We start from the raw sequence: 115343 nt of genomic DNA, 5'->3' as shown, positions 1-115343 counted from the left end.
CACACCAAAAATGTAACCACGTTATTATTAGACTCTGTTTCAGGAAAGAACTCACGAAATAACCTAGCGTTTAAGGATAACGAAATAACTTTTATGAAGTTAGCATGCTCTGAATTGACATATAAAGAGATTGCTGAAAAAATGTTTTTAAGTCCAAAAACAATTGATGGTTATCGAGATAGTCTATTTACAAAGTTAAATGTAAGAAATAGAGTGGGCTTAGTTATGTATGCCATAAAAAATAAAATTTACACTCCGTAATTTTATGCTTAAATTTGCAGCATGGAAGAAACAAATAGACAGCGAAAAATAGCAGGAGTGTTGCAACAGGATTTGGTAGACGTTTTACAACGTGCTGCTCAAGATGGAATGAAGGGAGTGATTATATCGGTTTCTAAAGTTTCTGTTACTGCCGATTTGGGAGTAGCAAAAGTATACTTAAGTGTATTCCCTTCAGAAAAAAGAGATGAAATTATTGAAGGAGTAAAATCTAATACACCTTTAATTCGTCATGAATTAGCACAACGAACAAAAAATCAATTACGAAGAATGCCAGAATTGTTGTTCTTTGGAGATGATAGTTTGGATTATATTGAGGATATTGATAAGTCTTTAAAAGGAGAAGATGTCGACCCAATAAAAAATCCAGATGTTTTGCCTCGTCGTCAAAAACGTTAATAATTTTTGTTACTTTGGCTAGCTAAATTTATGAATGTTTGAACTTTCCTTTATACATAGCTAAGAGATACTTATTTTCTAAAACAAGTACTAATGCAATAAATATAATCACAGCAATAGCTGTTTTTGGTGTTGTAGTTGGTACGTTGGCATTGTTTGTTGTATTGTCTGGTTTTTCAGGATTAAAAACGTTTAGTGATTCATTACTTAATGCTTCTGATCCCGATATAAAAATTACCGCATCTAAGGGAAAGACTTTTCTGTATTCTCAAAAAATAGATAGTGTTTTACACCAAAATAAAGACATAGAAGCTGCATCAAAAGTAGTGGAAGAGCGTGTGTTTTTAAAATACAAAAACAAAGAGCACATAGCTCAAATTAAAGGTGTTGATTCTAATTATTCAAAAATTATTCCGACTGATTCTTTGCTGACAGTAGGTACTTGGATTGATGAAGAATATAAGAATACAGCAGTAGTAGGATATGGAATATCGTATAAACTATCACTGGGTATTTTTAATTTTGGGGAAGCACTTCAAATTTTAGTGCCTAAACCAGGAAAAGGGTTTATTAATGCTAATAATGCTTTTCGATCTGTTTCCACACAAATAGTAGGTGTATATACAGGGTCGGAAGAGTTTCAGAACAAATATGTGTTTACTGAAACTTCACTTGCTCAGGAACTATTAGGATATAACGATAACCAAATTACAGGAGTTGAACTTCGTTTAAAAAAAGACGTAGACTTTAATACATTTCAAGAGAATTTACAAACTATTTTAGGAGATGAATTAAAAGTACAAACACGTGCGCAGTTAAACACGTTGTATTACAAGGTAATTAATACAGAAAACTTTATCTCGTATCTAATCTTTACGTTAATTGTTGCTATTGCTTTGTTTAATGTGATAGGGTCAATCATTATGATGATTATCGATAAACGTCAAAACCTAAAAACGCTGTTTAATTTAGGAAGTAGTATAGACGACATAAAAAAGATATTTGTACTGCAAGGTTTCTTATTAACACTTGTAGGAATGGGAATAGGAATTGTTTTGGGTGTAATCCTGGTAATCATACAGCAACGTTTTGAGTTGCTAATGATTACACAAAATCTAGCATATCCGGTAGAGTTTAAGTGGTTAAACTTACTAGTAGTAGTTGTTACAATTTCAGCTTTAGGATATTTAGCAGCAAAAATTGCAAGTTCTAGAATTTCAAAAAGTTTTATTGAACGATAAGCTTTTATTTACCCTATTTCAGGAATCGTTGCATTTCCAAACTTAGCTTGTACCTCGTCAAAAGCTGCAAAAACATCTTTAGGATCGTCAGAAGTAACCATTTTCATTCTGTGTTCTTTAAAATGTGGAATTCCCTTAAAATAGTTTGTATAGTGTCTTCTTGTTTCTACAACACCTAAATGTTCACCTTTCCAGTCAATAGACATTTCTAAATGACGACGAGCCATATCAACACGTTCAGAAATTGTTGGTTTAGATAAATGTTCGCCAGTTTTAAAATAATGTTTTACCTCATTAAAAAACCAAGGATATCCAATAGAAGCACGACCAATCATACAGCCATCTAATCCGTATTTGTCACGCATTTCCATGGCTTTTTCAGGAGAATCAACATCCCCATTTCCAAACACAGGAATATGCATTTTTGGGTTGTTTTTTACTTCAGCAATTGGAGCCCAGTCAGCATTACCCTTGTACATTTGAGCACGCGTACGCCCATGAATAGAGATTGCTTTACAGCCGACATCTTGCAAACGTTCGGCAACTTCAACAATTCGAATAGAATCATGATCCCAACCCAAACGAGTTTTTACAGTAATAGGTAAGTTGGTGTGTTTAACCATTGCTTCGGTAAGTTTTACCATCAAGTCGATATCCTTTAAAATTCCAGCCCCAGCTCCTTTAGAAACTACTTTTTTTACTGGGCAACCAAAATTGATATCAATAATATCTGGATTCGTTTTTTCAACAATCTCGACCGAACGTAACATAGAATCTAAATTTGCACCAAAAATTTGAATACCCACAGGGCGTTCTTTTTCGTAAATATCTAGCTTCATTACACTCTTAGCTGCATCACGAATCAATCCTTCCGAAGAAATAAATTCAGTATACACTACATCAGCACCATTTTCTTTGCATAAAGCTCTAAATGGTGGATCACTCACATCTTCCATTGGCGCTAATAATAGCGGAAAATCAGGAAGTTCTATGTTACCTATTTTTACCATACCTTAAATTATGATGCAAAGTTAGGTTTATTTTTTGTGAGATTAAAAAACTCTAACAATATTAAACCCAAAAGCTACATCGTTAAACCAATCGCCTCTAGTTCTTGTTAAAAAACCAGAGTCATTACTGGCTCTTGAATTTGTAAATATTAATTGGAATACATGTCCACCTGTTTCTATGTCAAACCCAATTGTAAACGGATCTTTATATATAGAATCTTCATGACGATTAATATTTAGACCATAATCAGCATTAATACTCATTCTTTTGCTAATTTTTAATCGTCCTCCTACACCGACAATAAACCGATTAAGATTGGTATCGTTAGTTTGTATAAATTGTTGAAGATTGTTTTGACGAACAAAAGTGGGAGCTATTAGTAGTGATAAGTTTTTAGTTATTCTTCTTGAAGCTAAAATTTGAGCAGTTATGCTCACTCTATCCTTGAACTCTAAAGTTGGAAAATCTGAAGTTTTAGACTGTGTCTCAATATCGGTTGAAATATATCCTACTATATTTAAAGGAAATGTAGAGCTTTGTTTCTTAATACTAAGCTTTGTTGAACCAGAATAAGTTTTTTCATAGGAATCCCTACTCAAACTGAATTGAATACCATCCCAGAAGCTATAAACAAATTGAATTTTGGTATTAGCATCGTCTAAACCAAAAAAATTATCTAAACCACTAGAAAAAGGAGAAAATCTGTGTGCTACTATAAAGAAAAAGTCTCCTTTTCCAGCTATTTTAGTAGATTGCAAGTTGCCTATTTGTACAGCTTTAAATGCAGGTAGTTCGTAACTAGAATCTGCTTTTGTTTCGTTTTTTAGTTCATTTAGTAAATCATCTTGTGAAAAGGAATAGCTTATTGACAAGAGAAATAATAAGATGAGTGTTTTTTGCTTAGTCATTTGTGGTTTTTTTAATAATACATTGGTTAACTTTTAACTCCTCTAATAAATCATCATAGCCTATAACCACTCCTTTAATAGTGATAGGTTGGTTAATGGTTAGTAATTTGAAATTAACATCTTTTCTAAATTGACAATAGATGGATTTATCGATGATAACCCCTTCAGTATCTATAGAAGAAACATTTCCTGTTAAAATAACTGTTTTGTTGAGCCAAGGTTTTATGTCTTGTTTTAACGAGGTGAAAAAAAGTGAAGCTTCGCCGTTAAATTCAGCGTTTAATTCTTCTGTAGTTTTATGGGACTTATAGATGTAGTTAAAAAAAATAGTAGTTCCTAACAGTAGAAAAATAACGCTAGGGATTAGCCATTTTTTATTTTTTTTCAAAAAGCTCATAGTTTATGGTTATAATAACTGATTTAGCTATTTTATTTCTAACGATGCTAGGTATTTTAATCTTAAAATCCTGTGGTTTTACCGAAAAGGTAGAGTTTAAAAATATTTTATTTCCAGTTTTTATAATCTTAGCAGTAGTAATAATCTCCTTGTCAATACCCCTAACATTAAGAATTCCAGTAATTTTATATTCTTTTTCAGAAACTATTTCATCTATATTAAAATCATGGATTTTCCCTTTGAAAGTAGCTTTTGGGTACTTATCTGAGTTCATGTAGTTTTCATTAAAATGTTCTTGCATCAAAGCAAGTCTAAACCTAAAAGCCTTAATCAATAAAAGAGAAGCAATTTCTCCGGTTTCTGTATTTAAAATTACCGAGGTACTTTTGTTTTTAGCTTCTACAGGTTCAAAAGTATCAACCGATGCTTTAAATTCAGTGTTGCCCGTGCGGGTGTAATATTTTTGGCAAAAAATATTCTGAGAAAGAAATAATAAAATTATAAGCAAACTTTTCATAAATTAATAAAATATGAAATTTAATCCTTTAATATAAATATAGTTAATTTTTTTAAATTACTGGCATTTAATTTGTTACGAGTGTTTTGTGTGCTTTGATTTTTGGAGCTTACTTATTGCAAAATTGTTCTTTTTAAGTAATTACGTATATTTCGCTTTTTAACTCACAAACTTTTTTATTGGAACTCCCTTTTGAACCTACTTTATTTGGTTATACGGTTAACATTCATCTTGTTTTAGAATATTTAGCGTTCTTTTTAGCCTTTCGTTATTATGTTTTCTTACGTAAGAGAAAGAAAGATTATATTTCTTCTAATAATAGGTTGTCAATTATTTTAGGAGCCGCAGCTGGAGCTTTAATTGGTTCCCGACTAGTGGGAGTATTAGAAAACCCAATAGTCACTTTTTCTACAGAAAACATCATTCAATTATTGAATGTAAAAACTATTATGGGAGGTTTGTTTGGAGGTTTATTAGGTGTAGAAATTGCAAAAAAAATAATAGGAGAAACAAAATCTTCTGGTGATCTGTTTGTGCTGCCAATAATTGTGGGAATTTTTATAGGAAGAATAGGGTGTTTTCTTTCTGGAATTAATGAATTTACCTATGGAAGAGAAACTGCTTCTTTTTTAGGTATGGATTTAGGAGATGGAGTGTTAAGGCATCCAGTTGCATTATATGAGCTGGTGTTTTTAGTAGGGTTATTCATCAGTTTAAAATACATACAAAGGAAATACTTATTACAATCTGGAGAACTTTTTAAGCTTTTTATGTTAGCTTATTTTGGTTTTCGCTTTTGTATAGAGTTTTTAAAACCCAATACTTTTTTAATTTTCGGTTTAAGCACTATTCAAATACTATGTATAGTTTGTTATGTATATTACATAGGTAAAAGTTGTAAACTTCTCACAGTTTAAGTTATTTCCCTTTTCGTTTGGTCTCACTTTAATAGTTGTTTTTATCTATGTAAGAAAATGTTTCCATACTTGATATGGGAAGGTTTTTGTATATTCCCAAGCCTAATTTTGGGTTAATTTACTAGTTAAGGAAGATGTACTCTTGGTAACTTCCTTTAGGAATTTAAAGCAATAAAAAATTTATGAAATCAGAAACTGAGCAATTTATAATAGAAAATTTCAAAGAGAGTAAAGATTTTCTTATAAAATTTTATGGTACAGAAGTGCCACTTTTTTATGAAAAGTATAAAAGAGCCCAAGGGTGTAATCCTAGTATAAATTTGTTTAAGTCATTGTTTATTTTCCCTCTTCATGGTTTTGAAGAAGTGAAATATAAAAGTGATAGAACTCAATATTTTGACGCAGCAAGACCTTCAATGTTAGAGATGTCAGATGATTTATTTTCTGGTTTGGCTCCATGTGAAGCTGTCACATTAATATCTCCATTAAATTATATAGGGATTGATGGGTGTGGGGGAGACTTTTTCGCTAATTTCTCTTCTGTTGATGAGTCAATTTATCATACTTGGGAAGAATATGATGGTTTTAGTCTTATAAAAGATACGTTATCTTCTATGATTGAAAGAGCTAGTAATCCAGTAAAAGAGTTATACCAATTAATGCTTGTTGAGTATAAAAATGAAATTGAGAATTTTACTTATTGTAAAGCTGAAGACCAATTTGATCTTGTCAACCTAGAAATGGGTTTAGGGATGAGTGACTTAGCTCTTTTGATTTATTCAGGTAATAAAAAGAATGATATTCATTTAACTTACTCTCAAGATTATTTTGAATATTATTTCAACGATCCTAAAAGTGAGTATTTTAATTTTGATAATGCAGTGTCAATTTTAAATAGTAAACTAGCAATGGTCTACTATAGTTTTTATTTCGCTCGAAAAAAGAAAAAACTTAAAAAACTATTAAATGTTACGACTAAAGTAAAAGGACAAAACTTAAAATTTCTTCGCAATTATTTTGAGAAAATTATTGATACTAAATGGGAAAAATCTGAAGGAATTTATATAGCTAAAAAAGATTTTAAACCAAGAAATTAATGATGTTAGTTTTACAACAAAAGTACACTTACAAAGAGTTTCATAGCTTTTTAGCAATACCTTTAACTTCATAAACTTATAATTTTAAAAAAATGCCAGAAAGAAAATATAACTACTACGATTTTACATTGAGTTTATGCTCTGAATGTTTAAAAAGAGTAGATGCCAAAATTGTATTTGAAGATGACAAGGTTTATATGCTTAAGCGTTGTAGAGAGCATGGAAGTTCAAAAGTGTTAATAGCTGATGATATTGAGTATTATAAAAATATCAGAAACTATAACAAACCTAGTGAAATGCCCTATACGTTTAATACAAAAACAGCTTATGGATGTCCTTACGATTGCGGATTATGTCCAGATCATGAACAGCATTCATGTTTAACCGTTGTTGAGGTTACAGATAGATGTAATTTAACTTGCCCTACTTGTTATGCAGGTTCATCACCTACTTACGGACGCCATCGAACACTAGAAGAAGTAAAAGCGATGTTAGATGCTGTGGTGAAAAATGAAAAAGAACCTGATGTGGTACAAATCAGTGGAGGAGAACCAACGATACATCCACAATTTTGGGAAATTTTAGATTATGCAAAATCACTTCCTATTCGGCATTTAATGTTGAATACTAACGGTATTAAAATAGCGAAAGATGTTGCTTTTGCTGAACGATTGAAAACCTATACACCAGATTTTGAAATTTACTTACAGTTTGATTCTTTCGAAGATAGTGTATTGAGAGAGTTAAGAGGAGCAGACTTGAATGAAATTCGCAAAAAAGCAATTGAAAACTTGAATAAGTTAAATCTATCAACAACCTTGGTAGTTACGCTTCAAAAAGGATTAAATGATCACGAAATAGGTAAAGTAATTGATTATGCCTTGCAGCAAAAGTGTGTGAGAGGAGTTACGTTTCAACCAACACAAATAGCAGGAAGGTTAGAAAGTTTCAACCCTGAAACAGATAGAATGACGCTTACTGAAGTTAGAAGAAAAATAATGGAACAAACAGATGTTTTCAACGCTGACGATTTAATTCCAGTACCGTGTAATCCTGATGCTTTGGTTATGGGGTATGCTCTTAAGTTGGGAGGAGAAGTGTTTCCGTTAACTAGATATATTAATCCCAATGATTTGTTAGATAATAGTAAAAACACCATTATTTATGAGCAAGATGAAGCGCTACACGGAAAAATGATAGAGTTATTTAGTACAGGGAATTCTGTTGAAGTAGCAGAAGAAAATTTGAAATCAATAATGTGTTGTTTACCAAATATTGATGCACCAGAGTTAGGGTACGATAATTTATTTAGAGTGATAATCATGCAGTTTATTGATGCTTATAATTTTGATGTACGAGCTGTAAAAAAATCATGCGTGCATATAGTAGACAAAGGCAATAAAATTATTCCTTTTGAGACGATGAATCTCTTTTATAGGGATGATAAAAAAGAGTATTTAGAAAAGTTAAGACAAGAAATATAAGAAAAAGGATATGGTATTTTTAGAAGTAGGTGACCTTTCAGGTCTATTCGTAATTATAGGCTTAATTATGTTTGGTCCACCAGTGTTACTAGCTGTTATTGGAGCAGCTATTAGAAAAAAAAGTAAAACAGCTTCAAAAATATTTTACATACTGGCTGTTTTGTATTTGATAATTGGATTAGGTATATGTGGAGGTGTGCTTAGTTAAATAGGTTAAAGAGGATGTTTAATTTTCGCTATTTATTTTGTTTGTAGTAGCCTGCAAATAAAGTATCTTTGCAAATTACAAGTAGTTAGAATTACGACGAATGAATCCATTCTAGATATTGAGCTAATAAAAGTTTTATGTCACATGTCTAGAAATGGCTTGAGAAACTTTATATTGAATGAAGAACATTAGAAATTTTTGCATAATTGCACATATTGATCATGGTAAAAGTACCCTTGCAGATAGATTGTTAGACTATACAGGGTCGGTTACTGAGCGTGAAAAACAAAATCAGTTACTTGATAACATGGATTTAGAACGTGAACGTGGAATTACCATTAAGTCACACGCTATTCAGATGGACTATGTTTATGAAGGTGAAGATTATATATTAAATCTCATTGACACTCCAGGTCACGTAGATTTTTCTTATGAAGTTTCTCGCTCTATTGCAGCATGTGAAGGAGCATTGCTAATTGTAGATGCGGCACAAAGTATACAAGCACAAACTATTTCTAACTTATATCTAGCGTTAGAAAATGATTTGGAAATTATTCCAGTATTAAATAAAGTAGATTTGCCTTCAGCAAACCCAGAGGAAGTAACAGATGATATTGTTGATTTATTAGGGTGTGAGCCAGAAGATGTAATTCACGCAAGTGGAAAAACTGGTTTTGGAGTAGATAATATTTTAAAGGCAATTATTGAAAAAATTCCTGCACCGAGTGGAAATCCCGATGCACCTTTAAAAGCATTGATTTTCGATTCAGTATACAATTCGTATCGTGGAATTGAAACCTACTTTAGAGTAATTGATGGTTCTATTAAAAAGAATCAACAAATAAAGTTTATGGCTACAGGTAGACAGTATGGAGCCGATGAGGTAGGAACTTTAAAACTAAGCCAAGTTGTAAAAAACGAAATTAAAACTGGAGATGTAGGTTATTTAATTACAGGAATTAAAGCAGCGAAGGAAGTAAAAGTAGGAGATACTATTACCGATTTTGCCAATCCAACTACTGATAGAATTGAAGGATTTGAAGATGTAAAACCAATGGTATTCGCAGGAATTTACCCTGTAGATACTGAAGATTACGAGGAACTACGTGCTTCAATGGAAAAGCTACAATTAAATGATGCTTCCTTAGTTTTTCAACCAGAAAGTTCAGCAGCACTTGGTTTTGGTTTCCGATGTGGATTCTTAGGAATGTTACACATGGAAATTATTCAAGAGCGTCTAGAACGTGAATTTAATATGACGGTAATTACTACGGTTCCTAACGTAAGTTACCATGCATTCACAAAGAAAAACCCTGATGAAGTTATTATCGTAAATAACCCATCAGATTTACCAGACCCATCAAAGTTAGATAGGGTAGAAGAACCATTTATCAAAGCTTCAATCATTACAAAGGCCGATTTTGTAGGACAAGTAATGTCGCTTTGTATTGAAAAACGCGGACAAATTGTAAATCAAACCTATTTAACTCCTGAGCGAGTGGAGTTAATTTTTGATATGCCGTTGGCAGAAATCGTTTTTGATTTTTACGATAGATTAAAAACAGTATCTAAAGGATATGCGTCGTTCGATTACCATCCAATAGGAATGCAAAAGTCAAAGTTAGTTCGTGTAGATATGCTACTTAATGGACAAATAGTTGATGCGCTTTCAGCTCTATTACACGATAGTAATGCGTATTCAATAGGAAAACGTATTTGTGAGAAGTTAAAAGAACTGATTCCAAGACAACAATTTGATATTCCTATTCAAGCAGCAATTGGAGCAAAAATTATTGCTCGTGAAACTGTAAAAGCTTTACGTAAAGATGTAACTGCAAAATGTTATGGAGGAGATATCTCTCGTAAACGTAAATTATTAGAGAAGCAGAAAAAAGGTAAAAAGCGTATGCGTCAAGTAGGAAATGTAGAAATTCCACAGCAAGCGTTTATGGCAGTGTTGAAGTTGAATGACTAGTTTTTAGAAATTAGAATAGATAAACAAGAACATATAAAATCCCCGTTTTGATGAAATCAAAACGGGGATTTTATATTAGATTATCAAATTTCCAAATTGTTACATTGAATTTTAATCCCTATTTCCTAAAACTTGTAAAGCCCAATACAATAGCATTGCTAAAGAACCTAGAGCAGCTACTAAATACGTTCTTGCAGCCCACTTTAAAGCGTCTTTAGATCCAGCTAGTTCTTCACGAGTAACCATGTTTTTATTTTCTAACCAAGCTAAGGCTCTATTACTTGCATCATATTCAACAGGTAAAGTTATAAAACTAAAAATGGTACCTAAAGCCATAAAAGCTAAACCAGCTAGTGCTATATAAAAACCAATACCCGTACTACCAGAAGCAGCACCAAAAGCAATACCACCAATCACCATCCATTGAGAAAAACGAGAAGTAATACTTACCATAGGCACTAGTTTAGATCGCATTTGTAAATATTCATAAGCTCTAGCATGCTGTACAGCGTGTCCAACTTCGTGTGCAGCAACAGCAGCTGCGGCAGCATTTCGTTGGTTGTACACAGCTTCACTTAAGTTTACAGTTTTGTTTTGTGGATTATAATGATCTGTTAACCTACCAGGTGTAGAAATCACCTGAACATCGTAAATACCGTGATCAGCTAGCATTTTTTGTGCAATTTCTGCACCACTCATTCCGTTTCGTAAATGAACTTGAGAGTATTTTTTAAACTTGCTTTTTAACGTATTACTCACTAACCAACTGAAAAGAGATATAATACCAATTAGAATATAAAATCCTATCATAATCTATATAGTTTTAAAATTTTGTATCATTTTTGTTGGTTAAATTTACAACATAAATTATTCCAAATTATTAACGGTATAAAAAAATGTCAAAATGGCAAATCAACCTAAAATTTTAATAGTTTACACAGGCGGAACTATTGGTATGGTTAAAGACTATAATACTGGCGCACTAAAAGCGTTTGATTTTAGTCAAATCTCAAGTAAAATCCCAGAATTACAGCAGCTTAATTGCGAAATTAATACGATATCGTTTGATGAACCAATTGATTCATCAAACATGAGTGTACATTACTACATACAAATAGCAGATATAATTTCCGATAATTATGACAAGTTTGACGGATTTGTAGTGCTAACAGGCTCAGACACCATGTCGTATACATCGTCAGCAATAAGCTTTATGTTTGAAAATTTACAAAAGCCTGTGATTTTTACGGGATCACAATTACCTATTGGAGATTTACGCACAGATGCTAAAGAAAATTTAATTACATCTATACAAGTTGCATCGGCCTATGAAAATGGCAAACCAGTGATTCAGGAAGTAGGATTATATTTTGAATATAAATTATATAGAGCAAACAGAACTACAAAAATAAATGCTGAACAATTCGAAGCTTTTGCTTCTATGAATTATCCACCACTAGCAGAAAGTGGAGTGCATTTAAATTTTAATTACCCATTACTACTAAAGCCAGAGGAGAATAAGAAAGATTTAGTAGTGAGAAAGAATTTAGATAATCATGTAGTTATTTTAAAGTTATTCCCTGGTATAACAGAGTCTGTAGTGAGAAGTTTTATGAATATTCCAGATTTAAAAGGAATTATTTTAGAGACCTACGGATCAGGAAACGCACCAACTGAAAAATGGTTTGTTGATTTGTTGGAAGAATCAGTAAATAAAGGAATTTATATTGTTAATGTAACTCAATGTAAAGGAGGAAGTGTAATTTTAGGACATTATGAAACAAGTTCGGAATTAAAACGAATTGGTATTGTTGATGGTAAGGATATTACAACAGAAACAGCCATAGCCAAAATGATGTATTTGTTAGGAGAAAAGCTTTCAAAAGAAGAATTTACGCATTATTTTCAAACACCACTTAGAGGAGAAATGGCTTAGTTTGTAAATAAATCGTTAATTTTGTGCTTGTAACTGCTTGAAATACTATAGAAAAGAGTTAAAAAAGGTGTGGTTAATAGAAATCCTATAGATTTTTTTTAATGTACCAACATTTTTTTGTTACTTGCCACTCTGTAAAATTAAAAGCGTAATAAGTACAAGTAAAGAATTACTTATTTGTAAAAAAATAAGATATTCATAGTAAAATTTGTATTTTTAACCCGTTAACTATTTAAAATTAATTATAACAAAATGAAAAAAGTAGTAAATATCCTAACTATTACAGGATTTATGTTTTTAGGAGCTATTCAATCAACTTATGCTCAAGAAGCTGAGAAAACTTTTCACCAAGAGTTAAAGCAACGTTTTATTGAAGGAGACCCTAAGTTTATGGGAATTGTATTGGTAGCCTTAATTTTAGGTTTAGCTATTGCAATTGAAAGAATTATTTATTTAAACATGGCTACAACTAATACTAAAAAATTAGTAGCTAGCGTTGACGAAGCATTAAGTTCAGGTGGTGTAGAAGCTGCTAAAGAAGTTTGTAGAAATACAAAGGGTCCTGTTGCCTCTATCTTTTACCAAGGTTTAGAAAGAGCTGATGAAGGATTAGATGCTGCTGAAAAAGCTGTAGTAGGATACGGTGGAGTACAAATGGGATTATTAGAGAAAAACGTTTCTTGGTTATCTTTATTTATCGCATTAGCACCAATGTTAGGATTCATGGGTACTGTAATTGGTATGATTGATGCATTTGATAGAATTGCTGTAGCAAACGATATCTCTCCAGCGGTAGTAGCAGGTGGTATTAAAATTGCATTATTAACAACAGTATTTGGTCTTATCGTAGCGATTATTTTACAAATTTTCTATAACTACATTATTTCGAAGATTGATAGTATCGTTAACAACATGGAAGACGCATCTATCTCTTTAATCGATTTATTAGCTAAGTATAAAAAATAATCAATCAATATGAATAGTAAAATATTAACATTACTAGTAGCTGCAATTTCACTAATCGGTGCTGCATTGTTCTTAAATGTAGCAAGAATAGATAAAGAAGATGTAGAAGCAGTATCAAGTGCTGTTTCTCCTTTAGTAACTTATTCTTACTGGTTGTTGATTGGAGTGGTAGTAACAGCAGTTGCAGCCTCAATGTGGGGGATGTTTAAAAACCCTGCAGCATTAAAAAAGGTATTATTAGGTGTTTTAGCATTAGCAGTTCTTTTTGCTGTATCTTATTTCTTGTCTTCAGATGCACAAGTAATTGGAGCAGATGGAGGAGAATTAGCAGCTCAAGGAAGTACATCTAAATGGGTAGGAACAGGAATTACATACAGCGTTATCCTAGGAGCAATAGCTGGTGCATTCTTTGTTTGGGATTTATTAAAAGGAATCGTTAAATCGTAAGTTAATATGGCAAGAAGAGAAAACCCAGAAATTAATGCAGGTTCGATGGCAGATATTGCCTTCTTGCTACTTATCTTTTTCCTTGTAACAACTACAATGGATGTTGATTCAGGTATCCCTAAAAAGTTAGCTGAAAAAACTGATGTAAAGCCACCAATCATTAAAGAAAAAAATATTTTTCAAGTTAGCATCAACCGAAATAATCAACTTTTAGTTGAAGATCAGGCAATGGAGTTGAAAGACTTAAAGGATGCTGCTATTAAATTTATTGATAACGGTGGAGGTATTGGTAACCCAATGCCAGGAATGGAAGCAGGAACTACTTGTAATTACTGTAAAGGTGATAAAGATCCTGAATCATCAGATCATCCAACTAAAGCAGTAATCTCTGTTGAAAGTGATAGAGGTACTGAATATGGTACGTATGTGGCTGTGCAAAATGAGTTGTTAAGAGCTTATACAGAGTTACGTAACAGATTATGCCAAGAAAAATATGGTATGAGCTTTACTGAGTTAGAACAAGCTTTTAAAGACAGTGCAAGAAAAGATGAGTCATTAAGAAAGAAAGTTGAAGATATTAAGGCGAGTTACCCTCAAATTATTTCTGATACAGACCCAACAAATGTTCAATAATAGTAAAACAATAGAGTATGTCTAAATTTAAAAAGAAGAAAAAAGGATTGCCAGCAGTATCTACGGCATCTTTACCAGATATTGTTTTTATGTTATTATTCTTCTTCATGGTAACTACTACTATGAGAGAAACAGATTTACAAATTGATTCACCTCGTTTACCAAGTGCAAGCGAAGTAAAAAAACTTGAACGTAAAAGTTTAGTGAGTACAATTTATGTTGGTAAAGCTAAAGACCCAAAGTATGGTACAGGATATAACAGAATACAATTAAACGACAAAATAGCTACACCAGATGAAGTACCGTCGTTCATTTATCTTGAAAGAGATAATGTTTCTGAAGCAGAAGTACCTTTTATGACAACTTCAATAAAAGCAGATAGAGAATCGAGTGTAGGTACATTAGCCGATATTCGTGAAAAGTTAAGAGATGTTAACGCTCTTAAATTAAGTTTATCTACTCACAAAGGAGATGTTATTAAGAAGTAATTACTTTTAAATAAAACAAAAAGAGCAATCGTTAGATTGCTCTTTTTTTATACAAAAAAAGCTATATTTATCGTTAGATAATTATCTATGAAGTACATCGTAAGTTTTTTAATGTCTTTTCTGTCGTTAAGTGTTTTTTGTCAGAAAGATTCTTTACAGTTGGGTGATAAGTATTGGGAAGATCAGTTGTATATTGATATTACATATAACTTATTACATAATCAACCTGAAGAATTAGGTAGGACAGGTTTCTCATATGGGTTGGCAGCAGGTTATATGAAAGATATACCTTTTAATAGAAATGGGAAAACAGCTATTGCTATAGGATTAGGATATAACTATGACTCATTTAGTCATGAATTAAAAGTGTTAGAAGGAAATGTAAAAGAGTATGAAACTGATCCTGACATTTCATCCAATAAAATAAAACTTCACAATTTAGAAATGCCTATTCAGTTTAGATGGCGATCTTCAGATGCAAACACGTATTCATTTTGGCGTTTTTATGCGGGTTTTAAAGTCTCTTATAATATAAGTAATAGCTTTCGATACGATTCACCAACAGGAAGAGTTAGTTTTTCTAATGTTGAAAAATACAATAAGTGGCAAACAGGCTTAACTTTGTCCGCAGGTTATGGTACATTTAATTTCCATGTATATTACGGATTGTCACCTATGTTTAAAAATGTAACTCTAAATGGAAAATCAATAGATAGTAAAATAGTTAAATTAGGCTTAAGCTTTTATTTACTATAATACATAATAAGCAATAAAAGGGCTAAATAAGCCAATAAAAAAGCCTAAGTATACTTCTCTTACTTTATGAGCTTTTAAATGTAATCTGGAGCTTGCAAGAAGACCAGCTAAAAAAATAAAAGCTATAATAATTGGCAGAACATAAACAGCTTGTATTTGTTGAAATAATAAGAAATATCCAACTGCAACTCCCATGGATAACAAATGGAGGCTTCCTTTAATTTTAAAAGGAAATAGCAAGTAAATAAAACCTAAACCAAATACAGTTCCGTAAAAGAGGTAGCTAATGTCTTTTACAATACTCATACTAGCAAACATTTTTCCTAAAATCAAAAATAAAGTCATCATAAAGAAAATTGGAAATTTTCTTTCGTTGATACTATGTACCCGAAAAGACTTTATATAACCAATAGACTTTAAGAAAATTAGCAAAAGCATAGGTATAAGGTATGTAGCAACAAAAACTATTGCTAATATTGTGTATTGCTGTTGTCTGTTTAAACTTATTGGTGAAAGCAAGAAATACAATATAATCCCTATAGTAGGCATTACAATAGGATGAAGAATGGTTGATATGAATTTATGCCAGCGCATTAAATTTCTTTACGTAATCTTGCGACAGGAATGTCTAATTGTTCACGATACTTAGCAACTGTTCTTCTAGCGATGGGGTATCCTTTTTCTTTTAAAATTTTAGATAATTTTTCATCGGTAAGAGGTTTTCGTTTGTCTTCCTCTGTAATTACTGTTTCTAAAATTTTCTTAATTTCTCTAGTTGAAACATCTTCTCCTTGGTCGTTTTTCATCGATTCAGAAAAGAACTCCTTAATTAATTTTGTACCATAGGGAGTAGAAACATATTTGCTGCTAGCGACACGAGAAACAGTTGATACATCCATACCAATTTCGTCAGCAATATCTTTTAAAATCATGGGTTTTAACTTACGCTCATCACCTGTTAAAAAATATTCTTCTTGACGATGCATAATCGCATTCATTGTTACTAAAAGGGTCTGCTGACGCTGTTTTATAGCATCAATAAACCATTTTGCAGCATCTAATTTTTGCTTTATAAAGAGTACAGCATCTTTTTGAGATTTAGTTTTCTCTTTAGAGTCTTGATACCCTTTTAACATATTGTTGTATTCTCTAGAAACATGCAATTCTGGAGCGTTACGAGCATTTAAAGTTAAATCTAAGTTCCCATCAATAATTTTAATTGAGAAATCAGGAACTATTTGTTCTGCTATTTTATTATTTCCAGCGTATGAACTTCCAGGTTTTGGGTTTAGTTTGCTTATTTCGCTAATAACCTCTTTTAATTGTTCTTCAGAAATATTGAATTTTTCTAGAAGTTTCTTGTAGTGTTTTTTCACAAAATGATCAAAAGCTTCTTCTAAAATTCTTATTGCTAATGCTCTACTTTCATTTTCAGATTTAGCTTTTAATTGAATAATTAAACACTCTTTTAAATTTAAAGCACCTACACCAGTAGGGTCTAATTTTTGAACAACATTTATTAAAACATTTTGTACTTTTTCCTCAGTAGTAAAAATATTTTGGGTAAAAGCTAAGTCGTCAACTAGATCTATAATATCTCTACGTATATAACCGCTATCATCAATACTGCCCACTAAAAATTCAGCAATGGCCCTTTCTTCTTCATCAATTCTAAATGTATTTAATTGATTTTTTAAAGATTGATGAAAGCTAGTACCAGCCGCATAAGGAACTTGTTTATCTTCATCATCTGAAGAATAGTTATTAGTTTGCGTTTTATAACTAGGGTATTCATCGTCACTTAAATACTCATCAATGTTTATATCTTCAGCATCTATTTTTTCATTGCCCGAATCGTCATAATCAACATCATTGGCTAAAGTATCCTCAAAATTTTCAGGTTCGTCTTTACCAGTATCTAATGCGGGATTTTCTTCAATTTCTTGTTTCAAACGCTCTTCAAAAGCTTGCGTAGGCAATTGAATTAACTTCATCAACTGTATTTGTTGTGGAGATAATTTTTGAAGTAATTTTTGATGTAAACTTTGTTTTAGCATATATACAAAGATATGAAATAGGACAAAAAAAATCGTCATTCGTAAAGGAATGACGATTGATATTTATAAGTTTTATGATTTTTTTAGAACTCTGCGTTTTGTGGTGTTCTTGGAAAAGGAATAACGTCACGAATATTGCTCATTCCAGTTGCAAATAAAACTAAACGTTCAAAACCTAAACCAAATCCAGAGTGTACAGCTGTACCAAATTTACGAGTATCTAAGTACCACCATAATTCTTCTTCAGGAATATTAAGTTCTGCCATTTTTTCTTTTAAAACATCTAAGCGTTCTTCTCTTTCAGAACCTCCTACCATTTCTCCAATTCCAGGAAATAATACATCCATAGCACGTACCGTTTTACCATCTTCATTTAAACGCATGTAAAATGCTTTTATATTTGCTGGATAATCGAATAAAATCACAGGACATTTAAAGTGCTTTTCAACTAAATAACGCTCATGTTCTGATTGTAAATCAACACCCCATTCGTTAACAGGGAATTGAAATTTCTTCTTCTTGTTAGGCTTAGAGTTTCTTAAAATGTCAATTGCTTCTGTATAGCTTACACGCTTAAAGTTATTGTCTACAACAAACTTTAATTTTTCAATTAAGCCCATTTCACTACGTTGTGCTTGAGGCTTTGTTTTTTCCTCTTGTGCTAAGCGATTGTCTAAGAAAGCTAAATCATCTTTACAGTTGTCTAATACATATTGTAATACATATTTAATAAAGTCTTCAGAAAGATCCATGTTAGCATCTAAATCGTTAAAAGCTACCTCTGGTTCAATCATCCAAAATTCTGCTAAGTGACGTGTAGTATTAGAGTTCTCAGCTCTAAAGGTAGGTCCGAAAGTATATATTTTACCTAATGCCATTGCATAGGTTTCACCTTCTAATTGACCAGAAACTGTTAGGTTAGTTTCTTTTCCAAAGAAATCTTTAGAATAATCAATTTCACCTTCTTCGTTTACAGGAGCTTTGTTTGCCTCAAATTGAGTTACTTTAAACATTTCACCAGCACCTTCAGCATCAGAACCAGTAATAATTGGAGTATTTACATAGTAAAACCCGTTTTGTTGGAAGTACTGATGTACTGCAAATGATAATGCAGAACGTAAACGCATTACAGCACTAAAAGTGTTAGTTCTTACACGTAAATGTGCATTTTCACGTAAAAATTCTAAACTATGTTTTTTAGGCTGAATTGGATATTCATCAGGATTTGAATCTCCTAAGATTTCCAAATTGCTTACTTGAATTTCTACTGTTTGCCCTTTACCTTGACTTTCAACCAAAGTACCTTGAATGCTTATAGCTGCCCCAGTATTTATTCTTTTTAATAAAGTTTCGTCGGTATTTTCAAAATCTACAACACACTGAATATTATTAATAGTAGAACCATCATTTAAAGCAATAAAACGATTGCTTCTAAAAGTTCTTACCCATCCTTTTACGTGTACTTCTTGTAAAAATTTGTCAGATTGCAATAAATCTTTAACGCTACTTCTTTTCATGTCTTTATATCTTCAATAAAATCAAGCAAAGATACTTTTTTGCTGTTAATTAGCAACAAAGAGACCCAAGAATAAAGAGTTAACTTTATAAGTTAGCTTTATAAAAAAAACAACCATATTTATTTAAAATGGTTGTTTTTGAATATTTAGTGTTAATTATATTTACTTGTCTTCTTTTGGAGGCAGTATTTTAAATTTAGTTTCTTTTAAAACTTTCTTATTAGCTATTCTTTTCTCAAAAGAAAGTAGAAGAGAAGGTAACAATAGTAAGTTTGAAACCATAGCTAATAATAATGTAATTGAAACTAGACCTCCTAATGCGATTGTACCTCCAAAACTTGAAACAGTAAATACTAAAAAACCGAAGAAAAGGACTATTGAGGTATAGAACATACTTACTCCAGTTTCTCTTAATGCTGAATAAACAGCAGGTTTTATTTTCCAGTTATTGGCTAGCAGCTCTTGTCTATATTTAGCTAAGAAGTGAATAGTATCATCTACCGAAATACCGAAGGCAATACTAAAAACTAAAATTGTTGAAGGCTTTATAGGTATATCAAAGAATCCCATCAACCCACCAGTAATTAATAAAGGAAGCATGTTAGGAATTAATGATATTAATATCATTTGAGGTGAACGGAACATCCACGCCATAAAAATAGATATTAATATAATAGCTAATGATAGCGAAATAACTAAGTTTTTAATTAAATAGTTGGTTCCTTTCAAAAACACTAATGCTTTACCTGTTAATGAAACGTCAAATTTCTCATCAGGGAATTGCTTATTGATTACAGCTTGTAGTCGTTCTTGGATAATATCCATTTTATCAGTACCAATATCTTTCATAAAAGTAGTGATACGCGCATAACGACCAGTGCTATCTACAAAGTTTTTTAGCATTCCAGAATTACTATTTGAGTTTTTAGTATAAGAAAAAATATAGCTCTTTTCTTGACTTGTTGGGAGTTGATAGTATTTAGGATTACCGTTGTAGTATGCTTGCTTAGAGTATTTTACAAGATTGGTTATAGATATAGGCTTGGACAATTCAGGGAAAGTTTCAATAGTTTCATTGAGTTTTTCCATCTTTTTTAAAGTAGAAAGCTTCATAACACCTTTTTCTCTCTTAGTGTCAATTAAAATTTCTAGAGGCATAATTCCCCCAAACTCATATTCAAAAAACTTAATGTCTTTATAAAACTGTTTTCCTTTAGGCATATCTTCAATCAAACTACCTGATACACGAATCATGTAAAGGCCAATCATACTTAAAATGATTATAGAAACAGTAGTGATATAAATGGCAATTCTTTGTTTTTTTACCATGCGTTCCATCCAAGAAACAACATTTCCCATCCATTTTTTTTCTAAATGGTTCAAATGTTTCTGCTCTGGAAGAGGCATAAAACTATATATAATTGGAATGATTAATAATGCTAGAACAAAAATACTGATGATGTTTACTGAGGCTAAAACACCAAACTCTCGCATTAGTCTACTTTTAACAAATATAAAAGTAGCAAAACCAGAAGCGGTAGTAATATTGGTCATTAATGTAGCATTTCCAACTTTTGAAATTACACGTTGTAAAGACTTTGCCTGATTTCCGTGTTTTTTTACTTCTTGCTGATATTTATTTATTAAAAAAACTGCATTAGGTACACCAATTACAATAATTAATGGTGGAATTAGAGCTGATAATACAGTAATCTCATAGCGGAATAATCCCATAAAACCAAAAGCCCATGTTACTCCAATGCTAACTACAAGTAGTGTAATAAAAGTGGCTCTAAATGAACGGAAAAAGAAGAAAAAGATAATGGCTGTTATTAATAATGCACCAACAACAAAAATACCCATTTCATCAGTAATGTTCTGAGAATTTAGGGTTCTGATGTAAGGCATACCAGAAACATGAATATCTATTTTTTGATCTTTTTCAAAAGAGTTTATCGTTGGAATTAGCACATCAAAAACAAAATCCTTACGTATAGGTGTATTTACAATATCTTTATTTAAATAAATAGCTGTTTGTAAAGTACCCTTGTCGTTGTATAGTAAGTTGTTATAAAACGGAAGCTTCTCAAAAAGTTGCTTCTTTATATTTTTTATCTCTTCATCGGTTGAAGGAGCTTCTTCAAAAAGTGGTTCAACAACAAATTTTCTTTGTTTTCTATCAGCTTTTAATTGTTGAACATCTGCAATAGAAACGGTAAAGTCTACCTGTGGTAAGCTGTCTAAATCTTTAACTAGCTTGTTCCATGCATTAAACTTAGTTGGTGTAAATATTGTAGAATCTTTTACTCCTAGGATAATGAGGTTACCTTCTTCACCAAAAATTTCTAAGAACTTGTTGTATTCAATATTTACCTCATGATCGGTAGGAAGTAAATTAGCTTCTGTGTAGGAGAAGCGCATATATTTCATCTGAGTGACTAAAAGCCCTGTAATTATAGCGATAGTAATTAAAACTAAGTAACGATTTCGCAATAAGAAGCCTGCGATTTTAGTCCAAAAAGTCATCCAAAAAAAATTTCAGCAAAGTTATGCTAAATGAATTAATTAAACGAAAAAAAGAGCGTCATATGACGCTCTTTTTTAACTATTTCTTAAAAGAAATTATACAGTCATAATTTCTTTTTCTTTAACAGCATACTTTTCGTCGATTATTTTTACGTAATCATCAGTTAGTTTTTGAACATCAGCTTCAGCATTTTTCTTCATATCGTCAGAAATATCAACTTTTTTAATTTCATTGTTAGCATCTTTACGAGCATTACGAACACCTACTTTAGCGTGTTCAGCTTCTGCTTTTGCTTGTTTTGCTAACCCTTTACGACGCTCTTCTGTTAATGGTGGCACATTAATTATAATGTTTTCCCCATTATTCATTGGATTGAAACCGATATTGGCAAGCATAATTGCTTTTTCGATTTCCTGTAACATATTTTTTTCCCATGGTTGAACAGATATGGTTCTAGCATCAGGAGTATTTACATTTGCTACTTGTGATAATGGTGTTTGAGAACCGTAGTAATCTACCATAATTGTACTTAACATAGCAGGAGTAGCTCTACCAGCTCTAATACCTACTAATTCTTTTTCTAAGTGGCTAATAGCTTTATCCATTGCCTCTTTAGTCGAATCTAAAATAAAATCAATCTCTTCGTTCATTTTGTTCGTATTTAAAACCTCAAATAGGTTGAGGGTAACTTTTCGGTTTATTCGTTATCAACTATTGTTCCAATATTTTCTCCAGAAACAAGTTTTAAAAGATTTCCTTGTTTGTTCATGTCAAAAACAATAATTGGTAATTTGTTTTCTTCGCTCAAGGTAAAGGCTGTCATATCCATTACTTTTAAGCCTTTTTCAATAACGTCTTTAAAGGTAATGTTTTCATACTTAACAGCGTCTTTATCTTTTTCAGGATCAGCTGTATAAATACCGTCAACACGTGTACCTTTCAAAATAGCGTCTGCATTTATTTCAATAGCTCTTAAAACTGCAGCTGTATCTGTTGTAAAATACGGATTTCCTGTTCCTCCACCAAAAATTACTACGCGTCCCTTCTCTAAGTGACGATTAGCACGACGCTTAATATAAGGTTCTGCAATTTCTTTAATTTCAATAGCAGTTTGTAAACGAGTGTGAATTCCTTGATCTTCTAAGGCACTTTGTAAAGCCAATCCATTAATACAAGTAGCTAACATTCCCATATGGTCACCTTGTACACGGTCCATACCTTGACTAGCACCAGCAACTCCTCTAAAAATATTTCCACCACCAATTACAATGGCTACCTCTACTCCTTTATCTATAACTTGTTTTATCTCTTGGGCATACTCTTTAAGTCTGTTTGGGTCAATTCCATATTGACGTTCACCCATTAGTGCTTCACCACTTAATTTTAAAAGAATTCTTTTGTATTGCATTTGTTTTGTTGAAAGTTGTGCAAAGCTACATATTTTTTTTGAGAGTTTTATGCTGAAAATGTAGGAGGGTAACTATAGTATTACTCTTTATTGCTTAATTTTAATGACACGGGTTTTTGAAAAAGAATCATGCCAACCAACAGCATCAGATCCTAAAAATGAGAAAGCATTAAAAGGGATATATCTACATAATGATCTTAATAGTATTGCGTCAAATGTAGGTTTGTTACCGTTTTCATCAACAACTTTTGTTCCTGTTATAAACTTAGCAATCGATCTACCAGTTAAAGCTTCAAAAAAAGAGTAGTAGAACATTCCTATGATAAATCCCCATACAAATTCTTCCAGTTTTCCCATTTGCTCAAAATACCCAGCAGAGTTAGGAGAAATAATAGTAAGGAGAAGAGTAAGTATAAAGCCTAAGAAAAAGCTGATTATTAATATAAATATTCTGTCAAGAAGATAGTTGGCAAAGCGTGTACCTTGACTAGCAATTTGACTGCTTAATTCGTTTTGACTATTTTTTGCTAAAAGTTTTTCTTTTAGCTGCGTGTTTTCGTCGAATGATTCACAAGTATCTTTAAAGTCTGCAATAGAGTTCCTTAGTCCACAAATAATTCCTTTTTGACTATCAAATTTTTGATTATTACAAATTTTACAAAATTTTAAATGTTCTTCTCTTGTCATAGTTATTTTTTTAGATGAAGTGCTAATGTATTTAAAATTGAATTGAAAATGAATCTAAATTAGTTGGATAAAAAAACCATCCAAAAATGGATGGTTTTATATAAAATTGTTGTTGAGAATTATCCTAAAGTAACTCTTACGAAGTTTTTAACTTCAACGTCACCGTAAGAAGAAACGTATTCTGCAACGGTTTTCTTTTCGTCTTTAATAAACTTTTGATCTAATAAACATTGTTCTTGATCTAAAGTAGTATTGTCAGAGATAAATCTTTCCATTTTACCTGGTAAGATTTTGTCCCAGATTTGTTCTGGTTTACCTTCAGCTTTTAATTGCTCTTTGGCTTCTTCTTCAGCTTTCGCTAAAGCTTCATCAGTTAATTGTAAACGAGAAACGAATTGAGGAACGTTCTTTAAAGTTTTACCTAAACGTACTAATTCTTCGTTGTCTTTTTTAATCGCAGCAATTCTAGCTTCAGTTTCAGAAGCTACATAAGCAGGATCAAAATCTTTGTAAGATAAAGAAGTTGCTCCCATTGAAGCAGCTTGCATAGCTAAGTCTTTAGTTAACTCAGCAGCATTATCTACAGCAGCAGTTAAACCTACCATTGCAGCAATTTTACCAACGTGAGTATAAGCTCCTACGTATGGTGCTTCAATTCTTTCGAAAGCAGTGATATCGATTTTTTCACCGATAACTCCTGTTTGCTCGATTAATTTTTCAGCAACAGTTACACCACCAAAATCAGCAGCTAAGAACTCTTCTTTTGTTTTGTGGTTAAAAGCGATGTCAACAAATTCTTGCGCTAATGCTTTGAATGAATCGTTTTTAGCTACGAAATCTGTTTCACATGCTAATACGATAGCAACACCATATGTGTTGTCATCGCTAATTTTAGTGATTGCCACACCTTCAGTAGACTCACGATCTGCTCTTTTAGCAGCAATCTTTTGTCCTTTTTTACGTAAAATTTCAATAGCTTTATCAAAATCACCTTCAGCTTCTACTAATGCTTTTTTACAATCCATCATACCAGCTCCGGTAGTTTCTCTTAATTTCTTTACGTCTGCAGCGCTAATTTTTACTGACATTTCTATCGTTATTTTTTAGTTGTAAATATATTGTTGTACAAAGTTGTAAAAATTTAAAGGTTCCAATGTAATGAAACCTTTAAATTAAAAAATTATTTTGCTTCTTCTTTTGCTGGAGCGTCAGCTGTTTTTTCAGCTTTAGCTTTTTCCTTATCAGCTTTTCTTTCTGTTAAGCCTTCAGCAATTGCATCAGTTACATACGATAATACTTTATCGATAGATTTAGAAGCATCATCATTTGCAGGAATTACAAAGTCGATTGGTCTTGGGTCCGAGTTTGTATCAACCATTGCAAAGATTGGAATGTTTAATTTTTGTGCTTCAGCAACAGCAATGTGTTCTTTCTTTACATCAATTACAAATAAAGCTCCTGGTAAACGAGTCATATCAGAAATTGAACCTAAGTTCTTTTCTAATTTTTCACGTTGACGAGTAATTTGTAATTTTTCTCTTTTAGATAATGCATCAAAAGAACCATCAGTCTTCATTCTATCAATAGAAGTCATTTTCTTAACGGCTTTACGAATAGTAACGAAGTTTGTTAACATACCACCTGGCCAACGCTCAGTAATGTAAGGCATGTTTACAGCTTTAGCTTTTTCAGCAACGATATCTTTAGCTTGCTTTTTAGTAGCAACGAATAAGATTTTACGTCCTGAGTTAGCTATTTTTTGTAACGCAGCAGAAGCCTCGTCAATTTTAGCTGAAGTTTTGTACAAATCGATGATGTGAACACCATTACGCTCTGTATAAATGTATGGAGCCATGTTAGGGTTCCACTTTCTAGTTAAGTGTCCAAAGTGAACACCACTTTCTAATAATTCTTGAATGTTTGCCATTTTAATAAATGTGTTTACGTTCTGTTTTCGCAATATTTCAGTAGTTATTAAGTCTGAAATATTTAGATACTAAACTGTTAAAAATTGATTTATAAATAACAGTCTCGAAACATTTAAATACTGAAACAAGTTCAGTAAAATATTAACGTTTAGAGAACTGGAATTTCTTACGTGCTTTCTTCTGACCGAATTTCTTACGTTCAACCATTCTTGGATCACGAGTTAATAATCCTTCTGGCTTTAATACAGCTTTGTTTTCTTCGTTAATAGCTACTAATGCTCTAGTAATTGCTAAACGAATAGCTTCAGCTTGACCAGTAACACCACCACCGTATACGTTTACTTTTACATCGTAAGCCTCTAAGTTTTCAGTTAACATTAAAGGTTGTTGAACTTTGTATTGTAAAGTTGGTGTAGTGAAATAGTTTTTAAACTCTCTTTTGTTGATAGTGATGTTTCCACTTCCTTGAGAAACATAAACACGAGCAACAGCTGTTTTTCTTCTACCTATTTTGTGTACAGTTTCCATAATTATTTAAGATCGTTAAGGTTAATAGTTTTAGGTTTTTGAGCTTCTTGACCATGCTCTGTACCTGCGTAAACATATAAATTTTTGAATAACGCGCTACCTAAACGATTTTTAGGTAACATACCTTTTACTGCTTTTTCGATTAATCTTGTAGGATCTTTTTCGAACATCTCTGTAGCAGTTAATGATCTTTGACCTCCTGGATAACCTGTGTGACGGATATAAGACTTGTCTGCCCACTTGTTACCAGTTAAGTTGATTTTTTCAGCGTTGATAATAACAACGTTGTCTCCACAATCTACGTGAGGAGTGTAATTTGGCTTGTACTTACCTCTAATAAGTTTTGCAACTTTAGAAGCTAGACGACCCAATGTTTGCCCGTCCGCATCAACTAAAACCCACTCTTTGTTTACGGTAGCTTTATTAGCTGATACTGTTTTGTAACTTAATGTGTTCATAATTACACGATTAGTTTTTGTTTATTAATAATTAATTTTATCCTTTAAAAAGGTCTGCAAATGTACGATTAATTATTTGATTGACAAATAGCGTGTTAGTTTAATTTTTCTATTACTTATTTTAACTGAGTAAAGAGTATAAAAAAAGCATGCCTTTAGCATGCTTTTTTTGAATTATGTGTTTAAAAATTACTCCACTTTTTGATCTAATAAATCAAAGAACTGATTTAATCTTGGTAAAATGATAATTTTTGTACGTCTATTTTTTGCTTTGTTAGCAGGGCTGTTGTTTTCTACTAAAGGAACATAACTACTTCTACCAGCTGCGATTAATCTTTCAGGAGCAACATTATACTTTTCTTGTAACTCACGAACGATAGCTGTTGAACGTAAAACACTTAATCCCCAGTTGTCTTTTAAGGCAGATCCAGCAGCAACAGGAGTGTTGTCAGTGTGTCCTTCTACCATTACATCCATTTGAGGTTGTCCGTTAACTACAGTTGCAACTTTTTCTAACACTTTAGATGCTTTGTCATTGATAGTATAGCTTCCGCTTTTAAATAATAGCTTGTCAGAAATTGAAATAAATACTACTGTTTTTTCAACATTTACTTCAATATCTTCGTCATCAATACCGTCTTGCAATTCTCTTTTTAAGTGAAAAGCAACTACTAAGTTTAAAGAATCTTTTTTAGAAGCAGCTTCTCTAATTTTGTTGATGTACTTATCTTTTTTGCTTAATTGAGCTAATGTTTCTTTAATGTTGTCATTAGCACCTTGAGTTAATACAGTTAAATTCTCAACTTGTTGTAAAGTATTTTCTTTATCTTTCTTTAATTCTGTTACTCTAGACTCTAAAGAAAATGCTTTGTCTTCACAATTTTCTTTTTCAACTAAACATTTTGTTAGGTTAGCTTTTACAGCTAATAACTCTTCTTTCGTCTGTTCGTGTTTAGCTTTAATAGCTTCTAACTCTTTTGTTGAAGCACAAGATGCTAGTAAAATTGAAGCTGTAAGGAATAAAAATATTTTTCTCATTTTATTCTGATTTTTTTTAGATGTATTTATTAATAGTTAAGCAAATTTATAAAAATGAAGACACAAAAAAGAGAATTAACAATCTTTTATGAAGTGTTAAAACGTTATTTTTGTGACTAAATTTTTAAAGATGATTAAAAGGATAACGCTTTTAGTACTTTCATTATTGTTAGTGATAGCCTGTAAAGAAGAAAAAAAAGAAAACATAACTAAATTGCAAGGAGCTGTTTTCGGAACTACATATCATATAACTTATTTGAATAAGGCTGACTATCAAAAACCTATTGATAGTTTGTTTAATTTGGTAAACAAATCATTGTCAACATACATGCCTACTTCTGATATTTCAAAAATTAACCAAGGAGACACCACTGTAATCGTTGATGATATGTTTGTAGAGGTTTTTGAAAAGGCTAAAAGAATTTACAAGGAAACTGATGGTTATTTTGATCCGACTATTGGTAGATTGATAGATGCTTACGGCTTTGGCTCAGGGAAAGAAAAGAAAGATTTGACCTCTGAAGAAATAGCGGCTTTGATGGAGAATGTAGGATTTGATAAAGTTGTGTTAAAAAACAGAAAAGTTTATAGAGATAGTGAAAATATAGAGTTTAACGTTAATGCTTTTGCTAAAGGTTATGGAGTAGATGTTGTTGGGAGGTTTTTAGAATCGAAAAACATTGATGATTACATAGTAGAAATAGGAGGAGAGATTAGAGCTAGAGGAACAAAAGACGGAAAGCTTTGGAAAGTAGCGATTGAAAAGCCAAATATTGATGGAACACGTTCTGTTCAAAAAATAATTGAGTTGGATAATGAATCTATGGCAACTTCAGGGAATTATAGAAAGTACAAGGTAAATACTGAAGGAAAAAAGATAGTACACACGGTAAATGCCAAAACAGGACTAGCAGAAGAGAGCAATTTGTTAAGTGTGTCAGTTCGATTAAAAGGTGACTGTGCCGATGTAGATGCCTATGCAACGGCTTTTTTAGCAATGGGTTTAGAAAAAACAAAAGAGTTTCTAAAAGAACATCCAGAGCTTAAAGTAGTGTTGTTATATCATAATGAAGCAGGAGAACTAGCAGAATTTGTAAACTAGTTTTTATAACATACAGGCAAAATTTCGCCTTTCATTAAAGCAAATCGTTCTAGTTTTTCTGGAGCGATTTTTTTTGTGTAGTCTACTTCATCAACTTTAAATCCTACAGAACGTAGTTTATTAAAATAATCACGACCGTACACACGTACATGGTCGTACTGACCAAATATTTTTGCACGTTCTTTAGGGTCGGTAATAGAATTATCTTCAAAAGTAACTTCTCTTGATAAATCCTGCGGAATTTGAAAAATACCAAATCCACCAACTTTCATTACTCGATACAATTCTTGCATCGCCTTTGTGTCGTCAGGGATATGTTCCAGTACATGATTACAAAACACTACATCAAAAGAGTTGTCTTCAAAAGGAAGGTCGCAAATATCTGCTTTTACATCTGCTATAGGTGATTCTAAATCGGATGTTGTGTACTCTAAATTTTGCTGTTTTCTAAAAAGATCTAAAAAACATTGCTCAGGAGCTATATGTAATACTTTTAACTTTTCATTTGAAGAAAAAAAGTTGCTTTCCTGTTGTAAAAAAAGCCACATTAAACGATGTCTTTCTAGTGAAAGGGTGGAAGGAGAAAGTGCGTTTTTACGTTGAATCCCATATCCGTAAGGTAAAAACTTCTTGAATGATTTTCCGTCAATCGGATCTGTAAAGTTATCTCCTTTTAACCACCAGGTAATAATGGGGCGAGCCCAATAACTGGCTTTGATTAATATAGGTCTAGGAATAGTATTAAGGATCGCTTTAAATAAAGACACAAATTATATAACTAATGGTTGTTGTCTAAATTCATCTTCTTCATTACTTTCAATACCCAAAGCATCGTATATATACTTAAAGGTAGATAGTAACTCTGGTTTACCATCAACTATGGCTACATCATGTTCAAAGTGTGCTGATGGTTTACCATCTAAAGTGGTAATTGTCCATCCATCACTGTGTTGACGGATTTTATGAGTTCCCATATTGGTCATAGGTTCAATAGCAACTACCATACCTTCAATAAATTTTTTACCACGACCTCTACGTCCGTAGTTAGGCATTTCTGGGTCTTCGTGCATCTTACGACCTAAACCGTGCCCTACTAGTTCACGAACAACACCGTAACCATGTTTTTCAGTAAAGTTTTGAATAGCAAAACCTACATCACCAACACGATTTCCTACTTTAAGTTCACGAATACCTACATATAAACTTTCTTTAGTGATATCAAGTAGTTTTTGAGTTTCAGGAGTAATTTCACCTACAGCAAACGTGTAAGCGTGATCTCCGTAAAAATCATTTTTTATAGCACCACAATCAATAGAGATGATGTCACCTTCTTGTAAAGGTGTGTTATTTGGAATTCCATGAACTACTTGTGAGTTTGGGCTCATACAAAGTGTATTAGGGAAATCATATAGACCTAAAAAACCAGGAATAGCTCCTTGCTCACGAATAAAATCTTCAGCAAGTTTATCAAGTTGCAATGTAGTAACACCAGGTTTTACTTCTTTGGCGAGCATACCTAAGGTTTTTGATACTACTAAAGCACTTTCGCGCATTAATTCAATTTCTTCTCTAGTTTTTGGTTTAATCATGGTAAAAATATTGAGGCGCAAATTTACAGTTATTTTTGATATGGATGTTTGTATTCTTGACCAGATAGTATTTTTAAGAAATCTTCTTCAACTGAGCTATCTTCAACAGCGTGTTCTACAAAACGACCAACTTCTTTTCCGTCTTTATAAAAAATGAAGGTTGGAACTCGAATTACATTGAAACCTTCTTCTAAACCATTGGCTTTTTTCTGACGGTTTACTGTGACTAATTCAAGGTTTTTATAATCGAATTTGGCTTCGTCTAAAATTTTATAAAAATTAGGAATTTCTCTTTTACTATCTCCACACCAAGTTCCCATAAAACCTTTTATTTTTATGTCTTTTAAATATGGTTTTAGTTTTTCTACGGTAACTTTATCTGTTTCGTAATATGAATAAAAATCGTTGAACCACTCACTTCCGTATGGTTCTTGTTGAAAGTCTTTTTTAGTAGCAATACCAACTAAATTCCCATTCTCGTTTTTAGTGGCAAGATTTTTTGGTGTCGATGCACAAGAAATAATAAGTAAGGCAACAAAAAGGTATACGATTTTTTTCATCTGTTTAATTTTTATTGTTTTTAATACATCAGATGTAATTTGCCAATAATCTTTTCGGTTGGTGTCAACTTCTTGTTATGGCTCATTTCATAAGATATATTATTTTAAATAAGCGAATGTTGTGTCATTTCTTTAGGTTGCTCAATACCCATTAATTTTAAAATGGTTGGAGCAACGTCGCCTAAAATACCACTTTTTATTGATTTTAACTCCTTGTCAATTAAAATCATAGGGACAGGATTGGTGGTGTGCGCTGTATGCGGTGTTCCATCTGGGTTAATCATTGTTTCACAGTTTCCATGATCTGCAATTAAAATAGTGGTATAGTCATTATTTAACGCAGTTGTTACTACGTCTTCAACACAATTGTCAACTGCTTCACAAGCTTTAACAGCAGCTTCAAAAACACCGGTATGACCAACCATATCACCATTAGCAAAGTTTAAACATACAAAATCAACATTACCGCTTTGTAGTTCAGGAACAATAGCGTCGCGAATTTCATAAGCACTCATTTCAGGTTTTAAATCGTAGGTAGCTACTTTTGGAGATGGACATAGCAAACGTTTTTCTCCTGTAAATTCCTCTTCTCTTCCACCAGAAAAAAAGAAAGTTACGTGTGGATACTTTTCTGTCTCAGCAATTCTAATTTGTGTTTTTCCAGCTGATTCTAATACTTCACCCAAAGTGTTTTCAATGTTCTTTCCATCGTAAATAACATGGATGTTTTTAAAAGTATCGTCATAGCTTGTCATGGTAACAAAATATAACGGTAGTTTTTTTATGTTGAATTCAGGAAAATCTTTTTGACTTAAAGCTTCGGTTAACTGACGACCTCTATCGGTTCTAAAATTGAAGAAAATAACAACGTCGTCTTCTTTAATTGTAGTTTTTGGTTGGTTGTTTTCATCAACCATAATTATAGGCTTGATGAATTCGTCAGTAACACCAGAATCATAGCTTTGTTGAATACTAGCTGGAGCATCCGAAGAAAAAGTTCCTTTTCCGTTTACTAAAGCTTCGTAAGCAAGTTGCACACGTTCCCAACGGTTATCACGATCCATTGCATAGTAACGACCAGTAATTGTTGCCAATTCACCCGTAGTTTCTTGCATGTATTCTTGAATATCGTTGATGAAGTACTTTCCTGATTTTGGATCACAATCACGACCGTCAGTAAAAGCGTGGAGATATACATTATCTAAACCAAAATTGTTAGCTGCAGATAGTAAACCTTTTAGATGATCAATATGAGAATGAATTCCTCCATTAGAAACCAATCCTAAAAAATGGATATTTTTATTGTTTGTTTTTGCATATTCAAAAGCGTTTAGAAGTTCCTTTTCTTGTGCTAAAGTCCCTTCTTCTACAGCTTTGTTAATTTTGGCTAAATTCTGATATACAATTCTACCAGCACCTAAATTCATATGTCCGACTTCAGAATTTCCCATTTGTCCTACTGGTAAACCAACATGTTCTCCATCGGTTCTTAATTGTGCATGTGGAAATTTATCGTATAACGAATTTATAAATGGAGTTTTTGCGTTGTATATTGCCGATACTTTTGGATCTTGGGTAATTCCCCATCCATCCAAAATCATTAAAATTACTTTTTTGTTCATTTGTTGTGTGTTGCACTGCAAAAGTAAGAAAGATTTTTGGGGAATATTTTAGGAATCACAAAAACAAAAGCAATATATAGTAGTATAGAGAAGATTATAAAAAGAGCAATACTATTGTTAATAAATCGAGTTCTATTTTTTCTTAAGGTTTGTAAGCGGATTTTTTCAAGTTCCTTTTTGCTAGCAGATTTATTAAAATATAATTTATCTCTGTTTTCTTTTTGAAATCGTTCTAGTTTTTCAAAGGCGCTTACCTTTTTTTCTTTTGTTGTTTTTTAGGCTTACGATCATGCCTAATACAGCTCCTCCAAAACTCATAGCAAATAATTTTTGTGTTATACTAATTAGTGCTCTTAATTAGTCTTTTGTTACAAAAATCATAAGATTGAAAAGACTTTTATTTTTTGTATTTACGTATAGCTTCTTTAATTTTTTCAATTCTATTTTCAGGATCAGGGTGGGTACTTTGAAATTCAGGAACTCTATTTGGACCAGCTGCAGCTTTTAAAATTTCCATTACGCCAATTAAGTTTTCAGGATTATACCCCGCATCAATCATTAATTTAACACCTAATTCATCACTTTCTAACTCATCACCACGACCGTTTTTTAACAAAGTTTGTTGTCCAATACTATTCGCTAGTTCTCCTAAATCAGCACCGACAGAAGCTCCCATGGTTAAAAGTTTCCAAAAATTGGCATCGGTAATTCGTTCGTTAGAATGTTTTCCTAAGACATGTCCTATTTCATGGCCTAGTACACCTGCTAGTTGATCTTCGTTTTTTAATTGAGTGAATAAAGCATGAGTTATAAAAATTTGCCCTCCAGGTAAGGCAAAAGCATTGATTGTTTTTTCATCTCTTAATAAATGAAAATCAAATTGATAACCTGATTTTTTAGCTACCGTGTTGTTTACGAGCTTTGCACCTACTTTATCTACAAGTACTTGAGCATTTTCGTTAGGGTATAAACCTCCGTGTTGTTGAGTCATTATGGGGGCTTGTTGTAGTCCGATAGCAATTTCTTGTTCTGGAGATAAGCTAACTGCTTGTGTTTTTCCTGTATAAGGGTTTACCTCTTGTTGACTGCATTTACGTAAATAGGCAAAAGCAACGATGGCGATACCTATAAGTAAACGAGTTTTTAAGCCTCCTTTAATTTTCATCAATAAGTTGTTTTATTAGTCCCGAAAGTAAAAGTACAAAATATATAATTTAACGGATATCAATTTTTTGTGAACTATAAAAAACTTAAATTTACACAGCAAAACAAACAACATTATGGAGCCTCACTTTGAGTTAAACGAAGTTACTAAGAAGTTACCCAAACATTTACATAAATTTGTGGTAAAACAACCGTATGATGAATATACTGCTCAAAACCAGGCAGTATGGCGCTATGTGATGCGTATGAATGTAGATTATTTAGGAAAAGTAGCGCATGCTTCGTACTTAGATGGATTGAAAAAGACAGGTATTTCCGTTGAGAAAATTCCTCACATGCAAGGAATGAACCGTATTTTAAAAGAAATAGGTTGGGCAGCAGTATCTGTTGATGGGTTTATACCACCGAATGCTTTTATGGAATTTCAAGCGTACAATGTGTTAGTGATTGCATCTGACATGCGTACGATAGATCATATAGAATATACTCCTGCACCAGATATCATTCATGAAGCGGCAGGTCATGCGCCAATTATAGCAAATCCAGAATATGCTGAATATTTACGTCGTTTTGGAGAAATTGGAGCAAAGGCGATTTCTTCAGCAAAAGATTACGAAATGTATGAAGCTATTCGTTTGTTATCTATTTTAAAAGAAGACCCTAATTCTACTCAAAAAGATATTGATGAAGCACAAGAAAAAGTAGAGTGGCTACAAGATAACATGGGAGAGCTTTCAGAAATGGCTCAAATTAGAAATTTACACTGGTGGACAGTGGAGTATGGATTGATAGGAACCCTTGAAAATCCAAAAATTTATGGCGCAGGGTTATTGTCTTCTATTGGAGAGAGTAAATGGTGTATGAAAGATGAAGTAGAAAAGGTTCCTTATTCTTTAGATGCTGCAAATGTGAGTTTTGATATTACAAAACCTCAACCTCAGTTGTTTGTTACTCCAGATTTTGCTCATTTAAGTTTAGTGTTGGAGCAGTTTGCTAATAAAATGGCAATACGAACTGGAGGATTAAAAGGAATAGAAAAATTGATAGATTCTAAAAATTTAGGCACTATCGAGTTGAGTACAGGTATTCAAGTGTCAGGGGTTTTTACCAATGTAATAACTGATGAGAATAATAAAGCCATTTATGTACAAACAACAGGTCCTACTGCGTTAGCAAATAGAGATAAAGAATTAATAGGTCATGGAACAAATTATCATGCAGAAGGTTTTGGAAGTCCGATAGGAAAGTTAAAAGGGATTAATATTCCAATAGAGAATATGAGTCCGCGTGATTTGAAAGCTTATGGGATTTATGAAGGAGAACAGGTTACGTTAGAGTTTGAAGGTGGAGTAAAAGTAGTAGGAGAAGTAATTACAGGAACAAGGGATTTAAGAGGTAGGATTTTACTAATTTCTTTTAAAAACTGTACAGTAACTCATGGAGACACGTTGTTATTTCACCCAGATTGGGGAGTATACGATATGGCTGTGGGTATAGAAGTGGTGTCTGCTTTTGCTGGTCCTGCTGATGTGGCTTCATTTGGAGATGTAGGAAAAGTATCGGAAACCAAAACGCACAAAATTCAATATTCTGACTCAGATAGAAAGTTGTATAGTTTATATGACAGAGTAAGAGAACTAAGGGAAGGTGGCACGGTTTCTGAGGAAGACATTAAGGAAATTTTTACAGAAGTAAAATCAAATTATAAAAACGATTGGTTGTTGTCGTTAGAGCTGTTAGAATTGGCAACACTAAACAATTTTTCAATAAAAGGAGCGTTACGTGAATATCTTGAAGAAATGAAAAGTAACAAGAGTTACACTACGTTAATTGAAAACGGTTTACTTTTGTTGGAAAATTACCAAGAAGTATAAAATGGGATTATTTAATTTATTTAGAAAGAAAAATATGAGTAACGAAATACAGGAATATTTAGCTAAAGGAGCAGTTGTTTTAGATGTAAGAACTTTAGCGGAATGGAATGAAGGGCATAGCGAAGGAGCTAAGCATATTGTTTTAGCTACGATTCCTACAAATGTAGAGGAAATTAAATCGTGGGAGAAGCCAGTAATTGCAGTATGTAGAAGTGGTGGTAGAAGCGGGCAAGCAGCAGAGTTTTTACAAAGCCATGGGGTAGATGTAATTAACGGAGGACCTTGGCAAAATGTTGATCAATATTTAGTAAAGTAAATATAAAAAGATTAAAAATTCATAAAAGGAAATGCTTGTAAAAGTGTTTCCTTTTTTTGTTGTAGTTTTTTCAAAAATATTTGATGAGCTTCAGATTCTGAGTTAAAAGGTTTGTGGTTTAATCCTCTTTGAATGGTTTCAACTTGCTGCATCGTTTTGTATGAATCTTCTGTAATCCAAACCTGTTTAAATTTTTCCCATATGTAATTCACAGCAGTTTTATTTGGGTGAATCATATCCTCATTATAAAAACGATAATCACGTAATTCATCCATCATAATTTCATATGAAGGAAAATAGTAAATAGCATTTCTCGGTTCTACTACTTCATGAATAGCTGAAAGTAAGTGTGCTTTACTACGTTGGTTTTCTGTAAAACCATCTTTTAAATGCCGTACAGGAGATAACGTATAAATAACTGGAATGTTTTTATTTACTGACTTAACAAGAGAGTTAATAGCTTCTAAGCTTTCAGAAATTTCATGAACGCTTAATAATTCCTTTAAAAATTTTTTCTGAGGAACTTTATGGCAATTGGCTACAAGGTTATCCGAGGCAATTTCTCTATATACCCATACTGTACCTAGTGTAATGATAAGATGTGTGGTGTTTTGTAGTTGCTCAAAAGTTTGTTGTATGGATAAATTTAAGCTGTTTAATAATTCATTTTTATTTATAACGCTTAAACTTGAATGTGCTTCAAAAGAGTGCCATCGTTCATTGTGAAAAAAAACATCTTTGTCGGTATATTCTTCTTTGTTTAATGCTTTTGTAATTAAATTTTCAATAGCTTTAGGGTGGAATAAAATACCAAAAGGGTTTTGTTTTGATTGAAACTTGTAGTAGTTAAGTTTGTCACCAATATTTTCAGAAAAACAAGAACCAAGCAAAAGTAGTTTTGACTGATAATTAATTAGATTATGCTTTTGCTTCGTAAGTGGTATTTGCGTCTGAAGATTCATAAATTTTAAGAAAAATAACAATCAAAAATAAGTATAAAATCTTCATAAGAAGTGATGTAGGTTTGCAATTCGTTAAAATTTGTATCTTTGTTCAAAAGAATTAAAAATAAATTGAACAATATAAAATCTACATTCACGATTAAAGACCTTGAAAATATTTCAGGAATAAAAGCTCATACGATACGAATTTGGGAAAAGCGCTATAATTTGTTATCGCCAGAGAGAACGGATACCAATATTCGTTATTATTCTTCTGAGAATTTACAAAAGTTGCTGAATGTTGTACTGTTGAACAAAAACAATATTAAGATTTCTAAAATAGCGGAGATGTCTGATGATACAATTGTTTTAAAAGCCAGAGAACTAGCTTTTAAGATGGCTGTAAATGATGAGGCAATAAATTCTTTTAAGTTGGCAATGTTTCAGTTTGATAAAACATTATTCAACAATGCTTATAATAGATTGCTTAAAAGAAAAACGTTTAGAGAGATTTTTAAGGATGTTTTTGTACCTTTTTTAAATCATATAGGTTTGTTGTGGCAAACAGATACATTGTTGCCTGCTCATGAGCACTTTATTTCTAACTTAATAGTGCAGAAAATTCAAATTAATATAGAGAAATTAGAGTATTCTAATAAAGATTCAGAAGTGAGTTATGTGTTGTTTTTGCCTGAAAATGAAATTCATGAACTAGGGTTAATGTATTTGAATTATGAGCTTATATTAAGAGGGTATAACACAATTTATTTAGGGCAAAGCTTACCTTTAGATAACTTAGATTACTTTTTTAAAAGCAAAACAAAAGTTTGTTTCATTACTTCCATGACTGTCCAGCCATATGATGATAAGGTAGAGGAATATTTTTCAGAAATTGAAGAGGTGCTTAAAAATACAAATCACGAATTGATAGCAATAGGGAATAAAGCTATGACAGTTGATAATGTTGATTTTAAAGCGAAAATAACAGTGTATTCTTCATTAAAAGTATTCCTAAATCAATTCTAATTTTTTTTTGGATAAATTCATTTTGTTTATTTTTTATTTGTTTTTGTTAAACAAAAAATGTAATTTTGACTAATGTTTTGATTTTCAAGACATATTTTTTTAGTAAAACTTATTTTGTTTAATGTTTTTTACTTAAAAATAAACAAAGTCTATCGAGGCTGAAAAATAGACTATAAAAAATAAAAAGAGTAAGCATTAATTTTAAAGTGTACAATTATGAAAGTAAAGAATTTAACCTCTGTGTTGTTTTTGGGACTGTTTTTAAGTTTTGGTTTGTTAACATCGTGTAGCGATGATGACGATCCAGTGGTAGAAAAGCCCAAAACTATAGTTGATGTGGCAGTTGCAGATTCCAATTTAAGTATTCTTGTGTCTGCTTTACAAAAAGCTGATTTAGTATCGGCGTTACAAGCCGAAGGGTCTTTTACAGTTTTTGCGCCTACAAATACAGCGTTTCAAGCGTTGTTAGATAGTAATGACTCATGGAGTTCTCTAGATGATATTCCAGTAGAAACATTAAAGTCTGTGTTGTTATTTCACGTGATAACTGGAGAGGTAAAAGCAGCCGATTTATCCAATACCTATGTAAAAACGTTGTCTACAGGTCCAAACGATGAAATGTTGTCATTACAAGTGGAAGTTGATGGAGCAGTAGAATTTAATGGAGATTCAAAACCAATTGCAACAGATATTATGGCTTCAAATGGGGTTATACATACCATAGATAAAGTAATGTTGCCAGCTAATGTGGTGACTTTAGCATTGAACAATAGTGGTTTTACCTCTTTGGTTGCAGCTTTGACAGATGATCGTCATACTACTGATTTTGTTTCTTTATTAAATCAAGATGGGCCTTATACAATCTTTGCTCCGACTAATGACGCTTTTCAAGCACTGTTGGATAGTAACGATTCTTGGAATTCGTTAGCAGATATTCCAATAGGAACTATAGAAGCGGTATTAAAATATCATGTGTTTGCGGGAGGAAATGTACAGTCAGATGAATTGAGTGATAACCAAGAAATCACAATGTTTGATGGTAATATGGTTACAGTTGATTTATCAAGTGGAGCAAAATTAGATACAAGTTCAGGACAGTCTGTTGTAATTTCATTGACTGATGTACAAGGAACGAATGGAGTAATTCATGTAGTAGATAGTGTTCTTTTACCTTAGTTTTATAGTAATGTGTTGATTACGAGTGGAAAAAGTTTTCGATCGTAGTTAATTTAATTATATTTATAAGAAATAATTTGAAAAAAAAAGTATACATAATAGGTTCAGGATTCTCTTCTTTGTCGGCATCATGTTATTTAGCCAAGGCTGGGTATGAAGTAACTGTGTTAGAAAAAAATGCTACTATTGGTGGGAGAGCAAGACAATTATTGAGAGAAGGGTTTACTTTTGATATAGGTCCTACCTGGTATTGGATGCCAGATGTTTTTGAAAAGTTTTTCGGAGATTTTGGTAAAAAGCCATCAGGTTACTACGAGCTGGAAAGATTGAGTCCTGCTTATGAAGTGTACTTTGGAGAAAAAGATTCAATAGTAATTCCAGGAACATTAGATGAGATTTATGAGGTTTTTGAAAAAGAAGAAAAAGGAAGTTCAAAACACCTGAAATCTTTTTTAAAATCGGCAAAATATAATTATGATGTTTCTATAAACGATCTGGTGTATAAACCAGGGATTTCTCCTTTAGAGCTGGTTACTCCCGTTACTATGGGGAAAATATTTCAGTTTTTTTCTACTATTCGACACGAGGTAAGAAAGAAAATTAAAAGTAAAAAACTTATTCAAATTTTAGAATTTCCAGTGTTGTTTCTGGGGGCAAAACCAAGTAACACTCCAGCGTTTTACAATTTTATGAATTATGCCGATTTCGGCTTAGGTACATGGCATCCAAAAGGAGGAATGTATAAAGTAATTGAGGCTATGAATACCCTAGCTACGAGCTTAGGTGTGAAATTTCAAACTAATGCAAATGTTGAAGAAATTGTAGTAAACGATAGAGGCGAAACAGTTGGAGTTGCGGTTGATGGAAAATTAATGGAATCTGATGTAGTGTTAAGTGGAGCAGATTATCATCATACAGAAACTTTATTGCCTAAATATCTAAGACAATATTCAGAAAGTTATTGGGATAAAAAAACATTTGCACCATCATCATTACTCTTTTATGTAGGGTTTGATAAGAAATTAAAAAATGTATGTCATCACACATTATTTTTTGACACAGATTTTGATGTGCATGCAAAAACAATATATGATGTTCCCAGTTGGCCTAAAGAACCTCTGTTTTATGCGAGCTTTCCCTCAATTACAGATGGTTCTTTTGCGCCAAACGGAAAAGAAGCTGCTACTTTTTTAATACCATTAGCACCTGGTATAGAAGATACTCCAGAGCTAAGAGAGCGCTATTTCGATGTTATAATAGACAGGTTAGAAAGATTAACAAATCAATCAGTAAAAGAACATGTATTGTTTAAAGAAAGCTTTTGTGTAAATGACTTTGTTAAGGAATACAACTCTTACAAAGGCAATGCATACGGATTGGCAAACATTTTAACACAAACAGCATTTTTAAGACCTAAGATAAAAAGTAAAAAAGTAAAGAATTTATTTTTTACAGGACAATTAACGGTGCCAGGACCAGGAGTTCCTCCGTCTTTAATTTCAGGAAAAATAGCTTCAGATTTAATTTTAAAAACGTACAAAGATGAAACAATTGTTTGATGAGGTTTCTTACGCATGTAGTAAGTTGGTAACTCAAAAATATAGTACTTCATTTTCGTTAGCCACGAAGATGTTATCACCAAAAATACGTACAGATATTTATAATATTTACGGTTTTGTACGCTTTGCAGATGAAATAGTAGATTCTTTTCATCAGTACGATAAGGAACAATTATTATTAAAGTTTGAAAGAGACTATTACGAATCTAAGAATAGAGGAATTAGTTTAAACCCTATTTTAAACTCGTTTATACACACTGTAAACAAGTACAAAATTTCTGATGAGTTGGTACAGGCGTTTTTGAAAAGTATGAAAGCCGATTTGTGCAAAACAGTATATACAACTACAGAAGAATACAATGCTTATATCTATGGGTCAGCAGACGTTGTAGGTTTAATGTGTTTAAAGGTTTTTGTAAATGGAAATCAGCAAAAATATGAGGAACTAAAAGAGCCTGCAATGCGTTTAGGGTCAGCATTTCAAAAAGTAAATTTTTTAAGAGACTTAAAAGAAGATTTTAACGAATTGAATAGGTCTTATTTTCCAAATATCAATTTTGGAGATTTAAGTGCAGAAGGAAAAAATGCAATTATTAAAGAAATAGAAGATGATTTTGATGTTGCTTACAAAAACGGAATTTTAAAGTTACCTGTTGAGGCAAAATTTGGAGTGTATATGGCATACAGGTATTACAAAAAACTATTAAAAAAGCTAAAAAATACACCTTCAACAAAAATTATGGATACTAGAATTCGAATTTCAAACCCTATGAAAATTAATCTTCTAGCAAGAAGTTATGTAAGGTATAAATTGAATTTAATATGATAAAAAGTGGTATCTTAGGAGTACTGTTTTTTATGTCGATTATAGGTTTCAATAATGCACCTAATTTTGTTATAGAATACCATGAATTAGCTACTAAAGAAGCAGAGTTGTCTTACATAAAAAAATATAAAAACAGTAAAGAAGTAAGTATACAAGCCTATGTAGTTTCTTTACAAATGAAACAGGCAAAATATAAAACAATGCCTTGGAGTAAACTAAAAGTTTTTAACACAAATAAAAACAAATTAGAAGAGTTGATTTTAAAGAACCCTAGCAATGTCCATCTAAGGTATATAAGGTTAGTAATACAAGAAAATACACCAGGTATTTTAGGGTATACATCTTCTATTAAAAAAGACAAGCAGTTTTTAAAAGAAGTGCTTCAAAAAAAAGACAGTGTAAGTTATTTACACACATATATAATTAACAATACATCATTATGAATATAGCAATTTACATAGCAGTAACTACACTAACGTTTATTGTTATGGAAGGGGTTACTTGGTGCACACACAAATATGTAATGCACGGTTTTGGTTGGTATTTGCATGAAGATCACCATCAACCGGGATATCCGCATGTTTTTGAAAAAAACGATGCTTTTTTTGTGGTCTTTGCAATTCCTAGTATCCTATTGTTCTACTTCGGAATTCGACCAGAGTTAAACTTTTTGTTTTTTATAGGATTAGGTATTCTGTTGTATGGTCTTGCTTACTTTTTAGTGCATGATGTATTAATTCATAGAAGGTTTAAGTGGTTTGATAAAACGAATAACCAATACTTAAAAGGATTGCGAAAAGCACATAAAATTCATCACAAACATTTGGGAAAACACGACGGAGAATGTTTCGGGATGTTGTTTGTACCCTTTAAATATTTTAATAAAAGACAGTGAGTCAGTATTTATATTTAATATTAAATCTAGGCAGTTTAAGTATTCCGCTATTGTATAGTGTTTTTGAAAAAAAACTACACTTTATACAATATTTCAAACAAGCAGCGCTTAGTATTTTGTTAGTTGCCTTGTTTTTTTTAATCTGGGACAGTTGGTTTACGCAAATGGGAGTATGGGGATTTAATCCTGACTATCATTTATCACTAAAGTTACTGAATATGCCCATAGAAGAATGGATGTTTTTCTTTTGTATCCCGTATGCGTGTTTGTTTACACATGAAGCATTGAAGTTTTTATTTCCAAAGTTTAAAATGTCAAAATCCGCGACAGTAATCATAAGCTTTTTCCTCATTGTTTTAGTGAGTTTATTGTTGATTTTTAACTTCGGAAAGTGGTATACCACAGTAAATTTTGTACTGTTTTTACTATTGTTAGGCTATGCGTTAAAGAATCACTTGAGTACACTGCAAGAATACTACCCTAGTTTCTTAGTGATATTAATTCCTTTTCTACTAGTCAACGGAATTTTAACAGGAAGCTTTATAGAAGAACCAGTGGTTTGGTACAATAACGCAGAGAATTTGGATTTTAGAATTTTCACTATACCATTTGAAGATATTTTTTATGCATTTACCCTGCTGTTTTCAATACAGTTAATCTTCAATTATTTAAAAAGAAAGAAACTTGAAAGAAAATAAATACATACGATTTTTAATATTCTTAATAGCTAATTTTTCAGCATTAGCTATTGGTGCTTGGTTAATGAATGAAGGACCAAGAACAGATTGGTACTTGTCTTTAAACAAAGCTCCATGGACACCAGCGGGTTGGGTTTTTGGAGTGGCTTGGACAACTATTATGGTGTTGTTTGCTATATACATGACGAAAGTGAGTTTTCAGTATGAGTTTTTAAATAAAAAAGTACTCATTTTGTATATAGATCAGTGGATTTTAAACGTAAGCTGGAACTATATTTTCTTTAATCAACATCTAACAAAACTAGGCTTAGTTGTAATCGCATTATTATGGTTACTTATTGGTTATCTCACTTTTGAGTATGTGAAAAAAGTAAAGTGGTATACCTTATTTATACTTCCGTATTTAATATGGATGACGATTGCAACCAGTCTCAACGCATATATTGTATTAAATAATTAAACTATGGCAAAAAAAAAGAACATAACACAAGAAAAAATAATAGAATGGTACATGAATACGGTACTATTATCAGGTCAACCGAATTCAATATTTTCTTTTGCGAAAGAAAATAACTTTGAAGAAGCAGAATTTTATAAACACTTTTCAAGCTTTGAAAGCTTAGAAAAAGCTGTTTTTGGAATTTTCGCTAAAGAAACCATTCATTTACTACACAAAACAGAAGCTTATAAAGACTATTCACCAAAAGATAAATTACTGAGCTTTTATTTTACTTTTTTTGAATTGTTGACAGTAAACAGGTCGTATGTGTTGGTGCAGTTAAAAAGAATAAAAACAGATTTTTCGAAATTAAAAGTACTGCAAGAACTGCGTACTGAGTTTATTCATTTTGTAAATGAAATAAGCCTTGAAAAAATTGATTTTAAAAATGATAAAATCAATAAAATTCAAGATAAAACCATTGCAGAAGGATATTGGATGCAGCTATTGCTCATTCTAAGATTTTGGGTAGAAGACGAGTCGCTAAACTTTGAGAAAACAGATCTTTTTATAGAGAAGTCAGTAAAGGCTAGTTTTGATATTCAACAAATAGCACCTGTAAAAAGTGTGATTGATTTAGCGAAATTTTTGTGGAAAGAAAAATCACCAATGAGATGAAAACCCTAAACAGAATACCTACGTCAAAAATAGAACGAGCTACCAAGTTGGTTTCAACAGGAGTAAAAGTTGGTGTAAATTATGCTAAATACTACGGAAATAAAATTACCAAATCAGAAGAGGAAGCAAAAAAACAGCTCAATGAAGATAATGCTACTGATATTTACGATGGATTAAAAGAATTAAAAGGATCAGCATTAAAAGTAGCACAAATGCTAAGCATGGAAAAGAATATTTTACCCAATGCTTATGTAGAAAAATTCTCATTATCACAGTTTTCGGTTCCGCCATTATCAGGACCTTTAGTGACAAAAACATTTAAAAAATACTTCAACAAAACACCGAACGAAGTTTTTGATACGTTTACAGCAGAATCAGTAAATGCAGCAAGTATAGGACAAGTTCATAAAGCCACTAAAGATGGAAAAGAACTAGCTGTAAAAATCCAATATCCTGGAGTTGCTGATAGTATTTCAACCGATTTAGCAATGGTGAAACCTATTGCGATGAAAATGTTTAACATTAAGGGAGAAGGTTCAGATGAGTATTTTAAAGAAGTTGAAGAAAAGCTTTTGGAAGAAACTAATTACGAATTAGAACTTGCACAGAGTAATGAAATAGCTAATGCTTGTAAACATATTCCAAACTTAAAATTCCCAAAATACTATACAGACTTGTCATCAGATAGAATTTTAACGATGGATTGGATGGATGGAGTTCATCTGTCAGAGTTTACTAAAAATGAGCAGCCTGAAGATATTGCAAATAAACTAGGACAAGCTTTGTGGGACTTTTACATGTATCAAATGCACAAACTAAAAAAAGTGCATGCAGATCCGCATCCCGGGAATTTTTTAGTATCCAAATCAAATGAATTGATTGTTATAGATTTTGGATGTATGAAAGAAGTTCCTGAAAGTTTTTATGTGCCTTATTTCGAACTAGCAAAAAGAGAAAATATAGATAATCCAGCTTTTTTTGAAAGTAAACTCTATGAGTTAGAAATCTTAAGAAAAGACGATACACCTGAAGAAATAACCTTTTTTAAAGCATTGTTTTATGAAATGTTATCACTTTTTACACAACCTTTTCAGCAAGAAGAATTTGATTTTTCAGATGAGGAGTTCTTCGGAAAAATAGCAGATTTGGGTCAGAAATATGCCAAGAGTACCGAGCTTAAAAAGATGAATGGAAATAGAGGTTCAAAACACTTTATTTATATCAACCGAACATTTTTTGGTTTGTATAACCTAATGCACGATTTAAAAGCAAACAAGGTAAAAATCAATAATTTTAATACGATATAATGCACATTACACGTCAACAAATAGACGAGTTTCCTCATCTGTATAAAATAAATTTGATGAATAGCATTTCTGGTTATAAACCAGCAAACCTTATTGCAACAAAATCATTTGATAACATAACCAATGTTGCAGTTTTTAGTTCGGTGGTGCATTATGGTTCAAGTCCAGCAATTTTAGGGTTTGTATTACGTCCTACAACCGTTGTTAGGAATACGTATAACAATATAAAAGAAACAGGGTATTATACAATCAACGCTATTAATGAAGCAATAATTGAGGAAGCGCATCATACTTCGGCTAAATATCCTTCAGAAATTTCAGAATTTGATAAAACAACACTTTCGGAAGAATTTAAAAATAACTTCCATGCTCCATTTGTAGCAGAGTCACCCTTACAAATAGGAATGAAGTTTTTAGAAGAGCATCATATAAAAGCTAACGGAACTATTTTAGTGTTAGGTGAAGTAACAGATTTGTATTTTAAGGACTCTATGTTGTCAGAAGATGGTTTTTTAAATCTATCCGAAGAAAAAATAGCAGCCATTAATGGATTAGACACTTATATGGTTGCAGAAAATTATACAAGATTATCATATCAAAGACCAAAGGAATGAAAATCTTAGTTACAGGCACAACAGGTTATATAGGGAAACGATTAATTGTTAGGTTACTGGAAAGTAATCATCAGTTAGTTTGTTGTGTTCGTGATTTAGATAGAATACCAGATGAGTTTGAAAACAATCCGAATGTTACTTTTATAAAAGTTGATTTTTTAAATATAGAAAATACAAGTTTTCCAAAAGATATTGATGCAGCGTATTATTTAATACACTCGATGGCTACAACATCAGAAAACTTTAAAAACTTAGAGTTAACCTGTGCAGAGAACTTTAAAAGTTTGATAGAACTCACCAACTGCAAACAAGTGGTGTACTTAAGTGGAATTGTAAATGATAACTCATTATCTAAACATTTACAGTCAAGATACGAAGTAGAAAAAAAGCTGCAATCAAACAGTTATGCATTAACAACCTTTAGAGCAGGAATTATTGTAGGAAGCGGAAGTGCTTCTTTTGAAATTATAAGAGATATCGTAGAAAAACTTCCAGTAATGGTAACTCCTAAATGGCTAAAAACAAAAACTCAACCTATTGCGATTAGAGACGTATTAGCTTTTTTAGAAAATAGTTTACAGGTTAAAGAAACCCACAATAAATCTTTTGATATCTGCGGTCCTGAAATATTAACCTATAAAGAAATGTTATTGCAGTTTGCTGAGGTAAGAGGTTTTAAAAGATATATTTACACACTCCCAGTTTTAACACCAAAGCTGTCTTCCTATTGGTTGTATTTTGTAACATCAACCTCTTTTAATCTAGCACAAGCCTTAGTAGATAGTATGAAGGTTGAAGTAATTGCAAAACCAAGCAACATTAATACGTTACTTAATGTAATGCCAATAACCTATAAAGAAGCGGTAGCATTAGCTTTTCAAAAAATAGAACAAAATGAAGTAATTTCTAGTTGGAAAGATGCTATGAGTAGTGGTGTTTTTCATGATCAACTAGCAAAGCATATTCAAATACCTCAATACGGATGTTTTAAAGATATTAGAGTTAGAGAAGTACAAAATGAAACAGAGACACTATATAAAATTTGGAGTATAGGAGGAGAAACAGGATGGTATAAATTCAATTTTCTTTGGAAGATAAGAGGATATGTAGATAAACTTTTTGGAGGTGTAGGTTTAAGAAGAGGAAGAAGGCACCCAACAGAATTAGAACCAGGAGACCCGCTTGATTTTTGGAGAGTCTTATTAGCAGATAAAAAAAGTAAACGGTTGATTTTATTTGCTGAAATGAAACTACCTGGAGAAGCATGGTTAGAGTTTGAAATAGTAAAAGACAAATTATATCAAAGAGCAGTTTTTAGACCTAAAGGAATTTGGGGAAGAATGTACTGGTATGCCGTTTTACCTTTTCACGCATTTGTATTTAAAGGAATGATTAATCATTTGGTAAAAGCGTAAGTATGAAAACAATTGTAGTAGTAGGAGGGAGTAGTGGTATAGGAAAAGCTATTATTAATAAATTAAAAGATTCACATATCATTATAAATATTAGTAGAACAGTACCTGAAACTCATGAAAATATAAAACATTATACATGTGATGTTACCAAAGATGAACTTCCAGAATTAGAAGAAGTTCATGGATTAGTTTATTGCCCAGGAAGTATCAACCTAAAATCCTTTTCAAGATTAAAATTAGAAGACTTTCAATCTGATTTTGAAATAAACGTAATAGGAGCAATTAAAACTTTAAAAGCTTACGAAAGCTCGTTAGCAAAAAATAACGGAAGCGTTGTGTTGTTTAGTACTGTAGCTTCGTTTTTAGGAATGCCTTTTCATGCAAGTATTGCAACAAGTAAATCGGCAATAGAAGGACTTACAAAATCGCTAGCGGCAGAATATGCAACTAAAATCCGATTCAATGCAATTGCTCCTACGGTAACAGATACACCTTTAGCAGCTCGTTTATTACGAAATGAAAAACAACAAGAAAGTTTACAAAATAGACATCCGTTAAAAAAATATTTAAAAGCAGAAGAAGTAGCAGGGGTAGCTACCTTTTTACTTTCAGACGCAGCTGCGTCAATGACAGGACAAATAATTCCCATTGATGCTGGAATTGTAAGTGTAAAAATGTAGAAAATGAAATGGTTTTTAATTCTAAGTTTTCTTATGTGTTTGAATGATGAAATTATAATTTTTGACAAAGATAACAACACACAAAAGTGGTATATCACTAACGATACTGTAATGGGCGGTGTTTCTAATTCATCCGTTAAGATTAATGATGAAGGGAATCTTGTTTTCTCAGGAAGAGTTTCAACTGAGAATAATGGTGGATTTGCTATGACGAGAATGCCAACAGCCATAAATTTAAACAAACACTCAAAGGTTGTATTAAGAGTAAAAGGAGATGATAAGCAATATCAATTACGATTAAAGTCAGACGAATCTCAACGTTATTCTTATGTGCAAGCATTCAGAACCAATACACAAGAACAAGAAATTGTATTACCACTAAAAGGGTTTTATCCTGCTTTTAGAGGTAGAAAGTTAAACTTTGGTAATTTTTCTGCTAACCAAATAAAAGAAGTAGCAGTTTTAATAGGAAATAAAAAAGACGAAGACTTTTTGTTAGAAATCATAAAAATAGCAATTCAATAAAATGAACATAGTAAAAATATTCTTAATCATGGCATTATTTAGTTTTTCAGGCAAAGCACAAACCGTGGAGCCTAAAGAATCGTTATACGATATAAAAATTGAAGGTATTAATGGAGATAATCTAGATCTTCATCAATTCAAAGGAAAGAAAATATTATTTGTAAATGTAGCATCAAAATGTGGTTTTACAAATCAGTATGAAGGTTTACAAGAACTGTACTCAAAACATAAAGATAAGTTAGTAATTGTAGGTTTACCATGTAACCAGTTTGGAGGACAAGAACCAGGAACAATAAAAGAAATTCAATCGTTTTGTAGTGTAACCTATGGAGTAGATTTTCCTATGACAGAAAAAATTGAGGTTAAAGGAGAAAATCAACACCCGTTATATCAATGGTTAACAGAAAAAGAGAAAAATGGAAAAATGAGTTCTTCAGTAAAATGGAATTTTCAAAAATATTTGGTAGATGAAGAAGGAAGGTTAGTTGATGTTTTTTATTCAATCACAAAGCCAATGAGCAAGAAAATCACCAAACTGTTATAATGATTCATTTCAAAAAACATTCGGGTATTTATACCTTATCCACTGAGCAAACATTAAACGTTCCATTAGAAAAAGCGTGGGACTTTTTCAGTGCTCCAGAAAATTTGCAAAAAATAACCCCTTCACATATGGGGTTTCAAATTACTTCTGAGGTTAATAAAAAAGCGTATGCGGGACAAATTATCACTTACAAAGTAGGAATCCTGCCTGGGGTAAAATCAAATTGGGTAACAGAAATTACTCAAGTAAAAGAACAACAGTTTTTTATAGATGAACAGCGATTTGGTCCTTATGCAATGTGGCATCATGAGCATTGGTTTGAAGAGTTGCCAGAAGGAAAAACGTTAATGAAAGACAAAATTTCATACAAAATACCTTTTGGTTTTTTAGGGCATATCGCCCAATCAATCTTTATAAAAAGGCAGTTAAAAGGAATTTTTAAACACCGTTATAGTACGTTAGAAAAATTATTTAATGGAAGATAAAGTATCGATTTTTTGGTTTCGTCGAGATTTACGTTTAGAAGATAACAAAGGACTACATGAAGCGCTACAATCAGGAAATAAAGTAGTTCCGTTATTTATTTTTGATGAAGATATTTTAGAAAACCTTCCTAAGAATGATGCGCGAGTAACTTTTATTTACGAAACCTTACAAAACCTAGATGAGGAGCTGAAAAAGCATCAATCATCTCTCTTAGTTAAAAAAGGAAAACCGTTAGCAATTTGGAAAAAACTAACAGAAGAATATACAATTGAAGCAGTTTATACAAATAAAGATTATGAACCTTATGCAATTAAAAGAGATAAGGAAGTAGCCGACTTTTTAGCATCAAAAGGAATAAGATTTAATGCTTTTAAAGATCAAGTAATTTTTGAAGAAAACGAAGTTGTAAAGAATGATGGAACTCCGTACACAGTTTTTACTCCCTATAAAAACAAATGGTTACAAAACTTCTCTGAAAAGAAAGATATACAGGACTTTGTGATAGATTTTACTGATTTTTATCAGTTTTCATCTGAATTTCCATTATTAGCTTTCATAGGTTTTGAAAAAAGTACGATTAAAGTAAAACCATACAACCTATCTAATTTAGAGGAATATGATGAGGTGAGAGATTTTCCTGCTGAAGATAAAACTTCATACTTGTCACCATACCTGCGTTTCGGATTGGTAAGTACTCGAAAAATGGTCCGTTTTGCTTTAAAAACCAACCAAACTTTTTTAAGTGAGCTGATTTGGCGTGAGTTTTTCATGCAGATTTTATATCATTTTCCGAAAGTAGTTACTCAAAACTTCAAACAAAAGTATGACGCTGTTCCTTGGAGAAATAATGAAGAAGAATTTAAAAAATGGTGTGAAGGTAAAACAGGGTATCCAATGGTTGATGCAGGCATGCGAGAGTTAAATAAAACTGGATACATGCACAACAGAGTACGTATGATAACCGCTGGGTTTTTATGCAAACATTTATTGATTGATTGGCGTTGGGGAGAAGCTTACTTTGCAGAAAAGCTGTTGGATTATGACCTGTCAGCAAATAACGGAAATTGGCAATGGGCAGCAGGTACGGGTTGCGATGCAGCTCCGTATTTTAGAGTATTCAATCCAGAATCTCAATTAAAAAAGTTTGATAAAGATTTACAGTATGTTAGAAAATGGGTAAAAGACTTTGATGAGCTAACCTACCCACAACCTATGGTAGAACATAAATTAGCTAGAGAACGAGCGATAAGTACGTATAAAAAAGCACTAGAATAAAAAAAAGGTTCAGAATTTTCTGAACCTTTTTTAGTATGTATTAAGCGATATAATCTTTAGCTCTCTCTAATGCCTTTGGAATTCCACCAGGGTTTTTACCACCAGCAGTTGCAAAGAAATTTTGTCCACCACCACCACCGTGGATTAGTTTTCCTAATTCTCTAACAACTTTACCAGCATCATAGCCTTTTTCATTAGCTAACTCTTTAGAAATATAACAAGTTAACATAGCCTTTTCAGCAGAAGGAGCAGTGGCAAATACCACAAATAAATTGTTAATTTCTCCACCTAACTCAAATAATAAGTTTTTAATACTGTTAGGATCTAAATCTACTTTTGTTGCTAAAAACTGAACTCCATTTACTTCTTGTAATTGGTTTTTAAGTTCGCCTTTCATGTTTTTAGCTTTATCTTTTAATAGTTGCTCAACTTGCTTTTTTAAAGCAGCATTTTCATCTTGTAAACTACTCACAGATTTAGCAACATCTTTAGGGTTTTTCAATAATTGTTTTACAGCATCGTAGTTACGCTCAACATCTTCAAAGTAATCACCAACAGCAACATTGGTAATTGCTTCGATTCTTCTAATTCCTGCAGCAACAGCACCTTCCGATTTTATTTTGAAATACCAAATATCACCAGTTTGTTGTACGTGCGTACCTCCACATAATTCCATTGATTGTCCAAAACGAATGGTACGAACACTATCACCATATTTTTCACCAAATAAAGCTACAGCACCTTCGTCAATAGCTTGTTGCATTGGGATATTTCTTTGCTCTTGTAATGGAAGGTTTTCACGAATACGAGCGTTTACAAACTCTTCAACAGCCTCTAGTTGATCATTGTCTACTTTAGAGAAGTGAGAAAAGTCAAAACGTAAATAATCAGGACTAACCAACGAACCTTTTTGTTCTACATGGTCTCCTAAAATAGTACGTAACGCTTGGTGTAATAAGTGGGTAGCCGAGTGGTTACTAGCCGCTAAACTTCTATGTTCTTTATTTACAACAGCTTTAAAAGTTTCGTGTAAGTTTTTAGGTAAATTCTTTGTGAAATGAATGATAACATTGTTCTCTTTTTTGGTATCAAGCACATAAATAATATCACCATTAGGAGATTCAATATATCCTTTGTCACCAACCTGTCCACCACCTTCTGGATAAAAAGGAGTCATGTTGAATACCAGTTGATATTGGTCACCTCCTTTTTTGGTACTAACTTTTCTGTAGCGAGTTAGTTTTACATTAGTGGTTAATATGTCGTAACCGATAAACTCTTCAACATCATCATCTAATAAAGTAACCCAATCACCCGTTTCACTAGCAGAAGCTGCACGAGAACGTTCTTTTTGAGCTTTCATACCAGCATTAAATTCCTCTTCATTAATTTCATACCCCTTTTCACGAGCAATTAACTGTGTTAAATCAAGAGGGAATCCGTAAGTGTCATATAATTCAAAAGCACGTTTACCAGAAACAGTTTTACCATTAGTGGTTGCAATAACTTGATCTAATAATAATAATCCTTGATCTAATGTACGTAAGAAAGAAGTTTCTTCTTCCTTAATAACATTGTGTACTAAAGTATTTTGTTTTCTAATTTCAGGGAATGCGCCTCCCATTTGGTATGCTAAAGTTTCTACTAACTTATAAATAAAAGGCTCTTTTTGGTTTAAGAAAGTAAATCCGTAACGAATAGCACGACGTAAAATACGACGAATTACATAACCAGCACCATTATTACTTGGTAATTGACCATCTGCAATCGCAAAAGCAACAGCACGAACGTGGTCGGCAATTACACGAATAGCAATGTCAATTTTTTCATCTTTTCCGTACTTAGCACCAGTAATTGTTTCAACTTCACGAATTAAAGGAGTAAATACGTCAGTATCGTAGTTAGATTGAACACCTTGTAACACCATACATAAACGTTCAAATCCCATACCAGTATCGATATGTTTCGCAGGAAGTTCAACTAAAGAACCATCAGCTTTACGATTGTATTGCATGAATACCAAGTTCCAGATTTCAACAACCTGAGGGTGATCTTCGTTTACTAACGATTTCCCATCAACTTTAGCCTTTTCTTCAGCAGAACGAATATCTACATGGATTTCAGAACACGGACCACAAGGACCTTGCTCACCCATTTCCCAGAAGTTATCTTTTTTGTTACCCATTAAGATACGATCTTCAGCAATGTATTGTTTCCAAATATCGTATGCCTCTTGATCCATTTTTGTACCGTCCTTTTCATCACCTTCAAAAACAGTTACGTATAAAATGTCTTTATCTACTTTGTAAACTTCAGTTAATAATTCCCAAGCCCAAGCAATAGCTTCTTTCTTAAAATAATCACCAAAACTCCAGTTACCTAGCATCTCAAACATGGTGTGGTGGTAAGTATCGTAACCAACCTCTTCCAAATCGTTGTGCTTACCAGAAACACGTAAACATTTTTGGCTATCAGAAACCCTACCATTTTTAGGAGTTGAGTTTCCTAAGAAAAACTCTTTAAATGGTACCATACCAGCGTTGGTAAACATTAAAGTAGGATCGTTCTTTAACACCATAGGTGCTGAAGGAACAATTTCGTGTTGTTTTGATTTAAAAAAATCTAAAAATTTAGCTCTAATATCTTGAGATTTCATACAACTCTGGGTATCTGGATTTTGTTAAAATATGTTTAAAAAACTGCTTGTAAAAAGAAGTTTTAAAAGATTTTGTAAATTTGTGAGTTTTCAAATTGTACATCCCCTCTAAGGATGCTTAATTTAAAAAGCACAAAAATAGTACATTTAGCATTATGGCAAAAGTAAAATATTATTATGACCCAGACACTTTATCATATAGAAAGATAGAGGTTAAAAGAAGTGAAAAATATAAGAAAACTATCTTGGGGCTACTTAGTTTTTTATTGATTGCTTTTTTCGGTTTTATAGGTTTTAGCCAGTTTTTAATGTCTCCAAAAGAGCGTGCTCAGAAGAGAGAGTTAGAAAACTTAAAATTACATTACGAGTTACTTTCTAAAAAAATGGAAGAGAGTGCTGAAATTTTAACCGATTTACAAGAAAGAGATAACAATATTTATAGAACCTATTTTGAGGCAAGTCCAATTCCTGAAGAGCAACGAAAAGCAGGTTTTGGTGGTGTAAATAGGTACAAACACTTAGATGGTTTTGATAATAGTTCAATGGTAAAGAAAGTAACTAAGGAGTTAGATATTTTATCAAAGCAAATGGTAGTACAATCAAAATCGTTAGATGAAATTGTTGAGCTAGCCAAAGAAAAAGAAAAAATGTTAGCATCAATACCAGCAATTCAACCTGTAAAAAATCAAGATTTAAAAAGAATGGCATCAGGTTATGGTATGCGTTTACACCCTATATTAAAGTCGTGGCGTATGCATAACGGAATGGATTTTACTGCACCAACGGGTACTCCAATTTTTGCGTCAGGAAATGGTATTGTAAAAAAAGCACATAGAAGTTCTACTTTTGGTAAAGTGGTTTATATAGATCACGGATACGGGTATGAAACCATTTATGCTCACATGAGTAAAATTTTAGCTAAAAGAGGACAAAAAGTAAAACGTGGTGATTTAATAGGCTATGTTGGGAATACTGGTCGTTCGGCAGCACCACACTTACATTACGAAGTGCATAAAAATGGTAGACCTGTAAACCCTATTTACTATTACTACGGAGATTTAACTCCAGAAGAGTTTGCAGCTATGCAAAAAGCTTCACAACAAAAAGGTCAGTCGTATGACTAAACACGTAACAAGCTGTGAAAAATGTATGTAGACTTACCCAATAAACGATATTATAAAATAGGAGAAGTTGCTAAAGCTTTTGGGGTGAATAGTTCACTTATACGATTTTGGGATAAAGAGTTTGAAATCATCAATCCTAAAAAAAATGCCAAAGGCGATCGATTGTTTACACAAGAAGACGTAAAAAACTTTAAAATTATTTACAACCTTGTAAAAGAAAGAGGTTTTACATTAGATGGTGCAAAACAAAAGCTAAAGAAAAACCCAGAGGGAGTCTTAAATAATCAGGAAATTATTAGTAGATTAGAAACTGTAAAAGCAGAATTAATAAAAATCAAAAATCAATTATAATTACAAAAAATCAAAAATTATGAAAAAATGGTTAGTGCCTTTAATTATTATAGGAGTTCTAGTATTTGGAATTTATTCATGGGCAAAAGGGTTTTATAATACAGCCGTAACATACCAAGAAGATGCTAAAACTACATGGTCTAATGTAGAAAGTTCTTACCAACGAAGAAACGATTTAATTGGTAACTTAGTAAAGACTGTACAAGGAGCAGCCGATTTTGAAAAAAGTACGTTAACAGACGTAATTAATGCAAGAGCAAAAGCAACTTCAGTAAATATTAATGCAGGAGATTTAACGCCAGAAAAAATGGCACAATTTCAACAAGCACAAACAGGGTTAAGTGGAGCTTTATCTAAGTTATTAGTGTCTGTAGAGCGCTATCCAGATATCAAAGCAAACAAAAACTTCTTAGAATTACAAAGTCAGTTAGAAGGAACAGAAAATAGAATTAATGTAGCACGTGATCGTTACAATGAAAGCGTTAATAAGTATAACAAGCATATTAAAATGTTCCCAGGAAACATGCTAGCAGGTATGTTCAATTTAACGGAAATGACACGTTACAAATCAGATGCAGGTTCAGAGAATGCTCCTGATGTAGATTTTAAATTCTAAAAATATATGTCTAAAGTAGAAGATTTTCTTACTGCAAAAGAAGAAGAGGAAATCGTTCAGGCTATTAGAGAAGCAGAACGAAATACTTCTGGTGAAATTCGTGTACATATAGAGAGAACTACTGAGAGTTCTCACTACGACCGAGCGCTAGAAGTATTTCAAATGCTTAAAATGTTCAATACTCAGCAACGAAACGGTGTGTTGTTGTACATTGCTGTTGACGATCATAAATTTGTAATTTATGGTGATGAAGGTATAAACAAGGTAGTTCCAGAAAACTTTTGGGAAACAACCAAAGAAGCCATCCAAAATCAGTTTAAACAAGGAAACTTTAAACAAGGAATTATAGATGGTGTGCTAAAAGCAGGAAAAGAATTACAAGCTCACTTTCCATGGACTACAGATGATGAAGATGAGCTGAGCAACGAAATTTCAAAAGGCTAAAACCTTCATAGAAGGAAGAAATATGATAAAAAATATAACGTCATTATATAAAAGAACAAACAAGTTACAGAAGGTAAAAGTTGTTCTTTTTTTTATTGCATTTTTATGTGGACACACCCTTTTTTCACAAGGGTTTAAAATTCCTGAGACGCCTAAGTTTCAAACAAGTGTTTACGATTATATCAACCTTTTATCACCCAATCAAAAGAAAAGCTTAGAAAACAAGCTGATTAAGTATGCTGATACTACTTCAACTCAAGTAGTGGTAGCAATTATAAGCTCAACCCAAGGAGAAGAAATAGGCTATTTAGCTACCAATTGGGCGCATGAATGGGGAATAGGAGGAAGTAAAGAGCAGGATAACGGAGTGTTCGTGTTATTAGCAAAAGACGATCGTAAAGTAACGATACGAACAGGTTATGGAACCGAGCACCTATTAACCGATTATGTTTCTAGACAAATTATAGAGTACGACATTATTCCTTACTTTAAACAAGGTGACTATTACGCTGGGTTAAACAGTGGAGTAGATGCTGTTTTTAAAGTAATGAGTGGTGAATACAAAGGTTCTAGAAAACAATCTAAAAAAACAGACTTTAGCTTTATTATCTTTATCATCATTCTAGTAGTATTCTTTATCATTATTTCAAGCGGAAGTAGAGGAAACCGTGGAGGAGGAAGAGGTTATAGAAAATCGGATGTAGCAAGAGGTATTTTAGAAACCATTATTTTAAGCAACGCAGGTAGAGGCGGTTTTGGTGGAGGAAGTTTCGGTGGAGGATCGTCAGGAGGCTTTGGAGGCGGAGGCGGCTTCGGCGGAGGTTTCGGAGGCGGAGGCTTTGGTGGTGGTGGGGCCACAGGAGGCTGGTAGTAACTTCATTTATTTGGTAAAGGTTAGTTAACGTTAAAGCAACGTTGAAATAGTACTTATGCAGGAAAATTAAATGACCCCTACGTATGAAGACTAACATTAAAAGAAGAAGCTTTTTAAGAAACTCATTATTAGCAACTGGAGGACTACTTTTAGTTCCTAACTTTATTAGTTGTAAAAATGATGATATTAATGAACTACCTATTCCAGATAACTTAGCAGAGAAAAACTTTGAGCAAGGAGTTGCTAGTTTTGACCCCACAAACTCACAAGTTATTATCTGGACTCGTTATAACACCAAACAAACTTCAGCAACCTTAATTTGGCAACTCGCAAAAGATAAAAACTTTAAAGAGGTTGTTCGTCAAGCAGAAGTAACTACCGATGCTTCAAGAGATTTTACCGTAGCTGTTGAAATTAAAGACTTAGATGCAGGGCAAAAATTATACTACCGTTTTGTAAGTGTTGACGATAAAGCAACGTCACCAGTAGGAGAAACCCTAACGTTTAGCGAATCAATTAGTGAAGTAAAATTAGCAGTTGCATCTTGTGCAAACTTTGCTTACGGTTACTTTAATGTATATGAAGAGATAAAAAAATCTGATGCAGATGTTGTCATCCATCTAGGAGATTATATCTATGAATATGGCGAAAAAACTTACGGTTCGTTTAGAACACCTGAGCCTAAAGGAGAAATTATTTCGTTAGATGATTATCGTACACGTTACCGTCAATACCGTTCAGATGAACAATTAAAAGAACTGCACAGAACTAAACCTTTTATTTGTGTCTGGGACGATCATGAAGTAGCAAATGATACTTACAAAGACGGAGCTGAAAATCATCAAGAAGATGAAGGAAGCTTTACTTCAAGAAAACAAAGTGCATTAAAAGCATACAGCGAATACTTACCTAACATGACGAATCTTGTAGATAATTCAATTATTTACAGAAACTTGAAAATTGGAAGTCTGGTAGATTTAATTATGCTAGATACCCGTATTGTAGGGAGAGATAAGCAGTTAAAATATTCAGCATTTTATAATGAAAAAGGAGAGTTTGATGCAGCGGCTTTTCAGCAAGCATGGTTAAACCCGCAACGTACACTTTTAGGAACTACCCAATTAGGATGGTTAGAAAGTGAACTAGCGGCTAGCAATAGTACATGGCAAATTATAGGACAGCAAGTTTTAATGGGTAAAATGTTAATTCCTGCTGAACTACTAACACTTTTAGCAAAACTATTGGCAGAAGTATCTGCTACAGGATCAGCAAGTGAAGAAACGTTTAATTTGCTTAAAACTTCTATTACAGAGTTAGTAACCATTAAAACAAGAGCTTTACAAAACGACCCTACGTTAACAGCAGAAGAGAAAGCAAGAATAGAAACGGTACTACCATATAACTTAGATGCTTGGGATGGTTATTTTATGGAAAGAGAACGCATTTTAGCAAGCTTTAAAAGTAAAAATGTAGTGGTGCTAGCAGGAGATACTCACAATTCGTGGTATAGCGATTTAAAAAATAATTCAGGAGAAAAAGTAGCAGTAGAGGTAGCTACAAGTTCAGTGTCATCACCAGGATTAGAAACCTATTTAGGAGCATCTGCAACAGATTTAGAAGCTGCATTAGGCTTGTTGATAGACGATTTGCAATACAGTAATTTTTCTCAAAGAGGATATATGAAACTTACAGTAACAGCAGCAGGTATACAAACAGACTGGAACTTTGTTGATACTGTTACCAACAAAACCTACTCAAATAGTATAGGAAAAACTGTAACCTTATAATTACATAACCTGTTGTGCATTTTTGAAGTTTTTAGCCGAAAGAATGTCTGTTCGAGTGATTTTCGATAGAAAATCGTATCGAGAACAACAATCTAAGTTGTAAAATTTTATTCTCGATACTAATTTTACGGGTTTTTACCCGCAAAATTCACTCGAATTGACAAATTTTACTCAAAATGTACAACGTTTACATAGAATTACCGATACATTAAAAGGCTCCTGAGTTATTCAGGAGCCTTTTTTGTATGCTATAAAAGAAATACAAAATCAACTAATGTTATGCTTCTTCAGTAGCAGGAGTACTAGACTTAGACCTGTTATCTACTACCAAATTATATTGCTTAGCCAACACATCAATCTCATTAAGTAAGGTTGGGTAGGCTTCATTTTCTGAAAGTGTTGCATGCGCTTCAATATGTAATACAAGTTTTCTGTAAGTAAGCGAAGCTTCAGTACGCAACTCTTGAATATTGTTTTCTGGTGAAGCCGCTGTTTCACCTACACGCTCAATATACTTGGCAGAAAACTCTGTATTGGCATTTTTTAATTCAGCAACCCAAGTAGCTATATCAAGCAAAGAAATAGCCTGAATAAGCTCAGGTTCAGTTTCAAAATCTTTACTAATACTATCTAAAATAGCGGTTTGTTCTTGGTAACTTTTACGAGCTATATCAGTGCCATAAGTATTTATTGTAGCAAGTAGTGCTTTGGCGGCACTTATTGTAGCTTCGTTAAAATGATTAGTATAAGCACTCACAAGTGTTCTAATTCCTGTAATAGCTTTATCTCTTCTAGTGTCAAGAGCTATTATTTCTTGTGTTAAGCTGCTTCCTTGTACTTGTTGATATAAAGAATCAATACGATTAACAATGGTTGTTAATTCGTTAGTGGGGTTTGTCAATGCTAACGCATCAACGTCTTGTAAGTTTACAAGTTGTAGAATATCTTTCATGTATTGTAGATATTCACCGTTACGATACCGGTTTAAATACGGACTGTTCATAAGCTAATTTTTTAAATTAATATTAAATATTTGTAGAAAGTGATTTGGTAACTTTCATAGCATTAGCAATTTAAGAGTATAAAACTTTTTAAAAAAGTTAACAATTGTTAAAGTTTGCCTACTAAGTAGGTTGTGAAGATACTTGTGGAGAATTTTGTTATTTAAAGGAACGTTCAGCGAGCTTCGCTGATGGTTTCGTTGCGTTGAGGATTGTTCAGCGAGCTTCGCTGATGGTTTCGTTGTGTTGAGGATTGTTCAGCGAACTTCGCTGATGGTTTCATTGTGTTGAGGAACGTTCAGCGAGTTTCGTTGATGGTTTCGTTGTGTTGAGGAACGCTCAGCGAGCTTCGCTGATGGTTTCTATGAAAAAATGTATAAAAAGCCTTTTTTTGATAGTTAAAATACAGATAACCGTACAATTGACGTACTAAAAGTAAGTCAGTGACTTACTAAAAGTAGGTCACTGACTTACCTGTTTCTAATTTTTTATGCTTTACTTTGGAGTCAAGTGGTAGATTATTAGGCTTTTATGTTGAGGTGTTAAAAGAAATTCAGGGTTATCCCTGAGAAGAAGCTAAAACAATTAGGGGAAACCCTTATTGTGCAAAAAACCATGAACAACTACTTTTGAATAAAAAATTGTAACTAATTTTAAAACTATAAATAGTATGAAAAAAAGAAAGAAACAAATCGCTAATCTTTTAAAACTAGGCGTTTTCCTGTTCGGGGTTTCGCTGTTGTTATGGAATTGTGAAAATGAGTCTTTGTTAGAAACGCAAAACAGCTTTATAAGCAAAGTCAAAAGCAAGGTAAATACTGATTTAATAGACTTACCTTATACGAAAGATAACTTAACAGTAGATTGGAATAACTACAACATTATTAAAAGTAACGATATAGAGTTTTATGAATTTAAAACAGCACTAATTGCTCCTTTAAATAACACTTCTGAAAATTTTAGTAGTCCAATTTTTTATGTAGTAGCCTATAAAGAAAACAATACAATTGTAATAAAGTATATAGAGGTTAGGGCATACGATTATAGTTTAACAAAGTTTCCCGAAGACTTTATTAATTTAGGAGCTTTTTCAGGTTCGTTTAGGTATTTTAATGAAAAGGGAAAGTTAGAAAACTCAGAAGCTTTTATAGAAGGATATTTAATCAAAGCAAGCCAAGAGAATTACCTGCCTGTAAAAAGAAATACCTTACAAAAAGCCAAAGAAGAAGGGAGTTTCCAAGCAAGAGTAGAACCCTGTACTGAAGTTCCTTCAATCTTGTACATTCATGAAACGACACACCATTATAAAGACTATTACAAAGCATCTTATAGGGTGGATTCAAGCGGTAATGTTATAGAGGGAAGTATGACGGTAGCAGATGTACCTTATAAATCAGTATATTTAGGCTCGATAACACAAACATATACCTATACAAGTTTTTCTTGTGATACTCCCGATACAGGAGACTCTGTTTACAAATCAGAATACATGAGACAACAAATACTTATGGATTGTGGACCAGGGTATGATGATGTAACCTACGATGGAGAATGTGTTCCTATAGATGACGCTATTATAGACAACACCAACAACCCTTGCGTAAGTGCTATTATAAAAGCCTTACAAGAAAAAGATATGAAAGGTGCTTTGGTGCCTGATTTAGAAGGTATGGGGCATTTGTCGCAAATGGTGTTAGATTTGTTTGACCATTCTCAAACTTATAACTTAACTTTTAATATAGGGCAATTAAACACACTAGGTTCTGGTGTAAGTGGCAACACCAATGGTTTTGATATTACGTTAGATACCGACTTAGTAAAAGATGCCACAAAGTTATTTATAGCCAAAACTGTTATACACGAAAGTTTCCACGCATATATTCATTACGTTGTGAGGGAAAACCCAGGGTCTATAATGACAACTGTTTTAAAAAAATATCAAAACTTTTACACTAAATCAAATCCAACAAATGCAGGAAATTTAACAGAGCACAAATTTATAAGTCAATATGTGGAAGCTTTAGCTTATTCTCTTTCGTCGTATGATAACCATCAACAACCTATGGATTATTATAAAGCCTTATCTTGGGCTGGTTTAGAGTCGTCTAGTGCCTACCAAAGTTTAAGTAATTCAGATAAAACAAAAATTGAAAAAATCATAAAAAATGAAAGACTTGCAAATAGTAATGCAAAAAGCACTAAGTGTTAGTTTGCTACTTACCTTTTATTGTTGTATAACATCATGTAAAACATCTAAAGAATATAATACAAACAATAAAAACTATAAAATAGAAAGATATAAATCTAAAGGTCTTTTTACTGGAGTAACAGTAAAAACTTATGATAATATTAAAAAAGAACTGTTATTACCATCAACCAAAGTAATTAATAATGTATATCTAGAAGGTACAGTATTTAGTTTGGGGTTAGGAAAACATAACTTGTCAATACTTTATCCAAGTAAGCAAAGCATAGATATAAAACTTCTTATTAAAGAAAAAGATTCTATAGTCGTCAAAGCTCACTTACCAGACGAAAATATTGTAGATTAATTTATGATGTTTATAGAAAATGAAAAACATATTAAAAGCACTAAGTGTTAGCTTATTACTAAGCTTTTATTGTTGTAAGGCCTCAAAAAATGTTTTAGTTAATGATGAACTCTTCAGTATAAAAAGATTAAAATCTAATATGAGTACTACGTTAACTTTACAAGCTTATGATTATAATTCTAAAGAAAAGATTGGAGGTTTTGCGGAGATAAACAATGTGTATGTTGATTTTAAATATGAGAATAACAACTTTTCTTCAATAGTACTTGATGTAAAGCCAGAGAATGAATTTGACATTTCATTTCATTTTGTTGGTAGTAAAAGCAATAGAATAAATAAATTAAAAGTTGTGAAAAAAGATTCAATTATAATTAAGGCGTATTTAAAAAATGATGACATAATAGATTAAGAATATAACTTGTTAATAATAATGCGAAAAGTACCAAGTGTCTTTAAAATAATAATTATTGTAATTTTTATGAGTAGTTGCTCTTCTTACAGAGAAGTAGTTGACAATATGAATACTGAATATGAAGTTCTGAGTTCTGTCTTAAAAGAATCAAGAGGAAATATTTATTATAAGACAATTATAGAAGAAGGAAATATACCTATAGAATCGTACATAGAAAATAAATATTTAGAATTTTACTTATGTAGCAATGGTGTTGACTCTCCAGTTAAAATACCTAAAGAAGAAGTGGCTTTTTTAAAACAAAAAGTCAAAAGTGTTTCTGTTCAGAGAATAGATAAATTATTTCCTAATCTTAAAGAGAAAACAACAAAGAAGAAGGAGCGACTTGTAACCTCATTTATTTCCATGCCTATTTTATTTAGAAATAATACTATGGCTATCTATTATTCCACTCAAACATATGGAGGAGAGTTTAAATTACTACAAAAAGTAAATGGAGAATGGGAAACTATTTGTGCTAATTCGGTTTGGATAGAGTAAAAAAATGAAAGATTCAATAAAAGTGGTGCTAAAAGTACTAAGTGTTAGTTTATTATTATTAGTTAGTAGTATGATTTCATGTAAATCAGTTCGTAATGATATAGTAGATAAAACATATAAATTAGAAAAATTCAAATCTAAGCAAGCTGATTTTTCAAGTATTGTTATCAATGCTTATGATTTTGAGATGAAAAAAAAGTTAGCAGGGATAGTATATGTAAATAATGTGGTTTTTTTTATGGATTTTGATAAAAAAAACAAAGTTAAACCTTTAGTTGTTACACCTAATACAGATAACTATTTTGATGTAGAAATTTCATATATAAGAAGGCATACAGTAAAAGTTGATAAGTTTTTTGTTAAAAGAGGGGATTCAATTGTTATTGATGCCTATTTAAAAGAAGATAAAAGACCAATAGTTGATTAAGCACAAAAAAGGAGTAGGTTTCTACTCCTTTTTTATGCTGTTATATAGCAAGGCAGATCGTTTACTTATTTATTGTATTTAGAGCTATCTTTGTTAATATAAATACTCCAATATGAAAAAGCTAGTTCTCTTATTATTAACCATTTTATTAATTACTAGTTGTACCAATTATGGACAATTGAAGTTAGTGTCGTACCTGTCAGGAGATTTAAAAGAAGTTTCTGGAGTAGAGAAAAGCAATGACTTAAATATACTATGGATGCATAACGATAGTGGTAATGCAGCTAAATTATTTAAAGTTAGTACGCAAGGAAAAATTTTACAAAAAAGAGTATTAGTAGTAAAGAATCACGATTGGGAAGACATAACTTCTGATAACGAAGGAAACATATACATCGCCGATTTTGGTAACAATAATAACAAAAGAAAGAACTTAGTAATTCTAAAAATTAAGGAAGAAGAACTGCTAAAAGGAGAGAATATAGAGGTGGAGAAAATAAAGTTTTCATACCCTAATCAAACCAAATTTCCGCCCAAAAAGAAAGACCGTTTTTTTGATGCAGAATCTTTAATTTATAAAGATGGATTTCTTTACATTTTTACAAAAAGTAGAGTCAAAAACAAGTACGGTAAAACAATGCTATACAAAGTTCCAGCAACAAAAGGTGAGTATACAGCTCAGTATATAGCTGAGTATGCAAACTGTGATGATGTACATTGTGCAATTACAGCAGCAACGATATCGCCAGATAAACAAAAAGTGGTTTTGTTAACACATCAATCGGTATTAGTATTTACTAATTTTAGCGGAGACGATTTTTTTAGTGGAGATGTAAAAGAACATACATTCAATCATATTTCTCAAAAAGAAGGTGTTACGTTTAAAGATGAAAGAACCCTTTATATAACAGATGAAGCTGATAAAATAGGAAGCAGTAAACTGTATGAGTTTGTATTAAAGGATTAAAAAAATCAGTTACCAATGAATGCACATTGATAACTGAGAGAGTTAGGGGAATCATCAACACCTAAATTGAGGTGTTTATACGTAATCTATCTGTCTAGAATAGCCTGCATTTATAGCCAATAAAATGGAATCTTCTCGGCTAAAACTAAACGGAATAATAGAGTTTAAAGGTTCTTCAAATTTTTCTTCTATTTTTTGTTTAGATAATATCAATGCGTGCTCTACCAATTTATGATATTCGGTTATAAAGTATTTTTTAGGTAAGTTTTCAAACTTAGCAACATCAAAATCATAAAATTTAGTTCTTGTAATAGCTTTGTATTCTTGGTCGTTATGAATAAATAAATAGGTAAGATCAACGTGAATGGTAGTGTTAGCACCACTAGGATCGTCTGGCCAATTATAAATTAAAAGATAAGCTCCATCAATACTAACTTTAGGTTTAGAAATCTCTTCAATCTTTTCAAAACTTGTTAAATCACAAGATCCTGTTTTAATAACTTCTTCTATAGTTTCAACTGTACTCATTATTAATTATTTAATTTTTTTAGTCAAATATCATAGAAATTGCGTTTTCATTTTTGGGTGTTTTATAATCGCATACTATTATTTTATAAACGTTTTGTTAAAGTGATGGATAAGGAGGTGAAATGAAAATATATAATTATTTTAGTTGGCTAATTAATTACGAAAAATGCTTTTGCTTAAGAAAAAATACTTTTTACATATTGCCTTTATCTGCGTTGTTTTTACAGCATGTACGAGAAATAATGTAGACAAAAACTTACAAGAATATTTACTCTCTATCGATAGTATTTCTCAGCAAAAACCAAAAGAAGGGCTAAGAAAAATAGATAGTTTACTAGAAAAGAAACAAAATTCTAAAAACAGGGCTTTACTGTTGTTTAGTAAAGGAGAACTATTTTACCTAAACGATAAGTTAATAGAGGCAAAAAACATTCATTTAGAAACGTATAGGTTATTCACAAAATTAAAAGACGATTATAATAAAGGTAGAAGCTTAATAACATTAAGCGCCACCTGTATGAAGCTAAATGAGTTAGAAGATGCTCAAAAGTATGCGTTGGAAGCTTTAGAAACAGGTGAGAAAATAGAAAATACCAGATTGCAGGCTAAGGCAAATAATCAACTATTCAACCTTCACTTTATTTTAAAAGACTATGAAAAAGCATTATTGTACATAAAAAGATGTGAAGAGTTGTTTACTGACCCAAACGATCCTAATTCAATTATAGCAATTAAAAGTAATATTGCAGGAGTGTATTTGAAGTTAAAACAATATAACAAAGCACTAAAACAGTTTTCGGAGGCATTGGCTTTGGGTGAGTCAGCGAAAGATCCCAAGACGATTGTTAGTGTTCTTAATAATATTGGGTACACGTATTTGGAAGCAAAACGTTTTGACGAATCGGAGAAGTTTTTACGAGGAGCAGTAAAGCTTAACCAAAAAATTAAAACAATTAACGGAGCTCCATACAAAGGTTTAGGAACTCTTTTTTTAGTAACCAATAAGCTAGATTCGGCAGCGGTAAATTACAACAGAGCGATGTCAATCTACAAGAGTAAAAATAACCTTTCAGAAGAAGTAGAAATACGAGATAAGCTAATATCAATAGCAATTCTTAAAAAGCAGTATCAAAAGGCATTGAACCATCAAATAATACGAGATAGTATAGAGGTGGTAAAGAGTAAAAAGCAAAATCAAAAACTTCTTTATTTTGCCAATGTAAACTATAAGGTTAAAGAAAAAGAAATAGCATTAACCCATCAAAAAGAAATAAACAAACAAAATTGGTGGTTAGGAATTAGTGTAATTGTATCGTTAGTACTTATTCTAATTATAGCCCTGTTTATAGGATATAATAACAAGTTAAGAGCTGCAAACAAAGCATCTAAATTAGAACAACGTTTGCTGAGAGCTCAAATGAATCCACATTTTATATTCAACACCTTAGCGGCGATTCAAAACATTACTTTAGAAGGAAACCCTGTAAAATCTTCAAACTATATAGCTAAATTCTCAAAACTCATTCGACAAAATTTTGATTATGTTCGGAAAGAAGAAATTAGCCTAGAAGAGGAGTTAGCTATGATTTCTAACTATATAGATACACAGCAATTACGTTTCAATAATAGTTTTAGTTATCACATACATATTTCTGAAAACTGTAATACAAAACAAGTAAAAGTACCTCCAATGCTATTGCAACCTTTTGTTGAAAATGCTATTGAATATGGTTTAAAAGAAAAGAAATCAGGAGGGATATTGAACTTAAATATTCGAAAAACAGGTGAAGAATTGTTTTTTGAAATTGAAGATAATGGAGTAGGAAGAAAGCAAAAAAAGAGTCAAGAAAAAATAGCGAAAGATTTACACGCTACCGATATTTTTATTGAAAGACTACAGATAAGAAATAAAGGAGAGGAAAAATCTTTTACTATAGAAGATTTGCATGACAAAGAGGGGAATCCTTCAGGAACAAAAGTTGTATTTAAATTAAAGTTATAAAATGATAAAAGCTGCTATAATAGAAGATGAGTTTAATGCATTAAATACATTAACAAAGTTGTTGCAATACACACAAAAAGATATAGAAATTGTAGCTAAAATTGATAATGTAGATGAGGCTATAGATTTTTTGAGTAACAACAATTTAGACTTGGTATTTATAGATATTGAGTTGATTGGTGGAAATGCTTTTCAAATATTAGAAGCCTTAGAAACCATAAACTTTAAAATGATATTTACCACAGCTTACGATGAGTTTGCTATAAAAGCAATTAAGTTTGATACGGTAGATTATTTATTAAAACCCATAGATTCTGATGAGTTAAATGCTTGTATAGGTCGTTTTAGAACCGAATTTGAAAAAGATAAAAAATATACACAAGCACTACATAAAATAAGTGAATTAGATAAAAAAGAAGCTCAAAAAACATTGCTTATCAAAACTACTGAAGAGCAACATTTTTTACATGTAGATGATATTGTACGTTGCCAATCAGACGGAAGTTATACTGTTTTTTATACAACTGATAAAAAAATAATGAGTGCTCGAAACTTAAAGTATTACGAAAATATTTTAAGTACACATGCCTTTGCTAGGGTACACCAATCTCACTTAATTAATATAAAATATTTAGCTTCCGTAAGTGCCAATACAGTTAAATTATCAAGTGGTGAAAACGTTCCTTTATCATCAAGAAAGAAGACGTATTTAAAGCAGTTTTTAGAGAACTTTAATACGAATACAAAATAGAAAGTAACACATATAAAACTCATTAAAAGAGTACTAAAGTTCCCTATAATTTTGAGGTAAATAATTGAAAGTAACCTTAAAAAACAATCATATGGGACTTAAAGAAAAAAGATTCACAAAAGCTTTTCAAGAAGAAAAATATCCTGCATTAAAAGAACAAATAAACAATGCAGCTGGTTTTGATGTAACAATTGATGTAGAGTGGGACACTATGTTTGAAGATAAGTTTTTACACTTATATGATGACAGTTACCCTAAAATTTACTTCCAACCACTTATTGATGCTTTTTCAGCCATAGCAACTGATGATATGGGGAAAGAAGCATTGTCGGAATCGTTAAAAAAAGTGGTTATTATTAACAAAGACGATCACCACAACCCAACGCATGCTTATACTTTTGAAGAAGGAGTTTTACAAGTAAACCATAGCCCAATTTTAAACGCAGATAAAGTTCAAGATAGAACAGATGTGCTTGTTGATTTATTAGAGAATAACCTATAGTCTAGTAATTCACAATAAAAAACAAAATTGCTATGGAAATAGATTATATCAATCAATTTAAAGCACAATCACCAGCAGCTATAATTCAGAGTATGTTTAGTGAAAAAAAGCAATTAAAAATTGCTTTATCATTAAAAAACGGACTTTATGTAGAAGGCTTTATAGTAGATATCACAAAAGAAGAATACCAAACATTTGTATGTATGAGAACCGAAGAACAAGAAGTGTTGTTTTTCGATCTTCAAGAAGTATCCGTTTTACGAATTAAACACCCTAAAAAAATAGCTGTTTCTTTATCTAAAGGAAGTATCAGTCGCCCGTTAGGAGAGGAGCCCATAAGTACTTTACAATTAAAAAGATGGATTGTAGAGCAAGAATCGTTGCTAGATGCAACAATCAACTTATCGTTAGAAAAATCAGTATTGCAAGAAGCAAACGCTCGATTAAATAGTAAAGATGTTATTACAAGTTTGTTAAAAGCAAAACAATTAATAATAGAGGATGAAATGGGATTAGCTGCATGGAAAGAAATAAAAACTGTAGCTATTACTAATACAGAAAAATTGCAGGTAAATAAAGAAGGAAATGTATTAAAAGTTGGTATTGAAATTACCAAAGCTCTACCAAAAGAGTTAGAGCATCTTTTTGTTGAAAAGATAGAAGAAATATTGTAGAATACTAAAATTATTAAAAAATGGGTCTTAAAGAAAAAAGAGCAGTTCAAACATTTAAAAACGAATCATTTCCAGCATTAGAAGCAGAAATAAACAATAAAGCAGGATTTAATGTATCATTAAACATAGCATGGGATACGTTGGTAGAAGATAAGTTTTCTCACCTTTACAATGATACGTTTCCAAAAATATATTTTCAACCGTTAATAGAAGCAATCAAAGCTGTTAACATTGATGAAATTGGGGGAGAATTGCTAAAAAATGGATTAAAAGAAGTAAAGATTGTTAATGAAAATAACGAGCACAATTTAGAAAGAGCAATCACTTTTGTAGATGGGGTGTTAACCATTAATCACAGCCCAATTATGAATGCAGATAAGGTGGAAGAGAAAACAGAAAGAATTGTACACCTTTTAGAAACTCATTTAGAAGAATTTGCAGGAAGTGAAGCTAGTGTTGAAAGTACAGAAAACCCAAATAATATTGTAGGAGGGAAGGTTGATAACACTATAAAATTAAGTTTACCTCAGTTGCACAATCAATATGTAGCTTTGGCTTTTGAGAAACAAGATAACTTAGCTGATATTGTTGAAGATTTACCTTGGACTTGTGATATGCTTCAAGGAACCGTAACTTATGGTGATCTTACCTTTAAAATGCAGGTACTAGGAACCTACTCTCATAATGAAAAATCATGGTTATGGGCTTGGGCAAATAAACAAAGCGGTATTCCAGAACAATTTTTAGAAGCTTCATTACAAATGAAAGCTCTAGGAGAACGTCAGGGAATAGAAGATTTACTATCATCAAAAATAGAAACAGAACACGATCCAGGACATTATTTTTCTTTCGTAGCAACAGGAGTTAATCAGGCAAGTTGTTATGCACCATTACCTTTTAAAGGACTTACTGTGTATGTATTATTATATACGGATATAGTTGATGAAAAAGAGATAAATATTCCTGCTTTAATTTGTTCACACTTCTCAAAAACAACTACTCGTATGGATTTTGAACACAAGCATGCATTGTTTTGCTATTTAGTTCAAAAAGGATATGAGGTTGAGGTATCAGGAAATAATATCGTTGCTAAAAAAGGAGAAGATCAAATTTTAGGAATTTTTGACCTAAAAGGAAGATTACTAAAGTTGTCTAACTCAACAGTTCCAGTAGGAGCTTAAAAAAAAGAAAAAGTATGTATCAATCTACCACACTATCAGAATTAGAAAAAGAGCATCAAGACGCATTAACCCAGGCACAAAATAAGATGATGGAAGATTTGAATCTTGCACAACAGAATGGAGACAACGATTTAATTCATCAGGCAAGTGTTCATTTTCAAAACGTAGCTAAAGAATTAGCAGAACAATACACTAAACGTATTGAAGAAATTAACGAGTTAAACCTTAAAAATGTAACAGAAAACATTCAAGAGGTATATGATAACTCTAGAGCAGATATTGACTTAAACGCATTGGTATATGACGGTGATCGAGATTATGTTTTAGAGTTTCAAGAAGATGAGTTGATTCAAAAAACCTTAGAAAGAATACGAGAAAACAATCCAGTTTTTAAATCGAGAAGACATTTGTTGAAATCAAGTTTACGATTAACAAAAATGTTAGCTCCAGTGCTTCACGAAATTGGAGAGCATTGTAAAGAGGTTTTAAAATTGAAAGCTGATATTGAGTTTTTTGTGTATCAGAACGATAAATTCAATGCGTCATGTTATCCGCCAGATGAAGATAAATTATACATTATTTTAACCTCTGGAATTTTAGAACGTTTTACAAAAGACGAATTAGCTTTTGTTATTGGTCATGAAATAGGGCATGTATTGTTTGAACACTTTAATTATCCAGTAAAACATATTTTAGACGAAGGAGCAAACGATTTAGCGCCAATTCATGCGATGAAGTTATATGCATGGAATCGTAACGCTGAAATTAGTGCAGATAGAGCTGGCTTATTATGCTGTAAGAGTTTTGAGGCAGCAGCAAGAACATTCTTTAAGCTATCATCTGGAGTAACTTCTGATTCTTTAGATTTTAAATTGAATGAATACATTAACCAGTTTTCAGATTTAGAAGAAGTTTTAAATGATGATACACACGATCCGTCAGATTGGTATAGCAGTCACCCGTTTAGCCCACTTCGTATTAAAGCTTTAGAGCTGTTTAATAAGAGTAAAACGTACGAGTTATTTAATCCTGAAATTAATGGAGAAATAACAGAGGAAGCGATGGAGCTAGAAATACAACGAATTATGTCGTTAATGGAGCCAGAAGACTTAGGAAATGAAACCGAGCATTCAGAAAAAATTCAACGCTTTATGTTCTTAGGTGGTTATATGATTTCAAAGGCAGATGGAGTTGTGGATGATTCTGAAATACAGGCGTTGAGTAGTGTGGTGTCTCCATCAGTTTTTGCTCAGTGTATGTTAACGATTAAAGGATTAACAGAGCAAGATATTATTGATGAAATTATAGCTTTGGCTAAAGAATTAGATATCGTAATTTCTGTGATGCAAAAACTAAATATTCTAAGAGATTTATCTATTATATCTTATGCGGATGGAAGCATAGATGCTGCTGAAGTTGATGTACTTTACAATTTAGCAAGACAATTATATATAAAAACAGAATTTATTGATAGAATTATCAGCGACGCCCAAGGCGTTGACTAAACAATATGATTTTTGTTTATCCATGTTAGCTAAACCATACACATTAAACGTGTATGGTTTGGCTTATGTTATATATTAAAAGACCCCATCCAACAATTAGTAGTAGACCACCTAAAGGAGTAATAGGGCCTAAAAATTTCATTTTTTTACCTTTTGCGTCAGATAATACTAAACCATAAATACTAAAGGAGAAAAGTATAATTCCAATTACAAAAGCGTAATATATTGCTGAGCTAGGTGCGTCAAAATAACTTCCAACGAATAATAAAACGAGTGCATGATACATTTGATATTTTACACCCGTTTCAAATGATTTTAGTTGTTCCTCGGTTAAAATTTTCTTTAAGGCATGTGCTCCAAAAGCTCCAAATATTACAGCAAGCATACCAAATAAAGTTCCTGTAATTAATACAATTTGTTGTGTCATGTTTTTTAAGAATTAAAAAGAAAAACCAATACTAAAAGCGACCCTGTCTTCTTGTGAATTTCCTTTAAAGTATGAAATATTAGCTGTGAATAAGTCGATTCCGCTTAGCCAAAAAGAACCACCATAACTAGTATGCCATTTCTTTGAATTAGGTGAATATGGAGACCATACTCGACCGTAATCAAAACCACCAGTAATACCAACTTTTATAGGAATAATTCCTGTACGAATACGTCCAAAACGTAAACGTAAATCGTTACTATGATAAAAACTTTCGGTTCCAGAAAAACGTTCTCTATTAAATCCGCGTAAACTACGTTCACCACCTAAAGTAGCTGCTTGGTAAACTTCAAAACGATTCCCTACATTAATTTGAGTTCCAACCTCAGAAGCAAAAACTAATGAACGGTTGAATACTAGGTTTTGATACATAGCCAAAGAACTTTTAATGTAACCAAAGCGTCTGTCAAAATCGTCTAAGTTGGCTTTAGCCCCAACAGCTAAATCGAAGTTCATACCTTTGGTAGGAAAACTACTATTATCTACTCGGTTGTGATTAAAGTTTAATTCACCTCCCCAAAAATAGTTAGTATCAAAAATAGCGGTAGGTTGATTGTCAAAATTATTGATAAATCTACCAGGTGTGTCTTCAATCTCAATAGCTTCAAAAAGACCTGAAATTTTAAAGATACTTCCTCCATGTAATCGTTTTAATAACGATGGAGAAAAACTAATTTCTTCTTTTTTAACACGGTAATGATCTAAATCAAAACTTTGATCGTAAACACTTTCATTCCCCCATCCAAAGAAATTAAAGGAATAGTTATCACTAGTAGCTTTAGCTTGCAAATGTAAGCTCCAATTACCAATTAATTCGGTAAATTCACCATTGTATTCTAAATCGTAGCCACTAGTTGAAGAATAGTAGTTTGCCGCTAATGTGTGTTGGCTAGCGAAGGGTTGTTTTTTAAAGCCTTGTTGTGTATGTGTAACCGAAGCACCAAAAAAGAAACCGTCATCGGGGTTGCTTCCTAAACTAGGGAAAACAATAGTTGTATTGTTGTTAATGTCGTGCGCGTCGTAGGTGTTTTTAAAATAACTATCCGAACGTAAATCCGCAGTTTCAGAACTTGGATTTATCGTGTTTTTCTTTGATTTAAAATCATAGATTTTAGTTTTCTTTCCCCAACCTGCAACAGATGATTTATCGGTATACACATCGTGATTTTGACCCCCTATAATTCGTAGTAAAATTCCATCATGTACATCACCAGAAATTAAAAACTCATCATCTCCATTTAAACCATAAAGCTGTATCTCTTTAGTTTCTTTTGTTTTGAAAACACGATTATAGATTTCATTCTCTTTTCTAAAAACAACAACGCTAGTTTCGTCATCATTTAAACGTTTAATAATGAATTTATCGTCTTTATCTGTACCAACTACATGTACAACTTTGTTTAGTTTGGTATAATAGCGGTTAGCAATTTCTTTTAATTTATCTCTTCGAGCTTTTATTTTAGCAATGGTCTCTTTTCCATCAATATCATAAATAACCTTTGGTAACTGTTGAATTGATTTTTCAATTACTTCATCGGTTAAATGTTGTTGAATATATTCAGCTTGTTTATTCCAACCATCAAGTGTTAATTGATTTAAAAAGGCTGCATCAAAGAAACGAGCGTAATTGTTATACCACTTCATGTTTTTGATATCGTTATCAAAAGTTTGCATGTTCTTTACTAAGGGTGCAAATTGTTGAAATAGAGGAATCATAACTCCATCAAACTTAGAAAAAGGTTGATCTCTATCTCTAGGAATAGGACGATAATATTTTTTACCATCTTTGGTTTTAAAAGAAGCCCATCGCCATTGATCTTCATGTCTATCCCAGTCACCAATTACCATATCAAACAAACGCGAACGAACCACCCATTCTTGGTCGATTGAATGTTTACCGTTTTTTCTAATTTTTTCTAACACATCAAAAGTGCTAATAATATCATCTGAATTTCCAAAATTGTCTAGTTCACTTCGGTCGCCAGCTGGTCGTTCTTCTAATAAGTATAATTGTCCTCCAAAAATATCATTATGTTTTCCTAAAGCAAGTTGTTTAGGCATGTAATACAGTTTTGGGTTGGTGTGGTAAATGTTTACAGCTTCAGCCATGTCAGGAAGTACAAAAGCTGCGTATGGGTGCGACATGGTAAAAATATCTTGAACTACATCAACTAAAAATGTTCCTTTTAAAATACCACCCATAATTCGACTTCCGTCTTTTACCATTGAGCGTAAAACGTACTGTTTTCCTTCAGGGTTTTCTAATCGTAACGAATTGGTTTGGTTACCACCACCTCTTCTGATAGGAGTTAAGCCTCCATAGACATTCTCTAATTCTAGTACAGGAACCTTAACTGTTTTTCCGTACTTGTCTCTGTTTAAATCTCCCCACATAAATTCATGAAAACCACTAACGCTTGTTGCTTCTGGAGGGTAAATTGAGGTTTCTACAAATTTCTTATGTTCTTCGTATTCAGGAAAGCTTGAATAGATTTTTGTTTGTTTTGGTTTTACAATTTCTTTACTAAACAAGAGTTTGTGACCGTCTTTGGTGTTGGCAGCGTAGTACTCAATAACTGCTGAACCATCTTTGTAGTAATTTAATTTAGCATATCCGTGATTACCGTAGGTAAATTGTGCGCCATAACCAACTAAAGCTGCTGACTGCTTTGAACCTGAACCGCTAATTACTTGTTTGAACCCGTCTTGTTCTATGTATTGTAAGTTGTGATCGTGACCAGAAACGAATACAATATTGTCTGTGAAATCATCAGATACTGCTTGTATTTGATTAATAAAATCACTGTAGTTTTTATTGAAAATATCAGTTTGAATTCCTGCATGAGAGCGTAGTGCATTTTTCAATGTACCTAAAATTGGTGCTGGTTTCATGTGGTCTTTTACTGAAAAACTTCCACCATGAGGTCCATTACTATATAATGGGTGATGTACAGCAACTACTACATTTTTATATCTGTTTTTCTTAAATAAACTAGAGAGTTCTTGAATGAAACGTTCACGAGTTTTAATATCACAATTGTCGTTCATTTTAGGTTCCTTGTCCCAATCCATAATAAACCAACGACTATCAATAAGAATTAAAGTTAGGTCATCATTAATCTTTACTTTATCTAGTCCGCAACCTCCTTCGGGTAAAAAAGAGTTTTTACCTAACGCTTTCTCTACCATTTTTTCCTGACGTTTCAAGCCATCAACACCATTATACCAGTCGTGATTTCCCGGAATAAAAATTGTTTTTCCTTTAAAGTCTTGCAAAGCATCAATTTGTGTTTGTAAGCGATGTTCAGCTAAGGCTCTATCTTTATGTTCTTTACTTGGTATTCCGTATGGATATATATTGTCTCCTAAAAACAGGGTAGTTGCACTTTTAGTAGCTTTAGCTAACTCTTTCTTAAAGTAGGTTAGTGTAGGGGTAGTCTGTCCCATTTCGGCATTACCAGCATCTCCAATTAAATAGAAAGAATGTATTAATTCTTTATCTGTTTGAATTGTTTTTGGAGAGGCCTTATCTGCGTACTTAGCTTTGTAGGATGCGCAAGCACTAACTATGGTAATTATAGCTAGATACATGCAAAACTTGGTTAAGTTCATGTTTAGTTTTTTGGTTATGTAAAAATAAGGCTTTTTAAGCTAAAACTATTGCTTTAGTAAATGCTTATAATCTTCAGGAGTATCAATATCTACTAAGTTTAGAGAGGAGTTTACTTTTATAACATTGTTGTTATGTTGTAATAGAAAATTCTTAGCACCCTTATCTCCTTTTAAATTTAATAAATGATTAAAGTATTTCTTTGGGAAAATGGCTGGAACTCCAACACTACTTTGATAGTTAGAGGCAATTATGTTGGAAGGGTTCTTTTTTGAAGCTTCAATCAACGAGTTCAAATATTCAGATGTAACATGAGGTTGATCAGCTAACATTATTAGAGTATTGTCAAAGCAGTGTTTTTGTAAAAGATTAATTCCTTCTACTATGCTAGTACTTAATCCGTTTTTATAATTAGGGTTGTAAATGACTTTAATAGGTTTTGTTGTAAGTTGTTTTTCAATCACATCTTTATTAGCTCCCAATACACAAAACACATCTTTTATGGTCGATTTTTGAGCTTGTTCAATAGCCCATTCTAGTAAGGTAGTATTTTTGTAAGGAAGTAATTGCTTTATTTTTCCCATTCGGGAAGCACTGCCTGCAGCCAATATGAGAATCGCAGTTTTTTGCATTATATTAATTGTGGATTCGTCCAGTAATCTTTTTAAGAGAAAAAACTTCTTTGTTACGAATTACTGATAATATTTCTGCTAAGATTGATAAAGCAATTTCTTCTGGGGTTTCTGCTCCAATATTTAATCCAGCAGGGGTATGAATTTTATCTAAAAATTCATCAGTAATATCGGGTGAAAATTCAAACAGTTCGTTAAATAGTTTTTCTCGTCGTTTAGCAGCACCTAAAATACCTATATAAATAGGATTTTGTTCTTGTAACTTAATCAACCAACGCAAATCATATGTGAAATTATGATTCATAATAACAACAGCAGTATTGTTATTTACTTGAGAAAGTTGGATTGTTTCTGGAGTTTGTGCAACTACCGATTTAACTCCAGGAAAGTCGGTTAATTCTTTTGGATCCTTAATGGAAGTAACAACATCAACTTCCCAGCCTAACTGAGTGGCTTGAGTGCAAAGTTTTACAGCATCATGCTCGCCGCCAATAATAAGTAAACGAAATAGCGGTTGTAGGGTTTGTTTAAAGCTAGTTAAATGGTCTGTTTTTTCAGGATAAAACTCTTTATTAAAAGAATAGGTTTGTTGATTGTTAAATTGAATTACAGAGCCAAAATTACCATAAGATTCATCTTCTTTTTGAAAATAAGATGTGATGTTATACGGTTTTCTTTGAATGTTGTTTTCTGAGAAAGCATGAATAAATTCAGCTGAAAGATTAAAAGGTTCTAAAAGAACATATAATATTCCCTCGCAACCTAAACGATAACGACCATCATAGGTTATTACTTTAGGTTTGTTGTTTTCAAAAACCGATTGTGCTCTACGTTGTACTTCTTTTTCAACACAGCCTCCGCTAATGGCTCCAATTATTTTTCCGTCAGAAGATAGTAACATTCTAACTCCTGGTTTTCTATATGAAGAGCCGTCTAAATCTACAACTGTTGCCAAAACATTTTGTATACCTTGTTGCTGATTTATAGTTGCTTGTTGTATTATTTCTTTAAGTTCGTGTGTCATTTATATAAAAAACTCTTTTAAAAGTACGCTTTTTTATCACTCTATTAAAAATTAATAGTGGTTAATAATTTATTATTTTAGCAAAAACCTTTTTCATGAATAGTTTGATACAAGAAACAGAGCAGTTTGTAATTGATTTGCTAAGTGAGAAATTAGATAAAAACTTTGTATATCACAATATAGCTCACACTCAACGAGTGGTTGAAAAATCACTTGAGTTAATTGAAGGAGAAAATTTTTCAGAAGAACAAATACAATTTTTAACACTAGCAGGATGGTTTCATGATGTTGGATATACGGTTAATCCTGAAAATCATGAAGAGGAAAGTATAAAAATAGCAACAGATTTTTTACAAGGTAAAGAAGCATCAGAAGAGGTTATTGATGAGGTTTCAAACTTAATAGCTTCAACGAAAATGGGAGCTAAACCTGTAACTGAGTTAGAAAAGGTTTTAAGAGACGCTGATTGCTCTCATGTTGGAAGTAAAAATTATAGTGATTTTAATGAGTTACTGCGAAAGGAAAGGGAGTTAGTATGTGGAAAAAAAATAAAAACGGTTGAATGGGATGATTCTAATCTTGAATTTTTAACAAAACATCGTTTTTACACCAGTAAAGCTTCTAAACTTTGGGAAAAACAAAAGAGTAAAAATATAGCTCAGCTTTTAAAAAGGAAACAAAAGCAGACACAAGAAGAAGCTAAGTTAAAGCAGAAAAAAGAGGAGTTAGCGTATAAAAAAAATAAAATTGAATTACCAGAACGAGGTATTGAAACTATGTTTCGTGTAGCGCTTCGTAATCATATTACGTTAAGCGATATTGCTGATACAAAGGCAAATATTTTACTATCTGTAAATGCAATTATTATTTCGATGACATTATCGACGTTAATTCCAAAATTAGATAATCCGTCAAATCATTATTTGATTACACCTACCATAGTTTTTGTGTTTTTTACAGTAATATCAATTGTATTGTCAGTTTTAGCAACAAGACCTAATGTTACTGAAGGAAAGTTTACTAAAGAGGATGTAGCTAACAAAAAAGTAAACCTTTTATTCTTTGGGAACTTTCATCAAATGAAGTTGCCAGATTTTGATTGGGCTATGAGCGAAATGATGAAAGACCGCGATTATTTGTATGGTTCTCTTACCAAAGATTTATATTTCTTAGGATTGGTTTTAAATAGAAAATATAAGTTACTACGAATTACGTATACTGTTTTTATGATTGGTATTTTAGTAAGTGTAATATCGTTTGCAATTGCATTTTATATACAAGAACAACAAGCGTCAAAAGTAGGAGAAGTTGTTTCAATGTTATTGCAATAGTTATTTGAACTCTTGGATGAGTTCATCAATAGTCATTGTTTTTTGAGTATCAAAATTTTTATTGTAGATAACCTCTACACGCAATGCTTTTAACCCTGAAACACCTTGTAAATCTTCAATGTCTAGTTTTTCTACGCTGCCTAGTAGTTTTTTAGATTGTAAATATTTAATGTACTTGTAATATTCTTCAGCATCTTTGTCTTGAGAGTATACAATTGCTATTTTACCAGGAACAGTTAATCGCTCTTTGGTTCCTTTAATGTGAGCTTTATCAATACGCTTTTTTATAATTTCATAACGAATGTTATAGGCGCCATCAACATCAAATTGTTTTTCATCCATTCTAAACTTAATTGCTAACGGATTGCTATGTACTAGAATTAACGAAGCAACTCTGAGTTTGTGTTCCATTTTTTCAGTAGCTTTCAAGGCGACATTTTCCATTTCACACATTACTTGTAATTGCCATAACCTAAGGTTGTATAAGTATAAGTCGTCATATTTTTTCTCTTTAGTTAATGACTGCCCTATGTACATGTTATACTCAACACCATCGGTTTTATAACGCTCAAAATAATGAGGGAACATTTGTTGTGCTTCTTCTTGTCTAGCGTCAATAAAAGAAGCCAGTTTATCATTTAGTAAAGTAACACTATCTTCATAAGCTTTACGCTTTTCGTATACTACTTGTAAGTTAGGATCTAAACGATTGATATATGATTCTACCAAGAAGCTTAAATCGTTATTAACCATTTTTATATGATTAAATACAGGGTAGATTTCGCGTTTTAAAAAATCTAAAATGGCTATTTCATCACCAGCTTTCAATCCTTTTTTTACTTCTGATAAATATTCTTCAACCCTAAATCGTAATTCTTTATAAATAGGAAGGCTTTCAACTTTACAGGCCTCTAATAAAACAGAAATGGCTAAAGAAAGTTGAGTAGTTAGATCTTCTTTAATAGCCGTGTTTCTAGCTATAGAAGAACCCTTAATGTCAGATTGACCATATAAAGGGTGCACGTCTGGAAAAATAATATCCTCAATTTTAACTTTTTCCTTTGCTTCATATGATTCTCTATGGAATCTTTCAGCAGCCTCATAAAAACGCCATTTTACAGTTGGGTGAATTGAGGTGTAATTTTCCTGAATTGTAGCTTCAAGTACATTTTGATGCTCTTCTGAGAAACGATCAACCGCTATTTTAAACAGCGGAATCAAGTCTTGTAGTTTATTTTGATTGATAGAGTTTAGTTCAAAAGGTCTTGGCGAAGCAAATTCAATAATCGCTAAGCTGTTATTAGTTGAAGCTTGTATTGGAACTAAAATAATACTACCAATATTTTTGTCTTTTAAACGGTGGTAAAAATTCTTGTTATCGGTTTGTTTACCATACTTTTCTACATCTGAAATGGCAAGGGTTTCTTTGTTTATAAAAAGTTTTTCTAAAATATAATTACAGAAAATGCAATCGCAAGAAACATCTTTCTCATAGTTTAAAACAAGGCTTTCTTCTTTATTTATATGTGAAGATGAAAAATTGTTGGAGTCGGTTTCGAAAATGGAAAATCCAAGAGATAAGTCATTTATGCCAAAAAACCTGCGAAATATTCCTTGTAGTGTACTAACCAGATCGTCGTCTTTTTTTATAAGACTGGTTCTTATTTCTGAAATAATTTCATCGGTTGTAACATCAAATAGATTCATTATTCCAAATCCCTTAAAGATGTAGGATTCAGGAGGGAATTTTTCTTTCCAAACGTCAATATCATCAAAATTGTCAAGTAAAAACTTAATATCTTCTTCAGTTATTTTCGGAGCATTTTCAGTTGGATAAATCTCCATGAAATCAGCATTAAAAGCTGCACGATATTTTTTTACTGTGTTGGTTGTTTTATCAGGAATATCAAAATAAAAGGGGCGTTTTATGTCGATGGAATAGTTATAAACATCTGTTAATATGATACTACAAGCGTATTTATACATTAAATCATCTTCAAAATGACGAACTTTTAATTCATAGTCTTCTCCGGCATTTTGTAATATTTTTTCAAATCGATTTGTAAACTTGAAAGAAGTAAAAGTAAACGGAATACTAACTGCCTTAATTTCATTTTCTAATAGTAACTCAGGAAATAAAGGTTCTAGTAACAACTCAATAGTGTCCTTATGTTTTTCTAATATAGATTCATCAGAAAAACCATCTATTAACTCAGGAGCTTTTATTGCTTCTTTAACTATATTTTTAGAAGACTCATGATACGGATGTCTCTCATGCTCTTTAGCCGCATACTTTTGAAATAAAGCAACAATTTTTTCAAAACTTATTTTAAGTTTAAAAGGAAGCTCTATATTTAGAATGTCTTTTGTTCGTCTTATATTCATGGAATGAAAAAAAATGAGTCTGTACAAATTTACAAAATTGTAAGCATGTAGTCGTCTTTATTACCATTCCCTTTCAAAAAACAGTAGCTTTTAAAGTCACTGTTTTTTAATTTTTAACAATCGTTTCCATAAAAAATGTTTAAAATAAAAACGATTGAGTGTGTTACTAATTGTTACGGTTGTTTGCGTGTTTAGTTAAGCTTAAAAACGAGCGGAAGAGCATTTTTCGTTTAAAATATCTTCTGAGCTAGGATTATACGCATTGTTATAAATAAAGCTATTTTCATCAAAATCTTTATGCTTAATTTCGGTTAGTAACTTTTTTAATCCACAGAAGTTATCAAGTTTACTATTGTTTGAAATATTAATAACTCCACGTTCAAAGGTGTAATTAGAAATAGCTTCCAAGGTTGTAATTTCAGGATTATTCTGAATAAAAAGCTTCTTTCCTGTTAAGTTATTATCATAAACTACGTTTTGAATACCATCAAGAGAAATTAGCTTGATGTTGTTTTTTATTTCTATTAAATAGCTCACAGATTTTAAGTTTGATAAATCAGAAATGTTATTTAATGAAGCATTGTTTATAATTTTAATAGCAGCTGTACTTGTTAATTTAGATAAGCCTTTTAAACTATGAAGTTGATCATTATTTTCAATAGTAAAATATAGTTCACAAGATGTTAAGTTTTGTAAACCTTCCATAGTTTTTAAAGAAGTATTATTTTTAATTACAATAGTGTTTATATCTTTTATTTGTTCTAGTCCATGTAAATTTTCTAAAGCCTCATTTCCCGTAATGTTTATTTTATGTGCAAAACTTAAGTTCTGTAACGTATTTAAATTGGTTATTGCAGGGTTTAAGCCAATTGATAATTCTTGTTGAATAGTTTTTAAGTTATGAAGCCCGTTTAAACTTTGTAATAAATTATTACCTAAAATACGAAGAGAACTTACACTAGTAACATTAGGTACAGCTTCAATATTTGTTAACTCATCATTGTTAATAATAACAAGTCTTGCATCAGGAGAAGCTAATGTTGTATTTTCCAAACCGTTTAAGTTTTCAAGTGTGGTGTTTACAACAAACAAATCACCATTTATTTGATTAAGGTCGGTAAAACTAAAAAGGGTTGTTATGTTGGAAGCTTCTCCATTTATAATTAAGTTTCCATTAATAATATTGTATCCTTTTGAGGTAAAATTGTCAATATCTTCTTGACTTTTTAACTCTACATTACCTTCAAATTGTTTTTTATCAGTAAAAAACTTGTATTCAGTAGAAGTAATAGTTTTGTTATTTATGTCTTTGGCGATTACTTTACCTTGGTATTCAGTTAAGCCTTTAAGTTCTTCAAACTCGAAAGTGTTCCCGTCAATATGTTCAGCGATTAATTCATCGCCTAAGTAAAGGTCGTAATAGGTGGTTTTGTTTTGTGAATTATCAGTATTAGTCCATTCTATTTTGCTGTTTAACGGATTAGTTGAACTAATTTTTACAGTTAGTTGCGCAGAAGGAGGTAGCTGATTGTCTTCTGACTTAGAGCAAGATATGAAGAATAGGATTATTGCTGTTAATTTGTATAAATTGTATTTGTGCATTGTATAGCTAATTTTTTAATTTAAATAAGTAAATATTGGGATAAATTAACAAAAAAAGGGAACGATATAAATGGGGTGAAAAGTTAAATTATATGTTAAATATAATGCTTAGGTATAGGGTTAAAAAATAAAACCCCTTACCAGTTTTTGATAAGGGATTTATAGTTTTTTTTTGAATGGAGATTTAAAAACGGAAATCGTAATTTTTTATTTTTCCTTTCTTGCCTAAGCTATTGAATTTCCAACTAAACCCTAGCATAAAATATTGTTGTAATACGGTGCTTTCAGAATCTTCTATATAATTTGAAGTAGCTCTACGTTGGGCGTTGGTGTTTTGATTCAATAAATCATAAGCTTTTAAACTAATAGTACCTTGATCTTTTAAGATAGAGTAGGCTAGGGTAGCATTCCAAAACCAAGCAGATTTATTAAATCCAATTACGTTAGGGTTGTATGTATAGCGAATATCATTTCTCCATTCTAATTTTTTAGGAACAGTAGTTTTGGTTCTTATATTAACAGAATGTCTAGTGAAATTTTGATTTTGATCAGTGTTAACGTCGTATTTAGTATTTGAAAAAGAAATATCATAGTTTCCTTCAATAGAAGCAACCTTATCCCAATCTAAAGTAGCTCTAAAAACAGGACTTATTGAAGTTGTTTTAGCTCCCTCCTTGATGTCATTTATAATGTTAAAGTTTTTGCTAGCTCTAATATTTGTGCCAGCTCTAAGTTGAAGACTTACAATAGAATCTAATTTTATTTTTTTACTATAGCTACCACCTCCCCAAAAATCATAACCGCCATCTGTATTTTCATAGGTAGTGTTTCTTACTAAATCATCATCGATAGAAGTATTTGTTATTACTTGGTTCTCATAAAGAGTACCGCTTAAATAAAACCAAAATCCTGTTCGAGCTTGCCAGTTAAACTTATTAAAATTAATATAGGCTCTATGGTTTTGAGTTGGTTTTAGGTTTGGATTACCTTTAATAATATTAGAAGGGTTGGTAACGTCAGTAAAAGGTTGAATTTGATTAATACTAGGAGCACTGTTGTTTAAACGATAATCAAAATAAATAGAAGCTTTAGAGTCAAATCTATATCTGAAACTAGCATCTAAATCTAAATTATTATATTCTTTTTTTAAGCTCAATTCAGGACGTAATTTATCATTGTTTTCTAAGGTTCTGTTAACAAAACCAGTTCCAAAATTTAAACGCCATTTTTTAGTTCTGTATACCAATTCTACAGAGGGAATTTTAGTAATATCGTTGTATATAAAGTCAGAACTTAATCCAGTATTAAAATCACTGTACTGTTGCGTTGTTGAGTTAAAATCAAAGGTGTTTTCTTTGTTTTCTCGTTCATCACGTTGATAACGATACTTAGTATCTAAAAAGAATTTTTTGGCAATAAGAGGAAAACGATAGGTTAGGCGTGTGGTAAGTCCCATTAAGTTGTTTTCAATAGTGCTTTTTTGGTCTCTATTTTCTGTACTAGGGTTACTTCCAAAAGTTTCAATTGTAGACTTATTAATTTCTTCGGTATCTGCTTTGTCAATACGATTACTTATTGAGGCTTTAATAAACGAACCTTTTGCTCCTAGTTTTTTTGTAATATCTAATCTGTTTTGAAAATTGTTTGCTTCCGATTTAGAGTAAGCAGAGCTCACGTAGCTATTAGTAAGTGTGTTGTCTTTATCTAAAGATTCTTCTTGTCTACGACTACTTCCTTCTCTTTTATTAAATACAAAAGTAGGCTTAATGTTGATTAAGAATGTAGAATCTATTTCAATGTCAAAATCAGTGTCAAAACTATGATTGTGATTTTCATCATCAGAAATAGTAGTTGAGTTAGAAAAGTACTTCCTGTCTGGAAGCGTATATTCTCTATTGCTTTTTGATTCGTTGTTAGAAGTACTTCCAGAGTAAAAATAGTTGGCGTTTACATCTAAACCTTTGCTAAATTCATCAGCATAGGTTGCACCAGCGGTTTTTGACTTTATAATACCACTACCACCGCCAAAACGTCTTCCGTTAATACTAAAACCGCCGTTTCCACCTAGCCAAATATTACCGCCTCCTCCAAACATTTTTTGAATTTCTCCAAAGCTAAATCCTGGAGAATTAATATTGTTTGTACTGGCTAATACGCTAAATCGTTGGTTGTTATCAAAACGGTTTATCATGGCGGCTCCTTCAAAGCGTTTGTCGGTTCCAGCGCCACCAGATACTCTACCAAACCAACCTTTATTATTTTCTTTTTTTATGGTAAGGTTTATAGTTTTGTTATTTGCATCTCCTTTTTCACCAGTAAAAGCTTCTGATTTAGATTTAGTATCGGTTATTTGAACTTTTTCAATAATGTCTTTTGTTAGGTTTTTAGTAGTAATGCTTGGGTCGTTTCCGAAGAAAGGCTTCCCATTAACCAAAATCTTATTAACTTCTTTCCCGTTTACAGTAATTTTTCCATCTTCATCTACTTCAACACCAGGTAATTTTTTTAAAAGATCTTCAACGTTAGCATCTTTTTTGGTTTTAAAAGACTTTACATTAAATTCTAGAGTATCTTTCTTAATGGTAATTGGAGCTCGTGATTGTATAACTACTTCACTAAGTATATTACTTTCTTCTTTTAAAAATATGGTGCCTAAATCAAGGCTAGAGGTTTTGTCTAGTTGTATTGATTTGGAATAACTGTCCATTCCAACATAAGAAATAAAGAGCTTTACGTCTTTACTAAAAGATTTGCCCTCTAAAGAAAACTTTCCTTTGTCGTTAGAGATAGTATAAGTAACAATAGAACTGTCTCTAGCTTTTTCTACATGAACTGTTGCTGCCTCAATAGCAGTTTTGTCTTTTTCAGAATTAATGGTACCAGTAATTTTGAACGGATAGGATTGAGCAAAAATTGAACTAGTAAGTAATAAGGTAAAAATAAAAAGTAGTTTTTTCATTGTTTATAGCAAAATGATTTTCAAAGAGCTACAAATAAAAAGAAAAAACTACTTTCTAAGAGTTAAATATTGTTAAACTTATTTCTGTCTGAAATAAATACTAATAGGTACTCCATTAAAGTTATAATGTTCGCGTAACTGATTTTCAATATAACGCTTGTAAGGGTCTCTAATATACTGAGGTAAATTAGCAAAGAAAGCAAACTGTGGTGTATGCGTCGGTAATTGCATACAGTACTTTATTTTTATGAATTTACCTTTTGTTGCTGGAGGCGGATTATGCTCCATAATTTCTAACATCGTTTCGTTTAACTTACTTGTTTGAATACGACGTTTTCTATTTTCAAAAACTTCAACAGCAGTTTCAATAGCTTTAAAAATACGTTGTTTTGTTAATGCTGAAATAAATACGATAGGAACATCGGTAAAAGGAGCAATTGCTTGACGAATTTTAGCTTCAAAATCACGCATAGTATTGGTTTCTTTTTCAACTAAATCCCATTTATTTACTAAAATAACAATTCCTTTTCTGTTTTTCTCGGCTAGCCAAAATATCTTTTCATCTTGTCCTTCAAATCCACGAGTTGCATCAATAACTAATACGGCAACATCACAATGTTCAACAGCACGTACAGCACGCATTACTGAATAGAACTCTAAATCTTCTTTTACTTTTGATTTTTTTCTAATTCCAGCGGTATCAACTAGGTTGAATTCAAAACCAAAACGATTATATTTTGTATCGATAGAATCTCGTGTAGTACCTGCAATATTGGTTACAATATTTCTATCTTCACCAATTAAAGCGTTAATAAATGATGATTTACCAGCATTTGGACGTCCAACTACAGCAAAACGAGGTAACTCATCTTGTTTTTCTTCGTCTTCTTCAGGCTCAGGAATTTCTTCCGCAATAGCGTCCAATAACTCTCCTGTTCCGCTTCCATTAATGGAAGAAATAGTGTAGTAGTCTCCTAACCCAAGGTTGTAAAACTCAACAGCATCAGCATCACGCATTGCATTGTCAACTTTGTTTACAGCCATAAATAATGGTTTTTCAACCTGACGTAAAATTTTGGCAACCTCAGCATCCATAGGGGTAATACCTTGTTCAACATCAACTACAAAAACAATAATATCAGCTTCATCAATAGCTAACTGAACTTGTTTACGTATTTCTCCTTCAAAAATATCATCAGATCCAACAATATAACCACCAGTATCAATTACAGAAAATTCTTTTCCGTTCCATTCAGATTTTCCGTAGTGACGATCTCTTGTAACTCCACTAACAGAATCAACAATAGCTTCACGACGTTTTACTAATCGGTTAAATAAAGTGGATTTACCTACATTTGGTCTTCCTACAATCGCAATAATACTCATTTTGCAAAAAATTTGTGCAAAGATACAATTTAGTATATGATTTGTAATGTTTTTTAGATAGTATATAGTTTTTGCTATATTGTTGGCACCTAATATTTTATTTAATGGATGATAAATTATACAACCAGATTTTTTTAAAACCTCGTTTTCAATTAGAGTATGAAATAAATTCTCAGGTTTTGTTAGAAGAAATAAAGAAGCATTTAAACGATATTTCTAAGTATAAAATGAAGGTTGTAGACAATCATGTGGTAATTGATGTACCAGAAAATGAATCTCATTTGTGGTCACCGCAATTGCATATTGAAATAGAAGAGGTTTCAGAAACTTCATCAAATATAAAAGGATTGTTTGGTCCCAAACCTCAAGTGTGGACTTTTTTCATGTTTTTACACTTTTTGGTGGGAACAGCTTTTGTGATTTTTGCGATTATAGCTTACAGCAATTGGTCGTTAAAAAAAATAACAATGCTGCCTATAGTAATGCTGGTTGTTTTACCTATTGTATGGGTTGCTTTATACTTGGTAGGAAGCCTAGGAAAATCAACAGGGAAAAAACAAATGGATGAATTAAAAGAATACACTAAACAGTTGTTACGAAGAATAAAAGGTTAGTCTTTGTATCCAAATCGTTTTAATTGACGTTCGTTAGATCGCCAATTTTTATTGATTTTTACATGTAAATCTAAAAACACCTTCTTGTCAAAAAATTGCTGAAGGTCTTTGCGGGCTTCAGTTCCAACACGTTTGATTGCACTTCCTTTGTGTCCGATGATAATTCCTTTTTGTGTTTCACGTTCTACCATAATAACAGAACGGATCTTTATAATATTATCTTCTTCAACAAAGCTTTCAGTTTCAACTTCTACAGAATAAGGGATTTCCTTTTTATAATGTTGAAGAATTTTTTCACGAATTTTTTCATTCACAAAAAAGCGTTCAGGTTTATCGGTTAACTGATCTTTTGGGTAAAAAGGAGGAGAATCTGGTAAAAGCTCAATAATTTTATAAAAAACGGTATCTACATTAAAGTTTTCAAGAGCAGAAATTACATACACAAAAGAATTTGGAACCTTCTTTTTCCAGTATTCAATTTTAGCTTCAACCTCTTCTTGAGTCGATTTATCAACTTTGTTTAACAGCAAAATTACTGGAATTTTGCTATTAATTATTTTGTTGAAAAAAGCTTCGTTTTTAAGAGCTGTTTCACCAACTTCTACCATGTAAATAAGAACATCAGCATCTTCAAAGGCAGATTTTACAAAATCCATCATAGATTCTTGCAATTCATAAGCTGGTTTTATGATTCCTGGAGTATCCGAAAAAACAATTTGATAATCGTCTCCATTAACAATCCCCAAAATACGATGTCTAGTAGTTTGCGCTTTTGAAGTGATGATAGATAGTTTTTCACCAACTAGTGCGTTCATCAAGGTAGATTTCCCAACATTTGGGTTTCCAATAATATTTACAAATCCTGCTTTATGTGTCATAGTGCAAAGATAGGTTGTTTTGTGTAAGAAGTATTTATTTTTTATGTGCTTGTTATTTAAAGGGATATCTTTATATGAAAAATAAATGCTTTTTTATTTGGGCAGAACAAGAAAAAGGATGTATATTTGCAACCGCAAATCGCGGGATAGAGCAGTAGGTAGCTCGTCGGGCTCATAACCCGAAGGTCGCAGGTTCGAGTCCTGCTCCCGCTACAGAGCTAAAGAATTGAAAACTAACGGATTGTTTACGACAATCCGTTTTTTTATGTCTTTAACTTTGTTACTTTTACGTGCCGTAAACACTACCGTAAACACTTTTGAGATGAAATTGAACTTTACAGAACCTAAAATTTACACTGGTGGCGTGCTGATTTCAGAGTGGTCGAAATTGACGAAATCTGAACAAAAAACAGCATTAAGTAGAGATTGGTTTATATATTATTCTTACAGAAATCCCGAAACTTTAAAATTAAAACGTCAACCTTACATCAAAGCAGGCGTAAACAAATTAAAGACAAAAAGGGAACGTATAGCTTTTTTAAAAACAATGAAAGAAGCCTTGTTGAAATTACTTCAAGCAGGCTTTAATCCTTATCAAGATAATTCGGAATTAGAAGCCCAATTGTTTAGTGATGCTAACGAGAATACTATTTCTGATGTTACTATTGTCGACGCAAAAATAGCGCAAGAAAAAACGCAAAAAGCGCAAATTAATTCAGAAACAATAGCAGAGTTTGAAGAAATCTCTATTGTTAAAGCTTTTGAACTCGGGTTACGTTTAAAAGAAAAATTGATGAACAAAAATTCTTATACGAAATATAAGAGTCGAATTCATCGTTTTTCAAAATGGTTAAATACAAAAGGGTATGAAAAACAGTCTATCAACTCTTTAAATAAAAAACTGATTATTGAATATCTAAATGAAGTTTTGCAAAACTCAAGTGCAAGAAATAGAAATAACACAAGAACAGACATCAGTTCGTTATTTCAAATTTTAGAAGACAACGAACTCATTACAGAAAATTACGTTAAGAAGATAAATGTTCTTAAATCAATTCCAAAAAGAAACAAAACCTATACACCTCAACTTCAAAAAGATATTTATGAGTATTTAGAAGACAACGATAAACACTTACTATTATTTATTCAATTTATATCGTACAACTTTTTACGTCCAATTGAAGTGTGTAGATTGAAGGTTGAAGATATTGATGTCAAGGACAAAAAGCTATATGTAAAAGCAAAGAACAGTCCTGTAAAAATTAAAATTATCCCTGATATATTACTAAAACAACTTCCAGACCTTACGCAAAAAAGCGCAAAATCATTTTTATTTACACAAAACGCAATGGGAGGAGCGTGGGATATTGAAGAAAGTAACAAACGAGATTACTTTACCAAACGTTTTAAGAAAATCAAAGATTATTTTAAATTAGGAAATGAATATGGTTTGTACAGTTTTCGACATACTTTTATTACTAAATTATATAGAGAACTACGAAAAACAAACTCTCCTTTTGAAACAAAAAGCAAACTGATGCTGATTACAGGACATACTACCATTACAGCCTTAGATAAATATCTAAGAGATATAGATGCAGAATTGCCACAAGATTATTCTTCATTGATAAAATAGGTCTTAGAAACTTGGCAAATCGTTGCAAAAAGTAGCAAAACCTTGCAAATCTTCTTGAGTCCTTGCAAAACGTGACAGGGTTATATTAGAAGCTATTACTATTGTGCTTTAATTCAGTTTTAAAGCAAAAAAGTAATATTGAACGCACAAGTAGTATATCAAGTGGCTAAAGCACTTCCAAGGGAAGAGCAAAAAGCATTGTTTGAATTACTACAAAAAGAATTTAGCATCAACACACTTCAAATTAAAAAGGTAAAGAAACCTGTTTTAACCAAAGAAGATGCTATTCAATACTTACTAAAGAATGTTTTTAATAAGAAGTAAAAACTAAATTAAAGACTTATTGAGAGATTGGTCTTTTTTTTTGTCTATTTCACAAAACGTTAAATTTTATTCAATTTAACGTTTTATAGCCTCAAAAAGTATAAAATAAACTATGAAGATAAATTGTAAGCATTGTAAAGAAGCTTTTATTAGAAAACGAAGAAATCAACAGTATTGTAGCGCAAGTTGTAGGACCATGGCATGTTATAAAAGAAATCGGTACGAATATGTTTCAGGTAGCTATAAAAAGAATACTGATAAATTAGGTATTATAAAACCCCAAACAACAACTCAACTGGTACCCAAAGAACTAGATTCTAAACTCAACACCCTATTAAAAAAAGAAGAAAAAGTATTTGATACTAAGAGTATGACGAATACGGTTGTTAGTAATTTACTATCAGATACTGCTGTGTATGGAATGAAGAAAATACTCAATCCAAAATCGTTACCTGCTACAAAAGGAGATGTTGAAATGATGTTAATTCAAATTCAAGAACTACAACAATTGTTAAGGTGATTATATAGTTTAAAAACCTTGTTTTAAAAATTCAAAGTTTATTAACTTAAATATTCTTTAATAGAACCATCTGAATAAGTTTCTATTACAAGATTAAAAATATTGCCTTTGATTATTTCACGATTCACTAAATATATTTTCATAGGTATTTTAGTTTTTAATTAAAGGTTTTTTTAGAGGGAGCGGCAACTCCCTCTTTTTTATGCAATTTAAACAATTTTTTAATTCAAAGTTTATTAAATTAGATTGACTGTTAAAGTCAATTGGAATCAAGTAGTGATTCACTTGATTTCTTTAAGCTAGGAGCTGGATAATATCCAGCTCCGTTTTATTCTAATGAATTTTTCTTATCTTTTGAATAGCTTAAAGAATCAAAAATCATGAAAACATTATTAAAATTCCGCAACATTGTGGAGCTTATAGAAGCGTTCCCTACAGATGAAAAATGCAGGGAATATTTAGTTAACCTAAGGTGGGGTGAAAAATCAGTTTGCCCTCATTGCAACCATTCCGATAAAATTTACAATCTGAAAACAAGTAATAAATACAAGTGTTCTTCTTGCAAAAAACAATTTACTGTAACCACTGGTACTATATTTCATCAAACCCACGTAAGTTTAGTTAAATGGTTTGTAGCTTTTTATTTATTTTCTTCACATAAGAAAGGGTTATCTTCCATCCAGCTTTCTAAAGATATTGGAGTAACGCAGAAGACAGCATGGTTTATGTTGCACAGAATTAGATACGCTATGAAAGACAAAAGTTTTAAGCTTTTCGGACAAGTAGAAGTTGATGAAACATATGTAGGCGGTAAAAACAAGAATAGACACTTCAATAAGAAAGTTAGAAATGCTCAAGGGCGTTCAACGAAAGATAAATCTGCCATTTTTGGATTTGTAGAACGTGGTGGTAGAGTAAGAACTATCCATATTAAAAGGTTATCTGGAAAAGGAATGAGAGCTTTACTTAGACATTTTGTCGAAGATACAAGTGTGATTTATTCAGATGAGTTTAGAGTATATAGAGGTTTAAAAGATTCTTTTGAAGACCATTTTGTAGTAAATCATTCTGCTAATGAATATGTTTCAGACCACAAGCATACTAATACTATTGAGGGTTTTTGGAGCCAATTAAAAAGAGGAATATTTGGAGTGTATCACAATACTAGTAAACATTTACTTTATAGATATTGTCAAGAATTTGAGTTTAGATGGAATACAAGACAATTAAGTGAAACTGAAAGATTCTCAAAAGCCATATCCCAAGGTCTTGATGGTAGAATGACTTATGCAATGGCTATAGACAGAAGCAGGAGATGGTAGATTCAGTTATAGTGAAAGAAAACTATAATTATGGCTTTACCACATATTGAAAGAAGAAACGCTATCATTAAGGAACGAATTGAAAATATAAAGAAAGGAATTCCAATACCTTTAGAAAATATTGATTTACATCAAACCAGTAAGGTCAAGAGAGGAGCTTCGGTTGAAGGTCATAGAATACCTAAGCAAAAGAAAGTCCCAAATGCTAAAAATGGGAAACCACCTAAATCAACATAAATAACAGTTATAATAAGAAAAAGGGCTGTCTAAATGGAGACAACCCTTTTAATACAGTAGAGAGTATAATGCTCTTAATTTACCTCAGTGTAGCTAATGAGACTACCTTTGGTATTTACAATTCTTTTATTTACAGTTTAGAGTATCTATTTGCTCTTAATTTACCTAAGTATAACTAATGAGATTAACTTCGGTATTTACAGTTTGTGTTCTTTTCTTAATTTCCTTTCATTAAGAAAATGTTTTTTAAACCACATTCCCTTAGTGACTAAGCTTTTTTAACCATTCCCATGGGCTAAAAAGCTCATTGCTAATATACAAAATGTTCTGAAATAATACATATATTTACAACAGAAAATATTACATATAGCGTAGTTATATTCTTTAGATTCTGAAAACGACCAATTATTCAAGAAACTATCCAAAGAATAGAACAGTCTCTGTGTACCACATATTGGCGTGGTTACTCAGTTACTTTCTAGGATAGTTGGGTGCTTGGTCGTACCTCAGAAGAATGGAATGTTAGCTTTGTTCCACGCTTCTTTTTTACAACTAAAGTTATTAGGAACAGATAACTTCTAATAACTTTAAAAATGAAAAAAGGATTGATAATTTTTGTTCTTATTTGCTCAACCGTAGCATTATCTCAAAACAAAAAAGATGAATTTGGAGATTGGAAATATGAATATGCAGAATATCAAACAAACACCTTTGTAAACTACAAAAACATCAATTGGATAACCAAGCAAAAAGCTAAAGATTGTTTTTTACAAGTTGTAGAGTATAGAAGAACTGGAGAGAATTTAATTGTTTTTGGTTTAGAGGGTGGAAAAATCAAGTATTATTATACAATATTAAGTTTTAAGGAACTGGAAGAGGATAAGGGTTCTTATGTTGCTGAACTTAGAAGTAAAGGAGGAAGAACATTTAGCTATTGGACATTAGTTATAACAGAAGGAGAAAAAGCGGTAATGGTTAGGAATAATGGAAAAGAAAGAAGAGTTTTGTATACAAAGAAACCTTGAGTTAAATCCCAAGGTTTTTAAACTATATAATCACCATTGTTAATTGAAATCAAGTTTAAGAATAAGTATAGGATATTGTAAGCTTCCTCTAATTAGAACTGCTTATTTTTCTAAAATTTCTATAAAGCTATTGTTTTTCATTCTTTTGGAGCTAGCCCCAAAAGAATTAAGTTTTGCAAATCTTACAGGTGGCATTTTACCTAAAGCATCATGCGGTCTGTAATTGTTATAATCTTCTATCCATATTTATGTTTGTTCTCTTACTTGTTCTAGGTTTTCAAAAATATATTTATCAAGTACGCCTCTTAGATAACTACCGTTGAACCTTTTATAAATGCATTTTGAGTAGGTTTTCCTAGCTGTATGTACTTGAATTCTATAGTATGTATCTTGCTCCAGTTTTCGGTTATTTTGGGAATAAACTCTGGGGCATTATCCATTTTTATTTTTTTAGGCTTCCCTTTTTTATTAATAAGGTGATTAAGCACCCATACAATACGATTGCTGGGTAAAAAAAATGTATCTCTATATGTAATACCTCTCTGTTAAAATCATCAATTATGTTAAAAGCTCTAAAGCGTGTTTTGGAGCTACTACATTTACCCGGACAGGTTTTTAAGACTGTTTAATCAAAAATAAATATCTTAAATAATGAACGAATTTAAAGTACTGAATTTAAATCTGAAGCAGTCCGATTAAATTATCAGCGAGAAAATATTAAAGAATTAGCAGATGAGCTAGGAATTCAGGTGCAACGTATTTATAAATGGAGGGCTGGTCAAAAATCAAACCCAGTTTCAAAGGTTAGTACAAAGCCATTACCAGACTCATTGGAAGTAAAACAATTACGCAAAGAACTTAAAGAAAAGAACTAGAGCTTGAGATATTAAAAAAAGCTGTTCCCATCGCTCTTGGAAAAGATGTGAACGGCTTTTTTTAATATTGGAATATGTGTTTTTTTTGAGATAGGCAAAAAATAAAGAAGATTTTTTAGTAATGTGTTGTTTTTGATGGTTTTGTTTTCTATTTTAGATTTGTAAACACAGTGAAAAAATATGGGGGACGTTTTATATTATGCAAAATTATGGTATTCGTAGTGATATAAGGATACCATTTTTTGTTAGAGATACATAAGAATTTAAATATTTATAGATATAAGATTAATTTATAAATATTAAGATAATCTTATGGTTAAGAAATTATGTTCTGTGACTTATTTTTTAATTTTGTGTCTACAAAATTAAAAAAGATCAATTAACTATAAAGTGTAATGTATGAATAAAAAGTACTTTTTTAAAAAACAAATAAGATGTCTGTTGTTTTTTATTTTAATCTTCTTTTACAAAGAAAATTCTTTTTCTCAAGCGACAGTGACAAGTAATCCTACAGCAAATGATATTGCTGCTCAATTACAAACAGCAGGTATAATAATAAGTAATCCTACTATAACTTCTGGTATTTCAAGTCAGTTAGGTGTTTTTTCAAATGGTACTGCAGGAGCAGCTTTGGAATTAGATACTGGAGTAGCATTTACAACTTCGACTATTACAAATGCTTTTTCTACTAACAATTTGACAGCTAACTCTGATAATTTAGGAATATCTTATAATGATATTGATGTAATTAATATTGATAATACTGCTAATAATGACGTTGTAATATTTGAGTTTGATTTTGTTGCACAACCAAATTATTCTGGAGTGTTGGTTGAATATCAATTTGGCTCAGATGAATATCCTGATTATGTAGGTTCTAGGTTTAATGATGTGTTTGGTTTTTTTGTTTCAGATCCTTCAGGTTCGGATCCATCAATACCTAATGGAGTGGATTTGAATAGTAATGGGCTTTATGATGGTTTAGAGGAACCTTCCCTAAATTTAGCTTTAGTTCCTGGTACTACTAATTCTGTGTCAATAAATAACATCAATGGAGGTTTTAGAGGATGTAACCAAGATGGAACCGCTGCTGATTTAACACAAACAGCATTATATATTAATAATGGGCATACAGGTGATGGAAGTACTTGTAGTACCAATACAGGAACTAAGCCTATTCATGTTGAGTTTAACGGTATAACACAAAAGTTTTCTGCGGTGATTAATTTGATTGTAGGAGTTACTTATCACATGAAAATAGCTATTGCTGACGTTGGAGATGCTACTTATGATTCTGGGGTTTTTATCTCTAGTGTTGGAGGATTACCTATAATAACAACAAGTAACGATTCTGGTTCTACTACTACCTTGGGAGGAGTTGCAGTAACTAATGTTTTGTTAAATGATACAGTTGGAGGGGTGGTAAATCCTTCAGTTAGTAATGTAGAATTAGCTCAGATTAGCTCTACTAACGCAGGTGTTTCTCTTAATACAGCTACTGGGGAGGTAATCGTAGCTCCTGGAACTCCTGTAGGGGATTATACTTTAGTTTATAATGTTTGTAAACCTTCACCTACTAACTGTAGTTCTTCTTCAGTATTGGTTTCAGTTTTACCGGTTATAGATGCGGTAACAGAGACTACTACACCAGTGAATGGATTACCAGGAGGAACAACTTCTACATTAACAGCGAATGATACATTAAATGGGTCACCAGTAACAGTAGGTACAAACCCAGGAGATGTAACAGTAACACCAGTAACAGTTCCAACAGGATTGACATTAAATTCGGATGGAACAGTAACAGTGGCGGCAAATACACCAGCGGGAAGTTATAATGTAGAGTATACAATTTGTGAGGTAAACAATCCTACTAATTGTGATACAATAACTTCTGTAGTAGAGGTAAGTGCACCGGTTATAGATGCGGTAACAGAGACTACTACACCAGTGAATGGATTACCAGGAGGAACAACTTCTGCATTAACAGCGAATGATACATTAAATGGGTCACCAGTAACAGTAGGTACAAACCCAGGAGGTGTAACAGTAACACCAGTAACAGTTCCAACAGGATTGACATTAAATTCGGATGGAACAGTAACAGTGGCGGCAAATACACCAGCGGGAAGTTATAATGTAGAGTATACAATTTGTGAGGTAAACAATCCTACTAATTGTGATACAGTAACTTCTGTAGTAGAGGTAAGTGCACCGGTTATAGATGCGGTAACAGAGACTACTACACCAGTGAATGGATTACCAGGAGGAACAACTTCTGCATTAACAGCGAATGATACATTAAATGGGTCACCAGTAACAGTAGGTACAAACCCAGGAGATGTAACAGTAACACCAGTAACAGTTCCAACAGGATTGACATTAAATTCGGATGGAACAGTAACAGTGGCGGCAAATACACCAGCGGGAAGTTATAATGTAGAGTATACAATTTGTGAGGTAAACAATCCTACTAATTGTGATACAGTAACTTCTGTAGTAGAGGTAAGTGCACCGGTTATAGATGCGGTAACAGAGACTACTACACCAGTGAATGGATTACCAGGAGGAACAACTTCTGCATTAACAGCGAATGATACATTAAATGGGTTACCAGTAACAGTAGGTACAAACCCAGGAGATGTAACAGTAACACCAGTAACAGTTCCAACAGGATTGACATTAAATTCGGATGGAACAGTAACAGTGGCGGCAAATACACCAGCGGGAAGTTATAATGTAGAGTATACAATTTGTGAGGTAAACAATCCTACTAATTGTGATACAGTAACTTCTGTAGTAGAGGTAAGTGCACCGGTTATAGATGCGGTAACAGAGACTACTACACCAGTGAATGGATTACCAGGAGGAACAACTTCTGCATTAACAGCGAATGATACATTAAATGGGTCACCAGTAACAGTAGGTACAAACCCAGGAGGTGTAACAGTAACACCAGTAACAGTTCCAACAGGATTGACATTAAATTCGGATGGAACAGTAACAGTGGCGGCAAATACACCAGCGGGAAGTTATAATGTAGAGTATACAATTTGTGAGGTAAACAATCCTACTAATTGTGATACAGTAACTTCTGTAGTAGAGGTAAGTGCACCGGTTATAGATGCGGTAACAGAGACTACTACACCAGTGAATGGATTACCAGGAGGAACAACTTCTGCATTAACAGCGAATGATACATTAAATGGGTCACCAGTAACAGTAGGTACAAACCCAGGAGATGTAACAGTAACACCAGTAACAGTTCCAACAGGATTGACATTAAATTCGGATGGAACAGTAACAGTGGCGGCAAATACACCAGCGGGAAGTTATAATGTAGAGTATACAATTTGTGAGGTAAACAATCCTACTAATTGTGATACAGTAACTTCTGTAGTAGAGGTAAGTGCACCGGTTATAGATGCGGTAACAGAGACTACTACACCAGTGAATGGATTACCAGGAGGAACAACTTCTGCATTAACAGCGAATGATACATTAAATGGGTACCAGTAACAGTAGGTACAAACCCAGGAGATGTAACAGTAACACCAGTAACAGTTCCAACAGGATTGACATTAAATTCGGATGGAACAGTAACAGTGGCGGCAAATACACCAGCGGGAAGTTATAATGTAGAGTATACAATTTGTGAGGTAAACAATCCTACTAATTGTGATACAGTAACTTCTGTAGTAGAGGTAAGTGCACCGGTTATAGATGCGGTAACAGAGACTACTACACCAGTGAATGGATTACCAGGAGGAACAACTTCTGCATTAACAGCGAATGATACATTAAATGGGTCACCAGTAACAGTAGGTACAAACCCAGGAGATGTAACAGTAACACCAGTAACAGTTCCAACAGGATTGACATTAAATTCGGATGGAACAGTAACAGTGGCGGCAAATACACCAGCGGGAAGTTATAATGTAGAGTATACAATTTGTGAGGTAAACAATCCTACTAATTGTGATACAGTAACTTCTGTAGTAGAGGTAAGTGCACCGGTTATAGATGCGGTAACAGAGACTACTACACCAGTGAATGGATTACCAGGAGGAACAACTTCTACATTAACAGCGAATGATACATTAAATGGGTCACCAGTAACAGTAGGTACAAACCCAGGAGATGTAACAGTAACACCAGTAACAGTTCCAACAGGATTGACATTAAATTCGGATGGAACAGTAACAGTGGCGGCAAATACACCAGCGGGAAGTTATAATGTAGAGTATACAATTTGTGAGGTAAACAATCCTACTAATTGTGATACAGTAACTTCTGTAGTAGAGGTAAGTGCACCGGTTATAGATGCGGTAACAGAGACTACTACACCAGTGAATGGATTACCAGGAGGAACAACTTCTACATTAACAGCGAATGATACATTAAATGGGTCACCAGTAACAGTAGGTACAAACCCAGGAGATGTAACAGTAACACCAGTAACAGTTCCAACAGGATTGACATTAAATTCGGATGGAACAGTAACAGTGGCGGCAAATACACCAGCGGGAAGTTATAATGTAGAGTATACAATTTGTGAGGTAAACAATCCTACTAATTGTGATACAGTAACTTCTGTAGTAGAGGTAAGTGCACCGGTTATAGATGCGGTAACAGAGACTACTACACCAGTGAATGGATTACCAGGAGGAACAACTTCTACATTAACAGCGAATGATACATTAAATGGGTCACCAGTAACAGTAGGTACAAACCCAGGAGATGTAACAGTAACACCAGTAACAGTTCCAACAGGATTGACATTAAATTCGGATGGAACAGTAACAGTGGCGGCAAATACACCAGCGGGAAGTTATAATGTAGAGTATACAATTTGTGAGGTAAACAATCCTACTAATTGTGATACAGTAACTTCTGTAGTAGAGGTAAGTGCACCGGTTATAGATGCGGTAACAGAGACTACTACACCAGTGAATGGATTACCAGGAGGAACAACTTCTGCATTAACAGCGAATGATACATTAAATGGGTCACCAGTAACAGTAGGTACAAACCCAGGAGATGTAACAGTAACACCAGTAACAGTTCCAACAGGATTGACATTAAATTCGGATGGAACAGTAACAGTGGCGGCAAATACACCAGCGGGAAGTTATAATGTAGAGTATACAATTTGTGAGGTAAACAATCCTACTAATTGTGATACAGTAACTTCTGTAGTAGAGGTAAGTGCACCGGTTATAGATGCGGTAACAGAGACTACTACACCAGTGAATGGATTACCAGGAGGAACAACTTCTGCATTAACAGCGAATGATACATTAAATGGGTCACCAGTAACAGTAGGTACAAACCCAGGAGATGTAACAGTAACACCAGTAACAGTTCCAACAGGATTGACATTAAATTCGGATGGAACAGTAACAGTGGCGGCAAATACACCAGCGGGAAGTTATAATGTAGAGTATACAATTTGTGAGGTAAACAATCCTACTAATTGTGATACAGTAACTTCTGTAGTAGAGGTAAGTGCACCGGTTATAGATGCGGTAACAGAGACTACTACACCAGTGAATGGATTACCAGGAGGAACAACTTCTGCATTAACAGCGAATGATACATTAAATGGGTCACCAGTAACAGTAGGTACAAACCCAGGAGATGTAACAGTAACACCAGTAACAGTTCCAACAGGATTGACATTAAATTCGGATGGAACAGTAACAGTGGCGGCAAATACACCAGCGGGAAGTTATAATGTAGAGTATACAATTTGTGAGGTAAACAATCCTACTAATTGTGATACAGTAACTTCTGTAGTAGAGGTAAGTGCACCGGTTATAGATGCGGTAACAGAGACTACTACACCAGTGAATGGATTACCAGGAGGAACAACTTCTGCATTAACAGCGAATGATACATTAAATGGGTCACCAGTAACAGTAGGTACAAACCCAGGAGGTGTAACAGTAACACCAGTAACAGTTCCAACAGGATTGACATTAAATTCGGATGGAACAGTAACAGTGGCGGCAAATACACCAGCGGGAAGTTATAATGTAGAGTATACAATTTGTGAGGTAAACAATCCTACTAATTGTGATACAGTAACTTCTGTAGTAGAGGTAAGTGCACCGGTTATAGATGCGGTAACAGAGACTACTACACCAGTGAATGGATTACCAGGAGGAACAACTTCTGCATTAACAGCGAATGATACATTAAATGGGTCACCAGTAACAGTAGGTACAAACCCAGGAGATGTAACAGTAACACCAGTAACAGTTCCAACAGGATTGACATTAAATTCGGATGGAACAGTAACAGTGGCGGCAAATACACCAGCGGGAAGTTATAATGTAGAGTATACAATTTGTGAGGTAAACAATCCTACTAATTGTGATACAGTAACTTCTGTAGTAGAGGTAAGTGCACCGGTTATAGATGCGGTAACAGAGACTACTACACCAGTGAATGGATTACCAGGAGGAACAACTTCTGCATTAACAGCGAATGATACATTAAATGGGTCACCAGTAACAGTAGGTACAAACCCAGGAGATGTAACAGTAACACCAGTAACAGTTCCAACAGGATTGACATTAAATTCGGATGGAACAGTAACAGTGGCGGCAAATACACCAGCGGGAAGTTATAATGTAGAGTATACAATTTGTGAGGTAAACAATCCTACTAATTGTGATACAGTAACTTCTGTAGTAGAGGTAAGTGCACCGGTTATAGATGCGGTAACAGAGACTACTACACCAGTGAATGGATTACCAGGAGGAACAACTTCTGCATTAACAGCGAATGATACATTAAATGGGTCACCAGTAACAGTAGGTACAAACCCAGGAGATGTAACAGTAACACCAGTAACAGTTCCAACAGGATTGACATTAAATTCGGATGGAACAGTAACAGTGGCGGCAAATACACCAGCGGGAAGTTATAATGTAGAGTATACAATTTGTGAGGTAAACAATCCTACTAATTGTGATACAGTAACTTCTGTAGTAGAGGTAAGTGCACCGGTTATAGATGCGGTAACAGAGACTACTACACCAGTGAATGGATTACCAGGAGGAACAACTTCTACATTAACAGCGAATGATACATTAAATGGGTCACCAGTAACAGTAGGTACAAACCCAGGAGATGTAACAGTAACACCAGTAACAGTTCCAACAGGATTGACATTAAATTCGGATGGAACAGTAACAGTGGCGGCAAATACACCAGCGGGAAGTTATAATGTAGAGTATACAATTTGTGAGGTAAACAATCCTACTAATTGTGATACAATAACTTCTGTAGTAGAGGTAAGTGCACCGGTTATAGATGCGGTAACAGAGACTACTACACCAGTGAATGGATTACCAGGAGGAACAACTTCTGCATTAACAGCGAATGATACATTAAATGGGTCACCAGTAACAGTAGGTACAAACCCAGGAGGTGTAACAGTAACACCAGTAACAGTTCCAACAGGATTGACATTAAATTCGGATGGAACAGTAACAGTGGCGGCAAATACACCAGCGGGAAGTTATAATGTAGAGTATACAATTTGTGAGGTAAACAATCCTACTAATTGTGATACAGTAACTTCTGTAGTAGAGGTAAGTGCACCGGTTATAGATGCGGTAACAGAGACTACTACACCAGTGAATGGATTACCAGGAGGAACAACTTCTGCATTAACAGCGAATGATACATTAAATGGGTCACCAGTAACAGTAGGTACAAACCCAGGAGATGTAACAGTAACACCAGTAACAGTTCCAACAGGATTGACATTAAATTCGGATGGAACAGTAACAGTGGCGGCAAATACACCAGCGGGAAGTTATAATGTAGAGTATACAATTTGTGAGGTAAACAATCCTACTAATTGTGATACAGTAACTTCTGTAGTAGAGGTAAGTGCACCGGTTATAGATGCGGTAACAGAGACTACTACACCAGTGAATGGATTACCAGGAGGAACAACTTCTGCATTAACAGCGAATGATACATTAAATGGGTTACCAGTAACAGTAGGTACAAACCCAGGAGATGTAACAGTAACACCAGTAACAGTTCCAACAGGATTGACATTAAATTCGGATGGAACAGTAACAGTGGCGGCAAATACACCAGCGGGAAGTTATAATGTAGAGTATACAATTTGTGAGGTAAACAATCCTACTAATTGTGATACAGTAACTTCTGTAGTAGAGGTAAGTGCACCGGTTATAGATGCGGTAACAGAGACTACTACACCAGTGAATGGATTACCAGGAGGAACAACTTCTGCATTAACAGCGAATGATACATTAAATGGGTCACCAGTAACAGTAGGTACAAACCCAGGAGATGTAACAGTAACACCAGTAACAGTTCCAACAGGATTGACATTAAATTCGGATGGAACAGTAACAGTGGCGGCAAATACACCAGCGGGAAGTTATAATGTAGAGTATACAATTTGTGAGGTAAACAATCCTACTAATTGTGATACAGTAACTTCTGTAGTAGAGGTAAGTGCACCGGTTATAGATGCGGTAACAGAGACTACTACACCAGTGAATGGATTACCAGGAGGAACAACTTCTACATTAACAGCGAATGATACATTAAATGGGTCACCAGTAACAGTAGGTACAAACCCAGGAGATGTAACAGTAACACCAGTAACAGTTCCAACAGGATTGACATTAAATTCGGATGGAACAGTAACAGTGGCGGCAAATACACCAGCGGGAAGTTATAATGTAGAGTATACAATTTGTGAGGTAAACAATCCTACTAATTGTGATACAGTAACTTCTGTAGTAGAGGTAAGTGCACCGGTTATAGATGCGGTAACAGAGACTACTACACCAGTGAATGGATTACCAGGAGGAACAACTTCTACATTAACAGCGAATGATACATTAAATGGGTCACCAGTAACAGTAGGTACAAACCCAGGAGATGTAACAGTAACACCAGTAACAGTTCCAACAGGATTGACATTAAATTCGGATGGAACAGTAACAGTGGCGGCAAATACACCAGCGGGAAGTTATAATGTAGAGTATACAATTTGTGAGGTAAACAATCCTACTAATTGTGATACAGTAACTTCTGTAGTAGAGGTAAGTGCACCGGTTATAGATGCGGTAACAGAGACTACTACACCAGTGAATGGATTACCAGGAGGAACAACTTCTACATTAACAGCGAATGATACATTAAATGGGTCACCAGTAACAGTAGGTACAAACCCAGGAGATGTAACAGTAACACCAGTAACAGTTCCAACAGGATTGACATTAAATTCGGATGGAACAGTAACAGTGGCGGCAAATACACCAGCGGGAAGTTATAATGTAGAGTATACAATTTGTGAGGTAAACAATCCTACTAATTGTGATACAGTAACTTCTGTAGTAGAGGTAAGTGCACCGGTTATAGATGCGGTAACAGAGACTACTACACCAGTGAATGGATTACCAGGAGGAACAACTTCTGCATTAACAGCGAATGATACATTAAATGGGTCACCAGTAACAGTAGGTACAAACCCAGGAGATGTAACAGTAACACCAGTAACAGTTCCAACAGGATTGACATTAAATTCGGATGGAACAGTAACAGTGGCGGCAAATACACCAGCGGGAAGTTATAATGTAGAGTATACAATTTGTGAGGTAAACAATCCTACTAATTGTGATACAGTAACTTCTGTAGTAGAGGTAACGGGGGCGCCAATAATTGCAACGGATGACTTAACCCCAATTAATTTGTCAAATGTAAATGGATTTACAGGAGGGGTTGCAGGAGATTTAACAGTGAATGATACATTAAATGGAATATTAGTTAATGATAGTGATATTATTATAAATGTAGTTGATGATGGAGGCTTAATTGGTGTTACAATAGATGCAGAAGGTAATTTGATTGTTCCAGCAAATACACAGGAAGGGGTTTATGTTATTCAGTATCAAATATGTGAGGTCTTAAATCCTGGTAATTGTGATACTGCAGAAGCAATTGTAATTGTAGAACCAGATAACGACGGAGATGGAATTGTAGATGCCTTAGATTTAGATGATGATAACGATGGAATTTTAGATGTTGATGAAGGAGATGGATCTGTTGATACTGACGGAGACGGAATTCCAGATAGTTTAGATTCTGATAGTGATAATGATGGAGTACCAGACGTAATAGAAGGAAATGATGATAACGGAGATGGAATTCCAGATGTACTTCCTTCTGGAAATGATACCGATGGAGATGGAATAGACGATTCTTATGATCCAGACAATGGAGGAGATCCAGTTGATATTCCTGATTCTGATGGAGATGGAATTCCAGATTATCAAGATACCGATGATGATAATGACGGAATTGATACCATGGATGAAGGTCCAGGAGATGGAGATCCAACAACAAATGATGCTTTAGATACAAATGGAAATGGTATTCCAGATTATTTAGATTCAGATACCAACCCTTGTGGAACTCCGTACAATATTTTAACTCCAGATGGAGATGGAGATAATGATGTATTCTATATTTCTTGTATTGACAGTCTGGAATATCAAAACAATTCAGTTGAAATATTTAATAGATGGGGTAATACTGTTTACAAAGCATCAGGCTATAATAATGAAGACGTTGCTTTTAGAGGTATTTCAAACGGAAGAGCGAATATAAATGTTGATGAAAAATTACCTTCAGGAACTTATTATTATGTCATTGATCTCGGAGACGGGTCTAAACCTAAAGTAGGATGGTTATATATTAACAGATAAAAAAATAATATGAAATTAAGATATATATATACAATAGTAGCATTGATATTTAGCGGATTAAATATCAATGCACAACAAGATCCACAGTATACACAATACATGTATAATACAATGAGTGTTAACCCTGCATATGCTGGTTCTAGTGGACATACCATAATAAATTTATTAGGAAGAACACAATGGGTTGGAGTTGATGGAGCCCCAGATACACAAACCTTAAGTTATGATGCTCCGCTTGGTTATAGCGGAGTTGGATTAGGAGTAAACCTTACCAATGATAGAATTGGACCAGCAAGAGAGATTTTTTTAGATATTAATGCTTCTTATAGAGTAAGAACTAGTGATGAAGGGAATTTATCATTTGGATTGAAATTAGGTGGAAGACATTTAAATGTAGACTGGAGTAGAGGATTGATTCAAGATAGGGAAGATAAAAGGTTACAAGGGAATATCAATCGATTTTTACCAACTATTGGAGCGGGAATTTATTACTACACTGATAATTGGTATTTAGGAGGAGCAGTTCCTAATATCATAAGAACGGAGCATTATGATGATGCGAATAGTGGCGGAGATGTAGCAGAAGAAAGAATGCACTTTTTCTTTATAGGTGGATATGTCTTTGATTTAAATGAGAGTATCAAGTTTAAGCCTGCTTTTTTAACAAAAATTGTAAGTGGTGCTCCTTTATCACTAGATGTGTCTGCCAATTTTTTATTCAACCAAAAATTTACAGCAGGAGCAGCTTGGAGATGGGATGACTCCATTAGTGCTTTACTTGGGTTACAGGCTACCGAAAATTTACATATTGGGTTTGCTTATGATTTGACCACTTCAAATTATAGTAACTACAACTCAGGTACCTATGAATTAATGATAAAATGGGAGATATTCCGAGAGTTAGCAACTAAATCTCCAAGATTCTTTTAAAAAAAGTAAAAATGAGAAGAACAATACCACTACAAATATTGATATGCATACTATTTACAACAGTTACATTTGGGCAACGTAAGTATGCTGCAGATAGATATTTTAATGAATTTGCGTATAAAAAGTCAACGGAGTTGTATAAAGTAATTTATGAAAAAGGAGATGATTCCTATTTAGTATTGAGCAGACTAGGCGATTCACATTACTTTAACTTTGAGTTTGATTTAGCAGAGAAATACTATAACAAGCTTATGAATTCTTACATGTCTGTTGCTTCACCAAAGCATATTTTTCGATATTCACAAGTTTTAAAGACTAATGGAAAAGTAAAAGAATCAGACAAATGGTTACTTAGACTAAAAGATTTGGGAAATGACAGTAGAGCAGAAGCTTTAGAAAAAAATGAAGATTACTTTGTTGAATATTCTAACAAGCCAAAGACGTACATAAATATTCATAACATTTCATCGAATACTAAATATTCTGATTTTGGAGGATTTCTTTATAAGAATGATTTTTACTTCGCTTCAGCAAAACCAAAGTCAGAAAAAGACAAGAAGTTATATAGGTGGAATAGACAACCATTTTTAAATATCTATAAAACAGAAAAGAAAGCAGTCAAGGAAAATAAAGTTTTAGAAGTTGAAGAAGCTAACATGATAAATGAGTTGAGTTCCAAGTATCATGAATCTAATTTAGTTATAACCAAAGATAGGAAAAAAGCATATTTCACAAGAGATAATTTTGATGGAAAACGACTGCAAGGAGATAAAGACCGGGTTTCTCATCTTAAGATTTATTCAGTAGAAAGAATAGGAGATGTTTGGGGGAATATACAAGAATTACCATTTAATAGTGAAGATTATTCCTGTGGACATCCTGCTTTAAGCCCAGATGAAAGAACATTATATTTTGTGTCTGATATGGCAAATGGTTATGGAGGAACGGATATTTATAAGGCTGATGTTTTAGGAGATAATACTTTCGGGGAGCCAGTGAACTTAGGTAAGAAAATCAATACAGAAGGAAGAGAAATGTTTCCATTTATAGGTAATGATGGAACTTTGTTTTTTGCATCAGATGGTCATTTAGGATTGGGAGCCTTAGATGTTTTTGAGTCTAAGAAAGAGAACAATGAGTTTACATCACCGGTAAACTTAGGAAGTCCTGTTAACGGACCTTTTGATGATTTTGCTTTTGTAATTAACGATGAGCATACCTATGGTTTTTTCTCATCCAATAGAAAAGGAGGGAAAGGCGATGATGATATTTATAGTTTTACAATCTACAATTGTAAAGAAGATATAAAAGGAATAGTTTCAGACTCTAGAACAGGAGAACCAATTTCAGAGGTGTTGGTTCAATTAATGAATTCAAAGGGAGAGCCTATAGAAGAACAAAGAACAGGAAGAGCGGGAGAATATTTGTTTAAAAAGATAGATTGTGAGAAGAACTTTGTAGTAGTAGTTTCAAAAGAAAACTACAGGAATGCAAAAAAGGATACCAAAACATTGGATATAAATAAAGAAACAGTGGTTGAGAACATTGAATTAGAATCTTTGATAGTAGAAGATCAAATAGTAATCAATCCAATTTATTTTGATTTCGATTTGCATAATATTCGAGAAGATGCAGAATATGAATTGGAACATATTGTTTCGGTTTTAAATAACAATCCAGATTTAATTATCAAAATAGAATCTCATACAGATAGTAGGGGTACCAAAGAATACAATAAAACCTTATCCAGTAACAGAGCAAAATCTACCAGAGATTATATAATTTCAAGAGGAATTAATGCTGATAGAATTGAAAGTGCTATTGGTTATGGTGAAGATAAACTACTGAATGATTGCGATGATTCAAATCAAAGTAAATGTACTGAAGAAGAACATCAAAAAAATAGAAGATCTTATTTTTATATCGTAAAAAGAGGAGACAATGTTAAAGTAACTAATCAAAAAAAGGAATAATTTTTAAAAAGCTATACATATTGTATAGCTTTTTTGTAAGTTAGTGGCAAGAATTAAATATAAAATTACCGTAGTGCACTTTTTATTAAAAACCACAACAAAAGGGTTCGAATATTGGAACACTTAATTGATATGTTTTGATTACCAGTTAATTACGGCTTAACAAAATAACCTCTACTTTTAATTGTAAAGTAGAGGTTATTTTAGATTTAAAATTTTGTTGCTACAAAAATTATTTGTGGTAGTTATCCTGTATTTTCTGGTTTCTATTGTGCTATACAAGACACTTTTATACTACAATTGTTAAATTCTTGATTATTTAGTGTTCTTTTTTTTCTAGCAAGTTGTATTTGTTGCTTATAAAGGTCTTTATTTGGAGTTTTACCTTGAATGATTTCCATAGGAGTATATCCATACAATTCGGTTAGATATCTGTGATGATTATAATATTCTATAAAACGCTGTAAATCGAGCAAATGTATTTGTTGATTTAAAGAATGTTTTCCGTGGAGAAACTCGGTTTTATAAATGCTGTGCTTGCTTTCAGCCATTGAATTAGAAAATGGAAATTCTTTTGTCCTAGCAGTAATTTTAGTAATAAGTGGAGGGGCTTTTATGCTATTAATCCAAGTTAGAAGTTTTCCTTTATTTTCAGAGCCTCTATCAGACAAAATACTAATAGGTTTAGTAGTGTTGAGTAAATCATACTTTGTAAAAGTCTCTTGAAAAAGGTTTTTAATAAACCTGCTTCCTGCTTTTCCATCTCTAGAAGCTACATGCAAAATAGCTTTAGAAAAATTATCTTTTACAAAGGCAACTTTTTGTATGCCATCTTCAATAGTAGTAACATTGGTAATATCTACATGCAACCATTGAAAAGTTCTAGTTGCTCTAAACCCTTTTTTAATGGGTTGTTTGAATCGTTTTATCTTTTGATATCCTAAAGCAGCAGTATATTTGAAAAAGGTAGATTTTCCGCAGGAAATAAGATTGTTTTTAAGAGCGTAATAGTATAAAGTGGTTTTAGTTTTTCCAAAATGGATAGAGTCTTTAATTAATTGTTCAATAGTAATTATTTCTTGTATCGTTAGTTGATTGGGGTATTGTTTATAACATTTTTTTAAGGGGTTTAGGCTACAAATAATTTTTCTTTTTTCTTGATAATACCAATCTTTAGAAATCCCATAATATTTACAAGCAGTAGCTACTGATATTTTTGATAAAGAAGCCAAATGTTGCACAGAAGCAACAATTTTTGAAGTATGTAGTTTTAATAGTTTTTATTTTGTGAAAATTCTCCTAGCATGTGTAAATACCCTTTTCTAGTTTCGATAAAAAACGCATAGCTTTAAATAAAAACTTAGAAGCAAAAACATCTTTGATAGTATCAAACTGATTTTCACAAGTATGAACCCAATCACTTCCATAGTAATGCTCATGTGCAAACTGATTTCAATTATGTTTAGTGGTCTTGGGGATTTGAGTAATTTGTTGATTGTCAGGTATTCCGATAGCGTATAATACTATCATCAATGGATGATAATTTCGCTTATACATTTTTCATAACATTTAAAGGCTGGCGAAAATAAAATAATTTTTATACTTTTTATTAAAAATAATGTATGGAAATTTCTATATTGGGGTGCAGTTAATTGTTTAATTTACCGTAAACGGTTTCGTAAACAGTTTACAATTTTTTACATAGAAAAAGCGTGAAAAAAAGGTGATTCTTCGAACTCATAACCCGAAGGTCACAGGTTCGAGTCCTGTTCCCGCTACTGAGTAAGACACGTTAGAAATAGCGTGTCTTTTTTTATTCACACTTATCTCTAACTCCTTGTTATTGTTAAATATAACAGCAACAGCATCGTTTAATTTTGCGGTTCGATACTTTTTATCTTCAAAAACCAATTTTTCAGAAAATATCGAACCAATTATCTTTCTCTTGATTTCAGTAGTTGCTTTTTTATAGAATTTATTTAGACTTGTGAGTAATTGAACACCAAAATCAACATATAGATTAATATCTTTTTGATAATCTGAATGTTCGTCTATGTCAATGATTAAATCATTTATTTGGTTGTTGTATTTGTTTTTTAGTCTATTATAAGTCTCCTTGTCTATACTGTCGTCAATGAATTTTTCAGTAAGGTTATCTAATTTTTCTTCAATTTGAGTTTTCAGTTTCTTTAATTTTTTTACTGTATTCAATCTGTTAGACTGATTTGATTTGTATTCATCAACAAGAATTTCTTTGAACAACTCCACTACTTCTGTAGGAGGCTTTAGAGATGTTAAAATCTTTTCTAACTCAGTATGTGCTAACTCAACTTTAAAACGCTCTCCACAGCCCTTTCTTGCGTTGCAATGATAATAATAGTGATAATTTCCATTTCTACTTTTTGATGGACTTCCTGTTAAGTTATTTCCACATTTAGCACATTTAAGTACTCCTCCTCGTAAAGGTAATTGTTCTTCGTGTTTACTTGATTTTTTTGTATTAATTCTTGCATTAGCCTTGTTGTTCTTAATTTGTTGGACTTTATGAAATGTTACAGGGTCAATAATGGCTTCGTGCAGAGCGTCAATGATTTTCATAGGGTCTCCATTATTTTCTGGAACCATAATTTTACCAGCATATTTTATATTTGATAATAAATTACTGAATTGACTTTTAGTTCGATTAATACCTAATTTATGATATTTTTTTCTTAGACTTTCTTGACTATATAAGCCTGTAGCATATTCTTTGAATATAGCCTCTATTAAAGGTGCTTTTTCTGGACAGGGTTGAATTAATGGTTTTGATGGATTATTAGGGTCTTTGCCGTTAATATATCCAATAGGTGCTTTGTTTACGTGTCGCCCCTCTTTTAATGCCCCTATGATACCATTTTTTGTTCTTTGACTCCTAACAGCGTTTTCTACTTCCCCCAAGCCGAGATACATAAAAAGCATCATTCTTTGTTGTGGAACTTTAAAATCGATATACTCCGCAATAGCATTTATTTCAACCCCTTTGGATTGTATGTTTTCAATCTCTACTAAACCTTGTGAAGTTTTTCTTGAAAATCTATCCCATTTATGAAACAACACTAAGTCAACTTGATTAGTCTTTATTAATTGCCTTAATTTTTTTATTTGTGGTCTTTCTAAAGTTGTTCCTGTATAATCTTCTTCAAGGTATTTTACAACATTAATACTATGCTTGTTACAGTATTCATAAAGTAAGTCTTTTTGTTGAAGCAGACTATAACCATTGTCTTTTTGGTCTGTTGTACTAACTCTTGAAATTAGTACAGTCCTTTTACCTTTCCAGTTTCTCATCTTGCATTGTCTTTACGTCATCAACTATAGTTTTCATTTTATATAATAACTCTCTGATTTTTTTAACCTCATCATCAGAATACTTTTTGCCTCCTGCTTGTAATACCTTTTTACATTTTTCTAACTTCAACATAGCAGGTTTTTTTAATTCTCAATTATAAATTCAGCCTCATCGTCAATTTGAATTTTGATACACTTAAACTCCCAGTTTTGAATTACTTCTAACAAGGGTTGATTGCTTTTAAGTTCAGATGAATTGGTAATTAACCTTGTGTCTCCATCGGAAAGGATAACACGCATTTCTTGAAAATCATTAGTCTTTAAGTAATATAGCAAAGAGACTTTTTCTACATTCTCATCAATGTCTTTAATGCCGAAATTAATTTTAAAATTATTGTTTGGAAACTCCTCTCTGATGAAATCAATAAACCTAACGTTGATATGAGAGAATAAAAAACCTTTAGAGACTTTATCAGCATAAATCTCGTAGGTGTAAAATCCTGCTTCCTTATCTTCACTTATTATTAAGTATTTAGGCTTCTCAAGTATATTTAAGAGGACTTGAAACTTAAACATATTAAAATCTTCAACTGTGTAGTCAAATAATTGTGTACGGATATATTTTAAGTCTTCTAAGGATACGCCAAATTTTCGTAGTTCCACAGCAACTTTTATCCAAATGCTTTCAAGTCTGTTAAACCTTTTTGTTTTCCCTTTATCGGCATTATCAATAACAACGACTCCTTGCTCTATCCATCTGTTTAACGCTCTTGGGGAAACCTCAGCAGTTATTCCAGTTTTAGTGTAGTTTAAACTGTAATTTGATATTTCATTATTTGTAAATTCAAAATATGAAGTAGGTATGTTTCCGAGTTCGTGGAGGATTGCTCGCTCTGTTAATTCAGGAGTCAATTCTCTGTACTTATCAATGTTCATAGTTGTAAAATTTATACAAAAATACAAATTTTACCATTAGGAAACAAATTAAAATTTAATTAAGACTACATTGTCTTATGAGTTTACTTGAATTTCAACTTCATTCTCTAATCTTATTTCTTCATATATAGGAATATCTGCTCCGAGTATCTCTATGGATACTGTCAATGCATAAGGTACTGGTTCTTTTTGCCTATCCCAACCTTTATGTGCTAAGACAGCAAAACTTACTTCTTCTGGAAGATTATATGACTTTATGATTGCCCAATCCTTTTGTACTGTGCTATTGTTTCTACTAATACCTTGTACATTGCCATTAGTTCGATTTTTAATTTTCCATTCAAAATTGGATAACTCACTTCTTGTATCTCTATCGTACGAAGTTTCTCTTTGTTCAATTTCTTTGAGTACATACTCTTTGAAATCATTGTAAGGTTCATTAATTTTTGAAGATTTCCATTCTAGCCAAGTGGATAAATAAGATTTAGTCTTTTGTCTTGTTCTACGAACCTTTGCCGTATAAGCAAGTGTAACCTCAACCAATATATTATAATCATCTCCTTGACCTCTAAGGGAATCAGGTATTTTTAGAGTGTAAATTTGCCCTTGTTCTGCTTCAATATTATTAGTATTGTAGAATGTAATTCTATGCTCTGTGTTTTCAGTAACTCTTTCTAATGAAGGGATACCATACCCAAAGTGCTTAATGCTTGTAGCGTTAGGATTTAAGAAGTGATTGTTAGGTAGTCTTGCTCCTTGAACAACTAATGCTCTTAATAAATTTACGCCATCGTTGGGATATAGTTTTTTTAGTTGAGCAACTATGTGAGATACTTTTGGGGTAGCAAATGAGGTTCCTACCGAATCTTGCCCATAAGCACTTCCACCATTCAAAGTTGATCTAATGAGTTCTATTGAAGTATCCTTATTGCTTACAAGAATTGCTCCATCTTTTGAAATTTGCATTGCTCCTCCATACTCTACGACATCAGGTTTAATCATACCCCATATCCCTGTTCCAATTTTTGAAAAAGCAGAAGCCTCATCTTTAATCCCTATAGTGTTCCAATTGTCATTATTAAAATCAAGATGATTAACTGAACCTACAACTAAAGAAAAACTACTTTGTGCAGGATTTGCTACCCTACAAAAAGGTTCTTCTAAATAATCAGGATATTGATTATTACTCTGAATATAATGTTTTATGATTTGTCTTGATATGTTACCAACTGAACATATGAATAGAACATCGTTGTAATGGGTTAATGTATCTAACATTGCAGCCCAAGTACTCATATGCTTCAATCTAAAGGGCTGAGTTGAATTAATTGAGTGATTAAAAATTTTGCAATCAGGATTGTCTTGTATAATTCTGTTTAAAAGGTCAGCAGGGAATTTATTTCTAAGTCCATTATTACTATCTAAAACTCTTAAATTTCTAATAAAAAACGGTAACTGATATGGTGAGTTTAGTTGTGAAACACCTTTAGGGTATAATAATGCTCCAGCGACTTTTGTTCCGTGCCCTCCATTGGGAACTTTATCTGATGTGCTTGTATCTCCATCGACGTATGATTTAGAATTAACTGTTTTGATTGCTTGTTCAATATATCTGTGATTTTCTTGAATGCCACTATCAATCACTCCAACTTCAGGAGCATCATTATCAGGAGAAATTATTTCTAAATTAAAATCAGTCTCTTCGGATGTTGAACCAGTAACTGTTTCAAGTTGCTCAACTTCTGCTACTTCAAAAACAAAAGGATAGTTTACTACTAAATCTTTTAATCCTTTTCCTGAGATACGTACTTGACAAGCAAAACTATCTCCAAGGTCTATTATGCTACTTGTTAATTCTGCTTTGTAATGACCTATAAATTGTTCAAATCCATTCTCTCTTTCAAAGTATTTTTCATCTCTTTCTTCTTGAAGTCTATTAAATTTATCTAATTGAGATTGATATCTTGTACTGTCAGGGTTTAAACTTACCTTAATAGGTTTGTCAAAAGCAACAGAAACCTCTACATGATAATCTATATTATCATCTATTTCATTCCATTTTTCATATAGTTCAGGGGATAATATATGCTGAGGTTTCCAATCTTCTCTATTGCCATCTATTATTTGCCATAAATCGGCAATTCTTCCAGTACCTCTTTCAGAATCAATAAAGCCACTTATTTTCTCTTCTAAAGTGCGTAGATTGTCAAGTGAAGCACCAACAATAAATCCATTGTCTTCCTGAGAAATGATTTCAATATTTAGGTTTTCTAAATCAAATTGAATGTCAGCAAGTAAGTCAGGGTTTATTTGTAAAAATATCGGTTGGATTTCAGGATTTAATGGGGCTAAGTTCTTTTCTTGACGACTTTTATTATGTTCAACCCAAGATTGCTTTAAATTAGATGTTTTTCCAGTAAGAAATGAACTGTGCCCAGTTCTATTATTTTTATTATCATCTGTTTGTTGTGAGGGTCTTGGACCTCCATTATAGCGAGCCCTACCTACTATTTTTTCTGAAAAGTTTAAGTGTGGAAATTGTTGCATAG

Annotated in this window: 104 protein-coding genes, 1 tRNA gene and 2 pseudogenes (1 of these 107 running past the window's edge); 66 read left to right on the top strand and 41 right to left on the bottom strand. The window is 32.5% G+C overall.

What is annotated here, in order from left to right:
• The 3 genes in view from D6T69_RS00530 to D6T69_RS00520 are tightly spaced (at most 38 nt apart) and all read left to right on the top strand, a layout consistent with a single transcriptional unit that may run on beyond the window.
• Positions 1 to 261, top strand: the end of a protein-coding gene (locus D6T69_RS00530; protein ID WP_099215718.1) for a response regulator transcription factor. Its footprint begins 387 nt before the window's first position; the window shows 261 of its 648 coding nt (coding positions 388-648); its start codon lies beyond the left edge, outside the window; it ends in the stop codon at positions 259 to 261.
• A 21-nt stretch (positions 262 to 282) separates the two neighbouring features.
• Positions 283 to 678, top strand: a complete 396-nt coding sequence (gene rbfA / locus D6T69_RS00525; RefSeq protein WP_047789979.1) for a 30S ribosome-binding factor RbfA — start codon at positions 283 to 285, stop codon at positions 676 to 678.
• 38 nt (positions 679 to 716) lie between these two features.
• Complete coding sequence (locus D6T69_RS00520; protein ID WP_125065949.1) at positions 717 to 1919, top strand: ABC transporter permease; 1203 nt, start codon at positions 717 to 719, stop codon at positions 1917 to 1919.
• Positions 1920 to 1927: 8 nt separating this feature from the next.
• Here D6T69_RS00520 and dusB read toward each other — a convergent pair whose 3' ends face one another.
• The 4 genes from dusB to D6T69_RS00500 are packed head-to-tail and all read right to left on the bottom strand — an operon-like array spanning position 1928 to position 4752.
• Positions 1928 to 2929 carry a tRNA dihydrouridine synthase DusB gene (dusB, locus tag D6T69_RS00515; protein ID WP_125065948.1) on the bottom strand — a complete coding sequence of 334 codons (1002 nt, stop codon included), beginning with the start codon at positions 2927 to 2929 and terminating at the stop codon, positions 1928 to 1930.
• Between the two features lie 42 nt (positions 2930 to 2971).
• Positions 2972 to 3838 (bottom strand): DUF5777 family beta-barrel protein, encoded by an 867-nt coding sequence (locus D6T69_RS00510; RefSeq protein WP_125065947.1) that lies wholly within the window; start codon positions 3836 to 3838, stop codon positions 2972 to 2974.
• Positions 3831 to 4226: a hypothetical protein gene (locus D6T69_RS00505; RefSeq protein ID WP_125065946.1), complete on the bottom strand. Its 396-nt coding sequence runs from the start codon at positions 4224 to 4226 to the stop codon at positions 3831 to 3833. Before D6T69_RS00505 ends, D6T69_RS00510 begins: the two co-directional genes overlap by 8 nt.
• On the bottom strand, positions 4213 to 4752 hold the full coding sequence (locus tag D6T69_RS00500) for a YceI family protein (RefSeq protein WP_125065945.1): 540 nt from the start codon (positions 4750 to 4752) through the stop codon (positions 4213 to 4215). The genes D6T69_RS00505 and D6T69_RS00500 overlap by 14 nt, the downstream gene beginning before the upstream one ends.
• A gap of 179 nt (positions 4753 to 4931) precedes the next feature.
• Between D6T69_RS00500 and D6T69_RS00495 the strand changes: the two genes are divergently transcribed.
• The 5 genes from D6T69_RS00495 to lepA all read left to right on the top strand — a co-directional run bounded on the left by D6T69_RS00495 (position 4932) and on the right by lepA (position 10433).
• Positions 4932 to 5669 carry a prolipoprotein diacylglyceryl transferase gene (locus tag D6T69_RS00495; protein WP_125065944.1) on the top strand — a complete coding sequence of 246 codons (738 nt, stop codon included), beginning with the start codon at positions 4932 to 4934 and terminating at the stop codon, positions 5667 to 5669.
• Positions 5670 to 5851: 182 nt separating this feature from the next.
• Positions 5852 to 6766 carry a hypothetical protein gene (locus D6T69_RS00490; RefSeq protein ID WP_125065943.1) on the top strand — a complete coding sequence of 305 codons (915 nt, stop codon included), beginning with the start codon at positions 5852 to 5854 and terminating at the stop codon, positions 6764 to 6766.
• Between the two features lie 92 nt (positions 6767 to 6858).
• Positions 6859 to 8250, top strand: a complete 1392-nt coding sequence (locus D6T69_RS00485) for a radical SAM protein (RefSeq protein WP_125065942.1) — start codon at positions 6859 to 6861, stop codon at positions 8248 to 8250.
• A gap of 10 nt (positions 8251 to 8260) precedes the next feature.
• Complete coding sequence (locus D6T69_RS00480; protein ID WP_125065941.1) at positions 8261 to 8458, top strand: hypothetical protein; 198 nt, start codon at positions 8261 to 8263, stop codon at positions 8456 to 8458.
• A 178-nt stretch (positions 8459 to 8636) separates the two neighbouring features.
• Entirely contained in the window at positions 8637 to 10433 is a 1797-nt protein-coding gene (gene lepA / locus D6T69_RS00475) for a translation elongation factor 4 (RefSeq protein WP_047789984.1), read from the top strand.
• 111 nt (positions 10434 to 10544) lie between these two features.
• Here the strand turns inward: lepA and D6T69_RS00470 are convergent, their stop codons facing one another.
• Positions 10545 to 11243, bottom strand: a complete 699-nt coding sequence (locus tag D6T69_RS00470; protein WP_125065940.1) for a zinc metallopeptidase — start codon at positions 11241 to 11243, stop codon at positions 10545 to 10547.
• Between the two features lie 94 nt (positions 11244 to 11337).
• On the opposite strand from D6T69_RS00470, the gene D6T69_RS00465 reads away from it, so the two are divergent.
• The 6 genes from D6T69_RS00465 (at position 11338) to D6T69_RS00440 (ending at position 15659) form a co-directional block, all read left to right on the top strand.
• Positions 11338 to 12369, top strand: a complete 1032-nt coding sequence (locus tag D6T69_RS00465) for an asparaginase (RefSeq protein ID WP_125065939.1) — start codon at positions 11338 to 11340, stop codon at positions 12367 to 12369.
• Positions 12370 to 12621: 252 nt separating this feature from the next.
• Positions 12622 to 13335 carry a MotA/TolQ/ExbB proton channel family protein gene (locus D6T69_RS00460; protein ID WP_121146257.1) on the top strand — a complete coding sequence of 238 codons (714 nt, stop codon included), beginning with the start codon at positions 12622 to 12624 and terminating at the stop codon, positions 13333 to 13335.
• A gap of 9 nt (positions 13336 to 13344) precedes the next feature.
• Positions 13345 to 13782, top strand: a complete 438-nt coding sequence (locus tag D6T69_RS00455; RefSeq protein ID WP_125065938.1) for a hypothetical protein — start codon at positions 13345 to 13347, stop codon at positions 13780 to 13782.
• A 6-nt stretch (positions 13783 to 13788) separates the two neighbouring features.
• Positions 13789 to 14415, top strand: a complete 627-nt coding sequence (locus tag D6T69_RS00450) for an ExbD/TolR family protein (protein ID WP_047789989.1) — start codon at positions 13789 to 13791, stop codon at positions 14413 to 14415.
• 17 nt (positions 14416 to 14432) lie between these two features.
• Positions 14433 to 14903, top strand: coding sequence for an ExbD/TolR family protein (locus D6T69_RS00445; RefSeq protein ID WP_099215733.1), 471 nt, complete (start codon positions 14433 to 14435; stop codon positions 14901 to 14903).
• Positions 14904 to 14990: 87 nt separating this feature from the next.
• Positions 14991 to 15659 carry a porin family protein gene (locus tag D6T69_RS00440; protein WP_125065937.1) on the top strand — a complete coding sequence of 223 codons (669 nt, stop codon included), beginning with the start codon at positions 14991 to 14993 and terminating at the stop codon, positions 15657 to 15659.
• Here D6T69_RS00440 and D6T69_RS00435 read toward each other — a convergent pair.
• The 12 genes from D6T69_RS00435 to D6T69_RS00380 all read right to left on the bottom strand — a co-directional run bounded on the left by D6T69_RS00435 (position 15654) and on the right by D6T69_RS00380 (position 27807).
• A complete protein-coding gene (locus D6T69_RS00435) occupies positions 15654 to 16007 on the bottom strand; it encodes a hypothetical protein (RefSeq protein ID WP_125065936.1) in 354 nt (117 codons plus the stop codon). The two genes, D6T69_RS00440 and D6T69_RS00435, sit on opposite strands and share 6 nt — an antisense overlap.
• A 245-nt stretch (positions 16008 to 16252) precedes the next feature.
• On the bottom strand, positions 16253 to 17716 hold the full coding sequence (rpoN, locus tag D6T69_RS00430; RefSeq protein WP_125065935.1) for an RNA polymerase factor sigma-54: 1464 nt from the start codon (positions 17714 to 17716) through the stop codon (positions 16253 to 16255).
• An 83-nt stretch (positions 17717 to 17799) separates the two neighbouring features.
• Positions 17800 to 19233, bottom strand: a complete 1434-nt coding sequence (asnS, locus tag D6T69_RS00425) for an asparagine--tRNA ligase (protein ID WP_125065934.1) — start codon at positions 19231 to 19233, stop codon at positions 17800 to 17802.
• A gap of 162 nt (positions 19234 to 19395) precedes the next feature.
• The gene (locus D6T69_RS00420) at positions 19396 to 21759 is read right to left on the bottom strand and encodes an efflux RND transporter permease subunit (protein ID WP_125065933.1); all 2364 of its coding nucleotides are present in this window, start codon (positions 21757 to 21759) and stop codon (positions 19396 to 19398) included.
• Between the two features lie 96 nt (positions 21760 to 21855).
• Positions 21856 to 22410, bottom strand: coding sequence for a ribosome recycling factor (gene frr, locus D6T69_RS00415; RefSeq protein ID WP_125065932.1), 555 nt, complete (start codon positions 22408 to 22410; stop codon positions 21856 to 21858).
• Positions 22411 to 22457: 47 nt separating this feature from the next.
• The gene (pyrH, locus tag D6T69_RS00410; RefSeq protein ID WP_125065931.1) at positions 22458 to 23168 is read right to left on the bottom strand and encodes a UMP kinase; all 711 of its coding nucleotides are present in this window, start codon (positions 23166 to 23168) and stop codon (positions 22458 to 22460) included.
• 87 nt (positions 23169 to 23255) lie between these two features.
• A complete protein-coding gene (locus tag D6T69_RS00405) occupies positions 23256 to 23855 on the bottom strand; it encodes an RDD family protein (RefSeq protein WP_125065930.1) in 600 nt (199 codons plus the stop codon).
• A gap of 119 nt (positions 23856 to 23974) precedes the next feature.
• Positions 23975 to 24943, bottom strand: coding sequence for a translation elongation factor Ts (gene tsf, locus D6T69_RS00400; protein WP_125065929.1), 969 nt, complete (start codon positions 24941 to 24943; stop codon positions 23975 to 23977).
• 92 nt (positions 24944 to 25035) lie between these two features.
• Positions 25036 to 25782, bottom strand: coding sequence for a 30S ribosomal protein S2 (gene rpsB, locus D6T69_RS00395; RefSeq protein ID WP_125065928.1), 747 nt, complete (start codon positions 25780 to 25782; stop codon positions 25036 to 25038).
• 142 nt (positions 25783 to 25924) lie between these two features.
• On the bottom strand, positions 25925 to 26311 hold the full coding sequence (gene rpsI / locus D6T69_RS00390; RefSeq protein WP_047790000.1) for a 30S ribosomal protein S9: 387 nt from the start codon (positions 26309 to 26311) through the stop codon (positions 25925 to 25927).
• Between the two features lie 2 nt (positions 26312 to 26313).
• On the bottom strand, positions 26314 to 26769 hold the full coding sequence (rplM, locus tag D6T69_RS00385; RefSeq protein ID WP_125065927.1) for a 50S ribosomal protein L13: 456 nt from the start codon (positions 26767 to 26769) through the stop codon (positions 26314 to 26316).
• A 189-nt stretch (positions 26770 to 26958) separates the two neighbouring features.
• Positions 26959 to 27807 carry an OmpA/MotB family protein gene (locus D6T69_RS00380; RefSeq protein ID WP_125065926.1) on the bottom strand — a complete coding sequence of 283 codons (849 nt, stop codon included), beginning with the start codon at positions 27805 to 27807 and terminating at the stop codon, positions 26959 to 26961.
• A 130-nt stretch (positions 27808 to 27937) separates the two neighbouring features.
• On the opposite strand from D6T69_RS00380, the gene D6T69_RS00375 reads away from it, so the two are divergent.
• Positions 27938 to 28909: an FAD:protein FMN transferase gene (locus D6T69_RS00375; protein WP_125065925.1), complete on the top strand. Its 972-nt coding sequence runs from the start codon at positions 27938 to 27940 to the stop codon at positions 28907 to 28909.
• Here the strand turns inward: D6T69_RS00375 and D6T69_RS00370 are convergent.
• The 5 genes from D6T69_RS00370 to D6T69_RS00350 all read right to left on the bottom strand — a co-directional run bounded on the left by D6T69_RS00370 (position 28906) and on the right by D6T69_RS00350 (position 33845).
• Entirely contained in the window at positions 28906 to 29676 is a 771-nt protein-coding gene (locus tag D6T69_RS00370) for a class I SAM-dependent methyltransferase (RefSeq protein WP_125065924.1), read from the bottom strand. The two genes, D6T69_RS00375 and D6T69_RS00370, sit on opposite strands and share 4 nt — an antisense overlap.
• Positions 29677 to 29679: 3 nt before the next feature.
• A complete protein-coding gene (gene map, locus D6T69_RS00365; protein WP_125065923.1) occupies positions 29680 to 30498 on the bottom strand; it encodes a type I methionyl aminopeptidase in 819 nt (272 codons plus the stop codon).
• Positions 30499 to 30527: 29 nt separating this feature from the next.
• Complete coding sequence (locus tag D6T69_RS00360; RefSeq protein ID WP_125065922.1) at positions 30528 to 31058, bottom strand: thioredoxin family protein; 531 nt, start codon at positions 31056 to 31058, stop codon at positions 30528 to 30530.
• A gap of 104 nt (positions 31059 to 31162) precedes the next feature.
• Positions 31163 to 32680, bottom strand: coding sequence for a 2,3-bisphosphoglycerate-independent phosphoglycerate mutase (gpmI, locus tag D6T69_RS00355; protein ID WP_125065921.1), 1518 nt, complete (start codon positions 32678 to 32680; stop codon positions 31163 to 31165).
• A 397-nt stretch (positions 32681 to 33077) separates the two neighbouring features.
• On the bottom strand, positions 33078 to 33845 hold the full coding sequence (locus D6T69_RS00350; protein ID WP_125065920.1) for a M48 family metalloprotease: 768 nt from the start codon (positions 33843 to 33845) through the stop codon (positions 33078 to 33080).
• A gap of 115 nt (positions 33846 to 33960) precedes the next feature.
• Between D6T69_RS00350 and D6T69_RS00345 the strand changes: the two genes are divergently transcribed.
• Together D6T69_RS00345 and D6T69_RS00340 are read left to right on the top strand one after the other, a co-directional pair.
• A complete protein-coding gene (locus D6T69_RS00345; RefSeq protein WP_125065919.1) occupies positions 33961 to 35718 on the top strand; it encodes an aromatic amino acid hydroxylase in 1758 nt (585 codons plus the stop codon).
• Positions 35719 to 35752: 34 nt separating this feature from the next.
• A complete protein-coding gene (locus D6T69_RS00340; protein WP_047790052.1) occupies positions 35753 to 36034 on the top strand; it encodes a rhodanese-like domain-containing protein in 282 nt (93 codons plus the stop codon).
• 11 nt (positions 36035 to 36045) lie between these two features.
• Here D6T69_RS00340 and D6T69_RS00335 read toward each other — a convergent pair whose 3' ends face one another.
• A complete protein-coding gene (locus D6T69_RS00335; protein WP_125065918.1) occupies positions 36046 to 36996 on the bottom strand; it encodes a GSCFA domain-containing protein in 951 nt (316 codons plus the stop codon).
• A gap of 111 nt (positions 36997 to 37107) precedes the next feature.
• On the opposite strand from D6T69_RS00335, the gene D6T69_RS00330 reads away from it, so the two are divergent.
• From D6T69_RS00330 to D6T69_RS00250, 17 genes are all read left to right on the top strand, one after another.
• A complete protein-coding gene (locus D6T69_RS00330) occupies positions 37108 to 38001 on the top strand; it encodes a MerR family transcriptional regulator (protein ID WP_125065917.1) in 894 nt (297 codons plus the stop codon).
• Positions 38002 to 38217: 216 nt separating this feature from the next.
• On the top strand, positions 38218 to 39177 hold the full coding sequence (locus D6T69_RS00325) for a fasciclin domain-containing protein (RefSeq protein ID WP_125065916.1): 960 nt from the start codon (positions 38218 to 38220) through the stop codon (positions 39175 to 39177).
• Between the two features lie 77 nt (positions 39178 to 39254).
• On the top strand, positions 39255 to 40736 hold the full coding sequence (locus D6T69_RS00320; protein WP_125065915.1) for a phytoene desaturase family protein: 1482 nt from the start codon (positions 39255 to 39257) through the stop codon (positions 40734 to 40736).
• On the top strand, positions 40720 to 41562 hold the full coding sequence (locus D6T69_RS00315; RefSeq protein WP_125065914.1) for a phytoene/squalene synthase family protein: 843 nt from the start codon (positions 40720 to 40722) through the stop codon (positions 41560 to 41562). The genes D6T69_RS00320 and D6T69_RS00315 overlap by 17 nt, the downstream gene beginning before the upstream one ends.
• Positions 41559 to 42005, top strand: a complete 447-nt coding sequence (locus tag D6T69_RS00310) for a hypothetical protein (RefSeq protein WP_125065913.1) — start codon at positions 41559 to 41561, stop codon at positions 42003 to 42005. The genes D6T69_RS00315 and D6T69_RS00310 overlap by 4 nt, the downstream gene beginning before the upstream one ends.
• The gene (locus D6T69_RS00305) at positions 42002 to 42457 is read left to right on the top strand and encodes a sterol desaturase family protein (protein ID WP_206197826.1); all 456 of its coding nucleotides are present in this window, start codon (positions 42002 to 42004) and stop codon (positions 42455 to 42457) included. The genes D6T69_RS00310 and D6T69_RS00305 overlap by 4 nt, the downstream gene beginning before the upstream one ends.
• Positions 42454 to 43155 (top strand): lycopene cyclase domain-containing protein, encoded by a 702-nt coding sequence (locus tag D6T69_RS00300; RefSeq protein WP_164506664.1) that lies wholly within the window; start codon positions 42454 to 42456, stop codon positions 43153 to 43155. The genes D6T69_RS00305 and D6T69_RS00300 overlap by 4 nt, the downstream gene beginning before the upstream one ends.
• The gene (locus tag D6T69_RS00295) at positions 43142 to 43615 is read left to right on the top strand and encodes a TspO/MBR family protein (RefSeq protein ID WP_125065911.1); all 474 of its coding nucleotides are present in this window, start codon (positions 43142 to 43144) and stop codon (positions 43613 to 43615) included. Before D6T69_RS00300 ends, D6T69_RS00295 begins: the two co-directional genes overlap by 14 nt.
• Before the next feature lie 3 nt (positions 43616 to 43618).
• On the top strand, positions 43619 to 44272 hold the full coding sequence (locus tag D6T69_RS00290; protein ID WP_125065910.1) for a TetR family transcriptional regulator C-terminal domain-containing protein: 654 nt from the start codon (positions 43619 to 43621) through the stop codon (positions 44270 to 44272).
• Positions 44269 to 45579, top strand: a complete 1311-nt coding sequence (locus tag D6T69_RS00285) for an ABC1 kinase family protein (protein ID WP_125065909.1) — start codon at positions 44269 to 44271, stop codon at positions 45577 to 45579. The genes D6T69_RS00290 and D6T69_RS00285 overlap by 4 nt, the downstream gene beginning before the upstream one ends.
• Before the next feature lie 56 nt (positions 45580 to 45635).
• Positions 45636 to 46193, top strand: coding sequence for a flavin reductase family protein (locus D6T69_RS00280; RefSeq protein ID WP_240628336.1), 558 nt, complete (start codon positions 45636 to 45638; stop codon positions 46191 to 46193).
• The gene (locus D6T69_RS00275) at positions 46190 to 47608 is read left to right on the top strand and encodes an SDR family oxidoreductase (RefSeq protein WP_125065907.1); all 1419 of its coding nucleotides are present in this window, start codon (positions 46190 to 46192) and stop codon (positions 47606 to 47608) included. The genes D6T69_RS00280 and D6T69_RS00275 overlap by 4 nt, the downstream gene beginning before the upstream one ends.
• Before the next feature lie 2 nt (positions 47609 to 47610).
• Positions 47611 to 48288, top strand: a complete 678-nt coding sequence (locus D6T69_RS00270; RefSeq protein WP_125065906.1) for an SDR family NAD(P)-dependent oxidoreductase — start codon at positions 47611 to 47613, stop codon at positions 48286 to 48288.
• A 3-nt stretch (positions 48289 to 48291) separates the two neighbouring features.
• Entirely contained in the window at positions 48292 to 48813 is a 522-nt protein-coding gene (locus D6T69_RS00265) for a CIA30 family protein (RefSeq protein WP_125065905.1), read from the top strand.
• A gap of 1 nt (position 48814) precedes the next feature.
• Positions 48815 to 49357 (top strand): glutathione peroxidase, encoded by a 543-nt coding sequence (locus tag D6T69_RS00260; protein ID WP_206197825.1) that lies wholly within the window; start codon positions 48815 to 48817, stop codon positions 49355 to 49357.
• Positions 49357 to 49842, top strand: coding sequence for an SRPBCC family protein (locus D6T69_RS00255; RefSeq protein WP_125065904.1), 486 nt, complete (start codon positions 49357 to 49359; stop codon positions 49840 to 49842). The genes D6T69_RS00260 and D6T69_RS00255 overlap by 1 nt, the downstream gene beginning before the upstream one ends.
• On the top strand, positions 49832 to 51118 hold the full coding sequence (locus D6T69_RS00250) for a cryptochrome/photolyase family protein (RefSeq protein WP_125065903.1): 1287 nt from the start codon (positions 49832 to 49834) through the stop codon (positions 51116 to 51118). Before D6T69_RS00255 ends, D6T69_RS00250 begins: the two co-directional genes overlap by 11 nt.
• Positions 51119 to 51158: 40 nt before the next feature.
• Here the strand turns inward: D6T69_RS00250 and alaS are convergent, their stop codons facing one another.
• Complete coding sequence (alaS, locus tag D6T69_RS00245) at positions 51159 to 53774, bottom strand: alanine--tRNA ligase (protein ID WP_125065902.1); 2616 nt, start codon at positions 53772 to 53774, stop codon at positions 51159 to 51161.
• A gap of 155 nt (positions 53775 to 53929) precedes the next feature.
• On the opposite strand from alaS, the gene D6T69_RS00240 reads away from it, so the two are divergent.
• From D6T69_RS00240 to D6T69_RS00215, 6 genes are all read left to right on the top strand, one after another.
• Positions 53930 to 54898, top strand: a complete 969-nt coding sequence (locus D6T69_RS00240; protein WP_125065901.1) for a M23 family metallopeptidase — start codon at positions 53930 to 53932, stop codon at positions 54896 to 54898.
• A gap of 21 nt (positions 54899 to 54919) precedes the next feature.
• A complete protein-coding gene (locus D6T69_RS00235; RefSeq protein WP_125065900.1) occupies positions 54920 to 55249 on the top strand; it encodes a MerR family transcriptional regulator in 330 nt (109 codons plus the stop codon).
• 19 nt (positions 55250 to 55268) lie between these two features.
• Positions 55269 to 55865, top strand: coding sequence for a LemA family protein (locus D6T69_RS00230; RefSeq protein WP_125065899.1), 597 nt, complete (start codon positions 55269 to 55271; stop codon positions 55863 to 55865).
• Between the two features lie 6 nt (positions 55866 to 55871).
• On the top strand, positions 55872 to 56309 hold the full coding sequence (locus D6T69_RS00225) for a TPM domain-containing protein (protein ID WP_125065898.1): 438 nt from the start codon (positions 55872 to 55874) through the stop codon (positions 56307 to 56309).
• Between the two features lie 22 nt (positions 56310 to 56331).
• Positions 56332 to 57180 (top strand): TPM domain-containing protein, encoded by an 849-nt coding sequence (locus D6T69_RS00220; RefSeq protein ID WP_125065897.1) that lies wholly within the window; start codon positions 56332 to 56334, stop codon positions 57178 to 57180.
• Positions 57181 to 57266: 86 nt separating this feature from the next.
• Positions 57267 to 58970, top strand: coding sequence for an alkaline phosphatase D family protein (locus D6T69_RS00215; protein ID WP_125065896.1), 1704 nt, complete (start codon positions 57267 to 57269; stop codon positions 58968 to 58970).
• 277 nt (positions 58971 to 59247) lie between these two features.
• On the opposite strand, the gene D6T69_RS00210 is transcribed toward D6T69_RS00215, so the two are convergent.
• Positions 59248 to 59922 (bottom strand): DUF6261 family protein, encoded by a 675-nt coding sequence (locus D6T69_RS00210; RefSeq protein WP_125065895.1) that lies wholly within the window; start codon positions 59920 to 59922, stop codon positions 59248 to 59250.
• A 719-nt stretch (positions 59923 to 60641) separates the two neighbouring features.
• Here D6T69_RS00210 and D6T69_RS00205 point away from each other — a divergent pair.
• The 6 genes from D6T69_RS00205 (at position 60642) to D6T69_RS00180 (ending at position 64869) form a co-directional block, all read left to right on the top strand.
• Positions 60642 to 62180 carry a hypothetical protein gene (locus D6T69_RS00205; RefSeq protein ID WP_125065894.1) on the top strand — a complete coding sequence of 513 codons (1539 nt, stop codon included), beginning with the start codon at positions 60642 to 60644 and terminating at the stop codon, positions 62178 to 62180.
• Positions 62137 to 62523 carry a hypothetical protein gene (locus D6T69_RS00200; RefSeq protein ID WP_125065893.1) on the top strand — a complete coding sequence of 129 codons (387 nt, stop codon included), beginning with the start codon at positions 62137 to 62139 and terminating at the stop codon, positions 62521 to 62523. Before D6T69_RS00205 ends, D6T69_RS00200 begins: the two co-directional genes overlap by 44 nt.
• A gap of 139 nt (positions 62524 to 62662) precedes the next feature.
• Positions 62663 to 62932: a hypothetical protein gene (locus D6T69_RS00195; RefSeq protein ID WP_125065892.1), complete on the top strand. Its 270-nt coding sequence runs from the start codon at positions 62663 to 62665 to the stop codon at positions 62930 to 62932.
• 21 nt (positions 62933 to 62953) lie between these two features.
• Positions 62954 to 63475 carry a hypothetical protein gene (locus D6T69_RS00190; RefSeq protein WP_125065891.1) on the top strand — a complete coding sequence of 174 codons (522 nt, stop codon included), beginning with the start codon at positions 62954 to 62956 and terminating at the stop codon, positions 63473 to 63475.
• Between the two features lie 4 nt (positions 63476 to 63479).
• Positions 63480 to 63902: a hypothetical protein gene (locus tag D6T69_RS00185; protein WP_125065890.1), complete on the top strand. Its 423-nt coding sequence runs from the start codon at positions 63480 to 63482 to the stop codon at positions 63900 to 63902.
• 112 nt (positions 63903 to 64014) lie between these two features.
• Positions 64015 to 64869, top strand: coding sequence for a hypothetical protein (locus D6T69_RS00180; RefSeq protein ID WP_125065889.1), 855 nt, complete (start codon positions 64015 to 64017; stop codon positions 64867 to 64869).
• Between the two features lie 75 nt (positions 64870 to 64944).
• Here the strand turns inward: D6T69_RS00180 and D6T69_RS00175 are convergent, their stop codons facing one another.
• Positions 64945 to 65397 carry a hypothetical protein gene (locus D6T69_RS00175; RefSeq protein WP_125065888.1) on the bottom strand — a complete coding sequence of 151 codons (453 nt, stop codon included), beginning with the start codon at positions 65395 to 65397 and terminating at the stop codon, positions 64945 to 64947.
• 166 nt (positions 65398 to 65563) lie between these two features.
• Between D6T69_RS00175 and D6T69_RS00170 the strand changes: the two genes are divergently transcribed.
• From D6T69_RS00170 to D6T69_RS00145, 6 genes are all read left to right on the top strand, one after another.
• Complete coding sequence (locus D6T69_RS00170; protein ID WP_125065887.1) at positions 65564 to 67399, top strand: tetratricopeptide repeat-containing sensor histidine kinase; 1836 nt, start codon at positions 65564 to 65566, stop codon at positions 67397 to 67399.
• Position 67400: 1 nt separating this feature from the next.
• Complete coding sequence (locus D6T69_RS00165; RefSeq protein WP_047790718.1) at positions 67401 to 68150, top strand: LytR/AlgR family response regulator transcription factor; 750 nt, start codon at positions 67401 to 67403, stop codon at positions 68148 to 68150.
• A gap of 91 nt (positions 68151 to 68241) precedes the next feature.
• A complete protein-coding gene (locus tag D6T69_RS00160) occupies positions 68242 to 68652 on the top strand; it encodes a hypothetical protein (protein ID WP_125065886.1) in 411 nt (136 codons plus the stop codon).
• A gap of 32 nt (positions 68653 to 68684) precedes the next feature.
• Positions 68685 to 69326, top strand: coding sequence for a hypothetical protein (locus D6T69_RS00155; RefSeq protein WP_125065885.1), 642 nt, complete (start codon positions 68685 to 68687; stop codon positions 69324 to 69326).
• A 20-nt stretch (positions 69327 to 69346) separates the two neighbouring features.
• On the top strand, positions 69347 to 70507 hold the full coding sequence (locus D6T69_RS16035; RefSeq protein ID WP_206197824.1) for a DUF6882 domain-containing protein: 1161 nt from the start codon (positions 69347 to 69349) through the stop codon (positions 70505 to 70507).
• 14 nt (positions 70508 to 70521) lie between these two features.
• Positions 70522 to 72012, top strand: a complete 1491-nt coding sequence (locus D6T69_RS00145) for a M48 family metallopeptidase (protein WP_125065884.1) — start codon at positions 70522 to 70524, stop codon at positions 72010 to 72012.
• A gap of 43 nt (positions 72013 to 72055) precedes the next feature.
• Here D6T69_RS00145 and D6T69_RS00140 read toward each other — a convergent pair whose 3' ends face one another.
• The 4 genes from D6T69_RS00140 to D6T69_RS00125 form a co-directional block, all read right to left on the bottom strand.
• Complete coding sequence (locus D6T69_RS00140; RefSeq protein WP_125065883.1) at positions 72056 to 72439, bottom strand: DUF423 domain-containing protein; 384 nt, start codon at positions 72437 to 72439, stop codon at positions 72056 to 72058.
• A gap of 12 nt (positions 72440 to 72451) precedes the next feature.
• Positions 72452 to 76090 (bottom strand): ShlB/FhaC/HecB family hemolysin secretion/activation protein, encoded by a 3639-nt coding sequence (locus D6T69_RS00135; RefSeq protein ID WP_164506663.1) that lies wholly within the window; start codon positions 76088 to 76090, stop codon positions 72452 to 72454.
• A gap of 66 nt (positions 76091 to 76156) precedes the next feature.
• A complete protein-coding gene (locus tag D6T69_RS00130) occupies positions 76157 to 76741 on the bottom strand; it encodes a nucleotidyltransferase family protein (protein ID WP_125065881.1) in 585 nt (194 codons plus the stop codon).
• A 4-nt stretch (positions 76742 to 76745) separates the two neighbouring features.
• Entirely contained in the window at positions 76746 to 77765 is a 1020-nt protein-coding gene (locus tag D6T69_RS00125; protein ID WP_125065880.1) for an XdhC family protein, read from the bottom strand.
• A gap of 95 nt (positions 77766 to 77860) precedes the next feature.
• Here D6T69_RS00125 and D6T69_RS00120 point away from each other — a divergent pair, with 95 nt between their 5' ends.
• A complete protein-coding gene (locus D6T69_RS00120; RefSeq protein ID WP_125065879.1) occupies positions 77861 to 79096 on the top strand; it encodes a Pycsar system effector family protein in 1236 nt (411 codons plus the stop codon).
• On the opposite strand, the gene D6T69_RS00115 is transcribed toward D6T69_RS00120, so the two are convergent.
• The 4 genes from D6T69_RS00115 to der form a co-directional block, all read right to left on the bottom strand.
• Positions 79097 to 81481, bottom strand: coding sequence for a GAF domain-containing protein (locus D6T69_RS00115; protein WP_125065878.1), 2385 nt, complete (start codon positions 81479 to 81481; stop codon positions 79097 to 79099).
• 201 nt (positions 81482 to 81682) lie between these two features.
• Entirely contained in the window at positions 81683 to 83083 is a 1401-nt protein-coding gene (locus D6T69_RS00110) for a hypothetical protein (RefSeq protein WP_125065877.1), read from the bottom strand.
• Between the two features lie 184 nt (positions 83084 to 83267).
• Positions 83268 to 86042 carry an outer membrane beta-barrel protein gene (locus D6T69_RS00105; protein ID WP_125065876.1) on the bottom strand — a complete coding sequence of 925 codons (2775 nt, stop codon included), beginning with the start codon at positions 86040 to 86042 and terminating at the stop codon, positions 83268 to 83270.
• Positions 86043 to 86120: 78 nt separating this feature from the next.
• Complete coding sequence (gene der, locus D6T69_RS00100) at positions 86121 to 87428, bottom strand: ribosome biogenesis GTPase Der (protein ID WP_125065875.1); 1308 nt, start codon at positions 87426 to 87428, stop codon at positions 86121 to 86123.
• A gap of 104 nt (positions 87429 to 87532) precedes the next feature.
• On the opposite strand from der, the gene D6T69_RS00095 reads away from it, so the two are divergent.
• A complete protein-coding gene (locus tag D6T69_RS00095) occupies positions 87533 to 88042 on the top strand; it encodes a GTP-binding protein (RefSeq protein WP_125065874.1) in 510 nt (169 codons plus the stop codon).
• Here D6T69_RS00095 and era read toward each other — a convergent pair.
• Complete coding sequence (era, locus tag D6T69_RS00090; RefSeq protein ID WP_262706671.1) at positions 88039 to 88965, bottom strand: GTPase Era; 927 nt, start codon at positions 88963 to 88965, stop codon at positions 88039 to 88041. The two genes, D6T69_RS00095 and era, sit on opposite strands and share 4 nt — an antisense overlap.
• 95 nt (positions 88966 to 89060) lie before the next feature.
• Here era and D6T69_RS00085 point away from each other — a divergent pair.
• The 7 genes from D6T69_RS00085 (at position 89061) to D6T69_RS00055 (ending at position 93984) form a co-directional block, all read left to right on the top strand.
• A tRNA-Met gene (locus D6T69_RS00085) sits at positions 89061 to 89133 on the top strand.
• A gap of 52 nt (positions 89134 to 89185) precedes the next feature.
• A complete protein-coding gene (locus D6T69_RS00080; RefSeq protein WP_121146205.1) occupies positions 89186 to 90556 on the top strand; it encodes a tyrosine-type recombinase/integrase in 1371 nt (456 codons plus the stop codon).
• Between the two features lie 138 nt (positions 90557 to 90694).
• Positions 90695 to 90880: a hypothetical protein gene (locus D6T69_RS00075; RefSeq protein ID WP_121146204.1), complete on the top strand. Its 186-nt coding sequence runs from the start codon at positions 90695 to 90697 to the stop codon at positions 90878 to 90880.
• Between the two features lie 112 nt (positions 90881 to 90992).
• Positions 90993 to 91400 (top strand): hypothetical protein, encoded by a 408-nt coding sequence (locus D6T69_RS00070; protein WP_121146203.1) that lies wholly within the window; start codon positions 90993 to 90995, stop codon positions 91398 to 91400.
• Positions 91401 to 91810: 410 nt separating this feature from the next.
• On the top strand, positions 91811 to 92722 hold the full coding sequence (locus D6T69_RS00065) for an IS1595 family transposase (RefSeq protein ID WP_164506662.1): 912 nt from the start codon (positions 91811 to 91813) through the stop codon (positions 92720 to 92722).
• A gap of 30 nt (positions 92723 to 92752) precedes the next feature.
• Positions 92753 to 92959, top strand: coding sequence for a hypothetical protein (locus D6T69_RS00060; RefSeq protein WP_121146201.1), 207 nt, complete (start codon positions 92753 to 92755; stop codon positions 92957 to 92959).
• Positions 92960 to 93552: 593 nt separating this feature from the next.
• On the top strand, positions 93553 to 93984 hold the full coding sequence (locus tag D6T69_RS00055; protein WP_121146200.1) for a hypothetical protein: 432 nt from the start codon (positions 93553 to 93555) through the stop codon (positions 93982 to 93984).
• A 102-nt stretch (positions 93985 to 94086) separates the two neighbouring features.
• On the opposite strand, the pseudogene D6T69_RS00050 reads toward D6T69_RS00055, so the two are convergent.
• Positions 94087 to 94573: pseudogene (locus D6T69_RS00050) on the bottom strand (integrase core domain-containing protein); the annotation flags it as partial.
• Between the two features lie 88 nt (positions 94574 to 94661).
• Here D6T69_RS00050 and D6T69_RS16210 point away from each other — a divergent pair.
• The 5 genes and pseudogenes from D6T69_RS16210 to D6T69_RS00025 form a co-directional block, all read left to right on the top strand.
• A pseudogene (locus D6T69_RS16210) lies at positions 94662 to 94859 on the top strand (transposase); the annotation flags it as partial.
• Positions 94860 to 95258: 399 nt separating this feature from the next.
• Positions 95259 to 98378, top strand: coding sequence for a choice-of-anchor L domain-containing protein (locus D6T69_RS00040; protein WP_164506661.1), 3120 nt, complete (start codon positions 95259 to 95261; stop codon positions 98376 to 98378).
• 56 nt (positions 98379 to 98434) lie between these two features.
• Positions 98435 to 105628 (top strand): gliding motility-associated C-terminal domain-containing protein, encoded by a 7194-nt coding sequence (locus tag D6T69_RS00035; RefSeq protein WP_125065872.1) that lies wholly within the window; start codon positions 98435 to 98437, stop codon positions 105626 to 105628.
• A 9-nt stretch (positions 105629 to 105637) separates the two neighbouring features.
• A complete protein-coding gene (locus D6T69_RS00030) occupies positions 105638 to 106558 on the top strand; it encodes a PorP/SprF family type IX secretion system membrane protein (protein ID WP_121146197.1) in 921 nt (306 codons plus the stop codon).
• Positions 106559 to 106569: 11 nt separating this feature from the next.
• Positions 106570 to 108531, top strand: coding sequence for an OmpA family protein (locus tag D6T69_RS00025; RefSeq protein WP_121146196.1), 1962 nt, complete (start codon positions 106570 to 106572; stop codon positions 108529 to 108531).
• Positions 108532 to 108797: 266 nt separating this feature from the next.
• On the opposite strand, the gene D6T69_RS00020 is transcribed toward D6T69_RS00025, so the two are convergent.
• The 5 genes from D6T69_RS00020 to D6T69_RS00005 all read right to left on the bottom strand — a co-directional run bounded on the left by D6T69_RS00020 (position 108798) and on the right by D6T69_RS00005 (position 115341).
• Positions 108798 to 109772, bottom strand: coding sequence for an IS3 family transposase (locus D6T69_RS00020; protein ID WP_125065871.1), 975 nt, complete (start codon positions 109770 to 109772; stop codon positions 108798 to 108800).
• 496 nt (positions 109773 to 110268) lie between these two features.
• Positions 110269 to 111858 carry a recombinase family protein gene (locus D6T69_RS00015; protein ID WP_125065870.1) on the bottom strand — a complete coding sequence of 530 codons (1590 nt, stop codon included), beginning with the start codon at positions 111856 to 111858 and terminating at the stop codon, positions 110269 to 110271.
• Complete coding sequence (locus D6T69_RS15905) at positions 111839 to 111991, bottom strand: hypothetical protein (RefSeq protein WP_164506660.1); 153 nt, start codon at positions 111989 to 111991, stop codon at positions 111839 to 111841. Before D6T69_RS15905 ends, D6T69_RS00015 begins: the two co-directional genes overlap by 20 nt.
• Positions 111992 to 112002: 11 nt before the next feature.
• The gene (locus tag D6T69_RS00010) at positions 112003 to 112794 is read right to left on the bottom strand and encodes a hypothetical protein (RefSeq protein ID WP_125065869.1); all 792 of its coding nucleotides are present in this window, start codon (positions 112792 to 112794) and stop codon (positions 112003 to 112005) included.
• A 75-nt stretch (positions 112795 to 112869) separates the two neighbouring features.
• Positions 112870 to 115341 carry a S8 family peptidase gene (locus D6T69_RS00005; RefSeq protein WP_125065868.1) on the bottom strand — a complete coding sequence of 824 codons (2472 nt, stop codon included), beginning with the start codon at positions 115339 to 115341 and terminating at the stop codon, positions 112870 to 112872.
• Positions 115342 to 115343: the final 2 nt, after the last annotated feature.

Origin of the sequence: Tenacibaculum singaporense, assembly GCF_003867015.1 — a bacterium.
GTDB lineage: Bacteria > Bacteroidota > Bacteroidia > Flavobacteriales > Flavobacteriaceae > Polaribacter > Polaribacter singaporensis.
The sequence above is the reverse complement of the archived record's forward strand: the minus strand, read 5'-3'. Positions and strand labels throughout refer to the sequence as shown.

Bases quoted from the DNA above. Each gene is read 5' to 3' on its own strand.
- rbfA (WP_047789979.1), top strand. From the start codon at position 283: ATGGAAGAAACAAATAGACAGCGAAAAATAGCAGGAGTGTTGCAACAG.
- dusB (WP_125065948.1), bottom strand. From the start codon at position 2,929: ATGGTAAAAATAGGTAACATAGAACTTCCTGATTTTCCGCTATTATTA.
- D6T69_RS00510 (WP_125065947.1), bottom strand. From the start codon at position 3,838: ATGACTAAGCAAAAAACACTCATCTTATTATTTCTCTTGTCAATAAGC.
- D6T69_RS00500 (WP_125065945.1), bottom strand. From the start codon at position 4,752: ATGAAAAGTTTGCTTATAATTTTATTATTTCTTTCTCAGAATATTTTT.
- D6T69_RS00490 (WP_125065943.1), top strand. From the start codon at position 5,852: ATGAAATCAGAAACTGAGCAATTTATAATAGAAAATTTCAAAGAGAGT.
- D6T69_RS00485 (WP_125065942.1), top strand. From the start codon at position 6,859: ATGCCAGAAAGAAAATATAACTACTACGATTTTACATTGAGTTTATGC.
- D6T69_RS00480 (WP_125065941.1), top strand. From the start codon at position 8,261: ATGGTATTTTTAGAAGTAGGTGACCTTTCAGGTCTATTCGTAATTATA.
- lepA (WP_047789984.1), top strand. From the start codon at position 8,637: ATGAAGAACATTAGAAATTTTTGCATAATTGCACATATTGATCATGGT.
- D6T69_RS00470 (WP_125065940.1), bottom strand. From the start codon at position 11,243: ATGATAGGATTTTATATTCTAATTGGTATTATATCTCTTTTCAGTTGG.
- D6T69_RS00465 (WP_125065939.1), top strand. From the start codon at position 11,338: ATGGCAAATCAACCTAAAATTTTAATAGTTTACACAGGCGGAACTATT.
- D6T69_RS00460 (WP_121146257.1), top strand. From the start codon at position 12,622: ATGAAAAAAGTAGTAAATATCCTAACTATTACAGGATTTATGTTTTTA.
- D6T69_RS00455 (WP_125065938.1), top strand. From the start codon at position 13,345: ATGAATAGTAAAATATTAACATTACTAGTAGCTGCAATTTCACTAATC.
- D6T69_RS00450 (WP_047789989.1), top strand. From the start codon at position 13,789: ATGGCAAGAAGAGAAAACCCAGAAATTAATGCAGGTTCGATGGCAGAT.
- D6T69_RS00445 (WP_099215733.1), top strand. From the start codon at position 14,433: ATGTCTAAATTTAAAAAGAAGAAAAAAGGATTGCCAGCAGTATCTACG.
- D6T69_RS00440 (WP_125065937.1), top strand. From the start codon at position 14,991: ATGAAGTACATCGTAAGTTTTTTAATGTCTTTTCTGTCGTTAAGTGTT.
- D6T69_RS00435 (WP_125065936.1), bottom strand. From the start codon at position 16,007: ATGATGACTTTATTTTTGATTTTAGGAAAAATGTTTGCTAGTATGAGT.
- rpoN (WP_125065935.1), bottom strand. From the start codon at position 17,716: ATGCTAAAACAAAGTTTACATCAAAAATTACTTCAAAAATTATCTCCA.
- asnS (WP_125065934.1), bottom strand. From the start codon at position 19,233: ATGAAAAGAAGTAGCGTTAAAGATTTATTGCAATCTGACAAATTTTTA.
- D6T69_RS00420 (WP_125065933.1), bottom strand. From the start codon at position 21,759: ATGACTTTTTGGACTAAAATCGCAGGCTTCTTATTGCGAAATCGTTAC.
- frr (WP_125065932.1), bottom strand. From the start codon at position 22,410: ATGAACGAAGAGATTGATTTTATTTTAGATTCGACTAAAGAGGCAATG.
- pyrH (WP_125065931.1), bottom strand. From the start codon at position 23,168: ATGCAATACAAAAGAATTCTTTTAAAATTAAGTGGTGAAGCACTAATG.
- D6T69_RS00405 (WP_125065930.1), bottom strand. From the start codon at position 23,855: ATGACAAGAGAAGAACATTTAAAATTTTGTAAAATTTGTAATAATCAA.
- tsf (WP_125065929.1), bottom strand. From the start codon at position 24,943: ATGTCAGTAAAAATTAGCGCTGCAGACGTAAAGAAATTAAGAGAAACT.
- rpsB (WP_125065928.1), bottom strand. From the start codon at position 25,782: ATGGCAAACATTCAAGAATTATTAGAAAGTGGTGTTCACTTTGGACAC.
- rpsI (WP_047790000.1), bottom strand. From the start codon at position 26,311: ATGGAAACTGTACACAAAATAGGTAGAAGAAAAACAGCTGTTGCTCGT.
- rplM (WP_125065927.1), bottom strand. From the start codon at position 26,769: ATGAACACATTAAGTTACAAAACAGTATCAGCTAATAAAGCTACCGTA.
- D6T69_RS00380 (WP_125065926.1), bottom strand. From the start codon at position 27,807: ATGAGAAAAATATTTTTATTCCTTACAGCTTCAATTTTACTAGCATCT.
- D6T69_RS00375 (WP_125065925.1), top strand. From the start codon at position 27,938: ATGATTAAAAGGATAACGCTTTTAGTACTTTCATTATTGTTAGTGATA.
- map (WP_125065923.1), bottom strand. From the start codon at position 30,498: ATGATTAAACCAAAAACTAGAGAAGAAATTGAATTAATGCGCGAAAGT.
- D6T69_RS00360 (WP_125065922.1), bottom strand. From the start codon at position 31,058: ATGAAAAAAATCGTATACCTTTTTGTTGCCTTACTTATTATTTCTTGT.
- gpmI (WP_125065921.1), bottom strand. From the start codon at position 32,680: ATGAACAAAAAAGTAATTTTAATGATTTTGGATGGATGGGGAATTACC.
- D6T69_RS00350 (WP_125065920.1), bottom strand. From the start codon at position 33,845: ATGAAAATTAAAGGAGGCTTAAAAACTCGTTTACTTATAGGTATCGCC.
- D6T69_RS00345 (WP_125065919.1), top strand. From the start codon at position 33,961: ATGGAGCCTCACTTTGAGTTAAACGAAGTTACTAAGAAGTTACCCAAA.
- D6T69_RS00340 (WP_047790052.1), top strand. From the start codon at position 35,753: ATGAGTAACGAAATACAGGAATATTTAGCTAAAGGAGCAGTTGTTTTA.
- D6T69_RS00335 (WP_125065918.1), bottom strand. From the start codon at position 36,996: ATGAATCTTCAGACGCAAATACCACTTACGAAGCAAAAGCATAATCTA.
- D6T69_RS00325 (WP_125065916.1), top strand. From the start codon at position 38,218: ATGAAAGTAAAGAATTTAACCTCTGTGTTGTTTTTGGGACTGTTTTTA.
- D6T69_RS00315 (WP_125065914.1), top strand. From the start codon at position 40,720: ATGAAACAATTGTTTGATGAGGTTTCTTACGCATGTAGTAAGTTGGTA.
- D6T69_RS00310 (WP_125065913.1), top strand. From the start codon at position 41,559: ATGATAAAAAGTGGTATCTTAGGAGTACTGTTTTTTATGTCGATTATA.
- D6T69_RS00305 (WP_206197826.1), top strand. From the start codon at position 42,002: ATGAATATAGCAATTTACATAGCAGTAACTACACTAACGTTTATTGTT.
- D6T69_RS00290 (WP_125065910.1), top strand. From the start codon at position 43,619: ATGGCAAAAAAAAAGAACATAACACAAGAAAAAATAATAGAATGGTAC.
- D6T69_RS00285 (WP_125065909.1), top strand. From the start codon at position 44,269: ATGAAAACCCTAAACAGAATACCTACGTCAAAAATAGAACGAGCTACC.
- D6T69_RS00280 (WP_240628336.1), top strand. From the start codon at position 45,636: ATGAATAGCATTTCTGGTTATAAACCAGCAAACCTTATTGCAACAAAA.
- D6T69_RS00275 (WP_125065907.1), top strand. From the start codon at position 46,190: ATGAAAATCTTAGTTACAGGCACAACAGGTTATATAGGGAAACGATTA.
- D6T69_RS00270 (WP_125065906.1), top strand. From the start codon at position 47,611: ATGAAAACAATTGTAGTAGTAGGAGGGAGTAGTGGTATAGGAAAAGCT.
- D6T69_RS00265 (WP_125065905.1), top strand. From the start codon at position 48,292: ATGAAATGGTTTTTAATTCTAAGTTTTCTTATGTGTTTGAATGATGAA.
- D6T69_RS00260 (WP_206197825.1), top strand. From the start codon at position 48,815: ATGAACATAGTAAAAATATTCTTAATCATGGCATTATTTAGTTTTTCA.
- D6T69_RS00255 (WP_125065904.1), top strand. From the start codon at position 49,357: ATGATTCATTTCAAAAAACATTCGGGTATTTATACCTTATCCACTGAG.
- D6T69_RS00250 (WP_125065903.1), top strand. From the start codon at position 49,832: ATGGAAGATAAAGTATCGATTTTTTGGTTTCGTCGAGATTTACGTTTA.
- alaS (WP_125065902.1), bottom strand. From the start codon at position 53,774: ATGAAATCTCAAGATATTAGAGCTAAATTTTTAGATTTTTTTAAATCA.
- D6T69_RS00240 (WP_125065901.1), top strand. From the start codon at position 53,930: ATGGCAAAAGTAAAATATTATTATGACCCAGACACTTTATCATATAGA.
- D6T69_RS00235 (WP_125065900.1), top strand. From the start codon at position 54,920: ATGTATGTAGACTTACCCAATAAACGATATTATAAAATAGGAGAAGTT.
- D6T69_RS00230 (WP_125065899.1), top strand. From the start codon at position 55,269: ATGAAAAAATGGTTAGTGCCTTTAATTATTATAGGAGTTCTAGTATTT.
- D6T69_RS00225 (WP_125065898.1), top strand. From the start codon at position 55,872: ATGTCTAAAGTAGAAGATTTTCTTACTGCAAAAGAAGAAGAGGAAATC.
- D6T69_RS00220 (WP_125065897.1), top strand. From the start codon at position 56,332: ATGATAAAAAATATAACGTCATTATATAAAAGAACAAACAAGTTACAG.
- D6T69_RS00215 (WP_125065896.1), top strand. From the start codon at position 57,267: ATGAAGACTAACATTAAAAGAAGAAGCTTTTTAAGAAACTCATTATTA.
- D6T69_RS00210 (WP_125065895.1), bottom strand. From the start codon at position 59,922: ATGAAAGATATTCTACAACTTGTAAACTTACAAGACGTTGATGCGTTA.
- D6T69_RS00205 (WP_125065894.1), top strand. From the start codon at position 60,642: ATGAAAAAAAGAAAGAAACAAATCGCTAATCTTTTAAAACTAGGCGTT.
- D6T69_RS00200 (WP_125065893.1), top strand. From the start codon at position 62,137: ATGAAAGACTTGCAAATAGTAATGCAAAAAGCACTAAGTGTTAGTTTG.
- D6T69_RS00195 (WP_125065892.1), top strand. From the start codon at position 62,663: ATGAGTACTACGTTAACTTTACAAGCTTATGATTATAATTCTAAAGAA.
- D6T69_RS00190 (WP_125065891.1), top strand. From the start codon at position 62,954: ATGCGAAAAGTACCAAGTGTCTTTAAAATAATAATTATTGTAATTTTT.
- D6T69_RS00185 (WP_125065890.1), top strand. From the start codon at position 63,480: ATGAAAGATTCAATAAAAGTGGTGCTAAAAGTACTAAGTGTTAGTTTA.
- D6T69_RS00180 (WP_125065889.1), top strand. From the start codon at position 64,015: ATGAAAAAGCTAGTTCTCTTATTATTAACCATTTTATTAATTACTAGT.
- D6T69_RS00175 (WP_125065888.1), bottom strand. From the start codon at position 65,397: ATGAGTACAGTTGAAACTATAGAAGAAGTTATTAAAACAGGATCTTGT.
- D6T69_RS00170 (WP_125065887.1), top strand. From the start codon at position 65,564: ATGCTTTTGCTTAAGAAAAAATACTTTTTACATATTGCCTTTATCTGC.
- D6T69_RS00165 (WP_047790718.1), top strand. From the start codon at position 67,401: ATGATAAAAGCTGCTATAATAGAAGATGAGTTTAATGCATTAAATACA.
- D6T69_RS00160 (WP_125065886.1), top strand. From the start codon at position 68,242: ATGGGACTTAAAGAAAAAAGATTCACAAAAGCTTTTCAAGAAGAAAAA.
- D6T69_RS00155 (WP_125065885.1), top strand. From the start codon at position 68,685: ATGGAAATAGATTATATCAATCAATTTAAAGCACAATCACCAGCAGCT.
- D6T69_RS16035 (WP_206197824.1), top strand. From the start codon at position 69,347: ATGGGTCTTAAAGAAAAAAGAGCAGTTCAAACATTTAAAAACGAATCA.
- D6T69_RS00145 (WP_125065884.1), top strand. From the start codon at position 70,522: ATGTATCAATCTACCACACTATCAGAATTAGAAAAAGAGCATCAAGAC.
- D6T69_RS00140 (WP_125065883.1), bottom strand. From the start codon at position 72,439: ATGACACAACAAATTGTATTAATTACAGGAACTTTATTTGGTATGCTT.
- D6T69_RS00135 (WP_164506663.1), bottom strand. From the start codon at position 76,090: ATGTATCTAGCTATAATTACCATAGTTAGTGCTTGCGCATCCTACAAA.
- D6T69_RS00130 (WP_125065881.1), bottom strand. From the start codon at position 76,741: ATGCAAAAAACTGCGATTCTCATATTGGCTGCAGGCAGTGCTTCCCGA.
- D6T69_RS00125 (WP_125065880.1), bottom strand. From the start codon at position 77,765: ATGACACACGAACTTAAAGAAATAATACAACAAGCAACTATAAATCAG.
- D6T69_RS00120 (WP_125065879.1), top strand. From the start codon at position 77,861: ATGAATAGTTTGATACAAGAAACAGAGCAGTTTGTAATTGATTTGCTA.
- D6T69_RS00115 (WP_125065878.1), bottom strand. From the start codon at position 81,481: ATGAATATAAGACGAACAAAAGACATTCTAAATATAGAGCTTCCTTTT.
- D6T69_RS00110 (WP_125065877.1), bottom strand. From the start codon at position 83,083: ATGCACAAATACAATTTATACAAATTAACAGCAATAATCCTATTCTTC.
- D6T69_RS00105 (WP_125065876.1), bottom strand. From the start codon at position 86,042: ATGAAAAAACTACTTTTTATTTTTACCTTATTACTTACTAGTTCAATT.
- der (WP_125065875.1), bottom strand. From the start codon at position 87,428: ATGAGTATTATTGCGATTGTAGGAAGACCAAATGTAGGTAAATCCACT.
- D6T69_RS00095 (WP_125065874.1), top strand. From the start codon at position 87,533: ATGGATGATAAATTATACAACCAGATTTTTTTAAAACCTCGTTTTCAA.
- D6T69_RS00080 (WP_121146205.1), top strand. From the start codon at position 89,186: ATGTCTTTAACTTTGTTACTTTTACGTGCCGTAAACACTACCGTAAAC.
- D6T69_RS00070 (WP_121146203.1), top strand. From the start codon at position 90,993: ATGAAGATAAATTGTAAGCATTGTAAAGAAGCTTTTATTAGAAAACGA.
- D6T69_RS00060 (WP_121146201.1), top strand. From the start codon at position 92,753: ATGGCTTTACCACATATTGAAAGAAGAAACGCTATCATTAAGGAACGA.
- D6T69_RS00055 (WP_121146200.1), top strand. From the start codon at position 93,553: ATGAAAAAAGGATTGATAATTTTTGTTCTTATTTGCTCAACCGTAGCA.
- D6T69_RS00040 (WP_164506661.1), top strand. From the start codon at position 95,259: ATGAATAAAAAGTACTTTTTTAAAAAACAAATAAGATGTCTGTTGTTT.
- D6T69_RS00030 (WP_121146197.1), top strand. From the start codon at position 105,638: ATGAAATTAAGATATATATATACAATAGTAGCATTGATATTTAGCGGA.
- D6T69_RS00025 (WP_121146196.1), top strand. From the start codon at position 106,570: ATGAGAAGAACAATACCACTACAAATATTGATATGCATACTATTTACA.
- D6T69_RS00015 (WP_125065870.1), bottom strand. From the start codon at position 111,858: ATGAGAAACTGGAAAGGTAAAAGGACTGTACTAATTTCAAGAGTTAGT.
- D6T69_RS15905 (WP_164506660.1), bottom strand. From the start codon at position 111,991: ATGTTGAAGTTAGAAAAATGTAAAAAGGTATTACAAGCAGGAGGCAAA.
- D6T69_RS00010 (WP_125065869.1), bottom strand. From the start codon at position 112,794: ATGAACATTGATAAGTACAGAGAATTGACTCCTGAATTAACAGAGCGA.
- D6T69_RS00005 (WP_125065868.1), bottom strand. From the start codon at position 115,341: ATGCAACAATTTCCACACTTAAACTTTTCAGAAAAAATAGTAGGTAGG.